The sequence below is a fragment of the Shewanella litorisediminis genome, assembly GCF_016834455.1.
In the GTDB taxonomy this organism is placed as follows: Bacteria; Pseudomonadota; Gammaproteobacteria; order Enterobacterales; family Shewanellaceae; genus Shewanella; species Shewanella litorisediminis.
The window spans coordinates 3,939,643-4,052,354 of sequence record NZ_CP069213.1; the positions used below are offsets into that span (position 1 = coordinate 3,939,643).

Here is a 112,712-nt window from a genome sequence, read left to right on the forward strand (position 1 = left end):
CGGTTTTGGGCGGGTACTGCCACGGCTTCTGGAGCTGGAGCGCCCCTCCAACCTGCCTTCCCGAATGGCGATTTTCACCCACGTCGAAGACAACATCAGCGACCCTGAATTCGACCGAAATAAGATATTAATCAGCGTCCACCCCGAGCATCAGGACATCTGGTACTGGCTCATTCCCTTCAGCAATGGCCGCTGCTCCCTGGGCGTGGTGGCTGAGCCCCATCTGCTTGCACGCCTCGACGGCTCACAGGAAGACAAACTGATGCAGGTGGTACGTGAAGAGCCGGGCCTTAAAGAGCTGCTTAAGGATGCCGTGGTAGTACAGGAATGCGCCGAGCTTAAGGGCTATTCGGCCAACGTAAGCCAGCTTGCCAGCGACAAGTTTGCTCTCTTGGGTAACGCCGGTGAGTTCCTCGACCCCGTGTTCTCCTCAGGCGTGACCATTGCCATGCAGTCAGCCTCCCTTGCCGCCCGCAACCTGCTCAAACAATTGGATGGCGAAACCGTGAATTGGCAACGCGATTACGCAGAGCCCTTGATGACAGGCGTGAATTGTTTCCGCACCTATGTTCAGGCCTGGTACGAAGGCACCTTCCAGGAGGTGATCTTCTTTGACAGGCCCAACCCGACCATCAAGCAAATGATCTGCTCCATCCTTGCCGGCTACGCATGGGATACGGAAAACCCCTTCGTGAAAGAATCGCAAAGACGCCTGAATATGGTGGTAGAATTGTGCCGCGAGGCCAAGGCCGAGGCTCAAGGGAAGGCTTAATGAGATTACGACTGCTGCTGACATTTTTCGTGCTTTTGGCCACCACCGGCTGCACCCAGCTGTTGCTGCGCCAAACCTGTCTCGGCCTGTCTACCAACGTCAACTACTGTCTGGCGCCGCTGCCTGTGCAGGCAAAGGAGCTACGGGAGAACCCTGGCGCCCCAAAGCCACAAAGGGCTCCCAAGGCACCCTCAGAAACGCCAACACCGAAGAACCAAAGCCAGACCCAGAAAGTCAGCATTGATATTAATGGCAAACGCCACGAACTCTTAAGCCAGCTCGAACTCGATGGCCATATCCTTTCTGTGGTGGGTTTGGCGCCGATGGGCCAACCCCTGTTTGATGTTCGCTTCGATGGCAACACCCTCAGCAGCGAACAAAGTGTGCTGCTTGGGGATAATTTCCACGCCGAATACCTCATTGCTTTGTTGCAGCTCATCTATTGGCCCGAAAATGATCTCAATGCCGCCCTGTCGGGAGGGAAGGTGAGCGAGCAAGCCTGTCAGCAAAGTCGATGCCGGGTGTTGAACTCACCAGAGGATGGCGACCTCATTTACATAAGTTACAGTCATCAGGAACCCTGGCGGGCCACGGTAATGCTGGACATGCCTTCAGCCGGGATGAAGCTGAAAATCACCCCCTTGGTTTAACCCGGGCCGGCGCATTTTCAGCAGTCAAGTTTAGGAAGATACAGAGTGACCCAGATAGCCATCACAGACACAGGTTTATGCACTCCCCTTGGGATGAGTGCCGCCGAGATCCTGCCTCGTCTTCTCGGGGGAGACACCCGTGGCATGGCGCCGCGAGCCGATCTGCTGGCTACCGGCCCCACTCTGGTGGGGGAAGTGACGCAAGCCTTGCCACAGCTGCCCGACACCCTGGCGCAGTTCAACTGCCGTAATAACCAATTGCTGCTGTCTGCTGCCATGCAGATTGCCCAAACCGTCGAGCACGCCAAGCGGACATTTGGCGCCGACAGAATTGGCGTGGTGCTGGGCACCTCCACCTCGGGGATTTCCAAGGGCGAAGAGGCGCTGGCTTACCGCGCCCTGCACGGCGCATTCCCCGCCGATTATCATTACTTCCAGCAGGAGCTTGGCAGCACCAGCGACTTTTTGCGTCAGCACTTTGAACTCGATGGCCCCTGCTACACCCTGTCCACCGCCTGTTCGTCCAGCGCCAAGGTGTTTGCCAGCGCCAAGCGATTACTCAATGCCAACCTGTGCGACATGGTGATAGTGGGCGGCGTCGACAGCCTCTGTCACCTCACAGTCAACGGCTTCGATGCACTGGAGTCAGTGTCCAAAGGCCACTGCAACCCTTTCAGCGCCAATCGCGACGGCATCAACATCGGTGAAGGCGCGGCGCTCTTTACCCTGGTTCGCGGTGACGGCCCTGTGCTGCTAAGCGGCTGCGGTGAGTCCGGCGATGCCCACCATATCTCGGCGCCCCATCCCGAAGGGCGCGGCGCCATCGATGCCATGCGCTCGGCGCTCAAAGACGCCGGCCTTAAGCCATCCGACATCGATTACGTTAACCTGCACGGCACCGCCACACCGAAAAACGATGCCATGGAGAGCCGCGCCGTCTGTGCCGTTTTTGAAGGCAATTTGCCCCCCTGCAGCTCCACCAAGCCGCTCACCGGCCATGCCCTCGGCGCCGCCGGTGCCATTGAAGCGGCCTTTTGCGTGCTGCTGCTGAGCGAGGGCAATCGCGGCCTGCCGCCTCAGGTATGGGACGGCATAGCCGATGCCAACGACCCACAGCTGCCGCTGGTGCCCATGCCTTCCAAAAAAGCCCTGGCTGACCAACGCCCCATCCGCCATGTGATGAGCAACTCCTTTGCCTTTGGCGGCAGCAATGCCAGTTTGATTTTCAGCCGGGGAGGTCAGCATGACTCATAAGCTTTGGGATGGCGCGCCGCTTTCTGGCATAGACGTGGAAACCTTTTTGCCCCATCGCCGCCCCATGGTGCTGATTGATAGAGTGCTGAAGCACGGCCATGACAGCCTGCTCACCGCCACCCATATCAGCGAAACCAGCCCCTATTTTGATGAGGCTCTTGGCGGCGTGCCCAACTATGTGGGCATAGAGTACATGGCGCAAAGTATTGCGGCGCTCGCCGGGGTCGAAGCCACCCTGCGGGGCGAGCCCATTCAGGTGGGTTTTTTGCTGGGGTCGCGCAAGCTCTCCATGCCGCACGCCTTCTTTGCGCTGGGCGAAACCTACACCACCCACGTAAAACGCCTTTATCAGGAAGACACTGGCCTTGCGGTATTTGACTGCCGCATTTTCCACGGCGACACCCAAGTCGCCGAGGCCAATGTCAATGTGTTCCAACCTCAGGACACAGACGCCTATATTCGTGAGAGCCAAGGCTCATCTACCAGTATCTAGCACAGGAGCATAACAATGACTAAAAGAGTCCTGGTGACAGGTTCCAGCCGCGGCATTGGCAAGGCCATTGCCCTGCGCCTTGCATCTCAAGGCTACGATATTGCCGTGCATTACCACTCAAACCTGGCCGCCGCCGAAGCAACATCCAGCGAAATTGCCGCCCTTGGCGTGAAAGTAAGCCTGCTTAAATTTGATGTGGCCGACCGCGCTGCCGTGCGCGCCGCCATCGAGGCCGATATCGAAGCCAATGGCGCCTACTACGGCGTGATACTCAATGCCGGCATCAACCGCGACACCGCCTTCCCGGCCATGACTGATGACGAGTGGGACAGCGTTATTCACACCAACCTCGACGGCTTTTACAACGTGGTGCAGCCCACTGTGATGCCGATGATCCAAAGCCGTAAAGGCGGGCGCATCATCACTTTGGCATCGGTATCGGGCATTGCCGGCAACCGTGGACAGGTGAACTACAGCGCCTCCAAGGCCGGACTTATCGGCGCCACCAAGGCGCTGTCGCTGGAGCTCGCCAAGCGCAAGATCACCGTTAACTGTATCGCCCCCGGCCTGATTGAAACCGACATGGTGAGCGAGTTCCCCGCCGACATGGTCGACCAGCTGGTGCCGATGCGCCGCATGGGCAAGCCGGAAGAAATCGCCGCACTGGCAGGCTTTTTGATGTCCGATGATGCAGCCTACATCACCCGTCAGGTGATTTCGGTAAACGGAGGCATGCTGTGAGCCGCCGGGTTGTGGTCACAGGCTTTGGCGGTATTACCAGCCTCGGCCATGACTGGCCGTCGATTGCAACAAGCCTTAAAGCGATGCAAAACAAGGTGGTACGCATGGACGAGTGGGACAGGTTCGATAACCTCAACACCCGCCTTGGGGCGCCCGTGACCGACTTTGAAGTGCCCTCCCACTATTCGCGCAAAAAAATCCGCTCCATGGGACGGGTATCCCTGATGGCGACCCGCGCCAGTGAACTGGCGCTGGAAGATGCCGGGCTCCTTGGCAGCGACTTTCTGACCTCGGGCGAAGTGGGCATTGCCTATGGCTCTTCCACCGGCAGCACAGATCCCCTGATTGGCTTTGGCCGCATGCTCGAATCCGGCGACATGTCCGGCATCGACGCCACCAGCTATATCCGTATGATGGCCCATACCACAGCGGTGAACGTGGGGGTGTATTTCGGTCTCAAGGGCCGTATTCACACCACCTCCAGCGCCTGCACCTCCGGCAGCCAGGGCATAGGTTACGCCTATGAGGCCATTAAGTACGGCATGCAAACCGCCATGCTGGCCGGTGGCGGCGAAGAGCTGTGCGCCAGCGAGGCCGTGGTGTTCGACACCCTGTTTGCCACCAGCACCCAAAACGCCACGCCCGAGCTGACGCCGCGGCCGTTTGATAAACACAGAGACGGCCTGGTGATAGGTGAAGGCGCCTGCACCCTGGTGCTGGAAGAGCTGGAGCACGCCAGGGCCCGCGGCGCCCACATTTATGCCGAGCTGATTGGTTTTGGCACCAACAGTGACGGCCTGCATGTGACCCAGCCCAACTCGCCCACCATGGAAGGGGCCATCCGTTTGGCGCTGAAAGATGCCGCGCTGGACGCCGATGCCATCGGCTATGTGAACGCCCACGGCACTGCCACTGACAGGGGGGATGTGGCCGAAACCCGTGCCACCGCCGCCGTGTTCGGCAGCCGTATGCCAATTTCATCTCTCAAAAGCTATACCGGACACACCCTCGGTGCCTGCGGCGCACTGGAGGCCTGGTGCAGTATCATGATGATGAACGAGGGCTGGTTTGCCCCAACCATTAATCTTGAAGAAATCGATCCCGACTGCGGCGAGCTCGACTATATCCGCGGCGAACTGCGCCAGCTCGAAACGGACTATGTGATGAGCAATAACTTCGCCTTCGGCGGCATCAACACCTCACTGATCTTTAAGCGCTGGCGGGCATAAGGCTGCCAACTCCCAACAGGACGACAGGAGAACACATGAAGAAAATTGCACTGATGTTATTACTCAGCATGGCGTGGTTACCGCAGGCCATGGCGGCCAGGGAGTACACCAGGGAGGAATACATCGAAATTTTCAAAGGGCATAACGAAGTCGCTCAGCACAGGGCCATCGAGACTCTGGTTCTCACAGGGCTCAGTGACCCCGAGATTTTTGACCAGGTAGAGCAGCGGCTGCTTGAAAGCCTGCCCTACGCCACTGACAGGGATGGTGTGGACGAAAGTGCCTGGCTGATGAAAGCCCTTGGTTATTCAGGCAACCCCAAATACCTGACAACACTTAAAAACATCGAGCAAGGCGACCATCACCGTAAGGTGCGTGGCTACGCCAAAAAGTCGATCGCGGAATTGCAGTTATTCCAACTCTGGAATCCGGTGATCACCAACACAGCCAGCTTCACCGAAGGGCAGAGCCAGCGCACCAATATGTTGGCGAATGGACTCAAGAGCGAGGATTTGGGACTGATGGTCAGATCGGTGCGTTACATGGCCAATCAACGCAACACAGAGCCATTTCTGATGGATATTATTGCCGCTGAGCTGGAAAACCCACGTTTGCTGACCCAGGACAATGAATCACAGGATGTCTATGCCTGGTATGCCAAGGTGCTGGCAAGCAGCGGTGACGAAAAATACAAACCCTTGCTGAACAAGCTGACCCAGAGCCCCTTTAAAAAGGTCGCCAAGCACACCAAAAAGGCACTGGCCCAATATTACTGAGCCGGTGCCAGATTAGGGTACCGGAGCTGGGGCGCGTCGTGCAGGCGCGCCATGATATCTTCAATTTCGAGCTGAGACGCTTTCAGCGCCGCCACGCAGCGCTCCTCCAGCTTACCCGCCGCCACCATTCGATCGAGCTCGGTGAAGCACGCCTCCAGCGGCCAGGCTTCTTTATAGGGGCGTTGGCAACTCAGGGCATCAAAAATATCGGCCACTGTGACGATTCTCGCTTCGATGGGAATCGCCTTACCCTTGAGCCCGCGGGGGTAACCGCTGCCATCAAGGTACTCGTGGTGGCAGGCCACTATGTTCAGCATGATCTGTGAGTCGGGCAAGTCGCCCAAACCGAAGTCACCCAAAATCTTGTGGACTATCATTTCCCCTTTTTCCACATGGGTTTGCATCAACGCTCGCTCATCACCATTCAGCACACCGGCTTTGAGCAGCACACGATCCGGGATCCCTATCTTGCCCACATCATGGAGCGGTGCAAACAGGGCTATGTGCTCAATTTGTTCATCGCTGAGCCCCTCCTCATCCGCAATGAATCTGGCAATCAGTCGGGAATAAGCCGCCATTCGGTCCAGATGTGAACCGGTTTCAAAGTCGCGTAGATCGGCAAAGTCACGTGCCACCAGGACCGAGGCCTGAATGATACGCACCGCGGTCAGCTCACTGCTTAAGGTCATATTCACCAGGTTGGCATACAGCAACATATCCCGCTGCTTGCTGGTATCAAACGCACCGGGCCGCGACGAATCAAAAAACAAAAAGCCGATAAAGCGGCCGCTGTCGTACAAAGGTATCGTAAAAGACGACTGGTATCCCTGCTGCAAAAGCCACACGGAATGAGGGTTGTCGGGCGTGACTGTGGCATGGATATCGTGGATCACCCGACACTCTGCAGCGCTGGCCAATTCACTCAGAGACCGGCTGTCTTTCAGGCGATATTGATAGCCATGAATGGCTTCGCCTCTGCGGGTGCTGTTGATGAAGGTTTTCAAAAAGTCGGTGTTGGGATCGTAAAGCGCACAGGCAATGCGGTCTACTTCCGGGTAGGTCTCCAGCAGGCGGTCGTGGATCCTGGCGAGGCGATCACTGGCGTTACTTCCCTGCTGCCACCAAATGGCATGAATAGCCACAGCAGAATTAAACATGCGCCCATCCCTGTAGAGTACGAGTTCACAGCATAACTATAGGACATGGGCTGTTAGCTGGGCCTTATCGATATCCAAAAAGCGCACTCTGTCACGATAATTGCACTTTGCTGTCCATAAGATTACTCTTTATGAAATTTTTCTAATTTAAAGAGGTTAACATGCTGCACTCAATGCTCGCCAGATTATCCGGCAGCGCACAACCTGCCGAATGCTGGCAACTGGTGAAACATGGCGCCACCCTGGTGGATGTCAGAAGCCCGGCAGAGTTTGCCCAGGGTCATTTGCCACAGGCTCTGAACATTCCGCTGGATACGCTGGAACAGTGGCAATCGGCTCAGGTCGACAAGGCGGCGCCTCTGGTGCTCTATTGCGGTGCAGGTATCCGCGCCCAAAAAGGATGCGATATTCTCAGAGCCAAAGGATTCAGCGCAGTCATCAATGGCGGCGCCATCAAGGATTTACTGGCGGGCGCTTAAGCCATGGCAACACAGACTCCCAAAGCCTCATCCCCCGGGTTTGCCTTCAGCACGGGTCGTAATGCCTCAAGAAAGGTACGCTACGTGGAGTACAGTGAGGCCGGGCAAGGTTGCCCCATGTGCCGCCCAATGCTGGCCGACAGCGATAAAAAAATGCCCCTCGAACAGGAGGGGCCAAAACAGGATGATGAGAAGGAAAGTCGGGATTAACCCACCAGCGCCAGCTGGTCGCGGGCATCCTTGATGCCACGCTCTGCCGCTTCCGGCCCCATATTCAGAGCTTCGGCGTAAACGGTATCCACTTCTGTGATACCGATAAATCCAAGAACGGTTTTCAGATAAGGCACCACGTGGTCGCTGCCGGACCCCTTGTGTACGCCACCACGGGTCGTGATCAGCATGGCCTGCTTACCCTGAATAAGCCCCTGGGGACCTTCGGCTGTGTAGGTAAAAGTCACGCCGGCGCGGGCAACCAGATCGATCCAGTTTTTCAACTGGGTGGGAATACTGAAGTTGTACATGGGGGCTGCGACCACCAGCTGATCGTGCGCTTTGAGCTCATCAATCAGCGTATTGGACAGGTCCAGCGCGTCTTGCTGACGTGCACTCAGGCTTTCGCCTCCACGCAAACCCATGGCAATTTCACCATCCAGAACCGGCAGCGGCTCGGCAGCCAAATCGCGTACAGTCACTGTATCGCCACTTTCACGGCGCGCGGCAACCCATTCATCAATCAAGCGGCCAGACTGGGAAAAATCACCAAGAATGCTGGACTTGAGCACCAATACCTTTGACATAAGACCTCCAAGAAACTGTGAATATCCCCACTGGGGTAACTCGATGGTCAAAGTGTATTAGCCCACAAAATTGAAAAAAAGCAGATTAAATCAGATATTCCTTTCTAAAAAATAGAAAAGCCAGTCAATGACTGGCTTTTCGTTGGCGTGTACTCATCAGCTGCCAAAGTAGAAGCTGTATTCTTCCACCAGGGTTTTCACTTCCTGGTTTTGCACCAGATCCGCCACAAACTTATCCGTGGTGGACAAAACCCAAGCCATGGAATCCTTGTCCAGACCACCTAACTGATTGGAATACATGTTTTGTGCCTGGGTAAAGTTCTCGCGGTATTCGATGCGACTGACCGATTTGCCGTGCACACGGAAATCATAGGTCAGTACCAGATCGTTATTGGTCACCACGGGCAATATCCCCAGCGAGCTGCCGGCCAGGATGGCCGATGTCAGGCCAGCGGCCGTGCCACCTGCTGTGGGCTGCAGCTTATAGCTCACCACCAGGCGCAGCGGAGTGCCCAGGTTTTCTTTGTCTATGTTGCCAAGCTGCTGACTGGATTTGAGCTTGTCAAACAGCTCAGTGCTGTCAAAGGTGCTGACAAAGAGCACAGGGGGCAACACCATTGCCTGCTCCTGTGCAGCCACAGAGGTCATCAGCCCGGTCAGTGCCAGGGCACCAAATATCATTCCTTTCATGTCACTGACTCCTTACTGATAACAGGCCAACTGAACCACAGACGACAGGGCGGCATCGTTGCTGATACGAATATCCCCTTTCAAATTGGGCTCTACCTGATGAAAAGCCACCTGATGCTTATCGAGGAATTTGGCCACATACCTGGCATCGAGGGCAAAATTCACATTCTGTGGCAAGGCGCCGGATTCAATAAGCTTGGCCGCGTTGAGTGTGGCCACTGTGACCCCCAGCAGTTCACCCCCATCGGAAACCACAGGACCGCCGCTGGAACCCGGTTGAATGGGCGCCGAAAACTGAAACTGGCCAACCGAACCTTTAAGGGCATTCAGGGAGCTGACATTACCCCGGGTCAGGTTTGGGGACGCCGCGAGCAGGCCCTGCAAGGGATAACCCACGTTGGTGACGGCTTCACCGAGGAAAATTTCACTGCCCTTACGCAAAGGCAAGAAGCGCTCAGCCGGCGCACCCGTGCTCACCACGGCCAAATCCAACAGGGTGGAGCTGGCATCGACATTGGCATCGTAAGACTGAGTTGACGTCTGCACCTTGGTGACCAGGCATTCCCGCAGCACATGGGCGGCCGTCAGCAGCTGTCCGGTTTCATTGATATAAAATCCGGTACCACTGCTCACTGGCTTTTCCATATTGGCCAGTTGCAGCGGATTGGTCGCTTTCATGGCCAGCTGCGCCGGATACTCGGCAGCTGAGGGCTTAAGACTGTTGAGCACGTCCACGATCACCAATTGGGTGGCCCGCATAGCCGCGTTGTACATGCCCGAGTTATCGCCCACATAGCCAATGTCGGCTTTAAAGGTTTTTTTACCTTCTTTCAGTGGTTTATCACCACCGTTAAATACCTTGTAGCTCAGGGTCATCACGGCCTTGCCGGAGACAAACTCCCACTCGGGATCCAGGTCTATCACCAGACCTACAGCCTCCTCGCTGCTGCGGTCCAGCATGACCGCGTGGCTGAAATAAGCACTGAAGGCATCGCGAACACCATCTGACAAGGCTGAGCCCGGCTCTACCCAGATATTCCACTTCTCAAGATAGAAACGGCTGTCCGTTTGAGTCTTCGGCAGGTAATACGCAACAGAGACATCCACCGGCAGGGCGATAGACTTGTTGACCGCCACCCCTTTGGGCAATTTATTGGCACTGAGCCGGGTGTTGGCACACCCGGAGAGGTTGGCACAAAGCGCAACAGCCAGTGCCAGACAAAGAAAACGCATACTGATGTCCTTAAGATGCTGTTTCGGCCACTCCATACCGTACGAGCAACCAAATATTTAACATTTTTTTAACCGGACGATTCTAGGGAATCCCGGGAGTAACATCAACAAGGTCCATCAGAAGTTGTAAATTATTTTACCGGCCCAGCGTGGAAGACTTAGTGTGGCAGACTGACGTAACGTCCCTCGAAGCTGGCACATAGCTCCCCTTCACACCAAAGCTCGACCAACAGGGTCACCTTGATTCTGCGACCCCTGGTGAGGGGCGTCATGTCGTCACCCGACCAGCTGACCTTGGCGAGAGGCGCCCCCGTAACAGGCGCCAGATAGCGCACTGACGCATCGGCCAGCACTATGCTGCCCTCCACACCCGCTTCGCGCTGCTTAAGCCACAGCATTCCCCAGCCCGTCAGGGTCATCAGGGTATAGATGCTGCCAGCGAACATGGTGTGGTGCAGATTGATGTTGGGCTCAAGTGGCGCACTGACTTCAAATTGAATGCCATCGTATCTGCGCGGACAGATTTGCATAAAGGCACTCAGGGGAATGGTGCTGTGCCAGGTGTCTGCCAGCTCCTGCAACAAGCGTTGTTCTGGTGTCATGCTACACCTGCAAATGAAAGGTCACTGGCCCATCGTTCAGCAGCTCTACCTTCATATCCGCAGCAAAACGGCCGGTTTGTGTGGGTACGCCCTGCGCCCGGCAATGGGCAACAAACTCTTCGTACAGGCGTTCGGCCTGCTCAGGGGTGCCCGCGCCCGAGAAACTGGGACGCAGCCCGCGACCTGTGTCGGCCGCCAGGGTGAACTGAGAGACCACCAGAAGGCTACCGCCGACCTGAGAAACATTGAGGTTCATCTTGCCATTTTCATCGGAAAAGACGCGGTAGTTCATGACCTTGTGAGCCAGTTTCTCCAGCTTGCTGCGGTCATCCTGCTGCTCAACCCCCAGCAGCACCAGCAGTCCGTGCCCGATGGCACCGGTAATTTCGCCATCCACGGTGACACTGGCGCGACTGACCCTTTGTATCAATGCAATCACAGATTATTCCTTGCCTGATGGAAAACCCGGCGATTGTGCCATAGCCGGGTGCACAATCCCATCCACGGGCATCAGAGTTGTCTGTGCCACACCGACAGCATCCAGTTTCCGGCAGCGCAAACGGCCTTATGCATACGACCATCGGCAAGGGAGTGATAGCCACCGACCACAGTGACCAACTCAAAATCCTCTTTAAGGCGGGCGGTTAGCGGCCCATAGTGCTGGGCTAGCTCAGCGGGGCATACCCAATCACATTCCCCTTGAAGGATGCGGGTATGGGCGCTGATGCAGGGAAAGGCCGCCACCAAGGCGGACTCAGCGTCGAAATAGCCACTTCTGGCATAGTGTAATTCGATGAGCGCCAGCACCCGGGAGCGCCAGTCTATGGGGCCAAGCAAGTGATTGCCCGGATAGGCCAGCGCCAGCTCCCAATCCAGCCAGCGCCGAAATGCACGCTCGGAAACCCCTTGGTTGGCATGCATAAAGCCCTTACTGAAGTACTCAAACAGCAGTGACAGCCAACCCTTTACCGGGATCCCGGCACTGAAGCTGTCGTACTCAGCAGGAAAAAGCCGGGCGGCGCCTGCCGGGCCATACAACCAGGCCATCCCCTCACTTGAAGGGATAAACAGCCCCCAATAACTCTGGGCAATGACACGTTCGGGGTGGCGGCCGCTGTAGATAAGTCCGAGGGTGGCGCCAAAGGAGCCGCCGGCAAGGCACCAGTGCTCGATACCCAGGGTTTCCCGCACCACTTCCATATCGGCCAGCAGCTGTGTGAGGCTGTTGTGCTCCAGCCCCCCTCGGGGACGGGATAAACCCGCTCCGCGCTGATCCAGCAGCAAAATACGCCAGTGGCGACCATCAAACAGCAAGGCATCGTCACTGCTGCAACCGGCACCCGGGCCACCATGGAGATACAAAAGTGGAATACCATCGGGATTGCCATACTCAGCCAAATGCAGGCTATGGCCATCACCAACGGCAATCCACCTGCTGCCAATGAGCGGCGACGGGGTCTGTTCAGCCGTGGTCATTGTGGGGTGTGGGTTTGGTGGCAGATGGAGAAGGGGGATTTTCCTTTGGCGATGACAAGGCTTCACCTGAAGGGGCGTCATGGCTGCCATGGGTGTCTTCGCCGACGTCATCGTCGCCATCGTCGTCATAGTCCAGGTATTCCGGCAAGGCGGCGGCAATCACCCCACCAAAGAGCACTATGGTCCAGGAGAGATACACCCAGACAAACAGGATAGGAATAGTCGCCAGAGTGCCGTAAATCGCCTCATAACTCGGAAAGCTGGTGACATAGAGCGCAAAACCACGTTTGCCCGCCTCAAACAACAAGGCAGCCACCAGGGCACCGAGCAGCGCATGGAGAAATTTCACCTTTTGATTGGGCACCGCCATATACAGCAGCAAAAACGCGGCAACGGAAAACATCAGCGGCAGCTTCTCTATCAGCATGGGCACCACCCCATACACATCGGCCTCGCTGAGCACTTTAAGGGACACCAGATAAGACGTCACGGCAATACTGGCGCCCATCAATACCGGGCCCAGGGTCAACACCATCCAATACATGGAAAAGGCCACCATAAAACGGCGCTTTTCTTTGGTGCGCCAAATGGCATTGAGTGACTTATCGATGGCCGAAATCAGCATGATGGCCACTACCACCAAGAAGCCAATCCCCACCGCCGTGCCCTTCGACGCATTTTTCACAAATTCATTGATATAGGCTTGTACCGTATCGCCGGCGGCGGGGATCATGTTTTCGTAGACAAAGGTTTCGATGGTGCCGCGAATGCCCTGAAACACAGGAAACGCCGACAACACCGACATGGTGACGGCCACCATGGGCACCAGCGACAAGAGGGTCACATAGGTGAGGTGACCCGCGCGCACATTAATTTGGTCTTCTTTCAGGCGAGAGACAAGATGGAGCACAAATCGCCAAACGCCCAGAAAAAAGCTCTGTATCAGGCTCACATCTATCTTATTTTTCACTGGTTTTCTCTTGCCGCTCATCACAGGTACGGTTTATGTTCGTACAATAAAACGTACAATACCTGCTTTACAAGTGTTAAAGGAGTGATTCAATGTCACAACAAGGATCGGCGGGCAACGTCCTCGCCGCAGGGGTTAACCTCTTTTTTCCCGGCCTGGGCCAACTGCTTCAGGGCCGTATCATGGCCGCCCTGCTGTTCTTTGTTATCACCGTCGGCGGCTATGCGCTCTGGTGGTTGATAGTGCCCGCCATCATTGGTGCCATCGCCCATCTTTGGTCCATCATAGATGCAGCCCGCTTTAAAGCCGGGTGATTACAGGAAGCCAAGCAATGAAACAACTTCTCTCACTGGCGCTGCTTGGCAGTGCCCTGTTACTCGGCGGTTGCCAGAGTGCTTACTATGGCGCCATGGAAAAGGTCGGCTATCACAAGCGCGACATCATGGTCGACCGGGTGAAAGACGCCAAAGAGTCTCAGGAAGAAGCCCAGCAGCAGTTCAGCTCTGCGCTGGAAGAAATGCAGGCCTTGCTGAACCATGATGGCGGCGACCTGGAAAAAGCCTACAACAAGGCCAAAGACGAGTACGAAGCCGCACAGAGTGCCGCAGACGATGTGTCAAACCGCATCGATAAGGTTGAGGATGTGGCCGAAGCCCTGTTTGATGAGTGGCAGGCGGAAATAGCCGAAATCAGCAAGGCCAGCCTGCGCTCAAAAAGCCAGACCAAGCTGAAAGAAACCCGGCGCAACTACGAGTCGCTGATGCGCAGCATGCGCCGCGCCGAAAGCAAGATGCCACCCATCCTGACCTCAATGAAAGACAACATGCTGTACCTCAAGCACAACCTCAATGCCCAAACCATTGGCGCCATTAAGGGGGAGTTTACCAGCTTGAAGACAGACATTACCGGTCTCATCAAGGAGATGAATCGCTCCATTGCCGAGTCCAACAAGTTTATCGCGGCCATGGAAGCTGCAGGCCAGTAAGGTCGTCACGGCCATGGAAGGCAAAAAGCCCCCGAATGGGGGCTTTTTCATACCTGTGGGGCTCAGGGTTCGGAATGAGCAATCACCTCATCCTGCAGCTTTAACACCTCGGCAGGGATCGCCGATTCGGGCAGCAGGGGATTATCGAGTGTCATCAGCTTGCGTCGATGCAGCTGTGCCTGCTTCAGCGCAGCCCTGTGGGGTGCAAAGCCGTAAAAAAGCCTGTCAAAGCTGCCATCTGCCATGGCGGCATTCAACCCGTATTCCAACCGCTGCGCCAATGGCTGGTCGTGTTTGGCAACGAAGAAGTACATCACCGCTGGGTAGCGTATCAGCAGGTGGTTTTCTCTCGCCAACTCTCGGAAATTTCGGCTTTCGGTCTCTGAATACAGCTCGGTTACCGCCCTTGGGAACAGATAGCCCCGGTGGCGGCGGGTGAACTCGTACATGTCGCCTTCAGATACGTCCGTCGAGACTTCCAGGCGGTTTAATCTCAGGATTTGTGTGTCTGGCCAATCCCGCCCCTGAATAAAGGTAAAGGGCGCCAAATCCCCCAAGTCCTTAACGGTGGCAAGCGTTGCCAGGTCCTGTTCGTTGGCGGCGAGCAGCCTGAGCCCGTAGACCCCCTTCATCAAGGGGACGCGTACCGGCATGGCATCCTGCTCTCGGCGGTAATTGGTCATGGTCCAGAACACATTAATGACGCCGTTATTCAGCTCCCGGAAATGTCGTCTCTGGGAGATATCGATGTCCAGTGGCGCCAGTTGATAAGGGCCGTATTTTTCTTTGGATTTCTCCAGCGCCAGTTGCAATAGCTGACCGAAATAGGCGTTGTTCGGATTGCGTTTCATGACACTGGCATCCACATAACGCACCGTCAGTGGCTCGGTGGCTGCACTGGGCCAACTCAGCGCCAACAGTAATGCAGCAAGGAATAGCCTTGGCAGCTTCATCATCTTTCCCCTTTGATGCGCTGCTTGTCTTCGTACATGGCCTTGTCGGCAACATGCAGCAATTCAGTAATATCCTGTCCATCCTCAGGATACCGGGCGGCGCCCATGCTGATACTGATACTGAGGGTGATGTCCGCCATGTGCAGCGGCTGCTCACAGGCTGCATGGCGCACCTTCATCAGCACCTGGCTGATATCGGCTGATGCGGTTAATCGAGGCAGAATCAGTAAAAACTCATCGCCCCCCAGGCGGGCGACCATGTCGCTGTTTCGCAGCACAGACTGCATCCGTTTGGCGACGGCCTTTAACATGGCATCGCCGGCGGCATGGCCAAAATTATCGTTCACCTGCTTGAAGTAATTGAGATCCACATTCACCACGGTAAAGCGGCCATTAGGTGTCTGGATAAGCTTATTGAGTAGCAACATGGCAAATCGTCTGTTCGGCAGCCCCGTGAGCGCATCCTGCAATGACACCAGATGGGCCATTCGGTAGGCGTTGGACATCATCAAGAAGCTCAGGAAGAGAAACAGAGCCACACCGTAGCCTATGAGTCGAACCGCATTGCTGGCGCCCCAGGATCTGAACTCTGAGCGTGCCGCGAGCGCCAACTCCCAGTTTGCCCCCAGCAAATGCACTCTCGCCACGGCTCGTGCGTTGTCGAAATCGCTGCTTTGCCCCATAAACACGGGCCCTGTCTTATTGGGGTAATGCAGCGTTCGAATACTCAGGCTCATGCCTTCATCGAGAGAGACCTCGCGAATGCTGCTAATCAGTCGGTCGAGATCTATCACTATGCTGCACACACCCCAATATCGTGTGTTTTGGGGGGATCGGCAAACACAGGTGCGCGCGCAATCAAGCCCATACCGCCCTGGATAAGCGACATAGGGCCATCGAGGGTAATTTGCCGCGACATACGGGCCTCCGCTACCGCCTGCAGCTGCGCAGGCGTTTCACGAAAGTCCAGCCCCATCACGGCCTCGTTGCCCGCAAGGGGATAAACCATGGCAACCACATCGTTGGGGGCAATGCTGATGCTGCGAATATACTCGCCCTTCTCGGCCAGTTGACCGGCGAGCAGATTCCATGTGCTGTAGCGAACATCGGGATTAAAACTCAAAATGGTCGCAAGACTGTCGGCCAACAAAATGTCAGCATTGACCTTGGCTTCGATGTTGGCCCGGATAAGGGACAACTTTTGCGAAAACCACTGTTGTTGTTCAGCCAGATAATCCCTTACGTAACTGCGGTGTAAGTATTCCACCGTTAACAATGACAGGAGCCAGTACACAATGGCGAACGCCACAATCCAGAGTTTGGTACGGGCTAAGTGGGTACTCTGCATAAACCACTTTTCAAGAGAAAGACTTAACCTAAAGCATATCTGTATATCAGCAGCTTGAGAAACCCCTATCTGTAAAAGCGCCAACCGGTTTTACCATCCCAGCCACAAAAAACTTACATTGTAAATTTTAATTGCGAATGTTTATCATTTAACTGCAATCTTTTAGGATCGGCTTCTTTTCTATCTTTCTCAGGGGTCACCATGTCAATTCTGTCTGCCGATACCCGCAAATTGGTGGGTCGCAGCCTGTTGGCGATGTTGGGAGGTTATGGTTTAGCTGCCATGTTTGCGGCCTGTCTGCCACTGTGGTTACCCCGGATTAGCACCATGTCCCGCGCTGATGCCACCCTGATAGGCATGATGCTGTCGTTTCTGATCTTTGCCCTGTGGATACTCTACTCTTATGCCGTCCGCTGCGGCATCAGGGCACTGGCGCTGCATATTTTGCTCAGTACCCCACTGCTGCTGGGGTTGTGGTTACTGGAGGCCCCGCAGCCGTGAAAGAGACCTTTTTCCGCACCATGACCTGGTTGCACACCTGGGCCGGTTTGCTGGTGTGCTGGGTGTTACTGCTGGTCTTTTTTGCCGGTACCCTGAGCTTTTTCCGCCACGAGTTAAGCCTCTATGCCAAACCCGAACTCCACAGCCGGGTGCTGGGCAGCGGTATGAACCTGAGCCTCGAGCAAAATCTGCGGCAGGGGCAGGCTTTTCTCTCAACCCGGGCGCCAGACGCCCCGGATTGGTACATCACCCTACCCCAGGAACGCATGCCTTACCTGGCATTCCAATGGTCTGAACGACGGGAAAACCAACGCCCGCAAATCCATTCACAGCCAATAACCCTCAGTGGCGAACTGGCAGATGAGCCCCGCCAAACCAAGGGCGGCGACTTTTTCTACCGGCTGCATTTCGATCTGCACTATATGTCGGCGCTCACCGCCCGTTATCTGGTGGGTATCTGCGCCATGTTTATGCTTATTGCCCTGATAACCGGGGTTGTTATACATAAGCGCATCTTCAAGGATTTCTTCAGCTTCCGCCCACGCAAAGGCAGTCGATCCTGGCTTGACGCCCACAACATCAGCGCCGTCATGGCGTTGCCGTTTCATCTCACCATCACTTACACAGGGCTGATTACCCTGATGCTGATGTATATGCCCTGGGCCACCCTGAGTGTTTGGAATGGCGACGCCAAAGCGATGCGTCAGGAACTGTCCCCCAGATTCGATCAGCAAAAAGCCAGTGGTCAGCCACAGGAGACGCTGGACCTTACCCTGCTGCTGCCACAGGTCAGCCAACTGTGGGGCGAGTCCGCCGCCGTTAAGAACGTCCGGGTGCAGCATCCCGGTGACGCCAATGCGCGCATCTTTTTCACCCGGGATACCGGACAGGCGATTACCGACGAGCGGGAGCAGCTGGTATTCGACGGGGTAACGGGCAAACTGCTCAATCCCGGCGAAAACCACGCCAGCGGCAGTCAGCAACTGCACGACACCCTGATGGCGCTGCACACCGCCCGATTTGCCGGTTGGCCACTGCGAATACTGGGCTTTGTGATGGGGTTGATGGGCTGCGCCATGATAGCCAGCGGCTGCCTGCTCTGGGCTACCAGGCTCAGGGAAAAGCGTAAATATACCTGGGGTCTCAAACTGGTGGAGGGTCTTAATCTGGGCGTGATCATGGGCTTACCACTGGGCACTGTGCTGTTTTTCTATGCCAACCGTTTGCTTCCGGCGCACGGGGTCGGCAGGGCCGAAGACGAGGTTCTGGCGTTTTTCCTTGGCCTGCTGCTGTGTGGCTTGATGGCGATATGGCGCCGGGATGCCGCCGTATGGCGTGCCCTTCTGGGGATAACGGCACTGCTGGCGCTGCTGATGCCGGTACTGAACACACTGACATCACCACAGGGTCTGGTGGGCAATCTTATCAGCGGCCAATGGGTATTGGTGTCGGCCGACCTCCTGTTCATCGCACTGGGCGTAACTTGCCTCTTTGCCCGACGTAAGTTCCCCGTGCCTTATCATTCAACAATGCCTGCGAGGGAGCGTACCGCGTGATGGCACTGGCGCTGTTTTTACTGTGTTTTGGCAGCTTTGGTCTGCTGGCTACCTCCCAGTTTGGCCATCACAGAGCAATTTTCGGCGTGCCGCCATCGGATGTCAGGGCCAGTTGGCTGCAAGGGGCAGGCCTTGGCGTGCTGGCGTTGGGAATAGCCTTGGCCATCGCCCTGGATGGCGGCTATGGGCTGCTTCTACTGATTGCCCTGATGGCGCCTGCGGCTATGGGACAGAGTGTACTGCTTAACCTCTATCCCCGGGCACTCAGGCTCTCCATCTGGCTCGCACCTCTGGCGCTCTTGCTGCTGGTGATTGCCGCTTACTGAGAGCTGAAAAGGATCTGTGTCTCAATATTTGAGCACACACTCAATTTTTAATGATAATTGTTTTTATTTAGTTTAGTATCCTTGCGAATTTACCACGCGAGGATACTCAAATCATGTCCAGCTCCAGCCTCTTCAGATTGACCGGGCTGTCTGTGGCACTGATGTCAGCCATGGTTGCCCATGGTCAGGACACTTCTGACATCAGTATCGAAAGGATGATCGTCACCACTAAAGCCACTGCACCTTCTACCACCAAGGGCGACTTCAGCTTGCTGAAGGCACCGCAGAACATTCAGATCCTGTCCAAAAATTTCCTTGATGATCAGGGTGTCGTGCATTTGGAAGACGCGTTGAAGAACGTGGCCGGGATCCAGCCGGGTGGTTACTATCAGGGTTACGATTACTTCCGTATCCGGGGCTTCGATGCCTCGCAAAACATCTATCTCGACGGCCTGCGCCTGAACGACAATGGTCTGGGTGCCAATGTGGAGCAGTCGAATCTCGAAACTCTCGAGGTGATGAAAGGGCCTTCCTCCACCCTTTATGGTGCAGGTGCCATCTCGGGTATGGTTAACCTGGTGACCAAGCGGCCAACCCAAACCGACATGGGCAGCATCAGCTTGCAGGGTGGCAATCTGGGCTACCGTGAGCTGGATGCCGATATTAACCGCGTACTGAGCGACGATGGTGACATCTTCGGCCGAGTTGGTCTGGCGTACCGCGAAGCGGCCAACAGCGTGGACCATATTGACGGACAAAATCGCTTCTTTATCGCGCCGTCGCTCACCTTTAATCTGGGTGAAGACGCCGCACTGACACTGCTCACCAGCTACACAAAAGACGATAACCAGTTGGGTATGCCACTGCCTGCCATGGGGACTGTGCTGCAGTCACCGCTGGGTGAGCTGGATAAGGACCTCTATTACGGTAATATCAAAGATCCCGGCGCCATCAAAGACGAAACCTATCGTTTGGGTTACGAGCTGCGCTGGGACCTGACCGATAGCTTGCAGCTGCGCCAGAATGTGCGTTTTCAGGATGCCTCCAGCGACTGGTATAATCTCTACTATCCCAGCAGTTACAATGCCGACACCGGCGATTTGAACCTGTACAAATTCAGCTATCGCACCCAGTGGAAAACCTGGGCCCTGGACACAGGACTCAATGGCCGCTTTATGCTGGGTGAGACAGAGCACCTGTTTACCGCAGGGGTGGACATCTTTATGTCGGACCTCTACACCAGCGGTGCCCTGGGCAGTGATTTCCCCACCATCAATCTCTACCAGCCCGATTACAGTGTCTTCCCCGATACCGAGGTCAATCAGTTCGGCGCCGAAAACAAGGTTGAGAATCGCATTCTGGGTCTGTACGCCCAGGATCAAATCAATCTGGGCGACCACTGGAGCTTTACACTGGGCGCCCGTTTCGATCGCTACAAGCAAGCTTATGTGGATGACTACGAAACCAAACTGAGCCCGAGAGCCGGTGTCAGCTACGCCTTCAACGACGATTGGGTGGCCTTTGCCAGCTATTCTGAAGCCTTCACCCCCCAATCTTATGTGGACAGCAACGGCAAGGTTCTCGACCCGGAAGAAGGCCAGCAGTGGGAACTGGGCCTCAAGAGCCGCGCCTTTAACGGTGACCTGAACGCCACTGTGTCCCTCTATGAGCTGACCAAAAAGAACATAGCCCTTGCTAATGTGGATGCCGGTGGCAACTTTACCTATTCAGCGTCCGGCGAGCTGCAAAGCCGCGGAATCGAGCTGGATTTGCAGTGGCTGCTGACACAGGATCTGCAGCTGATTGGCCACGGCGCATACACCCATGCCGTCGATACCGAGCACGACAAATGGGTCGCCAATGTGCCCCGTTATGCTGTGGGTGGCTGGCTCAAATACAACCTGGATGACATGCTCGATGGTCTGAGCGTGGCTGCCGGTGTCAATCACTACGGCAAGCAGCAAGGCAACGTACAGGCGGTGCTGACCGACAGCAGCGAAGGCGACTTTTACCTGCCGTCCTACACCCTGGTTGACCTGAACCTGACCTACAGCTGGGACCAGTACGATCTGCGTTTCATCGTCAACAACCTGACCGATGAAGACTACTTCTCTGGCTCAGACAGCCTGCTGCGGGTACTGCCGGGCAGCGGCCGTGAAGTGAAACTCAGCTTCACCGCAAACTGGTAATCCCATGCGTAGACTACTGTGGAAATGGCACGGATTGGCGGGGCTGATTGCCGCCCTGCCGCTCTTTGTTATCGCACTGACGGGCAGCTTGCTGGTGTTTAAGGCGGAGCTCGACGGTCTGCTGATGCCTGAGGTGGTTAACGCCAGCGCCGGGCCGCGTCTGCCGATGAATCAATTGGTGGCCAGTGCCAATCAGCAGCTGTCCGGCAGTGAGATCCTTGGCTGGCAATTTGGCCAGACTGGTGAAGCGGATACCCTGTTTGTGGCCGCCATGGGCACCTACGATTGGCAAAAGGTGTGGCTCGACCCCGCCAGCGGCTCGCTCCTGACACCACCGGTATCCCTCACCTGGGCCATCACCGACTGGCTGCTGGATCTGCACTACATGTTGTTGCTGGAGCATGCCGGTTTGTTGATTGCCGGCGTCATGGCCTTGCTGTTTTTGTTTCTCGGCATTTCCGGCATAGTGCTGCACCGGCAGTTCTGGCGAACCTTCTTCACCCTGCGCTGGCACAAGGGACTGCGCCTGTTGCTGAGCGACGCCCACAAGATGCTGGGCATTGTCGGGGCGCCGGTATTTCTGGTGCTCGGTTTTACCGGCGCCTGGTGGAATCTGGAACACTTCTACGAGGAAGAGCTTTCGGGTCACGACGACAGCCAGTACATCATCAGCCAAAGCTACTACAGTCCGGCGCTGGATTTTGATGCGCTGCTGGCCGACACCCGCCGCCAGTTGCCCACATTCGTGCCAACGTATCTGCGTTTGCCCGACGCCAGTTATCCTGGGGTGCATTTCTTTGGCTATCGGGAAGATGGTGGCGTGCTGCGAAGCCGCTTCGGATCAATTGTCAGCTACAACGATCAATCGGGGGCACACACAAGCACCCTGGATGTGGCCGGGGCACCGGCGCTGTATCAGTTCACCGACAGTTTCAGACCACTGCATTATGGTGATTTCGGTGGCCTCACAACCCGCATTCTCTGGTGCATTATCGGCTTCTTTCCCTGCCTGATGGCGCTCTCCGGATTCTGGATGTGGCGCCAGCGCAGCGGTCGAAAAGCGCCGAGGCGCACACCGGTAACCGCATAAAAACGCCTTCCCCAAAAAGACGCCTATCGGCGTCTTTCTCTTTTTTACTCAGCACGTTAACAGAACACCATTCTAACCACAGTTACTAGTGCTGTGGCGAAAAATCATCGCTTCGCCTTATGTGGCCCCGCCCGCTCCCCCGGCACACTTGTCAGGCGCACAGACCGCCTGTGGCACCAGCAATGGATTGTCGGTCACGCTCTCATATAACAACATCAAAAAAAGGAACTGACCCATGAAAAGGAAACAACGGCTGCTGAGTCTGGCACTCTTGATGTGCCCCCTCGGCGCCATGGCGGATGAGCTGTGGATTATGACCGACAAGGACGCCGGAAACAGTCTGCAAAGCCTGCTGCAAAGGCATAACCTCCAGCCTCCGCTGCGTGAAAGCCATGGCAAACTCATTACGCGCCTCAACGAAGATAAGCTGCTGGAATTAAGCGCCCTGATGCACAAAGAGCACAATCGCTGCGGCGGTTTCAGCGTGCATGCCACCGAGGCCGATGCCCTGGCGGCCAGTCTGGTACCGGTCAGCCAGGCCAGGTTCAGTTTCCCCGGCGAGCCCAATCAGGCCGCACGGGTTGCCGACATTCTGCCGCGGCTGATGGCGAGCAATATCAAGGATACTGTCACCAGCCTCGAGGCATTCACCAACCGCTACTACACAACCAGCCACGGTGAAAACGCCGCCCACTGGGTAAAAGACAGCTGGGCGGCCCTGGCAGCGAGCCAGAGCTGGGCCAATGCCGCCGTGTATGACCATGCCGACTGGCGTCAGGACTCGGTCGTCCTCACCCTCACCGGCAGCGAAGCCCCGGATGAGATTGTCGTTCTGGGCGGCCACCTCGACTCCATCAATGGCTACACCACAGAAACCACCCGTGCCCCCGGCGCCGACGACAATGCCTCGGGCATGGCCACCATCACCGAGGTGATACGCGCCTTTATGAGCCAAGGCCAACCCAGACGCACCATCAAGTTTATCGGCTATGCCGCCGAGGAAGTGGGTCTGCGTGGCAGCGCCGAAATTGCTGCCGAGGCCCGCAGCCAGGGGCAAAATGTGGTGGCGGTTATGCAGCTGGATATGACCGGCTTTAACGGCAGCAACGAAGACATAGTGCTGATGCAGGACTACACAGATTCGGTTCTGAATCAGTTTCTTATCAAGCTGATGGATACCTACCACACCGAGATCAGCTACGGCGTGGATGTGTGCGGCTATGGCTGCTCGGATCATGCCTCCTGGCACAATCAGGGCTACCCGGCTGCCATGCCATTTGAGTCGCGCTTCAACGACTACAACCCCCATATCCACACCGCTCAGGACACCCTGGACAAGCTCGACCCCACCATGGAACATGCACTCAACTTTGCCAAGCTGGCCTCAAGCTATCTGGTGGAGCTGGGCTTTAACACCGGTGGCACAGGCCCCGAAACCGGCGAGCTTGAGAATGGCGTGCCCCTCACCGGGCTCAGCGCCGCCAAGGATGCCCAGAGCTATTTCACCCTGGCGGTGCCGGCCAATGCCGAGAACCTGCGCTTTGTCACCAGCGCCAACAATGGCGACGCAGACATGTACGTGAAGTTCGGCGCGCCGCCATCAACCTCAGATTTTGACTGCCGCTCCTGGAATAACGGCAGCTATGAAAGCTGCGACCTGGCTCAGGCCACCGAAGGCACCTGGCATGTGATGCTCAAAGCCTACAGCGCTTATTCGGATTTAAGCCTCACCGGCAGCTTTGATGTGTCGACCCCAACCCCCAATCAGCCACCGGTCTCAAGCTTCAGCGCCAGTTTCAATGGTGCGACCGGCCAGTTTATGTCCAGCGCCAGCGACAGTGACGGCCAGTTGGTGAGCTGGCAGTGGCACTTTGGCGATGGCAGCACCGGCAACGGCGCGAACATCAGCCACAGCTACGCCCAGTCGGGCAACTACACAGTCACCCTGACTGTGACCGATGATGACGGCGCCGGCGCCAGCAGCAGCCAAAGCTTCGATGTGACTGTGCCAGAGCCGCCCCAGGGTGATATTGAACTCACGGTCACCAAGGCCACCAAGTCGCGTCTTGGCAGTGTTTATGTGGCTCTCAGTTGGGATACTGGCTCGGGCAACTACCGTGTGCTGCGTGATGGTGTGGAAATTGGCACAACCAGCCGCACCAGCTATACCGACAGATTCAAGGTCGGCAAAAATGAGGCTGTCTCGGTCAGCTATCAGGTATGCGACAACAGCAATGCCTGCTCCCAAATGGTGCAGGTCAATCTGTAAAAACAAAAACCCCCGGCAAGCCGGGGGTTTTCTTTGGTCCGTTATCGGGGATTAGCCCTGACGACTGGCACGCTTACGGTCGTTCTCAGTCAGGAACTTCTTACGTACGCGGATGCTCAGCGGAGTCACTTCTACCAGTTCGTCGTCATCGATGAACTCCAGTGCCTGTTCCAGAGTCAGCTGGATATGCGGAGTCAACACCTGAGCTTCATCGGTACCAGAGGCACGCATGTTGGTCAGCTGCTTGCCCTTGAGGCAGTTTACGGTCAGGTCGTTTGAACGGCTGTGGATACCGATTACCTGGCCTTCGTAAACTTCAGCGGCGTGGCCAATCATCAGACGACCACGGTCCTGCAGACCGAACAGAGCGAAGGTCAGAGCCTTACCGGTGGCGTTGGAGATCAGTACGCCGTTGTTGCGCTGACCGATATCGCCACCCTTGTATGGACCGTAATGGTCGAACGTGTGGTACAGAAGACCGGTACCAGAGGTCGCAGTCATGAACTCGGTCTGGAAGCCAATCAGGCCACGGCTTGGGATAACGAAGTCGATACGTACACGACCCTTGCCGTCCAGCTGCATGTCTTTCATGTCAGCCTTACGGGTACCCAGCTTTTCAATCACAGTGCCCTGATGATCTTCTTCCACGTCAACGGTCAGCTGCTCATATGGCTCGCACTTCTCACCGTCGATTTCCTTGATGATTACTTCCGGACGGGATACCGCCAGCTCGTAACCTTCACGGCGCATGTTTTCAATCAGGATAGACAGGTGCAGTTCACCACGGCCAGACACGCGGAAACGGTCAGGGCTGTCGGTTTCTTCTACACGCAGGGCCACGTTGTGTACCAGTTCCTGTTGCAGACGCTCAAGGATGTTACGTGAAGTCACGTACTTACCTTCTTTACCGGCAAACGGAGAGGTGTTTACCTGGAAGGTCATGGTCAGGGTTGGCTCGTCTACAGACAGCGGAGGCAGAGCCTCAACGTTGCCCACGGCGCAAATGGTGTCAGAAATCTTCAGCTCACCCAGACCTGTCACGGCAACGATGTCACCGGCGTTGGCGGTGGCCACTTCGTGACGCTCCAGACCCATGTAACCCAGCACCTGGCCAATTTTACCGTTACGGGTTTTGCCGTCAGCACCCACCACAGTCACCTGTTGGTTGGTCTTGACGCTGCCGCGCTTGATGCGGCCTACACCGATAACGCCCACGTAGCTGTTGTAGTCCAGCTGAGAGATCTGCATCTGGAAGGCGCCTTCGGCGTCGGCATCCGGAGGAGACACTTTCTCAACGATGGTCTGGAACAGTGGGGTCATGTCTTCGCTCGGCTCATCGGGATCCAGAGTGGCGAAGCCATTCAGGGCCGAAGCGTAAACGATAGGGAAATCCAGCTGTTCGTCGGTGGCACCCAGGTTGTCGAACAGGTCAAATACCTGATCGATTACCCAATCAGGACGGGCACCGGGACGGTCAATTTTGTTGATAACCACGATGGGCTTGAGGCCCTGGGCGAATGCCTTCTTGGTTACGAAACGGGTCTGTGGCATCGGGCCGTCAACGGCATCCACCAGCAACAGAACAGAGTCCACCATAGACAGTACACGCTCTACCTCACCGCCGAAGTCGGCGTGACCGGGTGTGTCTACGATATTGATACGGTAGTCATTCCACTTGATGGCAGTGTTCTTCGCCAGAATGGTGATGCCACGCTCTTTTTCCAGGTCATTGGAGTCCATCACGCGCTCAGTGGCTTCGCCACGGCTTTCCAGGGTGCCGGACTGGGAGAGCAGCTTGTCAACCAGGGTAGTTTTACCATGGTCAACGTGGGCAATAATGGCGATGTTACGCAAATTTTCTAACACGGTTAGCCTCTTACCATCTTGTTTCAGTGTGCGATGTTCCTATGTGGGCGCGCCCAGGAACGGCCGGCATTCTTGCCGGCGGGGGTGGGAATATGACGTTTTTCTGAACTATTCCCCAGCCCCTTGCGTTAAAAAGCGTGCCATTCTACTCTAGCAGCGTCCTCACGGACAGGATTATTTTTTGGCCGTTTGGGAGAGCCAGGCCTTGCCCGACTGCACCTTTATCATGCACAGCCACAGTGCGCGCACCAATGCGGTGCAGCTACTGCGCCATTTTGGTGCAACCCCTGTCCATTCTGGCCATCAGCCTAACATCACTTCCTTTTTAATCAGCAAGTTAGAATCTTGGCACGTTACTGGCTTTATCTATGCCAAGTTTCGGTGCAGCCCGCAAAGCCCACCGTCGACAAAGCAATGATAGTAAGGGAAGACCCTTTACCCTACCGGAGACTCAAGCATGTCAGTTGAAAATGTGTTGAAGCAGTTGAAAGACCTGGAAGTGAAGTTCGTGGATCTGCGCTTTACCGATACCAAGGGTAAAGAACAGCACGTGTCTATTCCAACGCATCAGGTAGATGCCGACTTCTTTGAAGACGGTAAAATGTTCGACGGCTCTTCCATCGCCGGTTGGAAAGGTATCAACGAGTCAGACATGGTGCTGATGCCAGATGCAACCACCTTCGTACTGGATCCTTTCACCGAAGAAACCACTGCCATCATCCGCTGTGACATCCTCGAGCCAGGCACCATGACCGGCTACGATCGTGACCCACGCTCCATTGCCAAGAAGGCCGAAGAGTACCTGCGCTCTACCGGCATCGCCGATACCGTACTGGTAGGCCCAGAGCCAGAATTCTTCCTGTTCGACGACGTGCGCTTCGGCACCGACATGAGCGGTACCTTCGTGAAGATCGACTCCAAAGAAGCTGCCTGGAACTCAGGTACCAGCTACGAAGAAGGCAACACTGGTCACCGTCCATTCGTGAAAGGCGGTTACTTCCCGGTTGCGCCTGTGGACTCTTCTCAGGACCTGCGCTCTGCCATGTGTCTGGTGCTTGAGGAAATGGGTCAGGTGGTTGAAGCTCACCACCACGAAGTGGCCACTGCCGGTCAGAACGAAATCGCTACCCGTTTCAACACCCTGACCAAGAAAGCCGACGAGATCCAGATCCTGAAGTACGTGGTACACAACATGGCCCACGCCTACGGCAAGACTGCGACCTTCATGCCCAAGCCAATCGTTGGCGACAACGGCTCTGGTATGCACGTGCACCAGTCTCTGGCCAAAGATGGCGTAAACCTGTTTGCCGGTGACAAGTACGGCGGTCTGTCTGAAACTGCCCTGTACTACATTGGCGGTATCATCAAGCACGCCCGTGCCCTGAACGCCTTCACCAACCCAAGCACCAACTCTTACAAGCGTCTGGTTCCACACTTCGAAGCACCTGTAATGCTGGCTTACTCTGCCCGCAACCGCTCTGCTTCTATCCGTATCCCTGTGGTACCAAGCCCGAAAGCCCGTCGTATCGAGACCCGCTTCCCAGACCCAACTGCCAACCCATACCTGGGCTTCGCGGCTCTGCTGATGGCCGGTCTGGACGGTATCCAGAACAAGATCCACCCTGGCGATGCCATGGATAAGGATCTGTACGATCTGCCAGCTGAAGAAGCGGCCGAGATCCCAACTGTAGCCGAGTCTCTGGACGTGGCTCTGGCGGCTCTGGATGCAGACCGTGAGTTCCTTACCAAGGGTGGCGTATTCAGCAACGACTTCATCGACTCTTACATCCGTCTGAAGACTGCTGAAGCCGAGCGCGTGAACCGCACTACTCACCCACTCGAGTTCGAAATGTATTACAGCCTGTAATACCCTGCAAAACCGTCGCCTTTATCTGCTGTCAGAAAGTCAGCAGATAAGGTAGGCGGAAAACAAAAAAGACGCCCCGGACTCAGGTCCGGGGCGTTTATTTTGGGCTTCTGGCGACGGTGACAACACCGAAGGCAACCAAGCGGCCTCCAGCTTGCTACTTCCCTTCCAGTACGCCCCGTACACATTCAATAAAGCGCTGTATATCCGCTTCATCGTTATAGAGATGCGGTGACACACGCATACCGTAGCGACGATTGTCGACACTGATACCGGCCTCATTGAGGGCAGCCATCACGGCTGCAGTGTTGTCACCGAATTGCAGAATGGCAGTGCCACTGCGGCTGTGTGCCTGTGAAGGGCCTGCACCATACTGGTGCATCTCATCATAAAGCATTGAAACCCAAGCCTGATTGTGCGCCCTCACCTTATCGGCACCCAAGGCAGCAAACCAGCCGATACTGTGGGCACCAATCACGTAAGGCGCCACAGAGGGGGTTCCACCCCAGAATCGCAGCGCCGATGGATGATAGCGAAAATCGTGGATATTGAACTCGAAGGGGTTTTCATGGGAAAACCATCCCACATCCACAGGCTCGCATTCTGCCAGCCGCTCGGGATGCACCCAGAGGTACGCCGCACCCGGCCCGGAGCAGAGCCATTTCACCGCCGAGCCAATCAGAAAGTCCGGCCCAAGCTCAGTGACTGACAAGGGCACCGCCCCCGCCGACTGCGCCACATCCACCAGGGTAAAAATCCCCAGTTCACGACAACGGGGCACCAGTGCTTCCACCGGTGACAAGGCACCGAGATTGGAATATGCATGGCTGATAAACACCAGATCCAGCCCAGGGGTTAAATATGCCTCCCAGGCATTGGCGTCTGTGATATCGATTCCCGCAGGAATAAACTCCAGACGGGCATGGGGTAAGGCTTGCTGCAGCGCAAACCCCATGGACGGGAAGTCTTCTTCGCACATCAGAATGCGCGCGCCGGTGGCCTTGAGTCTTGGGTGAGACAACACCAGCTTGGTGAGCGCCGACGACAGGTTCACCTGCGGGCAAAAATCCCTGGCATTGCCATCAAAAAGCTGCCCCAACGCGGTGCGAAACGCCTCGATGCCGGACAGCCAATCACCCCAGGGCTCACGCCCCGATTGACACCATGGCTGCCAATAGTCCTGCTCGAATCCCACCTTGGCAGCTTTGAGTGGCCGGCCAACCGAATGGCTAAGCAGGTAGGTGCCTTCGGGCAAAAAGAAGGCTGATTTATGGGCGCTCATGACAAGGTCGCCTTCAACCGTTCAACATCCTGCCAGGCGGTGCGTATGTCGCTGCGTTTTACCGCGGCGCGTCTGTCCCTGAGTTTTTCCAGCGCTCCAATGAGCACATGGAGCGGCGGACCGCTGGCTGTCACCTTGGCCATATGCTGTTGCTGCATATTCACCGACGGCTCGGCGATGTACTTTCGCACCAGCTGATCGTGATGCTGAATGGCGGTTTGACCGTGCAATTCGCACACCTCGAGGAACAGGCGCAAATTGTCCTGATACCAGCTTTGATCTTTGGCACCTGTGGCGGCCAGGAAATGCTCCATCAGGCTGGTACGGCGCATGCAGTCACGCAAAATGGCCTGATCTTCCGGCATCATGTAGAGAAATTTATCCACCAGCATCTGCGAGTAGGAAGGCTCGTTGGCGTAACAAAGCCCCAGCAGCAGGTCTATCACGTTGATGCCGGCGAAATCCCCTGCATTGGCGCCACGATACACCTGGCTACCTACCCGGTAAGGCTTGTAGTAAGGGCGCACACAATAGAAAAAGCGATCCGTATCCAGCTCACTGAACAGGGTGGAGTTTGAGTCCATCACATCCTGCAGTGCCTGCCGGGCGAGCTTGAGCAGGTCAGCAGTGATGGGGTGAGACACGCCCAGCGGCAGGATTTTCAGCAAGGCATCGGCGGCGCGCTTGTAGGCGAGAATGCCCTTGGTGTTGTAGTCCACAAACAGACGCTCGTCGGGCAAGTCGGTAAATCGCTTGTATTTGCCGTCCCGGGCCAGGTTATGGGTGGTCAGGTGTGCGGTGGCAAAACGGGGAGTCACACCGATGGACGCCCCTATGTGCATCGCCAGGGCCGAGGCTTCCACCAGCGGAGACTGGGTCTCCCGTGTCGGTTCGGTGATTTCGTGGCGACGGCAGGCGGCCATATACAGGCCCACATTGCCAAGTAAATCGAAGGCGGCATCGAAGCCTTCGTCGGTATTGCCTTCATCCAGCAGTGCGCAAATGTGCTTGCGGCCCTCGGTTTCCAGCTGCGTCTTAAGATCATCACCAACGCCAACCACATTGGCTTTGTCGGCTTGCAGCCAATAGAGGTGTTCCAGTTCGTTGTTCAGTTCTACAAAGCGGGTACGAAGCCAGTCATCAAAAGCTTCAACGTTCAGTGTCATGGGTTTCATTATTATCGTTCTCCATGCTTCAGCCATTCGGGCAGAGCGTGTATCAGCCTAGCACAGAGAAACGGGGCATTTTCACCAAAGCAGGGCGACAAAGCGTCGCCCATTAGTGATAATCAACAACAAATAAACGATTGATATCGAATTTCACTCACCATGAGTCAACTTGATAAGAAAGACCTCGCGATCCTCGCCGCACTGCAACGTAATGGCCGCCAGAGTATTACCGAACTTGCCGCCTCGGTGAACCTGTCTGACACCCCCTGTTTACGGCGCATTCGCCGCCTCGAACAGGAAGGCTTTATCACAGGTTACAGTGCCGCCATCAACCACAGAAAAGCGGGCTTCGAGGTCATAGTCTATGCCTCGGTGAGGCTCAGTGAAAACTCCGACAGGGCAGCCGAAAATTTCGAAACCGCAGTGGCGCTCCTGCCAGAGGTGATGGAGTGTTCCGTGATTACGGGCGCCCACGACTACCTGCTCAAAATCGTCGCCAAAGACCTTCTGGCCTACGAGCGTTTCGTTAAAAAATCCCTCGGAAGCCTGCCCGGGGTCTCAGGTATCGAGTCGACTCTGGTGCTCAAGCAAACCTTTTGCCGCACAGCACTGCCATTGGACTGACCAAGCACCGACAGTCTTGAGCAGCGGTTAAAAATCCCCTAGTCTGGGGAAGCTTTCCATTTTAATGACACCATGCCACGGAAAGCTCATACAAAGGATTGATGATGCACTGCAGCGCCTGTAAACATGGCAGCCTGGTCCCTACCCGGCTCGAAAACCTCTTTCCCGCCCACCGCTGTAACCATTGTGGCGGTCACTGGGTTCTGATTGACGACTTTGTCACCTGGAAACAGGCTAACCCGGATACCGAATTTGCGCCCATTACGGCCATCGAAGAAAGTGAAGACAGCCCCATGGCGCTGTTTTGCCCCATGAGCCAAACCCTGATGCGCAAACTGAAAATCAGCACAGACACAGACCACAGGCTCGACTACAGCGCCGCCGTAGGCGGTGTGTGGCTCGATAAAGGCGAGTGGCCACTGCTCAAGTCCATGGGGCTTGCCAGTTGCCTCAATCTGTTGGTCACCCAGGAGTGGCAAAATCGCTTAAAACAGAGCCAAACTCAGGCCAATTTTGGCGAGCACTATCGCCGCAAGTTTGGCGACAGCACCTACACTGAACTTAAGCGGATCCGCGACTGGTTACACAGCCAGCCAAATAAAGCCGAGCTCAAGAGTTACCTGCTGGCAGATGATCCCTACAGCACCAAACGATAAGGGAGTAAGGAGCAAAAGATGTCGCTGCTGTTACTGAGTGATACCCACGCTGACGAAATTCGGACCTGTCTGGGCAATTGGTTGGCCTCCATCGGTGACAACCCCAGCGTAGGCTATCTGGCCTCAAGCGCCGACCCGACACGGGAATACTTTCAGCCCATCGTCGAGCTCTACGACAGCCTTGGGGCACAGATAACCGCCTTCGCCGAACCTATCCACGGGCCGGACTGTGAGTTGTACGACCCGCTGTTTGCCTGCGACATCATTCATCTGTGCGGTGGCAACACGTTTGAGTACCTGCACCATCTTGGTGCAAGCGGTCTGGATGCACGCCTGAAGGCCTTCGTGGCCGCAGGCGGCCACCTGGTGGGCGTCAGCGCCGGTGCTGTTCTTATGACCCCGGATATCGCCTCGGCCACCTACTGTGGCGACGAGCCGGTAGTGCCGTTTCAGGTAACTGAGGGCCTGGGGCTGGTGACCTTTGGGGTGATCCCCCATGTTCAGGATAAAGCAGCGCTGGCGGCCAGGCTCCAAACCAACGAAGTGCCCCTGACCACAGCCCTGTATTTAATGGCAGACACAGATGCCATCGAATTCAGGGACGGTCAGCTGCATACCACAGGTACACCGACTCTTATTGCACCGGAATAACCTGGGCAGGGTGACGCCCCCAACTCGTGATGCTCGCCATTAGGCCACAGACGCCTGGGAATGCGCTGATTAATGACTGAGCGATGAAAGCCATTGCCGGCATGCAAGGTCTATCAGGCTGATCCGCACATCGATTCTGGCCGTAATGCCAAGCTGTCATTCTCAGCATTTATTTTGATTGGCACACATGCCAACAGCAAAATCCGCTCCGGGGAAAAACTTGCCATGGAACTTCTGACTGCACCACCCACACCCTTGCTCAGCGGCGAGGATATTCACAGTAAACGCGCTGAACTGAAAGCCTATTTCCAAAACAGCTGGACCCAGTATGAATCCCTGTTTTCCCTTATCGCCAATGACGATGCGTACTTTAAAAAGGCCGAGCCACTGCGCCATCCGCTGATATTCTACTTCGGCCACACCGCCACCTTTTTTATCAATAAACTCAAGCTGGGCAAATACATAGACGAGCGCATCAACGACCATTTCGAGTCTATGTTCGCCATTGGCGTCGATGAGATGTCCTGGGACGATTTAAACGACGCCCACTACGACTGGCCGCAGGTGGATGAGGTACGTGCCTACCGCAATACCGTGCGCAGCCTCGTCGAAGGGCTTATCGATACCCTGCCACTGGAGCTGCCCATCAGCCAGCAAAGTCTCGCCTGGGTCATTTTGATGGGCATAGAACATGAGCGCATTCACCTCGAAACCTCCTCGGTGATTATTCGCCAGTTACCCCTTAAAGATGTGAACGCCTCAGCCAACTGGCCCGAATGCACCGATCATGGTGAGACGCCGGATAACCCGCTTATTCTGGTCAAAGGCGGCGATATCAGCCTTGGCAAAGCCGATGACAACCAAACCTATGGCTGGGACAACGAATACGGCCATCGCCATCATCGCATCAGCGACTTTCGCGCCAGCGAAAAACTGGTGTCCAACGGCGAGTTTATGGCCTTTGTTAAGGCCGGTGGCTATCAGGAGCCCAGGTGGTGGAGCGACGAAGGCAATGCATGGCGTGAGTATTCCCAATCCGGGATGCCGCGTTTTTGGCGACTTCGCGACGGCCGTTGGTATCAGCGCAACCTCTGCAGCGAAATTCCCCTGCCGCTCAATTGGCCGGTGGAAGTGAACCAGCTCGAAGCCAAAGCCTTTTGCAACTGGAAGGCGGCGACTACGGAGCGCAGCATTCGTCTGCCCACCGAGGCCGAGTGGTATTGGCTCAGGCGCGAGCTGGAAGGCGATATGACCACCATAGGTGCCGCGCCTGCGTGGCGGGAAGTGCCGGGTAACCTTAATCTGGCCCACTATGCCTCGTCCTGCCCGGTGAACCGCTTCCGGCAGGGACGTTTTTTCGATGTGGTGGGCAATGTGTGGCAGTGGACCGAGACACCTATCGATGGCTTCCCCGGCTTTGCGGTGCACCCGCTGTATGACGATTTCTCCACGCCCACCTTTGATGGAAAGCACAACCTCATCAAGGGTGGCAGCTGGATTTCCACCGGTAACGAAGCCATCGCCTCATCGCGTTATGCCTTTCGCCGCCACTTTTATCAGCATGCCGGTTTCCGTTATGTGGAATCCAGCCAGTCACCGGACGAGGGCGTGAAGGTGAATTTGTACGAAACCGACGAACTGATTTCCCAGTATCTGGAATTCCATTACGGCCGCGAGTATTTCGGCGTGGCCAATTTCTGTGTCAAAGGGGTGCAGGAAGCGCTGGCCGAGATTAACCTTGAGCGCCACGCCAGGGCGCTGGACATCGGCTGCTCCGTGGGCCGGGCCAGTTTTGAGCTGGCACGCCATTTTGATGCCGTGGACGCCATCGATTTCTCCGCCCGCTTTATCCAGCAGGCCTATGCACTTAAGGAACAGGGCGAAAAGCGTTACACCATTCGCACCGAAGGCGATCTTGTTGAATACCGCACCGCGTCGCTCGCAAGCCTCGGCTACAACGAGGTGAAGCACAAAATCGACTTCCTGCAGGGTGACGCCCTTAACTTAAAGCCCCGTTTCAGTGGCTATGACTTGGTGTACGCCTCAAACCTCATCGACAGACTGAATGAGCCAAAGGCGTTCCTTGAGCAAATCCACAGCCGCATCAATGCGGGAGGCTATCTGGTGATAGCCTCGCCTTACACCTGGCTTGAGGACTATACCCCCAAGGCCAACTGGCTGGGCGGTATCAAGGTGAATGGTGAAAACTTCACGACACTCGATGGCCTCACCGAAACGCTTATCCCCCACTTCGAACTGGTAGCGGTGAAGGAAGTGCCCTTCGTCATTCGCGAGACAAAACGCAAGTTCCAGCACAGCCTGTCGGAAATGAGCATTTGGCGTAAACGCCAGTAAGTTTCTGCAGCTAAAAAAACGCCCGCAATTGCGGGCGTTTTTATTGGTAAGCTTGCGTTGCTTACAGGCCGTAGGTGTAGCTCGCCTGCAGACCCAGCGGTAAACCCAGGGCCCAGTACAGCAGCAGGAAGGCGGTCCAGCCCACCAGGAACACCACCGAGAACGGCAACATCATGGCAATCAGGGTACCTATACCGGTGTTTTTCACATACTTCTGGCAATACACCACCACCAGCGGGAAGTAAGGCATCAGTGGTGTGATGATGTTGGAGCCTGAGTCGCCCACCCGGTAGGCCGCCTGGGTCAGGTCGGGGGAGATATTCAGCTGCATCAGCATGGGCACAAAAATCGGCCCCAGCAGCGCCCACTTGGCCGAACTTGAGCCCACAAACAGGTTCACAAAGGCGGTGAGGAAGATGATGCCGACTATGGTCACGGCACTGGGCAGCGCCAGCGCCTTGAGCACCTCGGCACCTTCAATAGCCAGCAAGGCCCCAAGATTGGACTGGCTGAAGGCGGCGATAAAGAGCGCACAGAAGAAGGCCATGACGATGTAATAGGCCATGCTGCCCATGGACTTGGACATGGCATCTATCATGTCCTTGCTCTTTTTGAAGGTACCCACATAGAAGCCATACACGGCGCCAGGGATCCAAAACAGCAGAAAAATCAGCGGCACTATCGATTGCATCAGGGGCGCACTGAAGTCAGACAGATTGCCGCTCTTGGCCCTTAAGGGAGAATCCGCCGGGCTCGCCGCCAGATACAGGAGCACCAGTCCAGCCACCATAACAGCCACGGCCAGCAAGAAGCCCTGCTTCTCCCGCGGACCGGCCTCATCGAATCTGGGCAGGTTGGAGGTATCGCCATCGATAGGGGTGTTTGCCAGACGCGGTTCAATCACCTTGTCGGTGAGATACCAGCCCAGCAGCACAATCAACAAACTGGATGCCGAGGCAAAAAACCAGTTATTGAGCGGGTTGATGGCAATTTCCGGGTCGATGATTTGCGCCGCGCTCTGGGTAAAGCTTTGCAGCAAGGGATCCAGCCCCGAGGGCACAAAGTTGGCGCCAAAACCGCCGGACACCCCGGCAAAGGCGGCAGCAATGCCCGCCAACGGATGGCGACCCATGGCATAAAAAATTACCCCCGCAAGCGGAATCACCAGCACGTAGCCCGCGTCTGTTGCGGTGTGGCTGACGATGGCAATCAGGATGATGGAGGGAGTCAGCAGCTTGGCCGGCGTCACCTTGAGCATCATCTTAAGGCCGGTATTGATAAAGCCCGAGTGCTCGGCAACCCCAACCCCCAGCATGGCCACCAGCACCACCCCCAGTGGGGCGAAAGAGGTGAAGGTTTTCACCATGTTGGCCAAAAAGCCCGCCAGCGCATCACCGGTCAGCAGGTTATGCACCACTATCGCCTCGCCGGTGCGGGGATCGATGGCGCTGAATTCAAAGCGGGAAAATACAGCCGACAGCCCCCAAATCAGCACCATGGCCAATAAAAATATCACCGCCGGATCCGGCAGCTTATTTCCGGCCTTTTCGATGCCATTCAAAAATTTGCCAAGGAGGCCTCCCTCCCTGGTCGCCGTGCTTGTCTCCATGCTCTTGCTCCCTTTATTGATTTTGGTTTTGGTAAATTAACCCATCATCCTAAAACAGGGGAATGAAATACAACTTAAGGAAGCCGATTTTACCGGCCCAAGGCGGTCGCCCCCCTGGCCAAAACATAGTCCGAATACAGCATCAAATTATTCATTGGCCTGGAAATGCGTTGCCCTTTATATTCGAGTAATCGCAGCTAAAGGAGAGTAAAACTATGAAGGTTTTGGAAAACGTGAACGTCGCCCTCAAGGCCAATGTGTATTTTGACGGTAAGGTCACCAGCCGTGCCATTTACGTTGGCGGAGAAAAGCAGACTATCGGCGTGGTATTACCGGGCGAATATAAGTTTTCCACCACTCAGCCTGAGCAGATGCAGGTGATAAGCGGCACCTTTGAGGTGTTACTGCCGGGTGAGAGCCAGTGGCAAACCTTCGCCGAAGGCAGCACCTTCAATCTGGATGCCGATGTCAGCTTCTCGATTCGCGCATCCGAGGTAGCAGAGTATCTTTGCAGTTATCTCTAACGCCATATTTATCCGTCGGCGTGCAGAAAGCCCCTGATTTTGGCGACTTTCTGCGCGCAAAACGCTATCTTTAGTCAGATGTGAAACCACAGGATAGGCTTATGCGCACCTTTACCCTTTTTGGCCTGCTGGCCCTGAGTTTAAGCGTTCAGGCAAATGTCTATAAATGGGTCGACAAAGACGGCAAGGTTCATTACAGCGATAAACCCCAGCCCAATGCCGAAGTTGTCGAACTGAAAGAAACTTCAGCAAATCAGATTCGTTTGGATGTGCCTGCTGCCGTGCCCAAAGCAGACACCCAAGTCGAAGCCATCGAATACGAGATAACCATTTTGACCCCTGAAGCCGACGAAACCATTCGCAGCAACGAGGGCAAATTTGAGGTTACGGCCACGGTCACGCCGGAAAAACCGGCCAATGCCCTGTGGGTGCTGCGCATCGATGGCAAGGTGTGGGGTGACGCGATGGACGTGCCTTTATTCCGGGTCAGCGAACTGGACCGGGGTGAACACAGCATCGAAGTGCAGCTGATTGCCCGAAATGGCAAACCGATTGCATCCAGTGGCAGTAGAACCCTGTTTTTGCACCGTACCAGCGTGTTGCAGCAACCCAAGGCGGTTCCCGTTTCGGGCAATTGATAAAATAAAAATAATTATAACAATAAGTTAATCAAACCCAATTCACGCCAAAGGCCACTGCTGACACTTGCGGACTGCACCATATTGGTGCACCATATTGGTGCAGACCCAGTCAGGAAAGGCCCGATGGATACTCAAAACCTGCTCAATCACCTGGTGACCGCTGTACTGGTCATAGACTCAGGTCTAAAACCCTGTTTTGCCAACGCCGCCGCCGAGCAGTTACTTGGCACCGGCAGTCATCGCCTCAGCGAACAGGCCCTGACCGATATTTTTCAGTTGCAGGAAGTGGCTGCCACCATCCTGGCCGACGCGGTGCGTCAGGGACTGGGACTGACGGTTAACACCGCCAGCCTGGTGACCTTTGACGGCCAACACCACACAGTGGACCTCACCCTGATCCCACTGGAAAATGAACCCGGCCTGAGTTTGCTTGAGCTGCGTCAGGTGGATCAGCAGCGCCGCATCCACCAACAACTGACCCAGGATGCCCAGCAGCAGGCAGCGCAGTTTCTGGTGCGTAATCTCGCCCACGAGATCAAAAATCCCCTTGGCGGCCTGCGCGGGGCCGCGCAATTGCTTGCACGCGAGCTGGACGATGAATCGCTAAAGGAGTTCACCACCCTGATTATTGAACAGGCCGACCGCATGCGTGCCCTGGTCGATAAACTGCTGGGGCCGCAAAAACCCACGGCGCATTTACCCCACAACATCCATGAAGTCGCCGAAAAGGTGATAAAGCTGGTTGAGCTGTCCACACCCACCAACATCCGTGTTATCCGGGACTATGACCCATCCATTCCCGACATAGATTTGGATGCCGATCAGATGCAGCAGGCGCTGCTCAACATAGTGCAGAACGCGGTGCAGGCACTGGAAGACGGTGGGGGCACCATCACGGTGCGCACCCGCACCAGCCATCAGGTCACCATAGGCGCCCAGCGCCACAAGCTGGTGCTGATGCTGTCTGTGATTGATGACGGTCCGGGGATACCACCTGAGCTGATGGATACCCTCTTTTACCCCATGGTGACCGGCCGGGAGCAGGGCTCGGGGCTGGGCCTTTCCATTGCCCACAACATCGCCAGGCTTCATGGTGGCCGCATCGACTGCGACTCAAGCCCCGGTCACACCCAGTTTGTGCTCACCCTGCCCATCAAAACCGGAAAATAGGACCCAAAAGGAGACTGCATGAGTATCAGTGAACAGGTTTGGATCCTCGACGACGACAGCTCTATCCGTTGGGTGCTTGAAAAAGCCCTCAAGAGCGCGCGTATCACAAGCGCCAGCTTCGCGGCGGCCGAGTCGCTGTGGCAGGCATTGGAGTTATCGCAGCCTCAGGTGATAGTGTCGGACATTCGCATGCCCGGCACCGACGGTTTAACGCTGCTCGAGCGCATCGGCCTGCATTACCCCCATATTCCGGTCATCATAATGACGGCGCACTCGGACCTCGACAGCGCCGTGGCCGCCTATCAGTCCGGTGCCTTTGAGTATCTGCCAAAGCCCTTCGATATCGACGAAGCCATCGCCCTGGTGGAGCGGGCCCTGACCCACGCCAGTGAGCAGGCACCTCAGGCCCATGCCAGCGAACCAGTCAAGACGCCGGAAATCATAGGTGAAGCCCCGGCGATGCAGGAGGTGTTTCGCGCCATTGGCCGCCTGTCACGCTCGTCCATCAGCGTGCTCATCAATGGCCAGTCAGGCACGGGTAAAGAATTGGTGGCAGGGGCACTGCATAAACACAGTCCCCGCAAGGACAAGCCCTTTATTGCACTGAACATGGCTGCCATTCCCAAGGACCTGATTGAATCTGAGCTATTTGGCCACGAGAAGGGCGCCTTTACCGGTGCCGCCGGTGTGCGTCAGGGCCGCTTCGAACAGGCCAACGGCGGCACCCTGTTTTTGGATGAAATCGGCGACATGCCGCTGGATGTGCAAACCCGGCTGCTGAGGGTACTGGCCGATGGTCAGTTTTACCGTGTGGGTGGCCACTCGCCGGTACAGGTGGACGTACGCATTATTGCTGCCACTCACCAGGATCTGGAGCGACTGGTGCAACAGGGCCAGTTCCGGGAAGACCTGTTCCACCGACTGAACGTGATCAGGGTGCATCTGCCGCCGCTTCGAGAGCGCCGCGAAGATATCCCACAATTGACCCGCCACTTTTTGGCCGCTGCGGCCCGTGAAATCGGGGTTGAAGCCAAGGTGCTGGCCAAAGAAACAGCCACAAAGCTGCAGCAGCTGCCCTGGCCCGGTAACGTGCGCCAACTTGAAAACACCTGCCGCTGGCTCACTGTGATGGCCTCGGGGCAAGAAATACTGCCACAGGACCTGCCGCCGGAGCTCTTCAAGGACCCGGTTGTCAATCATGCTGGCGCCATGGTGGCCGGTGATTGGGAAAGCGCTCTCAGAGAAATCGTCGACAGGCGTCTCGGAGAAGGGGAATCGGATCTGCTGGCCGATATGCAGCCCACCTTCGAGCGCATCATGCTCGAAGTCGCGCTCAAGCACACCCAGGGCCATAAACAAGAGGCCGCCCGCCGCCTCGGCTGGGGCCGCAATACCCTCACCCGTAAACTCAAAGAGCTTGAGATGGATTAACAGGCTGTTGGACGCTATGAAAAAGGGACGCTGCAAGCGTCCCTTCTCGTTTAACGATGAGCAGGCTCAGAAGCGCCAGTGCAGGCCCACGCCATAGTGATCCATGCGCGTGTTGGCGAAGTAGTTGTTCAGCTCATCGTGCTCTGGCTCGATTTCGCTGAATTCATAAAACACCCGCATGGCCAGGTTGCTGGAAAAACTGATGTCTACCCCGGCACCAAGCAGGTAGCCCGTGCCCTGATAGTCATCGTCCAGGCTGTCATCACTGGCGATAACCTGATACACCACACCACCCTTGAGGTAGACAGTCACAGTTTCGCTGAACGCATGGCGTACCGTCGGCGCGAAGGTGAGCCCCACGACCTGTAAGTCGACGCCATCGATAAAGCTGTCGGTGCCAAACACGCTGGCCTCGACACCAAAACTCTGGTTGAAGTTGTAGCCACCATAGGCACCCAGGCCCCAGGCTGACTCATCGAAGGGGCCAATTTTGTCATCGAGGTTGGTATTGCTGACGTAGCCACCGGCGTAAAAACCGAGATCTTTGGCGGCAAAGGCGGGCGCGGCTGCACCAAGCAGCATGGTGGCAATAAGCAGAGGTTTGAGTTTCATCGTGTTCCCTTTTTGTATGGTCGCGGTGCTCTCAATGCCGGTTATCAAAGCCATGGGGTTGAAGCCGATAACCTGAACTCATTGAAAAGCCGCCAACATCCTTGATTGTTGGTCGCTATCTTAACGGCAAACTTTCGTTAACAGAAGTAAGATTAACGCCCTGCTGGCTTCCTTTCGAAAAAACCACAATAAAGGCCCGCAAGCGGGCCCTGTTTTAAGCGTAATAGCCGCCAGCGATGTGCTTAGCCAAGCAGCAGTGCACTGTGGCTCTTGGCAATAATCATCATCAACACAAAACACACAGATGCCGCGCCGGTGAGCACCAGGCGCTGATTTTTCGGCGCTTCAGGCCGGATAGCGCCAATGCCAAGGCCCACATAGAGTACAAACAGCACCAGCTTTTCGGTGAGCCATGCCTGAGCAACAGGATACATGCCCAGCAGCAGGCACAGCGCTATGGCACTGAGCAGCATCAGCAAGGTAATGATTTTATGGGCTTTAAGCGCCAGAGTCTGTTTCAGCATGGCAGGTTTTTTAATCCCCCAATAGGTTCTGAGCAGTAAGCTGGCAAAGGCAGTAAAAGCCAAAATAATATGAGCTTTCAATAAGATGGGGTACATGACTTTCCTTTGTTATGAATATTGAAAAACGCTCGTTTAAATTAGCTGATGCCGATGTGAACAAGCCATGATCTGCGTCAAATATTTAAAACACTTGTGAATAAAATCACATCAAAGAAAAGCCAACTTGGTGGCACAGAAAGCAAAAAAGGACGCCGAAGCGTCCTTATCACACCGTCCCTGAACGGGACTTTCACTGCGGCACAGGCATCAGAACTGGTAGTGCAGTCCCAAAGAAATCTGGGAAATCTTCACGTTGTCGATTTCGCCATTGTAGTATTCGTTGTCAAACCAAAAACCACTGTCGTCCAAATCACCACGGGTTTCATCGTAGCTCAATCGCAGGTTCAGTTTTTCGGTCAGCGCAGCGTTAACGCCTACCCCCCAGGCCACACCCCAACCTGTGTAATCAGCATCGAATGGACCATAGTCCACCACCACGGCCATGGAAGCCACACCCACCTTGGCAAAGGCGGAGAAGGTATCATTGAAGTGGTAAGTAAATTTTGGGGTAAAGGTCAGAGCGCCGGCCCCCATATCGACTCTCTCTTCGCCCAGATCGCCACTGGCAAACAGGTTGGCTTCCAAACCAAACCATTCGTTGAAGTTGTAGCCGCCGTAAGCACCAAAACCCACGCCATCGGCAGAACCATCACCATCGCCGGAGGCCTTTACCTGATTGATGGCACCACCCACATAAAAACCCGTTTTATCGGTTTCTGCCATGGCACCTGTGCTGGCGATGAGTGCGGCCAGGGCCGCCAGTTTCATTTTGTTCATTGGATTTCCTTTCACGACATTGCTGGAGTAATGCCGGAGAATATCGTCGAAGTCTGCTGAACAATTGCTGAATGTATCAATACGTTAAGAAAAACTTATTTCGCAACCGTAAACCGGGTTAACCCAAGGTTTCCAGGCTGGGGAGCAAAACACACCGAGACCACATCCACTAACACAGGCGTTACACAGGATCCTGGTGAATGATGATTTCCGCCTCGGGGAAAGCCGTACGAATACGCGCAGCGGTCTTATCCGATAAACGGTGCGCCTCGCGAAGCGGCAGATCACCGTCCAGTTCCAGGTGCAACTGAATAAAGATGGTCTGACCGGCCTGACGGGTTTTGAGGTCGTGCACCCCTCTTACCCGGGTATCCTCTTGAGCAAGGGTGACTATGGCGCTGCGTCTTTCCTCATCTAACTCTCTGTCCAGCAATGCCTGAATCGAGCGGTACCCCAGCCCAAAGGCTTGCTGGCCGATATAAAGCGCTATCAGCAAAGCGAACAGGCCATCGGCCCACCAGAGTCCATACTGCGCCAGCACCAGGGCGAGCAGCACGGCGCCGTTCAAAAACAAATCCGATTTATAGTGCAGTGAGTCGGCCTCCACCACAGTGCTGCCGGTGGCAGCCAGCGCCTTTTTCTGCAGGGTCACCAGGGCAAGCGTGAGCACAATGGCAATGGCGGATACCCAAATCCCTACAGCCGCATGCTCCAGCGGCGCCGGACTCAGGAGTCGTTCTCCACCGTGAAACAGCAGCAAAAAAGCCGAGCCCAAGATAAACGCCGATTGTGCCAGAGACGCCAGCGGCTCTGCCTTACCGTGGCCATGCCTGTGCTCATCGTCTGCAGGCGTCAACGCATAGCGGATAGCAATAAAATTCACGATGGAGGCAAGTGCATCGGCAAAAGAATCGGTCAGCGACGCCAGCATACTGGCCGAACCCGACCACAGCCAGGCGAATAGCTTAATCAGAATCAGGGTAAACGCCGTCGCCACCGCAGCGCGGCTGGCAAGCTTGACCCAGAAGGCATAACTTCTTTCAACAGACATAAAAAAGAACCACACAAGGCAGGTGGTTCTCTTATAACAAATTTTGTACGGCTATGCCCGTTCGGGGTCGGGAAACGCGAGCCGGAACATGGCTCCGGCCTGTCAGGCTAAGCTGTACCCTGGCTTAAAACGCTTCCTGGCGTTCTTTGCGACGCTCTTCCCGCTCGGCTTTGCGCTCGTCAAAGCGGGCCTGAAACCTGGCTTTTTGCTCAGGCGTCAGCAACTGATACATCTGATGCTGCAGCTTCATGGACTCCAGTGCACGGGCCTCGCCCATGGCCTGACGTTCGGCAATCAGCGCCTTGGCCGCCGCTTCATCGAAGGTGGCTGCACTCATCAAAGCTTTCATTTTTTCATGATGAGCCGTGCGGGCGGCATCATCTTTGTCGTCGCGCTGGGCTTTACGCTCGTCTTTGTGGGCCTTCATCAGCTCACGGAACTGGGTCTTTTGCTCATCTGTCAGATCCAGGCCACGGAACATATGGCGCATATTGTCCATCATGGGGCGACCTTCATGGCCTCCTTCATGGTGGGGATTGGCCATGGCCACACCACCGAGCAGGGCACTGCCGGCAACCAGCGCAATAAGACCACGCTTTATCATTAACTTGTTCATATATCACCTCATTGTGATTGTTAGGACTTGTGTGTTTCGACAGTTCCCAGTGTATTGTGGTCAATGTCAACGAGGGTGCCGGGCGGGTAAAAAAGTGTAAAGATGGTCGGCGCCGGCTTCTTTACACAGACTTACAAAGGTAAAACACCCATTGACGTACAGCTGGTTATACTGGGAATCCTGATCCCGGAGGTTAAATGAATCACTTGTTGCTTGTTGATGACGATCCAGGTTTGTCTGAGCTGTTAAAAGAATTACTGGAGCTGGAAGGCTTTGTCCTCACCCTCGCCCACGATGGTGCCGAAGGACTCAGCAAGGCCGTCAGCAGCCACTTTGACCTGATACTGCTGGATGTGATGCTGCCTAAATTGAATGGCTTTGAAGTACTTAAGCAGCTGCGCAACCACAAGCAAACGCCGGTACTCATGCTCACCGCCCGCGGCGATGATATTGACCGGGTCGTGGGGCTCGAAATAGGTGCAGATGACTACCTGCCCAAACCCTTTAACGACCGCGAGTTGGTGGCCCGTATTCGTGCCATTTTGAGACGGGCCCAGCCGGGTACGCCACAGAGTCAGGCCCAGGAAGAGATACAACTTGGTGACCTGAAGTTGGACCCGAGCCGCCAGGAAGCCTGGTGCGCCCAGACCCTCATCAACCTCACAGGTACCGAATTCGCCCTGCTGTTACAGCTGGCCTCCCAGGCTGGCGAGCTGGTCAGTAAAGAAACCCTGAGTGAAACCGTGCTCGGCAAACGCCTTATGCCCTTTGACCGCAGCCTGGATATGCACCTGTCGAACCTGCGCAAAAAGCTGCCCGAGCGCAGCGATGGCCGCCCGAGGGTTAAAACCATTCGCGGCAAGGGATACATCTGGCTCAAATGAACACCCAAACCCTGCCCAATCGACTCTTCATCAAGCTGCTGCTCGGCTTCTGGCTGTGCAGCTCTGTGGTGCTCGTTGCCGTGGGCAGTTTGCCACTGCTGCAACAGCGTCAGGAGTCCGCCCCTGTCCCCCACGAGCTGCAACAGAGGCTGGATAAGATTGCCAGCGCGATAGAGCGGGAACCAGAACTGATGGAGCCCGAACGGATGCGGCGCTGGGAGCGGTCGCGTCATGCCGATGGCATGCCTATGCGGCTTTTTATTGCCAATGAAGAAGGCCGCATCCTCGGTGAGCGCCAACCCCGCACCCTGCGCAAATTTATTCTGCTCGCCGAAGAAGCCGAGCGTCCCATCATGTATCAGTTTCGCGATGAAATGGTCTTTGGTCCCAGGGTTTTCAAGGTTGATGGCAAGGAGTATCGCCTCTATGGCCGGGTACCGGGGCAGCATCCCAGGCCGCTGTTTTTGTTTTTTATCGAGCACAAACTGCTGACTCTGGGACTGGCGGTACTGGTCTCGGGCCTCCTGTGCGGCCTGCTGGCCTGGCACCTTGGCAGGCCCCTTAAGGTCCTCAAACAGAGCGCCGATGCCCTGGCCCGTGGCGACCTTGGCAGCCGGGTCGATGCGGCCACCCTGAATCGCCGCGACGAACTGGGCCAGCTTGGCCACGCCTTCAATGCCATGGCCGAAGCCATTGAGCAACAGGTTAACAATCAGCAGCGATTGATGGGGGATATCAGCCACGAGCTTCGCACCCCGCTGACCCGGCTGCAGCTGGCGCTGGCACTGGCACGCAAGCGCGGTCAGGACAGCAATGAGCTTAGCCGTATTGCCCACGAGGCCGAGCAGCTCGATGCCCTGATAGCCGAACTGTTAACCCTCTCCCGGGTGACCATGGGCGCCACCGAGGCCAAGGTGGACTCAGAACTAGCCGAGACCCTCGGTCAGGTGCTTGATGATGCGGAATTTGAAGCCAATGAGTGCGGAAAGGATTTGCTCATCGAGATGGACGACAACCTGCGCTTAAGTCACAACCCCAAGTTGCTGGCCCGTGCGGTGGAAAATTTGCTCCGTAACGCCATCCGCTACGCCGGGCAGCAAGTCAGTCTCACAGTGACAGACTCTCAGGGCCAGGTGGAAATTCAAATCTGCGACGATGGCCCGGGGGTCGATGAAGCCGAGCTCGAGGCCATCTTCCGCCCCTTTTACCGCACCGATAAGTCCCGCGAGCGCGAAAGCGGGGGCTGGGGGCTGGGCCTTGCCATTACCGCGGCGGCCATCGAAGCCCAGGGCGGCAGTATCAGCGCCCAAAACCGACCCGCCGGCGGCCTGTGCGTGCACATTCGCATGCCCCGCTAGCGTTAACTGTCTGTACGCCTCAGGCTTCGGTAGATCAGGTTGCGGCTTACCCCAAGGCGGCGGGCCGCTTCACTGATATTGCCGCCGCACTCGGCGAGGGTTGTCTGAATGCGAGCATCAAGCTCGGCCTTAAGGCTTGATTCTGAGGCCGATTGGGTGCTTTCCGAATGCGCCCTGTCCAGACAACAGGGACGAGCTTGCATCAGCACCCGCCGGTGGGCATCACTGAGATGGGCCTGATTCAGCTCGCACTCCCCCTCTGCCATCAGGCAAGCCACCTGCATCAGGTTATCCAGCTCCCTGAGGTTACCCGGCCAGCTATAGGCCTCAAGCAACGTCAGTAACTGCGGACACAGCTGCTGCTCATCTCCCGGCGGGTTCACCCGGTACTGGCGGTGAAGCTTATGGATCAGCCGTGACTTATCGGCACGCTGCCTCAGTGGCGGCAAGCTGACCTGCAGGCCGTTGAGACGAAAGTACAAATCTTCGCGAAAACGGCCATGGCGCACCATATCGGCCAAATCCATGTGGGTGGCGGCCACCACCTGAATATCCACTCTGTGGGTTTTAAGCCCGCCTACCGGGGTCACTTCCCGCTCCTGCAATACCCGCAAAAGCCGCCCCTGAGCCGCCAGCGACAACTCGCCAATTTCATCCAGAAACAGAAAACCGCCGTCGGCCTGACGCACCTTGCCAAGGTGCCCCTGACGGGAGGCACCGGTAAAGGCGCCGCCCTGATAACCAAAGAGCTCGGCTTCAATCAGCTCGGCCGGCAGGGCGGCACAGTTTACCGCCACCAGCTCACCATCGAGTCGACTGTCCTGATACAGCTGACGGACGAAGTGTTCTTTACCGACCCCGGTTTCGCCCTGCACCAACAGCGGGATCTTGCGGCTAATTACCTTGCGTGCCTGCTGCCAGGCAGTTTCGAGCTGAGGGTCATGAAAGCGCAGCGGTTTAACACCATGCAAACCGTTGGTTTTATTAATTTTAATCGGCAAGGCGCCCTTGTTGATCGCCGAGGTAGCCAGATGCAGCTCACCCCGGGGGCACAGCGCCTGCTGAGACTGCCAGTTATCACCCAACAGCTCCCCCAGCGGCATCCCGGGCGACGCGCCGCCCAGATACTGGCGTGCCATGGGGTTAAGTCCAAGCAAGCGGCCATCATCATCGGCAATCAGGATGCCCTGCCAACCGGAACTCAAAAGCTGACGGCTGGCCGCCAAATCTACCCGAAAGCGGCCACCGGGCAGCGCGCACAGAAGCGCGGTTTCTATCTGCTGCGCCAGGCTGGAGATCAAAAGCAGTGTTTGTTGATTGTGCTTGAGCCTTTCAGAAGTGATATCGAGGGCGCCAATCAGCTCGCCGGACGGCGAAAAAATCGGGCTGGCGGTGCAGCTCATAAAACGGTGGGGGCGGCAAAAGTGCTGCTCACCCACCACGGAGAGGGCTTCTTTAGCCCTGAGCGCTGTGCCTATGGCATTGGTGCCCTTGTGCTCTTCGAGCCAATTCACGCCGCAGTCCAGCGCCACATTGGCCAGGCGGTCTGAGTAGCGCGACAGCCCCCAGTGGCGCAGCACAAAACCGTCGGCGTCTGACAAAATCAGTCGGCTGTCGGTGTGGGACATGAGACGGGTAAACAGCGGCAGGGCTTCGGATTCCACCTGCGTGATGAGCTGACGGTGACGCTCACAGCGCTCGTCCAGCTCGACCCGGGAGAGTTTGAGCTCACCGGGACGGGTTTCGCTGAGACCGGCACCTTCACTGCGGCGCCAGGAGTCGGCAAGCCAGGGCTGAATGGCAGATTTCATCTGTATGCTCCTGTGTTCCATTTCGGCACAGCCAATCAAACAACTGTACCAAGGCGCAACAATACGACTTCGGTCGCCAGGCCAATCCCTCGGCCGACCCGCAGCTGCGTATATTCGAAAATAAGCTTTTCATCATACTGTTAGGTCGAATTGGCGACAAGTTGAACAATTATGGCCCATCCTTTGCGATAGAGGTTGTTCACCGACTGGCTGATTGCACCGTCGGAACAATCACAACAACAAGACTCTCTCAACAGCAAAAAAGGACAAGCAGATGATTTACAGCGCTCCGGGCACAGCGGGTGCCATCGCTTCATTCAAGGCCAGATACGACAACTTTATCGGCGGCAAATGGGTGCCCCCCGTGGATGGCGAGTACTTCGATAATGTCTCGCCAGTAGATGGCAAGGTGTTTTGCCAGGTGGCTCGCTCAGACTATCGCGACATCGAACTGGCACTGGATGCCGCCCATGCCGCCAAAGACAGCTGGGGCAAGACTTCGGTCACCGAGCGCAGCAATCTGCTGCTCAAAATTGCCGACCGGGTCGAGCAGCACCTCGAGCGCCTGGCCGTGGTGGAAACCTGGGAGAACGGCAAGGCGGTGCGCGAAACCCTGAACGCCGACCTGCCTTTGTTTGTTGACCACTTCCGCTATTTCGCCGGCTGTATCCGCGCCCAGGAAGGCAGCGCCGCCGATCTGGATGCCAATACCGTAAGCTACCACTTCCCCGAGCCTTTGGGCGTGGTTGGGCAAATCATCCCCTGGAACTTCCCACTCTTGATGGCAGCCTGGAAAATCGCCCCGGCGCTGGCGGCGGGTAACTGCATCGTGCTCAAACCTGCCGAACAAACGCCTGCGTCCATTATGGTGCTGTTGGAGACCATTGAAGATCTGCTGCCACCGGGCGTACTCAATGTGGTTAACGGCTTTGGCACCGAGGCCGGAGCGGCCCTCGCCACCAGCAAGCGCATCGCCAAGCTGGCCTTTACCGGCTCCACGGAAGTAGGTAACCATATTCTCAAGTGCGCCGCCGAAAACCTCATTCCCTCAACGGTCGAGCTCGGCGGAAAGTCGCCGAATATCTACTTTGCCGATGTGATGAGCCACGAAGACAGCTATCTGGACAAGGCCATCGAAGGTATGTTGCTGGCCTTCTTCAACCAGGGCGAAGTGTGTACCTGCCCAAGCCGGGTACTGGTGCAGGAATCCATTTACGATGCCTTTATCGAAAAGGTGCTGGCCCGCGCCAAGACCATACGTCAGGGCAATCCACTGGATACCGACACCCAGGTGGGGGCTCAGGCGTCCCGCGAGCAGTACGACAAGATTTTAGGCTATCTGGACATTGGCCGCTCTGAAGGCGCCAAGGTGTTGATGGGCGGCCACATCAGCCTGCAGGACGGCCCCGAAAAAGGCGGCTATTACATTCAGCCCACCATCCTCAAGGGCCACAACAAGATGCGGGTATTCCAGGAGGAAATCTTCGGCCCCGTGGTGTCGGTCACCACCTTTAAAGACGAAGCCGAAGCACTCGCCATTGCCAACGATACCCAGTATGGCCTGGGGGCCGGTGTCTGGACCCGCGACATGAACCTTGCCCAGCGCATGGGCCGCGGCATTCAGGCCGGGCGGGTATGGATTAACTGTTACCACGCCTACCCCGCCCACGCCGCCTTTGGCGGCTATAAAAAGTCAGGCATCGGCCGCGAGACCCACAAGATGATGTTGTCCCACTACCAGAACACCAAAAACCTGCTGGTGAGCTTCGACACCAACCCATTGGGCTTCTTCTGATCCCGTTTGGTCAACTGCACCAACCCACTCTCGACACCCCGGCCTTGGTCGGGGTGTTGTCTATTGGGGGTTTGCACGAGAGAAACATTTGGCAAAACTTAAGCGCCTTCTAAATTCGGGTACCTTTTGCTAGGGTAAAACTTTATGCCAACAGGATGCAGGGACAGATGGCCAACCGTTTGGATTCACTCTTGGATGCCTGGCGCAGTGACCCGGATGCCGACTGGATGCTGGCGGTGATTGCTTCGGTGGAAGGCAGCGCCTACCGTAAATCCGGCGCCATGATGCTGTTTCACCCCTCGGGGCCGAGCCTTGGCATGTTGAGTGGCGGCTGCCTTGAGGCTGACCTTCGCCGTCAGGCGCAAAAAGCATTGGCCGGAAACTGCGCTGTGCTTGGCCGTTACGATGCCAGAGACGAAACCGACGCCAGTTACCGCCTAGGCTGCGGCGGCCTTGTGGATATACTGCTGCTGCCCCTGACCAGGGCCAATCATCGTCTGCAATTCGCCGCCATGGCAGAGGCGCTGGCCAGCGGCAACCGAGGCTTTTGGTGCCTTGAGCTGCCGCCAAACCGCGCTCCGGCCGATGATCTTTGCGCCCACTTTTATCTTGAGCCAGAAGCCCCCTTCCCGGCAGCCGACTTCTCCCGCCCCGGCCGACTCGTTTCAGGCAATCAAACCGGGCATACATACGAGCAACAAACTGAACAGCTGATAGTCCCTGTGCGCCCAAGGCCCCATCTGGCCATCTTTGGTGGCGGTATGGATGCCAGACCACTGGCACAAATGGCGCGTCAGCTTGAGTGGCGCATCAGCATAGTCGACCCCCGCACCAGCTATGCCCGCCCCTGCGACTTTGAAGGCTGTGAATTGCTCAAAGCCGAAGCCGATGCGCTCTCCCCAGAGTTTCTCGCCAGTATCGACATGGCGGTGGTGATGCATCACAGCCTGGAGCTCGACGCCGCTATTTTGCCCAAACTCAGCCCCTTGCCGCTTAAGTATCTCGCACTCCTTGGGCCGCGCCACCGGGGCGAGAAACTGTTAAACACGGCAGGCATGGGCTGGGAGGATTTTTACTGCCCACCGGCAAGCCCCGCCGGAATAGACTTGGGCGGTGAACTGCCCGCCGACATCGCCCTGTCGATACTCGCCGCCTGTCAGGCAAGCCTGCACGGCAAACTCACGACATGCGCCCGCAAGCCCAACAACGGAGGCCCTGGATGAAACTCTTGCCAGTCCTGTTGGCCGCAGGCGGCTCACGCCGCTTCGAAGGGGTCAAGCTCGCCATGCCCCTGCCGGGTGGCACTACCCTGCTTGGCCGCAGCTTTGATGCACTAAGCCATGTGCGCAGCAGCTGCGATACCCAGATTCTGCCGGTGCAGGTGTGCCTGGGTGGCCACGCCAACGCACTGAGACCTCTGCTGCCCTCAGACACAGTGATTATCCCCTCGCCCCATTGGCAATTGGGCCTTGGCCACAGCATCGCCGCTGCCGCCAGTGCGGCGCTAGGCACAGACGCAGACGCCTTACTGCTGGCGCTTGCCGATCACGCGCTGCTCTGCACGCAAGACTATGAGTCCCTTATTCAAAGCTGGCAGGAGTCGGGTAAAACCACCGCCTCCTGGTATCTGGATGCCCCCGGCGCACCGGCGATTTTCAATCGTGCCGACTTTGGTGAGCTGACACGTCTTTGTGGCGACAGAGGCGCCAAGGGGCTTTTGAAATCATTGCAAAAACAACAACAACTGGGATGGATGGCGCTGCCCGGCGCCAGCATCGATATAGACACCCGCGCCGATTTCGGGCGCTTTGTGAGCACAAGGAGCCAGTGAACCATGACTTCACTTAAGATCAACGGCCGTTTGTTTACCCTGGACGCCGATCCCAAAATGCCGCTCTTATGGGCGCTTCGGGATCTGATGGGCTTAACCGGTACCAAGTATGGCTGCGGCGCAGGGCTTTGCGGCGCCTGCACAGTGCATGTGGACGGCGAGCCGATGCGCGCCTGTCTCACCAGCATCCAAAGCCTGGAAGGCAAATCGGTGACCACCATCGAGGGCCTCGCTGACGACAAGCTCAAAGACAGCTGGCGCCGCCACAAGGTGCCCCAATGCGGTTTTTGCCAGGCAGGCCAACTGATGTCAGCGGCGGCTCTGGTGAGTAAGCATCCTCGCCCCAGTGACAGCCAAATAGACGAAGCCATGGCCGGTAACCTTTGCCGCTGCGGCACCTACACCCGGATCCGCGCCGCCATCAAGGACTATCAGGGCAAGCAGGAGGCCAAGTCATGAGCAAGTTTACTGCCATTGAAAACTTCAGTCGCCGGGATGTGCTCAAGCTGTTTGGCGCCTCGGGTGGCGCTCTGATGCTGGGAGCCTCGGGTCTCGGCTGGAGCCCCATGCTCGCAGCGCAAACCGCCGCCTTTGGCGAAGAGCAGCGCCTCAACCTCTTTATCGCCATCGGCGAAGACAATCGGGTGTACCTCACCTGTCACCGCTCTGAAATGGGCCAGGGCATACGCACGGGCATTCCTCAGATTCTGGCCGACGAACTGGAAGCCGACTGGGACAAAGTCGTGGTGGTACAGGGCCTCGCCGACAAACGCTACGGCAGCCAGAACACCGACGGCAGCCGCAGTATCCGCAAAGGCTTCGACAAGATGCGCGAGATGGGCGCCATGGCAAGACACATGCTGGAGCAAGCCGCCGCCGAGCGCTGGCAGGTACCCCTGAGCGAGGTCTATGCCAAGGCCCACGCGGTGCATCACAAAGGCAGCAATAAACGCTTAAGCTATGGCGAGCTCGCCATGGCCGCCGCCAGGTTGCCACTGCCAGATGCCAACACCCTCACCCTCAAAACCCCTGACCAATTCACTCAAATCGGCAAGGGCCACACCATAGTCGACATGGACGACATGCTGGGTGGCCGCGCCATCTATGGGGCCGATAACCGCCCCGAAGGCTTGGTGTATGCCGTGATTGCCCGCCCTCCGGTGTTTGGCAGTGCGCTTGAGTCCATGGATGACAGCGCGGCCCGCAAGGTGGCCGGTGTGCTGGATATAGTCCCCTTGCCCGTGCCCAAGGGCGCGCCGGCGTTTCAGCCGCTCGGCGGCGTGGCAGTGGTGGCCAGCAATACCTGGAGTGCGCTTGAAGGCAGAAAAGCCCTCAAGCTCAGCTGGAGCAAAAGCGCCAACGACAGCCATAACAGCAAGACGTATCTCGATACCCTCAAACAAAGGGTGCAGGAGCCCGGGAAAGTGGCCCGCGAGCTTGGCAGCCAGCCTGCAAGCTGGCCAGAAGCGAGGACTGTCAGCGCCACTTACACAGTGCCCTATCTTGCCCATGCGCCCATGGAGCCACCGGCGGTGATTGCCAGCGTCGATAAAAACGGCTGCGAGCTGTGGGCCAGCAGCCAAACCCCCCAAAGCACTCAGCAAAATGTGGCTGGCATGCTGGGTATTGATGAAGACAAGGTGAAGGTGAACGTCACCCTGCTCGGTGGCGGTTTTGGCCGCAAGTCCAAACCGGATTTCAGCGTTGAAGCGGCGTATATTTCCAGCAAAATCAACAAACCTGTGCTGGTGCAGTGGAGCCGAGAAGATGAGATAAGAAACGGTTACCTGCACGCCGTCAGCGCCCAGTACTACCAGGCCTGCATTGATGACAAGGGCAAGGTGCAGGCGATATTGTCGCGCACTGCCTTCCCCTCCATTGGCAGCACCTTCGATGCCGCCGTGGACACACCGCAGCCGTTCGAACTGGATTTGGGCTTTACCGATATCCCCTGGGACATTGGCGCCGTGCGCTGCGAAGCCGTGAAGGCCGAAACCCACACCCGCATCGGCTGGTTAAGGTCGGTGAGTAACATTCAGCACGGCTTTGGGGTGGGCAGCTTTGTGGACGAACTCGCCATTGCCAATGGTAAACCCTGCACCGCCCAGTGGAAGGAACTGCTTGGCAAAGCGCGGATTGAAAACTTTGCCAATCAAGGCTTTGAGTATGGCAACTATGGCGAGGAACTGAGCCGTCATCCGGTGGATGTGGGACGCTACCTTAAACTGATTGACCGCGCCGAAGCACTGATGGCACAAAAGCCGGCGGGCAAAAACGAAGGCTGGGGCTTTGCCATTCACCGAAGCTTTGTTGCCTATGCCGCCGTGGCCATTAAGGTGCATCTTGAGGGTGACAAGCTTACCCTGGTGGATGCCATCGCGCTGATGGACGCCGGCACCGTGGTCAATCCCGACCGGGTAGCCGCCCAGATGGAAGGCGCCGTGATGTTTGGCTTAAGCCTCGCGCTCTTTGGCGAAATCGATTTCGACAAGGGCGCCGTGACCCAGTCCAACTTCCACGACTATCCACTGCTGCGCCTGCCCCAGTGCCCGCCTATTTCGACCGAAATCATCGCCTCCAGTGCTGTGCCGGGCGGTGTGGGGGAACCCGGGGTACCCCCGGTGGCACCGGCACTGACCAATGCCATAGTGGCAGCCGGCGGTGAGCGTTACCGCGAGCTGCCATTGGCAAAGCACCTCAAACTCTAAGCTGCTGCCGTTTCATCCAGGCTCCCAGTCATGCTGGGGGCCTGTTTTTTTGGGCGCCACTGCCCGGCTTTGTTATACTCCCGCCCAACGTAATCCGGATGCCAGTTCCCATGTTCCACATCGCCCTCTATGAACCCGAAATCGCCCCCAACACGGGCAATATTATTCGCCTGTGCGCCAACAATGGCTGCGAGCTGCACCTGATTGAACCTTTGGGGTTTGATTTGGAAGAGAAAAAGCTGCGCCGAGCCGGGCTGGATTACAGTGACATGACCCGGGTCACCCGCCATAAAGACTTCCCAAGCTTCCTTGAGGCCATGGCAGGCCGGCGCATTCTGGCCTGCACCACCAAGGGCAGCCGACCTCACACCGAGTTGGCGTATCAGGCTGGGGATGTACTGCTTTTTGGCCCCGAGAGCCGGGGGCTGCCCATGGACATTATCAACTCGGTACCCACCGGGCAGCGCCTGCGTATTCCCATGGTGGAATCGAGCCGCAGCCTGAACCTGTCCAACGCTGTTGCCATCATCAGCTACGAAGCCTGGCGCCAACAGGGCTTTGGCGGCGCCGGCTGATCAAAGTCAGTTAACCGGATGGCTCTCACTCGTTGATAAGGCCGGTAACGGCTGCAAGGATAGCCCCCGATAGAGCATGTACTGCTCAATATCATCATCGAGAAATCGGGATTGTTGCAGCCACTGCCAACCCTGGTCTTTGGGCTCAAACAGCAGCTGGATAAGGGCGGGACGTTCATTCACCACGCCCTCGCCCAGCAGGGAATAGCCGCCACTGCGACGATAGAGGCTGAACTCCTGCCCCTTGTCTTCGGTAACGCCATTGAAGTAAGTCAGCAGTACTCTGTCTCCCTGACGGCGAAACCACCAGGTTTCACTGTTGGAGAAACGCGCCCCCGGGCTGACGCTGAAGATAAGCTGCTGGCGATCGGCACTGCACATGGCCTGGGTGGTTAACGACTTGGGCGACTCACCGGGGCGGGCACCCGTGCCCTGCCACTGTCCGGCAAGGCTGGTGCACCAATCGGCAAAGGGCATCTCAGCCGCCGCCAGCGGCAGCAACGCAGACAAGGCACAGAGGGCAGAGCTAAAAGAGTTCGATATCGTCTTTGCGGTAAAGATGTTCATCCCGATACAGCGCCAAGGCTTCATGAAGTGGCATACCCTGAAGCACAAGATCGAACATTTTACGTTCACATTCAAGGGAGTATGTGGATTTAATCTGTTTTTGCACCCGCTGCCATTCCTCACCCTGCAAGCGCTTTTTATCATCACAGAGCAAATCTTCCGTGAGGGCAAGCCCTGTCACCACATGCTGCAGCCGCTGGGACAGGCGGTCGTAGAATTGAAATGCCACCACACCCTTGTCGATTTCGGTTTCCAGCATAATGCCGTGCTTAATAATGTCTTTTGGCGTATCTGGCTGATTGGCAAGGTAAAGATTCACCTGCCGCAGGTGCGACGCCATGTCGGTAAATTGCTGCCCCAATCCGGTCACATTGTATTCACCATCCGTGAGGGTCAACTCTATCTGGGCGATGGAAAGCAGCAGTAACTTGACCGTTTCCTGCACATGCAGCCAGTCCGCTTCTCCCAGCAAGGCCGCTTCCAGACTCTCCATTGACAGCGAATCTTCATCTTGGGCATGTTCTTGATTTTTCATGACCTTCTTCCATTCCTTCTTGGTCCGGACTGAATCCCGGCCACATTCCGACTGCAGCCGCCACCTCGAAATTAAGTGTAGAACAGATAACGGTCTTCGCTTCACAGCGCTGAAAATGAAAAGGGCCTGCAACCGCAGACCCTTTTTTACCCGTATGGATTGGGTGTTAACCGCCGAAACCTACATCCTTGATGTTCACCTGGGTGACTTCACCGTACTTGGCGGCGATGGGTGCCACCTTGGCTGCATTGCCAATCAGTACAAACTGCAGCTTGTCTTTGGGGAAGTAGGTATTGATCAAACGCTGGGTTTCTTCCAGGGTCAGGCTATCAACTTTACGCTCGAAGTCATTGATATAGCTGTTATCAAAGCCATAGAGGTACATGTCAGACAAAAGCCCGGCGAGCTGGCCGCTGGTTTCAAACTTGGGCGGGAACTGCCCCTTCACATAGGCCTTGGCCGAATCCAGTGTTGCCTGATCTATCCCCTGCTCCCACAGGCGGGCATAGGTTTTCAGCGCCAGATCGATGGCGGCTTCGGTCGTGTCGGTTTTGGTGAAGGTGCTTATCTGGAACAGGCCACTATCGCGGTATGAAGCAAAACCGGAGCGGGCACCATAGGTCAGACCGGCATTCACACGCAGCTCATCATTGAGCCAGGAGGTAAAGCGACCACCGAGAATGGTGTTCACCACGGTTAAGCCCACGGCGTCCGGGTTGTCTTCAGAAATCCCCATACCACCAATCAGGAAAGTGGTTTCCATGGCGTCTGGCTTGTCCACCAAAAGCACCCGGCTCTTTTCCAGCACCGGCAGACCTTGTTTCAAGGATTGCTGCTGGGGAGCTGCATCTGAGCGCCATGCGCCGAAGGTGCGGCTCAGATGGGTTTTCATGTCGGCCACATCAAAGTCACCCACCACAGAAATGGAGGTGTTGTTGGGCTGATAAAAACCTTTGTAGAAAGCACGAACCTGCTGCTGGGTAAGGGCGGCGACCGACTCACTGTTTCCACCGCTGGCGTTGCCATAGGGATGCTCGCCGTATACCAACTTACCGAAGTAGTTGCCCACCACGGCTCTTGGGCTTTCCTTGGCCTGAATGAGTCCACCCACTTCGCGCTGCTTGAGCTTGTCAAATTCGGTGGCATCGAAGTCAGGGCGCAGCAGCACATCGGCGAACAGCGGCAGCATGGTATCCAGGTCCTTGGCCATGAATTTGGCACTGATATAGCTGCCTTCTTTACCGGCTTCGGCGCTTAAGCTGGCACCCAGAAAATCCACCTGGTTTTCGATATCACGCTTGGACTTGCCGGCACTGCCGAGCATCAGACCTTCGGCCGTCAGCGCTGAGATACCTGCACTGGTGTCGTTCACCGCACCGGCACGTACCACGGCGTTCACTGTAATGAGCGGCACTTCTTTTTGCTGCATCAAAAACACAGTCAGGCCGTTATCCAGAGTCACCTTTTCATAGGCGGGCAGCTGAAACGCGGCGGCTGCCGGTTCCTGCGTGCGCTTAACGTCCTGGGTAGCGGTGCAGCCGGCCAGAGCCAGTGCTGCCACAATCAACAGAGGTTTATATTGCATCATTTGTCCATTTCCTCCTCGGCAGACAACACGGCCACGCTGCGGTTGGCCCGTTTCAGATAGGTTTGCGCCACGCGCTGAATATCGGCGGTGCTGACCTTGTTGTAAGCCTCGGGGGCATTGAACAGCTTATCGAAGCTGCCGAAGAAGAGTTCGTAGGTACCCAGGGTATTGGCTTTACCGTTGATGGTTTCCATGGCGCGGTAAAAATCCATCAGCTTGATGTTTTTGATTTTTTCAAGCTCTTGCTCGGTGACACCCTCGGCGGCAATGCGATTGGTTTGGGCAATCAGCTCCTGCTCCAGCGCATCGGCCTTCACCCCGGGAGCACCCACGGCATAGAGGTAGAAGAGGTTGGGGTCGAACGACATGGGGAAATAGGTGTCGGCTTCCAGCGCCAACTGGCTGTCGACCATGGATTGATACAGGCGCGAGCTGTTACCGGCACTCAAAATACCCGCCAGCAATTCCAGCGCGTAGTAGTCTTCGTGGGACGTGGCAGGCACATGGTAGGCCATCATCACGTTGGGCGTGCTGGCAGAAGGCTTGTGAATAAAGGTTCTGCGCTCACCTTTTTGCAGCGGCTCCACGGTTTTCACTTCGCGGGGTGGCGCCTGAGCAGGAATCGGGGCGAAATACTTGTTTGCCAGAGACTTTACTTCGGCCAGTTTGACATCACCGGCAATCACCACCACGGCATTGTTGGGAGCGTAGTAGGTCTTGTGATACTGCACCAGATCGTTCAGGGTCCAGGCGGCAATATCCGATTCGTGGCCAATCACAGGCCAGCTGTAGGGGTGGGCGCGGAAGGCGACGCCTTTGAGTTCTTCCATCAGAACCCGGATATTGGAGTTTTCCAGGCCAGTGCTGCGCTCTGAGGTTACCACGCCGCGCTCGCTTTCAACCATATCGGCATTGATGTCCAGATTGGCGATACGATCGGCTTCCAGGTCGAAAATGGTTTCAAGGCCGGAGGCGGGGAACCAGTCGGTGTACACGGTCAGGTTTTCGGTGGTGTAGGCGTTGTTGGCGCCACCGGCTGCTTCCATGGTGCGGTCAAACATCTTGGGACCGTACTTTTTCGAGCCGTTAAACATCATATGCTCGAAAAAGTGGGAGATACCTGTAATGCCCGGAGCTTCGTTGCGCGAGCCCACTTTCCAGAACAGATACATGTTGGCGTTGGGGATGGAAGCATCTTCCAGCACCATGATTTTCATGCCGTTATCCAGGGTAAAACTCTTGATATCGGCGGCAGTGGTGGCCTGGCTCATCATGGGGGCCATTGCCAGCCCCATTGCCAGAGCCAGGGCTGATAGCGTTCGCTTCATCTCGCTTCCTGCTCCAAGTGGTTAAATGGTGTATTACTTTGGTTAATCCGCCATTTAAAAGCAATTTCCCCAACGCCAGCAAGGGTGGACAGAAAGATTGAGGTTTAAAAATTGTAAATGAAAGTGATACCGGCTGGATGACGCTATCCGGCCCATGCAGAACGCTGAGCCACCCACCGCTGTAGAACCAGAGTAACCAATCAGCTTGGGGTGCGTAAAAACACCACGTCTTTATCGACAATTTCCAGTGCCCAGCCGCGCTCGGCCGCTATCCAGGCGAAAGTCTCATCGGAGTAAAAATTGATATGGGTGGGGTCGTTTTTATAGTGCCAGCGGCTAAAGGCCTCGGCTGAGAGTACCCGCTTGGTCATGATGGCGAGCAGGGCACCCGGTGCAAGCAGGTTTGAGAGTTCATCCAGTAAGGCGCGGGCGTCGGCCACGTGCTCAATGACTTCGGTGAGCGTCACGCATTGATACCGGGCTGCCAGTACGGCGCGGTCAGGGAAGTAATAGAGATCGTATGCGGCAAACTCAAACCCTTGCTCGCGAGCCATTTTGGCGAGGAGGGCGCCGGCGCCGCAGCCATAATCCAGGCCTTTGTCGCCGGGGTTGAGACGTGGCAGCAAGGGGGTGAGGGTCCGGCTTAAAAAGCTGCGATAACCTGGGCTGTCTTCACCATTGTCGTGTTTGTCGTACTCGGCCTTTTCGTCCTCTGCGCTTAGATGGAAGGGCGCAGGCACCTGCACCAGGGCGCAGCAGCGGCAACGGTAATAGGGACGACGGCGGTCTTCGGCAAACAGATACAAGTCGTTGCCACCGCACAGGGAACAGGAAAAATTCATGGTTTGGGGATCTTGCGCTCTTTACTGGCCGCCTCTTTGGCTTCCCGCAGGTATTTTTGCTCGCGACTTTCACGTTCATCGAACTGGGCTGCGGCCTTGTCGCGCTGGGTATCTTCCCACTCGCCCAGCTGCTGGCGTTTAAGCACATCTGCCTCACGGCTTGAGGTTTCAGCTGCGGCGGCACGGGCCTTTTCAAGCTGCTCTGCTTCGGTTTTTTGCGCCTGTTCGCGGGCCTTATCGGCCTTCATCACCAACCGGGGCTTGGTATCGTCGGCGGCGTGAAGTGGTGTAGCCATAATAGTGGCTACGCAGAGGACAAGCAGCAGTTTTGGTATGGTCATACAGTTCCTTCCCTTGGAGAGTCGCGCAGGGTGAGCCAGCTTATTGTCCGGCCAGTGGACAGGGAGCGCAACCAAAAAGACGCTTTCACCGGGTAGTGACGCCTTAAGCGCTCATCAGTCAGTTTCGCGTTCAGGGTCAGTCAAATACCTTTGCCGCACCGCCTCCGGCATGGCCTCAAGGCGCCTGCTTATCATGGCATCAAAACACTGAAGCATAGGGCGGATGTCCAGCCCCGGCTCCAACTGTGCCAGCGCACAGGCCGCAGCCTCCAGAGTGGACAGGCTATCGCTGCGGCTGGCTTTACGGATTCGATATGCCGATGGCGAATCCGGGGTGAATGCCAGCTTGGGCAAGCTGTGAAGCCAGGGGTTGAGGTGATACATCTTCAGCGCCTTGCGCCAGGTACCATCCAAGAGCAGCAGCACCCTGGATTCCGGCTGGCCCCCAACAGACGGAAGGCTGAATACCTCACCATCATCCGCCGGATACACCAGCACAGGCGCTAAATTCTCGGCTTTAAGCTGTTGTCGCAGCGGAGTAAAATCCGCTTCAGACTCGCCGACAAAAATCCTCGCCGTGTCGAGGATGAGCGGCAACAATCGGGCACTGTTTTTCCCATGGTCGACTTCCGATGGATGCTGCAATACCCACACCCGGGTGTGGGCAGCGACGGGCGATATGGCATTACACAAACAAACTCTTATTGGAAAATGGCACTTTACACAAAAATCCCGGGACACCCTGAACACCCATTGCAACGCATTTTGCACATAATAAAAAAAAGCCCGTCACGGGGAAACCCGGACAGGCCAAAGGGTGATAACTGAGGATTAGTGTGTGGCTGGTTCCTGATGCCAATGGCCAAACCGTGGCATTAACATGATGACCAGGAGCACCAGTGCCAGGCCGCCCATGGTGTAACCAATGGCGTAAGGTGCGGTCAGCGGCGTCAGCTGTACCAGTGCGGTAATGACAGATGCACCACTCATTTGAATAAAACCGAGCAGCGCAGTGGCAGTGCCGGCACGCTCACCGAAGGGTGCCAGCGCCATACTGGTGGCTGGACCAAGCAGCAGCGCAAAGCCCACACACAGCAGCATCATAGGCAACATAAAAGCAAAAGATGCGGCCATGGGTGATGCCCACTCAGGCATTTGCAATACCAGCTCCAGTACCGATGCCAATATCATCAGTCCCAACGCCACCAATACGGTTGGACGGTTGCCAAGCTTACGGATCACCACAGGCGCCGCAAAACAGGCCACGACGTTCACCAGAGCATTGAGGCCAAAGAGCCCGGAAAACGCCAGTTCCGACACGCCCAGCTTGCCAATCAGCCAGATGGACGAATAAGAAACGTAGCAAAGAATCGCAGCCATGGCGGCCATACAGGTCACGGCATAAAACAGGAAATGGCTGTTTTTCAGAACAGGAGCATAACGTCCCCAGCGGTACAGTGGGCCTGTGGATTCAGTATGTACAGGACGGGTCTCCGGCAAACGGTAGCCCACCACCAACAGCATCACCAACCCATAGAAAGCCATAAAGGCAAAGGTCGAACGCCAACCAAACTGAATTGCCAACAGGCCACCGAGGGTGGGTGCCAGCGCCGGGATCACGCAGATGGCGCCATTGAGGTAACTGTAGATACGGGCACTGTCTGCCGGGCTGTAGCTGTCACGCACCGCGCTGAAGGCCACAATGGAAGTAGAGCAGGCGGCAAGCCCCTGAAGCAGGCGGGCCAGTTGCAGCAGTTCAAATTCCAGCGCCGCCATGGCAAGTAAGCTGCTGATCACATAGAGCACTGTGCCGAAGAGAGCCACAGGACGGCGACCGTATCGGTCGGCCAAAGGCCCAATCAACACCTGCCCCACACCCATGGCAAACAAAAACAGCACCAGGGTCGACTGCACCTGCCGCTCATCCACGCTGAAATCCAGCGCCATGGCAGGCATTGAGGGCAGATAGATGTCGATGGCCAGCGGGCTTAACAGCACCAGAGACATCAAAATGGGCAGCAGATTTCGTTGCATGGGAAAGTCGCAGGTTGGGAAAGAAAAATTATAGGCGAAGTTTACTCCTGCCATGGTATGAACAGAAATGGTATAAAATACTTTTAAAAATTCCCCTCTGGAATATCACATGCAACTGGACAAGCTGACACGCATCGATCTCAACCTCTTGGTGGTACTGCAGGTACTGCTGGAAGAACAAAGTGTCACCCGCGCCGCCGTGCGCCTGAATCTCAGCCAGTCTGCCCTGTCCAAGAGCCTGAGCCGACTGCGGGAAACCCTGGGCGATCCGCTGTTTTCCCGCACCGCCCACGGACTGAAACCCACGGCCCATGCCCTGGCACTGGCCGAGCGGCTGCCGGGAGTGTTGCAGGCGCTTAATCAGCTGGTGATGCCTCCCAGTTTCGACCCTGCCAGCAGTACCCGCACCTTCAGCTTTGCCATGGTGGAAAGTGCGTACGAGACACTGATCCCCGGCTTTATCGGCCCTCTGCTGTCGATGGCACCGGGTCTGCGACTCAATTCCTATGTGTGGAACGAAAAATCCATCAGCGACCTGCAGCTGGGGCAGATTGATTTTGGGATAGACGGTATCGATTTGCAGCCGGAAGCCAACTTCCGTATCGACAGCCTGCCGGAAGGTATTTGCCATCAAACTCTGTATCAGGACCAACAAATTTGTCTGGTGCGCCAGGGACACCCGGCCATATCGCGGCTCGCGGCGGGAAAATGGGATCTCGACAGTTATCTGAATCTGGCCCATGTGCAGGTGCGCTGCGAAGGTAACGACTGGTGGGCGCTGGATTACTATTTGGCGACCCAGGGCAAGCAGCGGCATCTATGCGCCACTGTGCCCGATTTTTATGGCGCCGCCAGCGTCTGTGCCAATACCGATCTGGTGTTTACCCTGCCAGAGAGCTTTGCACGCCATGCCTCCAAGCTATACGCGCTGGAGATGTTGCCCCTGCCCTTTGACTTTATGCCTCTGGCCTATGTGCTGCTGTGGCACCAGCGAAATGACGGCGATCCCGGCCACAGATGGATCCGTGAGCTTATCACCGAAAGCGCCCGTAAAAGCTTCGGTGAGAAGCTTAAATGGACGCAAGATTAACCATATTTCACGTGATTATGGTGCACTTTTTACGCAGACTGTCAGCACGACATTCGCCCAGGAGGCATTATGATCTACAGTCAATTCCACACTCCCCCCTTGCGTGAGCGCTTCAGCGGATTCCGCGGGCTGGCCATGTTTATCGCCGGATTTGTGGTGCTGGGTCTCAGCCTGGTGATGCTGCCCTTTGTCTTGTTGGCAGGCGCCGTGGCCTTTGCATTAGTCAGTGTGTTTGGCCGGGTTTGGCTGGGTAAACTGCAGCGCCGGGCACAGCAAGCCCAGGCTGCCCAGCAATCCCAGAACACCTTTTACGGGGAAGAGGCATTTATTCGCTTTCGTGACCGTGACGCATTCCGTCCACGCCCCCATCAGGGACGCACCTTCGAACACGATCCGACCGAGTAAATTCAGGTACTGATATCACTGCTCCGGGGCGTCCTCACCCTGCCCCGGCATCTCCAAAAGCAGTTCTTTGGCTCTCTCCAGGGCCTTTTTTTCGTCTGCATTAACAGCCAGCTGCAGCACATTTTCCACCTGGGTCGCCAGGGATTGCCACAGCGGCATAATAATGGCGTACTCTTCTTCATTGGCAAGCCGTGCTGCCTGAACCAGCAGGGCTGCGGCTTCCACCACATCGATTCGCCCCAGAATGCCATCGGCCAGCGCAATCGACAGCTCCAGCATGGCAGGCACATTGTGACTGAACCTGATGACTTTGCGCAGGTAGTCTTCGGCGAGGGTTAAATCACTGCCAAGGGTGGCCTCGTCATGGAGCATGTGTCGGGCACGCAGCAACATGGCGTCCAACTGCCCCTGCTCGGCAGCTTCTGCAAGCCAGCGCTCGGCACCTAGGGCGTCTGCCTGGCAGCCTTCGCCCCGACTCAGCATCAAGGACACATGATACTGCGCCTGGGGGAAACCGCCCCGCGCCGCGGATTCTATATGACCAAAGGCCTCAGTCAGGCGCCCCTGCTGATACCTGAGCACCCCAAGATTGGCTTCGGCTTCGGTATGGCCGCTTTGTGTCGCCTCTGTGAGCAAAGATTCGGCTCTGGACAGATCCATTGCCATGCCCAGCCCGGTCAGGGCAAAGTACCCCAGCAAGGCCTTGGCATCCTCTACTCCTTGCGTGGCGGCCTCGGCAATCAGGGCTATGCCTTTTGCCTCATCGGCCTGCCCCTGATAGGCGTGGATAAACGCCACCCCCAATTCATAGCGGGCTACTGGAAGACTGTGTGACGCCTGGGTAAACCAATATTGCGCCTTGGCCAGCGCCGCTGACGCTGTGGGCTCATCATCCGAACCTTGCTGCGCATCCCGTGCCAGTAAGCCCTGGGTTTTAAAGGCCATACCCAGCAAATACTGGGCCTCGGCATCATCCGCCATCACAGCACGGTAACAGAGTTCTCTGTTACTGAGCTCATCGAGGGGCTCAAATTCAAAGGGGGTTGCTTCAGCGCCCCGGCCCGACAGCTCGGCCACCAGCAGGCAAAAATTCAGCAGCGCTTTGTGTGCCAGGGCAAGCAGCGAGGCTTCATCGAGGTGATACTTTTCCGGATGGGCACCACGGTTCCCATCTGCCCTGAGCCTGTGCATGGCACGTACCTGACGCACCCCCAGCAAACGCGCCTGTGACAAGGCCTCGATGCGGTTGTAGAGATTGGGGCTGTCGAACGTCAGTTTGTTTTCAGCGAGAATGCCGGTGAGGTGATAGAGGGCGCTGCGCAGTGACAGCAGCGCCTGGGCGGGAACGTCTTTGGCAAAGCGTCTGGCACGGCAGTATTCCTCGGCAAGACCGGCATCGAAGGCCGCAATCATTGCGGTATCTGTCAGTCCCTTGCCAGCCATAGCTTTGCTCCTTATGCCTGGGCTCTGTTAACCATGTAGAGGCGGAACAGCGCCACGTTAACAAACAGAGCTACAAAGGAAAATCCTGCATCAACAATCAGTTGCAGTGGAACACCGACTCCGGCTACCAGTTGCGACAAGGTGCCGCCCACCAGAGACAGGGGCACATACAACAGCAGCAACGCCATGGTTTTGGTTACGATGGAAGACGAAAAGCGGAAGCTGGCCTTGATGGCTTCAAGAGGCGTCAGACGCTCCACCACCACCATAAAGTTCACATAGGCGAGGCGAGCGAAGAGATACAGGCTTATCCCCAGACCAATCAGCCAAAGGGGGCCAAAGGCGGCAGCGATAATCACGGGTGCCGCAATCGCCATGCCGGAAAACACCCCCGCCAGCAGCAGAGGTGGCACAAAGGGCAAACTGGCTTTGAGTACAGAGCCTGTAGACAGCTCATGGCCTTCGCTGCGCAGCTGCAGGTACAGCGTCAGGGCGGCAATCAAAATGGAAAAGATGATAAGCATCATCATCATGGCGAAAAAGTGTGGTGAACCGAACTGAGGATTATTCACATCGACTTTGGCAAATTCACTGCCCAGCCACAGTTGGATACCTGTCTGCGCCAACAGCAGCGGAATCGTCAGAGCAGCAAGTTGACCCAGGTGATTGCGAAAAAAGTTATAAGCTTCGCTCAATATAACAGACAGTGACATATGGCTTTCCAACCGATTAGCGTTAAATTCTATCCGGCCACCAGACTAGTCTGCCTGACCGGAAATGGACCCCTTATTTAGTGCGCCTAGAATACCCAAAAACCCCGGCCCATGCACAGGCCTTAAGCGGCTATCCACCATGATATGACGCAAATTCCGTGCATTTTTTACCTGGCTTTGTCTAGAATAGCCCCCTGACGTTGAGATGAATCACCTACAGGATGTCCCTGAATGAAACGAATCGCTGCCCTTTCTCTGTTATTTTCCGCTATGGCACTGTCTTCTTCCGCCAATGCAGTGGATCTGGGCTCTCTGGCCTCCGACACCCTCAAGCAAATGAGTGGTAGCGCCACCCAGCCAACAGCAACGAGTGCTCAGGTGCAAAGTGGCGACTTGCTGGGCAATCTGATGGCGCTGGGTTTAAATCAAAATCAGGCCGAAGGTGGCATGGGAGCACTGCTCAAAATGGCACAAGGCAGCCTGAGCGGCGGTGAGTTTTCAAGCCTCAGCAGCGCCATTCCCGGTGCCGAGCAGATGCTCGCGGCGGTACCTGCGCTGGACAGCAATAGCGGTATGTCTGGTCTATTGTCCAAAGCCGGTGGCCTTGGCAGCTCTCTGCAAGGCAGTGCCATGGTTTACGATGCTTTTGAAAAGCTTGGAATTTCACGTGAGCTGGCAGCCCCCATGGTGGATGTTGCCAAAAACTATCTTCAAACCACCGCCGGTGATGATACTGTTGGCTTACTGATGAAAGGCTTGGGAAGCCTGCTGTAACCCATAACGTCCCCGGGAGGCCATGATGATTAGCGCCCTGAAAAAATTGCTGAACCAGCGTCTGGGTGACACTGGCCCCCGTTTGACACAATCAGAAGCGGCGGCAGCACTCTTGATTGAAGTGGTGTTGGCCGACGAGGATCTTTCCGGCAGCGAGCAACAGCTGCTGCCTGAGTTAATTGCCAGGCTCACCGGGGTGAGCACAGATGAAGCCCATAACCTGATAACAAACGCCCTCGACCGCCATCAACAGGCGATTTCTTTTTTTGAATACACAGACTTGATTAACAAACAGTTTGATTTGGCCGAGAAACAGAGCCTGATCCTGGCCATGTGGCAATTGGGTTTTTCCGATGGTGAACTTTGCCAATACGAAGAGCAGATCATCCGTAAAACGGCCGATCTGCTCTATCTCAAACACAGTGAACTGATACAGCTGCGTAATCAGGCAAAGGCTGGCTAAGCCAGTTGTTTGCCCATTTCCATGCCCTGTCCATGCATCCTGGATAACTTTTCGGCCAGCCCACTTAAATCCACCTTGATGCCGGCCAGAATGTTAATCTGTGCCAGCCAACTGGTGCGTTCTTCATCGGGAACTTTGTCCCAGTCGGCAGCAATTTGCTTCGCCATGGCCAACATACCGGCGAGTTTGGAGTAGGGTTCAGCGGATTTGGGCTGATTCTGAAACTGAATGCCCTTCACCAGGCTAGGCGTAAACTTCCAATTCTGGGCCAGCAGAGCACCGATTTCGGCGTTGTCGTACCCCAAAATCTCTTTTTCCATCAGATGCCGGTCTGCACCTTCGGCAACTGCGGCGGCTATAGTGGCGGCCGCAGCAGGGTCGCCGTTCACAATTAAGAGCTCACCGATGGAGTGCAAAATACCGCAGGTAAATGCCTCTTCCGGTAAGGTTCCCAGACGTTTTGCCAGCTCCTGACAAATAATGGCCACTTCAAAGGTATTGCCCCAAAAGTCAGCCAGATCGAAGCCTTCCACTTTGGGAACCGCGCCGACGACGGCAGAGGCAATCACCAATGTCCTCAAGGTCTGCATGCCCAGGCGCACGACGGCATCATCAATGGTGCCCACTTCCCGTGAACACCCGAAACGGGCCGAGTTGGCAAGCCGCAGCACCCGAGCACTGAGTACCGGGTCATGGGACAGCTTTTCAGACACGGCTTTAACAGTGGAGTCTTCGTTATTCACTATGTCCAGAAGTTCGGCAATCGCTTTGGGAAGCCTTGGTAATTCATCAACTTTTTGAAGCAGTGCGGCTGAATGCATGGGACTTTCTCCTCTGGGTGACAAATAAACTATAGTCCAGAAGATTCAGCCGCCAGCGGGGTTCAGGGTTTAGTAAACTTAAGTACGAATCTGTCGCTGTGGCCCCGGATACTTTTATCAAACACCGAGATATCCAGCGGATCGGACTTGTTGGCCAGCGCATCCAACTCACCGTCATACCTGAAACCTGCCTCTGTCATTTTTTCTATTACCAGGACGGGATCCATGCGATGCAGCTGCTCTGCCACGTCGGCACCGCTGCCGGGTTTAGCCCTGTGATCGATAATCGCAACCTGGCCACCGGACTTAAGCGAGCTCAGCATCAGAGCCACCAGCTTATCCACGTCAATCGAGGGCCAGTCCTGGGTGCTGTAGAGCGCATCATGAAATCCCAGCACGAAAAATATCCGGTCAAAACTCTGGTCGACAAAGTGCAGATCATTTGCCTCAGCCAATAAGGTTTCCACATTGGGTAAGCGGGCAGCGTAGTCCCTTTGCTTGAGTTCATCGCCGGCAAAGGGCAGGTAAGCCTGGTTGTTGTGGGCCACCACCCGACCATCTTTGCCGACGGCACGGGCAAGCAGCTCGGTGTAATAGCCACCACCGGAAAAGAGGTCCAGCACCTTTTGTCCGGGCGCCACCTCAAAGTAACTCAGGATAAGGTCCGGCTTGCGCTGGATATCCCGTCCACGATCGGCTGCAGGCCGCGCTTTATCAGTCATTGCATTGCGAATATGCGGACCAATTTCACGGGCATCGACCACCGCAGGCACCAAAAGGCTCAGAGCCAACAAACTCCATACACTCACAGCTTTCATGTTTTTCCCCCAATAGTTATTTGCACCACCATCTTGGTAAATAAAAGGTTTTTTATCTGTTTATTATTTGTAAATATTTGCTTTTATTGAGGAAAAGTGTAAGGAAATGTTTGCCGGTTAAATTTCGAACTGCTAGCTATATCAGTGAAAGCCAATACAACACAGGAAGGTGGATATGGGTAAATCGCTGATGCAAAAAGGTACGCTGGGCATGTTGGGCGCCTTGGTCACCCTGGGGCTGTTCGTCTTTATGGCCTATCTGGTAAAACAGCCTCCGGTGGAATATCAGGAGCAGACTGCTACGCCAGAACCCCTGGTACACATGCCGGACAGAGAGGAACCAAGACCCATTCGAGATACCACGCCACCGCCGATGCCTGAACCGATAAAACCGGTGGAAATCGCCACAACCGCGGAAAGCTCAGGAAGTGAAGTAGCGGTAGACTCACCCACGATAGAACTTCCGCCGGTATCCCACGGCAGTTCAAACTTTGGCAACTCAGACTATGATGCCGTGCCGGTTGTGCAAATCCAGCCCAACTACCCCATCAGCGCCGCCCAAAACGGCAAGGAAGGCTTTGTGGTGTTGGGCTTTGATATCGCCGCCGATGGCAGCACCACCAATGTGCGGGTGTTGGACGCCAACCCCAAACGCACCTTCGATGCCGCCGCCCGCGACGCGGTAAAACGCTGGAAGTACAAACCCAAGATGGTCGATGGCAAACCCGTTGGTGTGAGTAACCAGCAAATTCGCCTCGACTTCAGCCTGGATCAGCGGATTTAACAGGCGCCACCGGCTTTACGCTGCAAATGCCCCTTCTGCCACCACAGCAGGGGCAACACCAGCATCAGCAGCATGATGGCGTAGGCCATACGCTCACCAAGGGACAGCCCCAGCGCAATACAGAATCCAAGCCCCAACAGGATCCAGTGGCGGGACGAGGTACCCAACAGGCGCCAGGCAGCCAGCATCGACATGGCATAGATAATCACAAACACCCCGTTGCTCCAGGCAATCAGCTGTTCCAGATCCTGCTCGAACACAAACACCAGCGTCAGCACCGCTGCCATGGCGCCCAAAATAGCCGTTTGAGCACGCACCGGCACCCCATGATCATTCAGGCGCTGGAAATAGCGCGGCATAATGCCCTCGCGGCTGAAGCTCCACAGCAACCGGGCAGCACTGCCGGCATAGACGTTTACAGTGGCCAGGCCCGCGGAAACGCCCAGCACACCAATCACCTGAGCACCGCCGCCCCCAAGCAGGGTATCGAATACTCCCATCATGGCCACGCCCGTGACGGATGGCACCAGCCACAGCAAGCTGGTGCAGCCCAGATAAATCAGCCCCACCAGCACTGTGCCCAGCATCATGGCCGGGATCATGTCTTTTTCCGGCTCGCGAAAATCGTGTGCCAGGTGGGTCATGGCCTCAACCCCGAGGAAGCTCCAGAAGGCGATGCCTGCAGCCAGCATCATGGGGCCGGTCTGCCAGGCTGATTCAAAATCCGGCAATTTGACGGCGTGATGTTGCACCCCCAGGCCCATAAAGAGCGCGAGCACCACGGCCACTATCCCCAGGGTCAGAGCGAACTGCGCCTTGGCTGACACCTGCAATCCCTTGAGATTCGCGAACCACAGCAAACCTATGACCAGCAGCTGCGCGACTAACAGTTCAGCACCCGCCAATGGCAGTATGGCGGTGACAAACTGAAAGGTCATCAAAATGGCGGCGGGCGCCCCCATGGGGATCACCAACAAAAAGATAAGCCCGATGCTGCGCCCCAGCGTACGGCCAAAGGCCTTTTCCACAAAGAAGGCTGGCCCGGCAGCATGGGGGAAACGACTCGCCAATCGGCCAAACACCAGAGTCACGGGAATAATGGCAAGGGTCAGTAACGCCCATGCCCAAAGTGCGCTGGTACCGGCTTTGGCCAGGGTCATCTGCGGCAAAATAAACACCCCAGTGCCCAGTAAAGTGGTGGCCATGAGTCCGGCGCCTTGCCAGCGGCCGATCGTTCCTTTGATATGTTCCATCTGTTAGATTATTGCTGCGGGAAATTAGGCAAAGTATAGCCCTGAGTCGGGTCACATTCTGCCGCCCTTCTCCAGCACTAGGTTGACTTTAGCCGTCATTTTAGCGGTTTTTAACCACAATTCCGGCATTTCGTCGGCAAATGTTAATCATCGAGGAGTCTTAAGGTTGGACAAGTTTGATCAGGCCATTATTCAGGCATTGCGCCAGGACGCCAGAAGAAGCATTTCAACCATTGCCGACGAAGTGAATCTGTCTCGCAGTGCGGTTTCAGAACGTATTAAAAAGCTTGAACAATCCGGGGTGATCCGCGGCTATCAGGTACTCCTGTCCGAATCGCAAAAAGAAGGCGTATCGGCCTACTTTGAAATTCAGCATAAGTGCCCCCGCTGTGCCGATGTGGTGCACGTGTTCCATGCCATTCCTGAAGTGCTTACCTGCCATGGGATCTCCGGTGATATGGACCTGCTGGTGTATGTCCATGCCCCCTCCATGCGTCGCCTGCACGAAATCCGTGAATATATCGACACCCACACTGAAATTGTAAAAATCAAAACCCACGTGGTGATGAGCGAGTGGATTAACAATCTCGCGCCCTGACCTCAAGCACATTCAGATCCTATGGGTGTGGAAATCAGCAAACGGCAGGACAATGAGTGCACGAATTATTAATCCAGCGGTCAGATTCCGCCTCACTCGCTACGGCTAATTGTGACCATGAAATAGTACAACTGTGATGCACAGGTGTTCTATCTACGCGGTTTTGAGCCAAACCGATGGACTGCGTGACAATTAGCGAGACCTAATGCTAAGTCTGACAAAATTAGCCTGTTAACTGCCAAGGTTAGGGGTACACTAAGGTCACTGTTATCCAATCCCTTTTCACCATGGATCACTTGCATTCGAGTACTGCCGAACTCAATTTGTTGTGGGGCTCTTTGATTCTGGAGGAGCTCACCCGTCACGGTGTAATGCACCTGTGCATGGCACCGGGCTCCCGCTCGACACCACTGACGCTGGCTGCCGCCGCCCAGGACAAACTGACCCGGCATCTGCATTTTGATGAACGGGGTCTGGGGTTCCTCGCACTCGGGCTGGCAAAAGCCAGCAAGGCACCGGTGGCCATCATCACCACCTCGGGTACCGCCGTGGCCAACCTGTATCCAGCCATTGTTGAAGCCTCCCTGACCCACGTGCCCCTGATTATTCTCTCCGGGGACAGACCCTGGGAACTGATTGGCTGCGGCGCCAATCAGGCTATTGATCAGCCAGGTATTTTTGGCAGCTATGCCCGCCAGCTCAACCTGCCGACACCGGATCTGCGAATTGGCCCGGAAGTGCTGCTCAGTGCCCTCGATGAAAAGTTGGCCAATCTCGACCGGCCGCTGCACATCAATTGCATGTATCCCGAGCCCCTGTACCCCTCTGACCACAGGTTCGAGCAATTCGACGGCTATTTAAGCCGTCTTGGCCAGTGGCAGGATACCCAGGCACCTTATCTCTCGGTGGCCAATGCCAACCTCAGCGCCTTCCCGCCCAGGGATGCCATGATGCGCTTTGTCCACGGTAAAGGGGTCATAGTCGCAGGCACGCTTACCGAAGCCGAAGCCCCGACAGAACTCATCACCTTGTCGCAAAAACTGGGTTGGCCGCTGCTGACCGATGCCCAAAGCCAACTGCGCCAGCATCCGGGCGCCATAGGGCATATCGATCAGCTGCTGTTGAACCCCAGGGCCCGTGCCCTGTTGGATCAGGCCGAACGGGTACTGGTCTTTGGCGGCAGGCTCCTGTCGAAGCGTCTTATCAGTTATCTGGCCGAAAAAGACTGGCACAGCTACTGGCAGGTATTGCCCCATCAGGAACGACTCGACCCCAGCCACAGCAACAAGCAACTTTGGCTTGGGCGGGCGGGGGATCTGTGCTCGCTGGATTGGCCCCGCTCATCTGAGGCCAACTGGGCTGCGCAGCTCATCACCTTAAATCAATCCGTTGAGCAGGACTTTATCCATCATATTGATGGCGGAGAATTCGGCGAGGCGCAGGTTATTCGCGCCATAGCGGCCAGTCATACCGCCGAGCAGCAACTCTTTATCGGTAACAGCCTGCCTGTACGCCTCTACGATATGTTTGCTCCCATAGGCTGCTGCGCCGCGTCCACCTATACCAACAGGGGCGCGTCCGGCATCGATGGTCTTATCGCCACCGCCTGCGGTGTGGCCCGTCATCAGGGGCGCCCCACCACCCTTATACTCGGCGATTTGTCGGCACTGCACGACTTGAACTCATTGGCACTCGCCCGGGATTGTCAGTCGCCCCTGGTGATAGTGGTACTCAACAATGATGGCGGCAACATATTCAACTTGCTGCCGGTGCCCACAGAAGAGCTTCGCAGCCATTTCTATCGACTCAGCCATGGGCTGGAGTTTGGCTATGGCGCCGCCATGTTTGGCCTGCCTTACGACCGGGCCGAAGATATGGAGGCCTTTATCGATGCCTATCAGGCGGCGCTGGAACACCCGGGTGCCTCTGTGATTGAAGTGACTGTGGCGCAGGATCAAGCCAGCAATCAGATAAGGAGAATGGCCGAGTGGATACGCAGCCGCTGAAGCCCTGCCTGCTGATGCTGCATGGTTTTTTAGGTTGTGGCAGCGACTGGGATACATTAACGCCCGAACTTGAGCCCCACTTTCGCTTGCTCACCCCCGACTTACCGGGGCACGGTATGACGCCTCTTGACGTGCAGTTCGACGATAGGGCCGAGAGTCAGCTTGGCGGCAATGGCAGCAGCCCGTTTGACAAGGTCTGCCTTGTCCTGCTCGACTGGCTTGATAAACACGACGTGACTGAGTTTCACCTACTGGGTTATTCACTCGGTGGCCGTTTAGCCTTACACCTCGCCCATATGGCGCCGAGCAGACTGCTTAGCCTCAACCTCGAGTCCTGCCACCCGGGGCTTGTGAGTGGCGGTGACAAGACCGAACGGCTCGCGGCCGATAGTCGCTGGGCCGAGCAACTTGCCTCCAAACCCCTGCCAGCGTTTCTCGATGTCTGGTATCGGCAGGGGGTATTTGCCCATCTCGATGACGATGCCCGTCAGGCACTGGTGGCTCGGCGCAGTGGGCAGCATAAAGAGGCAAACCGCCAGGCCTTGGTGCAGATGTATCTGGCCACCTCACTGGCAAATCAAGATGACCTCAGGGCCGTGCCCGCCGCCTTGCCCTGCCCGGTGAATCTCTATGTGGGTGAGTGGGACCACAAATTTACCGGCCTCGCCAACCAGTGGCAGCAGCATCAATCTGGTATCCACTTGTTTACAATCCAAGGCGCTGGCCACAATTGTCATGCCGAGCAGCCAGGCCGGTTCGCACACAGCCTGCTTCAGGGCATATTCCATCACTCCAGCATGGGTCAATCGCATGTCTGAACTTTCTTTTGCCCTCTACCCTTACCGCATCGCCCTCAGTCGTCCGCTGCCCGTGGGTAAGCAGCGCATCATGCATCGCACAGGTTTGGTGCTCGAAGCGAGTACCGGCGAGAAAAGGGTCTTTGCCGAGATTGCGCCCTTAAGCGGCCCGGATATGGATGGCGCGCCCATCCTTGGCTTCAGCGCCGAGTCCATTGACGACTGCATTGATACGTTAAAAAGCGGCTTGGCTGGCAGAACATCATCAGATGCAGCTGATTGGGTGGCCAAGCTTGAAGCCATGGCCGATTCGGTTTCGCAGGACGCTGTAGCCTGGGGGCTTGGTATACTTGCTGCCCAACTCAACGAACAACTTAGTGAGCAGTTGTCTGATGATATAGCCCACCCGATGCCGGACATCCCACTTATCTACCTTGGCGAGGACGAGCCGTTGGAGGCCGTGCGAAAGCGTGTCAAAGCGCTGCCAGCACAGACCCGCTTCGTTAAGGTAAAGGTGGGCCAAACCTCCATGGAAACAGAGCTGAAGCTTATCCATGGGATTCTTGCAGAGCGGCCACAACTGAAGCTGCGGCTCGATGCCAATCAGGGCTTTGAACTGGACGATGCCATTGATTTTTGTGCTTGCCTGCCCAGGGATGCCATCGACTATATCGAAGAGCCCTGTCGCAACCCGGCCGACAATCCAGCACTCTTCCGGGCCGTTGGTATCGGCTATGCGCTTGATGAGTCTCTTGCCCTGTCAGACTTTCACTTCCCTGAAGATCCCCAGTCTCAGGGGCTGAGGGCATTGGTGTTAAAGCCCATGCTGCTGGGCTCGCCCGCCCGGGTGCAGGCATTTATTGATGACGCCCACTCGCGGGGCATTCGCTGTGTTATCAGCTCAGCACTGGAGTCGTCATTGGGTATCTCAGCGCTGGCGGCCTTTGCCAAACAGGTCACCCCGGAAGAAGCACCTGGGCTCGACACCCTGTTTCCCTTTGAAGCCGACTGCATCGTCTCACACGGACAGAAGCGCTGTCTCACGCCAGAAGCCCCCGGGCCTGTGCTTGGCTGTGAACTCGGAGCCTCGCTGCTGTGAGCCCTCAGCGTTCAACCTACCCTCAGCTGTCCATCTCGCCACTGCAGCAAGCAGCGGCCACCTGGCCCGATGCCCATGCACTGATAACGCCGGAATACGTGCTGTCTTTCGAGTTGCTGGCCAGGCGGGTGCGAGAGGTCGCTCAGCAGCTTAAGGCGCAAAAGATAAAGCGTCTCGGGGTGATTGGCCCGAACAGTGTCGAGCAGATAATCCTCTACTGGGCCTGCGCCGAAGCGGGCGCACTTTTTTGCCCCCTGTCATGGCGATTCCCAGAATCTCAGCTTGAAGGCCTGATACGTCGCTTTGCCCTTGATGCCCTGCACGCCCCGGCACTGGACAGGCTCTGCCCTGCATTGCCCCGTATTCACCTTGAGGACACGACCAGGGGGATGGCCGCAAGCACCGAGGCACCTCCTGTCGCCGCAATCCTCGATTTGTTGCAGCCGGTCAATCTGGTGCTGAGTTCAGGCTCCACGGGCGAGCCCAAGGCGGCAGTGCATACTCTGGCCAATCACATTGCCAGTGCAGAGGGAGCCCGATGCCTTATCCCACTGTCGCCGGGCGATCGCTGGCTCCTGTCACTGCCGCTGTTTCATATCGGCGGTATAGCCATTCTCAATCGCTGTGCCCTCGCCGGGGCGGCGGTGGCCTTACCGGAGCAGCAAACGCCGACAAAGCAGCGGTCGGTCGCACAGGCCATGTCAGCACTGTCGCCCACCCATGTCTCTTTGGTGGCGGCACAGCTCACTGCCCTGCTTGAGGACTCTCCAGACTCACTTAACTCGGTCAAGGCGTTGCTGCTGGGGGGCGGCGCCATCGGCGGGGCCTTGCTTTCACGACTTGAGGCGCTGGGGATCTGTGCCTTTACCAGTTACGGCATGACGGAAATGAGCTCGCAAATCACCACCGGCCCCGCCAATAGCCAGGGTGCCAGCGGCGCCCTGTTGCCGGGACGGGAGCTCAGAATACGTGAGGGGGAAATTCAGGTGCGGGGCGAGACCCTGTTCCTGGGGTATCTTGAGGAGGATGGCCTCAGATTACCGCTCACCGATGACGGCTGGTTTGCCACCAAGGACTGTGGGTATCTGGACGAATCAGGCAGGCTTTTTGTGTCGGGACGGCTCGATAACATGTTTATCTGCGGCGGCGAAAACCTGCATCCGGAAGAAATTGAAGCGGCGCTGTGCCAGCATCCACAGGTGCTGGAGGCCATCGTTTATCCCAAAGCCGATAACACCTTTGGCCTCTTGCCCCATGCGCTGCTGCGCTGCCGCAATGCCATGCCCACCCAAGCGGAATTGGATGACTTTCTTGCAAGCCGTATCGCCCGCTTTAAACGGCCTCGCGCTTATCAAGCCTGGCCCGATGTGGCAACCCGTGGCCTGAAAACCAACCGTAAGGCGGTGGTGGCCGCAGCGCTGCGCGCCGGTGAACCACAGTGAGGCCAGGGCGCCAAAACCTGTGAATGCCTGACGGATACCCATAAACAAAAAACCGGCCAAAAGGCCGGTTTTCTTTTACGTAAGCTTAATCAGGCTTCCATACGCGCCTTGAGCTTGTTCATGGCGTTCTTTTCAAGCTGACGAATACGCTCGGCCGACACCTGATATTGCTCGGCCAACTCCTGCAGGGTGACCTTGTCGTCATCCAGCCAGCGGGCACGCAGAATATGCTGGCTGCGCTCATCGAGGGTCTTGATGGCGGAAATCAAACGGTTCTGGGCATTGGATTCCCAGTTGTCGTTTTCAATATTGGCAGCCAAATCGGAAGAGTGATCTTCCAGATAGTGCACCGGGGCGAAGCCTTCATCGTCGTCGTGATCGTTTACCAAATCGAAGGCTTGATCCTGAGCCGCCATACGCGACTCCATTTCGGTCACATCTTCTTTGGACACACCCAGGTTTTCTGCCACCATGGCCACTTCGTCGTCTGAGAACCAGCCCAAACGCTGCTTGGCTTTACGCAGATTGAAGAACAGCTTGCGCTGGGCCTTGGTGGTGGCCACTTTGACAATGCGCCAGTTTTTCAGCACATATTCGTGAATTTCTGCCTTGATCCAGTGCACGGCAAAAGACACCAAACGCACACCCACATCGGGATCGAAGCGTTTAACGGCCTTCATCAGGCCAATATTGCCTTCCTGGATCAGGTCTGCCTGTGGCAGGCCATAGCCTGAGTAGCTCTTGGCCACATGAACCACAAAGCGCAAGTGGGACATAATCAGCTGCTTTGCTGCCTGCAGGTCACCGGTTTCCTGCAAACGCTTGGCGAGCTGATACTCCTGCTCCGCCTCCAGCATGGGCATGCTGTTGACCGAGTGAATATAAGCTTCAAGGCTACTGGCTCCCTGGGGGACCATCAGTGCCATTGATTGCGTTTGTCCAGTCATTGGTACTCCTGATTACTTCTCACTAAAGCCCGTATTCGACGCCGGATGGCGGCCAAACCGAGCTGATGAACTATCGGCCATCTGACATGTCATGTCAAGCAAGCATCTGGCATCCAAAATGCCCGTGGTGAGCACTGAGCCGTATTTTCGCTCTGCAAATTGGACATCACAAGTGAACATTCGTTCATTTATCAGCCAGAATGCCCGCTGACTCAGGATGGCTCTATCGCCCTAAGGTGCTGACGCACAGACAAATAAGAACCAAGCCAACCGAGGAAAGACGCCAGAAACACCAGCTGCACCAACTCGGTAAAGCTTAAGGAAGCCATTTCAATATCGCTGCCGTAGAGCCCGAGCAGCTCGGCAATGGCGCCATCGAGATACCACACCAGCAGGTTAATGATGATCCAGGCCAGCATACCGCCTATCACGCCATACCAGATACCTGTGTACAAAAACGGCCGCTGAATAAAAGCCTCGGTGGCCCCCACCAGCTTCATCACCTCGATTTCATTGCGCCGGTTCATGATAGCAAGGCGGATGGTATTGCCTATGATAAGCACCACAGCCACCACCAGAAGCGCGGCTAAGGCAAGCACGGTGCGTTCGAGCAAACGCACCACGGCCTGCAATCGCTCCAGCCACTCTATATCCAGCCGGCCAAAGCTGACGCCCTGCTCACGCTCAAGCTTGGTCAAAAGCTCGCGGGCACCTATGGGGCTTGAGTATTTCTCGGTGGGCAGCACAGTCACCACCGCGGGCAGGGGGTTCGAGTCCAGATAGGACAGCGCTTCACCAAAGCCTGACAGGCGCTGGAATTCAGCCAGCGCCTCATCCCGGTTGATGTAGTGCACCTCGGCGACTTCCGGGTACACCTTGATGCGGGAAATAAGGCTTTGTATCGCCTGCTCGTTCTTACCCTCTTCGATAAACAGCGAGATTTCGGCGGCGTTATTCCAGGACTGGGTAATGGAATCGGCGTTTTTGACCAGTACCTGCAACGCGGCAGGCAGACTCAGGCTTACACCCAGCACCGCCATGGTCATCAGCGACGATACCGGATTGCGCCACAGCTCACCGATACTGGCCATCCCCTGCTGAATGTGGCGGATGAAAAACATCACAATTTGCCCACTGATGGGCAGCTTGCTGCGGGTCAGTTCGCCATGTTCGCGCATCTTGGCTCCTTATACACCCGGACGCAGGGGCTCGCCGATTTCACGCGCCCCCAGCATGCGGCCCTGACGCAATGTCAGGGTGCGGTATTTCATCCGGGCTATAAGCCCAAGATCGTGGGTGGCAATCAGCACGCTGGTGCCGGCATCATTGAAGGTTTCGAATAATCGGAGGATGTCCATGGACAACTTGGGGTCCAGGTTGCCCGTGGGCTCGTCGGCAAGCAGGAGGGCCGGCTTGTTGACGATGGCCCGGGCAATGCCGACCCGCTGCTGTTCACCGCCGGAGAGCATGATGGGGTTATGGCGCTCTTTGCCGTACAGGCCCACCATATCCAGCGCGGCGGCGACCCGCTTTTTGATTTCACCGTGGCTGAAGCCTTCAATCACCAGCGGCAGCGCAACATTGTCGAATACGCTGCGGTCCATCAACAGATGGTGATTCTGGAAAATCATGCCGATTTCGCGGCGCAGATAAGGCACATGACGGCGGCTGATATCGGCGATATCGTGGCCGTTGATAAACACCTTACCGGCACTGGCGCGTTCGATAACCGTGATGAGTTTGAGCAGGGTGCTCTTTCCCGCCCCCGAATGGCCGGTGAGAAACGCCATCTCGCCGCGGCGCAGATGGAAATTCACATCGGACAGCGCCTTCTGGCCGCCGGGGTAGACCTTGCTGACCTGCTCAAATCGAATCATGGGTTATCCGTTTTCTCCTGACTGAACAGGGCATCGATAAAGTCGCGGGCATTGAACACGCGCAGATCGTCAATCTGTTCGCCAACACCTATGTAACGGATAGGAATACCAAATTTATCGGCAATGGCAAAGATAACTCCGCCTTTTGCGGTACCATCAAGCTTGGTAATGGAGATACCTGTCACGCCCACGGCTTCCTGGAACAACTTGGCCTGGCTGATGGCATTCTGGCCCGTGCTGGCATCCAGGGTCAGCATGACTTCGTGGGGCGCGCTCTCATCGAGCTTCTTCATCACCCGCACCACTTTTTTCAGCTCTTCCATCAGGTGGTTCTTGTTCTGCAAACGGCCGGCTGTGTCGCAAATCAGCACGTCCACACCCTTGGCCTTGGCCGATTGCAAGGCGTCAAACAGCACTGAGGCACTGTCGGCGCCTGTATGCTGGGCCACCACGGGGATATTGTTGCGTTGGCCCCATACCTGCAGCTGCTCAACGGCGGCGGCGCGGAAGGTATCACCGGCGGCCAGCATCACACTCTTGCCCTGGCTCTGGTACTGCTTGGCAAGCTTGCCGATGGTGGTGGTTTTACCCACACCGTTTACACCCACCATCAGGATCACATAAGGGCCCTGTGCATTTTCAGGCACCAGGGGCACACTCACCGGCTCCAGGGTGCGCTGCATTTCTTCACGCAGCAGCTCGTAAAGTGCCTCGGCATCTTTCAGCTGCCTGCGGCTGGCATGCTCGGTCAGACTCTTGATAAGCCTTGATGTGGTTTCTACACCCACATCGGCAATCAGCAGCTGCTCTTCCAGTTCTTCAAACAGCTCATCATCAATTTTCTTTCCGCGAAACAGGCCAATAAAGCCACTGCCAATGTTCTCGCTGGTGCGCATCAGGCCGCGCTTCAGGCGAGCGAAGAAGCCTTCTTTCACCGGCTTTGCCTGAGGCTCCGGCTGAAGTTCTTCGGCCTGTTCAGCTTGAGCGGCGGCTTCGGCGGCGATTCGCTCTGCTTCGGCCCGCTCGGCGGCAATGCGTTCCTGTTCCGCCTGTTCGGCAGCGATACGCTCGGCTTCCAGCTGTTCAGCGGCAAGACGAGCGGCTTCCTGACGTTCTGCTTCCAAACGGGCAACTTCGGCTGCGGCCTGCTCGGCAGCAATGCGTTCCTGTTCGGCTTGTTCGGCGGCAATACGCTCGGCTTCAAGCTGCTCTGCTGCACGGAGGACCGCTTCCTGACGCTCTGCTTCCAAACGGGCAGCTTCGGCTGCGGCCTGCTCGGCAGCAATGCGTTCCTGCTCGGCTTGTTCGGCAGCGATACGCTCGGCTTCCAGCTGTTCAGCGGCAAGACGAGCGGTTTCCTGACGTTCTGCTTCCAAGCGGGCAGCTTCGGCTGCCGCTTCAGCGGCGACCTGCTCAGCGGCTTCACGCTCAGCTTGTTCGGCCGCAGCGCTTTCTGACTGAGCCGGTTCGGCGAGCGCGTGTTCTGCTTCGGCCTGCTTTGCGGCCGCATCATCCTTGTCCCGGCGGAACCAGGAGAAAAAACCTTTCTTTGACATCTGTGGTACCGGTCTGTGTTGGCACTGGGCCGTTTACGAAGCCACGGCTTCATCGGTCATTCCGTGCCGTCTGGGAAGGTATCCCTGAGGATACGCTTTACGTTAAAATGACGACCTTTTACGGGGTGGCCTAGTCTACCACTTTCTTTCTTCGGGCAAAATGACGGGAAATCAATGAGCAGAAATCGTTCATCTGCCGGGCGAGGGCCGGGCACCAAAGCAAGCGGCGCCATGGGGTCGGGACAGGTTCGGATCATTGGCGGCCAGTGGCGCTCGCGTAAGCTGCCCATTAAAGATTTGGAGGGACTGCGCCCTACCACCGACAGAGTACGTGAAACCCTGTTCAACTGGATAGCGGCCGACCTGCCACACGCCCGGGTACTGGATTGCTTTGGTGGCAGCGGCGCTCTGGCGCTGGAGGCACTTTCACGCTACGCAAGCTTCGCCAAGGTGTTTGAACTTCAACGGGAAGCGGCCAATCAGCTGAAAGCCAATCTGCAAACCTTAAAGTGCGACTGTGCCGAGGTGGTTAATGGCGATACCCTGGCGCTGCTGGCGGCTGGCGCCGCCGAAGGTTTCGATATCGTCTTTATCGACCCGCCATTTCGCAAAGGCCTGGCAGACGCCACCCTCATCGCCCTCAAGGACCATGGCTGGCTGAATGAGGATGCACTCGTGTATCTCGAGACCGAAAGCGAACTCGTGAGCATGCCGCTGCCACAAGGCTTTACCGAGCTTAAACACAAGACAGCCGGTCAGGTGTGCTACCGTTTGCTGCAATTCACCCCGGGAGAACAAGCATGATGAAATGGCTGATAGTATTTGGAAAAATCGCGACACTGGGCGCCTGGGCAATGATGGGTTACAACCTGATGGCCCCTTTCGATGGCAACATAGGCACCCTGCTGAAGCTTTTGCTGGGGGTCACACTGGTGATGCACAGCTTCCAGTTGGGGGTGTTTCACCTGCTGTTCAGGAAACTCTTACCACTCAAAGGCAGTGACTATCTGCAGATGTTTGCCTTTGGGGTATTTGCGCTGCTGGAATACCGCGCCAGGGCTCTGGCTAAGTTTGAAGCCGACGCCCGCCAGGGTTAACCCTGGTCACCAAACAAAAAAGCCCCGGGATCGGGGCTTTTTGCTATCGGGTGATCGCTATCGCAAGTGCCGCTATCAGCTCTTTGGATAAGGGTGGGCAACACCTTTGTGGCAATCGATACAGGTCTTGCGACTTTCTGGATCTTTCTTGAAGTTGTTGCTGTGCATACGCACGGCCATCTTGCTCATGTTTTCAGACTGATTTTCGTAAATACGATTGTGGCAGTTCTGACAGGTGGACGAATCGATGGAACGCAGGTAGTCACGGGCGAGTTCAGCTTGTTCCTTGCGGTTTGCTTCAAGCCATTCCTGGGTGTTGAAACCATCGATAGTCAGGAAACCAATAACGTCCTTGGACACAATGATTTTCTTCTTCAGGTAAGCAAAAGGCTCCTGGGCAATGTGACACTGCTGACACTCTACAACAATACCATTTTTATTGTTGCCATGGGCAGACGCCAGTACTTCGTCTTTCAGTGAATGGTTGCTGTGACAGCTCATACAGAACTCGTCTGTACTGGTCATATGCAAAGTAGTTTGAGTCGCAAAGTAGCCTACAACGCCAACCACAATACCTACCACCAACAGGGCAAATATTGAGTATTTCGCGCTGGGTTTGAATAGTGCACGCCAGTTCATCACTCTATCTCCTAAATTTTTAGGGTTATTTTTTTAGTAGCCCAATAGTAGGGTAATTTTGGTTTAAGAAATTTGATGCTAACCGGGATTTTTGAGCGAGCAGCCTAATTTTGTGTGGGATTGAGATCCAGCGCAAACTTTGCCCGTTCGATAACGTCTTCCCTGATATTTCAACATTAAAAGCTAAAGTAAAGCCTGAGGGCTTGCAAGCCGTATAGCACATGCATTGCCGAAAAACTCATTAATTATCAATTTAAAGTTTCAGTTCGTCGTTTGCGCGGGAACTTTTGTTCCCCATCCCCGGTCTGACTAATCGACACATACACGGAGCCAACCATGAGCCTGAGACTGCCGCACCTGGCATTAAAACTCTTGCTGATCACCATGCTGCTGGGGCAAATACTGACCCCGGTACAGGCTTTTGTGTCTATTGTGAAAGCGCCAATGAGCGTGTCCATGGGGCATACTGCATCAGATGCTCTAAGCCATGATGTGGCAACGCCCTCCGACCACAGCCAGATGAGTACCATGATGATGACCGGCAAACACAATGCGGATTGCCGGACATACTGTGCGAGCGGCTCCCAGGCCGACTGCGCCAGTCACTGTACCTCGTCAATGGGTCTCCCCGTGCTTGCGCTGCATATCAACCATCATCACTCCCGGGACGCCATAGCCACTGCCTCCTGGAGCCTGATCACCTTTACAGGTTCTTTGCAAACTCCGCCGCCTGATTTGGCTTGAGTGTTACCGCTCACAACCAAATTAATGTCGAATTTTTGGGCAATATTTTGTCTGCCCGAGGAGTATTTGCATGAAAACTTTTATCATATCTTTCGCTATCACTGCCGGTCTGCTGCTTTCGTCTTTCGCCGGCGCTGCCACCATTAGCCTGCCAGAACAACTTGGATTGAATGCCGTCAATGGCGAGCGTCCAGCGGACAAAGCGCTTATACTTTCAAACGGCAGCTACTTGCTTGAGCTGAGCTTTGAAGAACACTATGCCAGCAGTGCCGACGATTCAGGCCAATGGCTGCGTTCCGGCCCACTTTATTTGCCGCTGTCGGTTGGAGATGAGCAGGTACTGACCCTGAAGTTACCCAGGCTTTACAGCTATGACGAGGCCAAGCGCTTTCTCAATGCTCCCAAGGCGAATCTCGTTCGCGACGGCAAGCCGGCAGGGCATGTAGCCTTGCTCGACCATGCAGCTATGATGGCAAAAATGGCGGCAGCACAATAAAGGCTGTGGGTTTGTGAGAAAAATCAATATCCAATTAATGGCGCTGTGATAATATCGTCGCTGTTCATGGTCCGAGGTCTTTATGTCGCTGATGCTGCGTAAACCATTGCTGGTGATTATTACCCTGCTTGCCCTTGTGGGACAGGCAATGGCGGGTAATGGCCACGCCATGGTAATGCCATCTGACATGCCCATGACCATGGATAGCGCCGTCATGACTCATCACACTGAGATGGCCGATTCAACCCATGACTGTTGTGACAGCCTGGATATGCCCATGCTTCCCGACCACAGCATGTCCTCCTGTTGCGATGGCAATGGGTTTTGTACCGGTGACTGCAGTCATTGTCTGACCATCTCTGTTAGTCTGAGCCTGCCCATTGGCAATGTCTGGCCATTTTCCTTTGGTCCGGAAGAAGCCATGGCGCTTCCCTCGCCTCATTTCCACTCTATTGCGCCCACTGCCGCCTTCAAGCCCCCCAGGGCCTGAGTGCACGCCCTAAAAATACGCAATTAATTCAGCTTATTTGAATATTAGGTCTTTGCCGTGATACTTGTCTGCGGCTGACCCGAGTGGAGTATCTCTATGAAAACACTGATTGGCCTGTTTTTGGCCGCCCTTTTGTCTGTCACTCTGTCCGTTGGCGCCCAGGCAAACCCTGCCCATGAGCATCATGCCCATAATGCAGCGGCCGCCGAAGCGAGCCACGCCTGCCCCATGCATCCTGAGGTTACCGGTAAAACCGGTGACAGCTGCCCGAAATGCGGCATGGATCTTGAGGCTAAGCATACTCACGCCTGTCCTATGCATCCCAAGGTAACCGGCGCTGCCGGTGATTCCTGCCCAGACTGTGGCATGGATCTCGAGCCGGTTGCAGCCAAGGGTGAGCATTGCGCCAACTGTCCGAAAAAAGCCATGAACCATCAGCATCACTGATAGGCCAAGGGTGGAAATGAGGTTTACTATGAACACGAAAAAGCAAAAAAGCGCTCTGCTGCTGATAGGTGCAAGCCTGGCCTTTGGACCTGGTATGCCTGCCATGGTATTGGCCGAAAGCCCACAGCAGTCTCCGGCTTCTGAGGCCACTGAGGCTGCCATTTATCACTGCCCCATGCACCCCGAAGTAGAAAGCCATGAGCCCGGCCGCTGCCCCAAGTGCAAGATGTTTCTGGTGCCCGGTGCAGGTGCCTCGGCGCAGTCCGGCGAACCCTTGGTTGCCGCACACAAGACCTACATCTGCCCCATGCATCCCGAAGTGGAAAGCCATGAGCCCAGCCGCTGCCCCAAGTGCAAGATGTTCCTGGTTGAAAAAGAAGAGGAAGAAGAATCTGAGCCACAGGCTGAACAGAAGGGCGCCGCAGATAACAGTGCCCATCAGTCTGCGCCAAAAGACATTTTCGCCAAGCCCGCTGCCAACCCAATCGATGGCGGCACGGTAAAGTATGTCTGCCCCATGCACGCCCATATCATCAGCGATGAACCCGGCTCTTGTCCTATCTGTGGCATGGACCTCGAAAAGGTTGAACTCGGAGGTGGCCAGGAAGTTCAGGTCGACGTTTCGGGCAGCATGCAGCAGGCGCTGGCTCTCAGGGTTGCCAAGGCCGAGCGCCAAACCCTGTGGAAATTTGTCGATACCGTCGGCCAAATCGAATACGACGAACGCCAGATTCACCACGTTCACGCCCGATTGAATGGTTGGATCGAAACCCTCAAGGTCAACGCCGTTGGCGACAAGGTCAGTAAAGGGCAGTTGCTCTATGAAATCTATTCGCCGGATCTGGTGAACGCTCAGGATGATTATCTGCTTGCGATAGACACAGTTAAAAAAGCAGGTGAATCAGGTCGCTATAAAGAGTTGCTGCGTAAAGCCAATCTGCGACTTGAGTTGCTCGGTATGACTCAGGCGCAGATTAAAGAGCTCGCCAGAACCCAAACCACCCAATACCGTGTTCCCTTTTATGCCCGCCAGGATGGGGTGATCACCACCCTCAATACCCGCGAAGGTATGTACATTCAACCCATGAGTGAAATATTGGCCCTGACGGATATCAGCAAGGTATGGGTGATTGCCGACGTATTTGAAAACGAACAAAGCTGGCTCAAGGTGGGGCAATCCGCCGAAGTGGCAGTGCCTGCCATGGGGCTCAGCGGTATCGAGGGCACCATAGATTACATTTACCCCGAGCTGGATCCTGTCACCCGCAGCCTGCGGGTGAGAGTGGTACTGGATAACCCCGACCAACAGCTGCGCCCCAACACCCTTGCCAAGGTAAAACTCTATGGCGGGCCCAAGCGGGATATATTGACCATCCCCCAGGAGGCCTTAATTCAAACCGGTAAGGAAAATCGGGTCATAGTTCGCACCGCTGATAACAGCTTTGCCGCGCGCCAGGTTACCGTGGGCATGTATTCACAGGGCAAGGTAGAGGTACTGTCCGGTCTGAGTGACGGCGAAGAGGTCGTGACTTCCGGGCAGTTTTTGCTTGACTCCGAAGCCAGCCTCAAGGGCAGTCTGATGCGCCTTGGCAGCGGCCATCAGCACTAAGGAGTGCCTTATGTTGGATTACATTATCAAGTCCTCTATCCGCCAGCGATTTATGGTGCTGGTCGTCGCCATTATGGTGACCTTGTGGGGTATTACAGAGCTTAAGCGTACACCGCTGGATGCACTGCCTGACCTGTCCGACGTGCAGGTGATCATCAAAACCAGCTATCCCGGCCAGGCGCCCAAGCTGGTAGAGGAGCAGGTCACCTATCCCCTGTCCACGGCGATGCTGGCCGTGCCGGGCGCAAAAACAGTGCGGGGGTTCTCCATGTTTGGAGACTCCTACGTGTATGTGATTTTTGAAGATGGTACCGACATCTATTGGGCCCGCTCGCGGGTGCTGGAATACCTGAGCCAGGTACGAACACGCCTGCCCAGCGGTGTTGAGCCCTCCCTCGGCCCGGACGCCTCCGGGGTGGGCTGGGTCTATGAGTATGCGCTGGTAGACCGAAGCGGCAACCTGGATTTATCGCAGCTCAAGAGCCTGCAGGACTGGTACCTGAAGCTTGAACTGCAAAGTGTTGAGGGTGTGTCAGAAGTGGCCACCGTTGGCGGTATGGAGCAGACCTACCAGATAGTGCTGGAGCCGGACAAGCTGGCCATCTATAAGCTCGACATCGCCTCCATCAAGGCCGCTATTACCCGCGCCAACGGCGAAGCGGGTGGCAGCGTAGTGGAAATGGCCGAAGCCGAGTACATGGTTCGCGCCAAAGGCTATCGTCAGACACTGGAAGACTTCAAGGAAATCCCACTTGGGATAACCACAGGGGCCGGCACCCCATTATTGCTTAAAGACGTGGCCACCATCCGCAAAGGTCCTGCATCCCGACGTGGTATCGCTGAGCTGGACGGTGAAGGCGAAGTGGTGGGTGGCATTATCGTGATGCGATATGGCGAAAATGCCTTGGCAACCATTGAAGCTGTTAAAGCCAAGCTGAACGAACTCAAGGCCGGTTTACCTGATGGCGTCGAGATTGTGCCCACCTATGACCGCTCGCAGTTGATCCAAAACTCCGTGGACAACCTGCTGACCAAGGTGGTGGAAGAAATGCTGGTGGTGGGCCTGGTGTGTCTGCTGTTTCTGCTGCACGCCCGTTCTACTCTGGTGGCTGTGTTTACCCTGCCGCTGTCGATTCTCATCGCCTTTATCGTGATGAATCACATGGGTATTAACGCCAACATCATGAGCCTTGGGGGTATCGCCATCGCCATCGGTGCCGTGGTTGACGGTGCTATCGTGATGATTGAAAACCTGCACAAACACCTGGAACATTTCAGGATGAAACATGAGCGAGAGCCTAGCACCCGCGAGCACTGGGAAGTGGTGACCCAGGCGTCGCTGGAAGTAGGGCCAGCGTTGTTTTTCTCGCTGCTGATTATTACCCTGAGCTTTATTCCTGTATTTGCATTGGAAGCACAGGAAGGCCGTTTGTTTGCCCCCCTTGCCTACACCAAAACTTTTGCCATGGCGGCAGCCTCTGTGCTCGCCATTACCCTGGTGCCGGTACTCATGGGCTATTTTATCCGCGGCAAAATCCCGTCGGAGGAAGCCAACCCCATCAGTCGCTTTTTGATTGCACTGTACAAACCCGCGCTGAACAAGGTGCTGGCATACCCTAAGATGACCCTCTTGGTGGCTCTTATGGCACTGGCCAGTGTGGTGTATCCGGCAAGCCGTATGGGCAGCGAATTTATGCCCGAGCTGGAAGAAGGGGATCTGCTGTATATGCCCACGGCACTGCCGGGGATAAGCGCCGGCAAAGCCGCCGAAATACTGCAGCAAACCGACAGACTGATTAAAACCGTGCCCGAGGTTGCCAGAGTGTTCGGCAAAATTGGCCGCGCCGAAACCGCCACGGATCCAGCACCGCTGACCATGCTGGAAACCACCATCATGCTCAAACCCAGGCAGGAGTGGCGTGAAGGCATCAGCCTGAATGACATAGTGGATGAACTGCAGCGTACCGTAAGGGTACCAGGGCTCACCAACGCCTGGGTACAGCCCATCAAGACCCGTATCGACATGCTTTCTACCGGTATCAAGACACCGGTGGGCATTAAGATCACCGGCGCCGATGTGGACGAATTGCAAAAAATTGGCGCCAACGTCGAGGCCATTCTGGCCGCCCTGCCCAACACCCGCTCTGCTTACGCCGAGCGCGCCGGGGGAGGACGTTATATCGACATAGCACCCAAGCTGGATGTGGCTTCCCGCTATGGCATGACGCTCAACGACATCCAGGATGTGGTGCGTTACGCCATCGGTGGCATGAACATAGGTGAGTCGGTTCAGGGCGCTGAGCGCTATCCCATCAACCTGCGTTACCCACGGGAACTGAGAGACAGTCTGGAAAAACTCAGAGCACTTCCGGTCATCACCAAGTCAGGGCATTATCTGCCTTTGGGAAATCTCGCCGATATTCAAATCAGCGATGGTCCGCCAATGCTCAAGAGTGAAAACGGCCGTCTTATTTCCTGGGTGTTTGTGGACATTCAGGGCACCTCTATCGGCCAGTACATAGAAACCGCCAAATCGGCACTGGAAGCAGAACTCAGTCTGCCCCCCAGATACAGCTACAGCTTTGCCGGCCAGTATGAGTATATGCAGCGGGTCGATGCCAAGTTGAAGCAGGTGGTCCCGTTGGCCATCGGCATCATCTTTATCTTGTTGATGCTCACATTTGGCTCGGGTAAGCAAGCGACCATGATCATGCTCAGCCTGCCCTTTGCGCTGGTGGGCAGTACCTGGTTGCTGTATTTGCTGGACTACAACCTGTCAGTTGCCGTGGCCGTGGGCATGATAGCCCTGGCGGGCGTGGCTGCCGAGTTTGGGGTGGTGATGCTGGTTTACCTGAATAATGCGATCAAAGACCGCGATGCATTGGGCCACTACCACAGCGAGAGCGATCTCAAAGCCGCGCTGGTGGAAGGTGCAGTCATGCGCATACGCCCCAAAGCCATGACGGTAGCGACCATTTTCTTTGGTCTGCTGCCCATCATGTGGGGCGCAGGTTCGGGCAATGAGGTCATGCAGAAGATTGCAGCGCCCATGGTCGGCGGCATGGTGACAGCACCGCTGTTGTCCTTGTTTGTATTGCCTGCGCTCTATTTGCTTGTGTACCGCAAACGCTTTGCCGCCAAGGGTGATGAGCAATAGGAACTTCGCCTACTTATTGATCTGTAAGGCTTCCCCATACGGGGAAGCCTGATACACTGAGCTAAATTTTCTATCAGGTAATGCCCCAAGTGACGTTTTTTCTGCGCCTGCTGCCACTGTTTATCGGTGTTTACTCCCTGCCAGTTTTTGCCGATACCTTTGTGGCCAAGCAGAGCTGCCCCCTGTATCAATCCAAGAATAAACTGACCAATCCCAATGAGGTGATGACTGTCCCCGGACAGGCGTATCCGGTGCTGGAACTGCTGGGGAATCCCAAACGACCAGACTGGGTGCGGGTCACCACTGCCGCACTGGTTTCTCCAGAGCGTTGGGTGGCCGCGAAGTGCGGCGACCTGGAGCGTCATTTAGTCGAAGAAGTCCCCAGTCGCTGCGACATTGCCGGGGAGCAGGACAGTCATGTCCTGGCGCTGAGTTGGCAAGGCGCCTTCTGTGAACTCTTTGGCAAAGGAAAGCCCGAGTGCACAGCTCTGGACAAAACACCCGCATCAACGCGATGGCTATCGTTGACACTCCACGGCCTCTGGCCAAACAAAAGCGCCTGCGGCACCGACTATGGGTTCTGCGGCGAGGTTAAGCGTAAGGCCAAAGGTTTTTGCAGTTACCCTGACATAGCGCTCAGCAAGAACGCACAGAGCAAGCTGGCTGAGGTGATGCCATCGGCCGATTTTGGCTCCTGCCTTGAAAAGCATCAGTGGTGGAAGCACGGCAGCTGTCAGCAAATGAACGCCGATAAGTATTTTATTGAAGCAGCCCGGCTTACCAGCTTGATCAATGAGAGCCGCATGGTGAAGCTACTGGCAGACAGCAGCGGAAAAATGCAGTCAACGGCAACGCTTCGTCAGGCATTTACCGATGAATTTGGTCATCAGAGCGCAAAGCGGATCAGCTTCCATTGCAGCAGGGGCCTGCTGACAGAGATTCGCCTCAGCCTGCCAGCAACCCTGGACGCGTCCTTGGGTCTGAACCATCTGTTGGCACGCCAGGCACCTGAATTGAGAGACAACTGTCCGGCAAGTTTTCTGGTTGATACGCCCGGTTAAAGCTTGGGGTGGCACACCCTATGAGCTGTGGATGGCTATCACGGAGAACACGCCGCCATCCGGGTCGTTGAGCACAGCGAAGCGACCAACCCCGGGAATATTGGTGGGGGGCACACACAGGGTGCCACCCAATTCCTGGGCCCGCTGAGCAAACACATCGCAGTCCACCACCTGAAAATACAGCATCCAGTGGGCGGGCATTTCGCCCCACTCTGCGGTCATTTCCAACATGCCGCCGAGCGCCTCGTCAGCGACCAGCCATTCCCGGTAAGACATGTCCGGGTTTGCCGATTCACGGCAGTCCCAGCCAAAGACCTGACGGTAAAATCCCTGCGCCCGTGACGGACTTCGACAGGCCAGCTCAACCCAACACAGAGCGCCGGGTTCGCCGCGACGCTTGGCACCTATGTGCCTTTTACTCTGCCACACGGCAAAACGCGCGCCTTCGGGGTCAGCCAACTGTGCCATCCAACCGGCATGGCCCACTTCGTGGGGCCCCATGATAAGCTCTCCCCCTGCCGCTTTAACCCGCTCTATTGCCGCATTCACGTCTTCTGTCGCAAAGTAAATTCCCCATTGGGTCTTTACACTGCCGGCCATGGCAGAAGGCACCTGATAGATCGCCCCGAGGTCATCACCATCCAAAGTAAACATGGAAAAAGCACTGCCGGGCATGGCCATGTCTGCCATCTCCCAACCAAACAACTTATGGTAAAAGTCCTTGGCCCCCTGCCAGTCATGGGTGGCCAGCTCACTCCAGCAAGGCTGGCCCGGTGCATATTCGATTACCCGCATGCCCCTGACTCCCTCAGATAAGTGTATGGAATTCAAGTTAAGTAGTCTTGACTAACTTTGTCTATGCTTAGGAGAAACAATTTCAGGGATGGAATCTCTATGTCACTGACCAACGACCAAATATCACTCATCCACCAGTCTTTTGGGCTGGTTCGTCCCATCGCCGATGACGCTGCGGCGCTGTTCTACCGTAACCTGTTCGAAATAGACCCTTCACTGCGGCCATTATTCAAATCCGATCTCAAGGCCCAGGGGCGTAAGCTGATGGCAATGCTGGATGCCGCGGTCAAGGGGCTGGATAAACCCGATAAGCTGGTGCCTGTACTGCAGGACCTGGCGCACAGACATGTGCAGTATGGCGTGAAAACCCATCACTTCTCCCCTGTTGGGAACGCCCTGCTGTATACCCTGGCAGAAGGCCTGGGTGACAAGTTTACCAAAGAGGTGAAAGACGCCTGGATAGCGGTATTACATCTGGTGGCAGATGTGATGAAGGCGGAGATGAAAAAGCAGGGCTGCGCATAATGAAATGGAGCGGGTGAAGGGAATCGAACCCTCGTATGCAGCTTGGGAAGCTGCCGTTCTACCATTGAACTACACCCGCGTTTACGCGATATAAATTACTGAAATCCATGCCTTTGTCAAGCAAAGGCATGGCAGCATATTTTAACGGTAAACCGGCAACAGCTCAGCCATAGCCAGCAGATGGCAGGCCGCGGTCAAAATACCGAAACCTATCACCAGATAAATAACCCCTGAGCCACCCGGCACCCGGAACCCCGTGTATTGCGGTTGATCTTTTCTGAGCTTCAGCGCCATCACTCCCGGCACCAACAGGGTCCAAACAGTTGCAGCCAGCGCCGCAAAGCCTATGGCCACCAAAAAGCCGTCCGGAAACAGCAGCCCCAACAGGGTCGGAGGTAAAAAGGTGACGGCAGCGGTCTTCAGCCGCCCCTTGGCATCATCGGCAAAGCCAAACAGATCAGCAAGATAGTCAAACAAGCCAAGGGTAACGCCGAGAAAGGACGACGCCACAGCGAGATTGGCAAACAAGGTCAGCATTTTACCCAGCCAGTCGCTGGCCATGACCTCAGACAAGGCTGACACCAGCACCCCCATGTTGCCGCCCTGGGCGATGATATTACTGAACTGACTGCGCGGCAGATTGCCCATGGCAGCCAGCAGCCAACATACGTAAATCACCAGTGCGATAAAGGTCCCGATGCAGATGGCTTTGATGATGACGGAAGGATTTTTACCATAGTATTTGACCAGCGACGGCACGTTGCCGTGGTAGCCAAAACTCGCCAGTCCAAAGGGAATGGCTGCCCACAAGAAGGGGGCAAAGCGGGCTTCACCGTCCGGTGAGAACAAATTGCCTGGCTCCACCTCAATCAGCAGGTTCCCCACCGCCAGAAAGAAGGTGATTAGCATGCCGCCCAGCATAATGGTGGTTATTCTGTCCACCGCTCTGGTGCTTATCATAACGATAGCCGCCAATACCGCAGCGAACACCAACCCAGCCACGCTCTGGGGCAGACTTACGCCCATCCCCGACAGGCTGTGATTCACGATGGAGCCACCACCACTGATATAGGCGTAAGTCAGGATATAGAGCACAAAGGCAATGGAGAGGCCATTAACGATACGGCCAAAGCGGCCCAGCGTATCGCGGGTGAGGGTATCGAAACTGGCGCCCGGCTCAAACCTGAGGTTGGTTTCCAGCAGCAATAGTCCCGACAGCAACATGCACAGCCAAATCGCTACCATCAGCAGCAAGGAATAACCAAACCACATACCGGCGCCCACCACGGGCAGGGAAAACATCCCGGCACCGACTGTAGTGCCGGCAATGATCATGGCGCCACCCAGCAGTGATGGGGTCTTGACCGGATGCCTTGCGGCATTCATATGGTTGGCCATCAGTCGTCCTGCTCCTGATTCAGTGTCTCTATGATGGTCTGACGCACCGAGCTTCTGAGCAGTCCATTGGCATGGTCACGAATTTTACGCACCTTGTCGCCATCGGCCTTGTCAGACAGATAGCCCAAATCTTTTAACTTGCTAGACAGCAAGGCGTAGAGCTTTTTATCGTAAAACTCAGGCGCCATGACGCCGTGAATGGCTCCCAGACGGCTGGCCAAACGATGGCTGTGATGCTCAAGGTCGGCGCGCTCCATTCTGGGTTGCTCACCCAGCAGGTTGAAAATGATGGCGTAGCGTTTCAGAGTTTCACCCACAACACCGGCCAGCAACAACAGCTGATTGATTCGCTCGTCCACCAGCTTGAGATGTGTATCGCCTGTGATTAGCCCTTCTGACTTAAAGCACTCTACCAGTGCATCCACATAGGCAGGCACATCGGCAACCCCCATAAAGAGTTCGGCCTTGAGCAGCGGGTAAAACTCGGCAACCAGCTCCTGCAGTTCGTCGCGGGACACCTCTTCATGGCGCACCATCACGGTGGCAATCAATGAGGGGATAACGAATAAGTGGATGATGTTGTTACGGTAATAGGTCATGGAAATCGCGAGGCTATCATCGATGGAAATGATGGTGCCCAGGTCATCCTTGGTTTCCGTCAGCTTATTAAGTTCAATGCCGCGATCGACCAGCTCCTTGCCGCTGCCCTCGGTCACAGATGCATAAGCGGTGTAAGGCACGGACTTCAGCAGACTCAGGTACAAATCAATCTGGCGCTCAAGCTGAGTGCGCTCCAGTGCATTTTGCTCCGAAGCCAGCAGTACCATGCTGGAGAGGGTCACAGAGCTGGCAGCGGCGGCATCGTTGATGCGGGTCATCACCCGGTTAGCCAATGCATTCACCACAGGCGTCAGCCAGGAAGGCTTCTGCTCTGGGTCTTCACCCACATCTTCGCGCCAGTTGGGGACTTTTTCGGTCAAAAAGTTTTGCAGGGTAATGGGCTGGCCAAAGTTTACGTAACCACGGCCAAAGTTGCCCAGCTTACGGATGGCACCAAACACCTGCCATACAGATTCCTTTTCTTTTTTCTTACCCGACAGCTCCTTGTGATAAGTAGCCACCTCCATCACATGGTCGTAACCCAAATACACGGGCACCAGGGTGACAGGCCGCTCGATACCCCGGATAACCGAGGACAGGGTCATGGCCAGCATACCGGTTTTGGGTGCCAACAGACGGCCTGTACGTGAACGGCCACCTTCGGTGAAGTATTCCACCGAATACCCCTTGGCAAACAACTGATCCAGATACTCGCGGAATACTGCGGTGTAAAGCTTATTGCCGTTAAAGCTGCGGCGGATAAAGAAGGCGCCACCACGACGGAACATGGGGCCGGCGGGCCAGAAATTCAGGTTAATCCCCGCGGCGATATGGGGCGGCACCATGCCTTCGTAATAGAGGATGTATGACAGCAGTAAATAGTCCATGTGCGAGCGATGGCAAGGCACATACACAATTTCATGGCCATCGTGGTGCAATTGTCGAATCTGCTCGGCGCCCTTGATGCTGATGCCCTTGTAGAGCTTGTTCCACAGCCAGGTAAGGAAACGTTCGGCGATTCTGACCAGGCTGTCAGAGTAGTCCGCGGCAATTTCATCCAGATATTGGATGGCGGTTTCACGGGCCTTTTCTTCAGAGATTTTTTTACTGGCGGCCTCTTCGGCGATGGCCTTTTTCAGGTTGTCTGATTTCAGCAGCGCATGGAACATGGCCTGACGATTCGGTAACACAGGCCCAGTCATCACTTTACGCTGCCGGCGGAAATGGACGCGTGCGACGCGGGCTAACTTGTGGGCAATACGCTTATCGGTGCCGTGCTCATCGGCCATGTGACGAAGTGAAACGGCGCGGGAAAACTGCACAAAGTTGTGACGCCCCAGGAATAAAATCATCAAACACTTACGCAGCCAGGTCGGATCTTCCCGTTCAAGCACTGCCGCACGCATAGTGTCGTCTTCTTTCCCCGGGGTACGTCCCCAATACAGACTCACGGGTACCAGCTGTATGTCGAGTTCTTGCTGCTGACGGTGCAGGGCCAGCAATTGCTGAAAGGTCTGCAAAAAAGGCTCGTTGCTGTCTCGCTTGCCAAACAGCGGCTTTCTGCCTTCAAGGCAAACAACCCGAGGGGTCTTGATCCCATCGACCTCGAGCATCTGATAGGGGCTGGGTAACCCTAACTTGCCGGTCACCTCGTGAAGCGCAGCGATATCGCTCACAGACTCAGTTTTCATCACGTAAACCAAGGGGCGGGAGGGATCGAGATTCAAATCGGCGAAGGGATCCTGAGGTACCACTATGGTGTGTACCAACTGCTTTTGGATCCAACGCAAAGACTTAAACCAAAAAGACTCGTGTGCTGACATGCTGATATTGGGAACCTGGCTTCAATCAATAGCGCAATAGAATATCAGACAGCCACAGCCATTAGCCAATAATCTGAAAAATGGTTAATACTTGCGCTGATTAAAATACTGTATATACTGACAGTAACTGTATAGAAAAACAGGAATGACCATGAGACCGCTGACGCCTCGCCAGGCCGAGATCCTGGACCTAATCAAACGCAACATCGCCGAAACCGGCATGCCCCCTACCCGGGCAGAAATTGCATCCAGACTCGGTTTTAAAAGTGCCAATGCCGCCGAGGAGCACCTTAAAGCTTTGGCCAAAAAGGGCTGCATCGAGATTATGCCAGGCACCTCGCGGGGTATCAGGCTGGCGGGTGATGAGCTGGAAGATCAGCCAGACCCAGGTTTACCCCTGATTGGTCAGGTGGCGGCCGGTGAACCTATTCTGGCCCAGGAACATGTTGAGCAATATTATCAGGTCGATCCTGCCATGTTCCGACCCCATGCCGATTTTCTGCTGCGGGTTCGCGGTGACAGTATGAAAGACATTGGTATTCTCGACGGCGATTTGCTGGCAGTACACAAGATGAACCAGGCCCGTAACGGCCAGGTCGTGGTTGCCCGCGTGGAAGACGATGTCACGGTAAAACGCTTCGAGAAGCAGGGTAATGTGGTGTTCCTCCACGCAGAGAACGAGGCATTTGCCCCTATCAGAGTGGATCTTGCCAGCCAAAGTCTCACCATTGAAGGCTTGGCCGTAGGTGTTATCCGCAACGGAGATTGGCTATGAACAAGCTGATTGGTAACGCACCCCGTCATCCTGGTCTGTGGACAGACGCACCAGCCAAGGACGTTTGCAGTACATCTCAGGTAATCACCCAATCAACCCAGTCACAGGGGCGTCAAGAGATACTGCAGCTTGCCCCCGAGTTGGCACGCTTAAGCCTGGAAGGCCGTTGGATAGTGCTTATCAGCCCACCCAACATCGGGCTTAAAGCCACTCTGGCACAGGCCGGTGTGCGCATGGACCGTGTGCTGCTTGTCCATGCCAAAGACGAAGTTGAAACCCTTTGGGCGATGGAAAAAGCGCTGACCAACGGCACCTCCAGCGCTGTGCTTTGCTGGACAAACGAGCTTGACCCCAGAGATAAACGCAGACTGGCATTGGTAGCAAAAAATGCCGTGGCACTCGGCGTAATTTTTGAAAATGTAAATGCTCACTTACAATCCAGACCCTTTGCTGTTAGACCCGAATTAAGTCATCCCCTTCGCTGTGCATCTTCCCTGCACTGATCAGCTTTACATCCCTTTAAGCCCCTTACTGGGGCTTTTTTTCAATAATTTTTTCAGACAATTAGAAAATAAAGTGATCTTGATCAATATTTAAACTGCAAGTAATGTAGTTCAGGTTAACAACGATTTGTTTGTTATATCCGGGCGATTATGTCGTCGCTGTATCTGAGGCTTGCGCCATGGATATTGCGTTTTTGACCGATATATTCAGCTGTAGGTGCAAGTGTGGTGAACAAGGCTGTAATTCATTAAATAAGATACCAACCGCCAACGCACTTTGAAGTCATCGTTGCTTTTTGTGGGAACCGAAGAGTTTGCATAGAGCAGAGACTTACTGTGTGGCTCTTCTTTGTAGTTGCTTGATGCAATTGACAGAGGAGATGTCTTGTGAAGCAATGGTTGTATTGTTTCGCGGTGGCTTTAATGGCCCCGCCCATCCTTGCGGCTGACATGCCGCTCAACATGACACAGGGTGTTACTGAGATAAGTGGCAGGGTCTATGGCCTGCACATGACTATCCTGTACATCTGCTGTGCCATAGGTGTTGTGGTTTTTGGCGCCATGATTTACGCCATGATAAACCACCGCAAATCCAAAGGGGCCGTCGCAGCCCAATTTCACGAAAGTACCAAGGTCGAAATCGCCTGGACTCTGGTGCCCTTCCTGATCCTGATTGCCATGGCTATTCCGGCAACCAAAACCCTCATCGCTATGGAAGACCCGTCCAATGCCGACTTGACCATCAAGGTAACCGGCTCCCAATGGAAGTGGCACTACGATTACTTCGACCACGATTTCGGTTTTTACAGCATCCTGGCTACGCCCAGAAGCCAAATCGAAGGGGCTGAAGCCAAGGGTGAGCATTACTTATTGGAAGTGGACAAACACCTTGTGCTGCCGACCAACCGCAAGGTGCGTTTCCTGATGACTTCCGACGATGTCATTCACTCCTGGTGGGTGCCTGCGTTCGCTGTTAAAAAAGATGCCAATCCGGGCTTTATCAACGAAGCATGGACACGGGTAGATAAACCCGGGATTTACCGCGGCCAATGTGCCGAACTGTGCGGTAAAGACCACGGTTTTATGCCCATCGTGGTTGAGGTATTGCCCGAAGCAGAGTTTGACGCCTGGGTTGAAAACCAAAAGCAGCTGGCAAGCAACGCCGCAGCCGAGGCGGCCGCCGCTTTGAATCAAACCCTTTCCATGGAAGAACTGATGGCACTGGGTGAAAAGGTGTACATGGCAAGCTGCGCCGCATGCCACCAGCCCAATGGTATGGGTCTGCCCGGCGTATTCCCCGGCCTTAAAGACAGCGCCATCGCCATCGGGCCCGTGGATAAACATCTCGACATCGTTATCAACGGTAAGCCGGGTACAGCCATGCAGGCCTTTAACAAGCAGTTGTCGGCCACCGAGATTGCCGCTGTCGTCACCTACGAGCGTAACGCCTGGGGTAACAATACCGGTGATGCCGTGCAGGCTTCTGACGTTAACAGTCATGGGGGTGAGAGCACAGCAGCTCCAGCCGCCCAAGTGGAACCGCCGGCTAATGACCAACCTGCTCAGGCAAGTACTGCTGAATCACCATCTGAAGCCGAACCCGTATCTGACGAGCTCTCATCCGATGAACCCATGTCGATGGACGCGTTAATGGCCCGTGGTGAGCAAGTGTACATGGCATCCTGCGCTGCCTGTCACCAAGCCAATGGTGCAGGTCTGCTCGGTGCGTTTCCCGCCATTAAGGGAAGTCCTATCGCCACTGGCCCGATTGCCGATCACCTCGACATAGTGATAAACGGCAAAGCGGGTACCGCAATGCAGGCATTTAGTCCGATGTTGTCTGCCAGGGACATTGCCGCGGTGGTGACCTATGAACGTAACGCCTGGGATAACAACACAGGCGATAGCGTTCAGGCCTCCGACGTCAACAATCATGGAAAGTAGGGGAACGATAATGACAACCACGACCCACGATACCCATCAGGGCATCCATGACGAACACCATCATGGCCCGGCCAAGGGCATAATGCGTTGGATATTAACAACCAATCACAAGGACATAGGCACCCTCTACCTCTGGTTCAGTTTCATTATGTTCCTGACCGGCGGCGCCATGGCCATGGTAATCCGTGCCGAATTGTTCCAGCCGGGTTTACAGCTGGTCGAGCCAAACTTCTTTAACCAGATGACCACGGTACACGGCCTTATCATGGTGTTCGGCGCCGTAATGCCGGCCTTTACCGGATTGGCTAACTGGCTGATTCCCATGATGATTGGGGCGCCAGATATGGCATTACCCAGAATGAACAACTGGAGTTTCTGGATCCTGCCCTTTGCCTTCCTCATCTTGCTCAGCTCGCTGTTTATGGAAGGCGGCGCACCCAACTTCGGCTGGACTTTTTACGCCCCACTGTCCACCACCTATAGCCCCGACAGTACAGCGCTGTTTGTGTTTTCGGTTCACATCATGGGGATAAGCTCCATCATGGGCGCCATCAACGTGATAGTGACCATAGTCAACCTGCGTGCACCCGGCATGACCTGGATGAAGCTGCCGCTGTTTGTCTGGACCTGGCTCATCACCGCATTCCTGCTGATTGCCGTGATGCCTGTACTGGCAGGGGTCGTCACCATGGTCCTCACCGACAAGTACTTCGGAACCAGTTTCTTTGATGCGGCCGGTGGCGGTGACCCCGTGATGTTCCAGCATATTTTCTGGTTCTTCGGTCACCCCGAGGTGTACATCATGATCCTGCCTTCATTTGGGATCATCTCGGCGATAGTACCGGCATTCAGCCGTAAAAAGCTCTTCGGTTATGCCTCCATGGTCTACGCCACTGCCAGCATCGCCATCCTGTCGTTTCTGGTGTGGGCACACCATATGTTCACCACGGGGATGCCGGTCTTTGCCGAACTCTTCTTCATGTATTGCACCATGTTGATTGCCGTGCCCACAGGGGTAAAGGTGTTCAACTGGGTCGCGACCATGTGGCGGGGTTCCATGACCTTTGAAACCCCAATGCTGTTTGCCATTGCCTTTATCATCCTCTTTACCATTGGCGGTTTCTCGGGACTGATGCTCGCCATCACGCCGGTGGACTTCCAATACCACGACACCTACTTTGTGGTGGCGCACTTCCACTATGTGCTGGTATCCGGTGCCATTTTCTCGATTATGGCGGCAGCCTATTACTGGTTACCCAAGTGGACCGGGCACATGTATGACGAGAAACTCGGCAAGCTGCACTTCTGGTGTTCGGTGATTTCGGTAAACGTGCTGTTTTTCCCCATGCACTTTCTTGGGCTGGCCGGTATGCCACGGCGAATTCCGGACTATGCCATTCAATTTGCCGACGTTAACCAGATAGTCTCCATCGGCGGCTTTGCCTTTGGTCTGTCGCAGCTCATCTTCCTGGCGGTGGTTATCAAGTGTATCCGCGGGGGCGAGCCTGCACCTGCCAAGCCCTGGGAAGGCTCAGAAGGTTTGGAGTGGACGCTGCCAAGTCCAGCCCCCTACCACTCATTCAGCACCCCACCCGAGGTGAAATAAGATGACGGCGCCCGGAGTCTCCCATCGTAAGCTCATTGTCGGACTCTGCCTTGGCTGTGTTGGCATGTTCGGTTTTGGTTTTGCCCTTGTCCCACTTTACGACGTACTGTGCGAACAACTGGGGATTAACGGCAAAACCCGTTCCGAAGCCGCTCAATACAGCCAGGTACAGGTGGACGAAGCCAGAACTGTGACCGTGGAGTTTATGGCACAGGTGCAGCCGGGGATGCCATGGGAATTTGGCCCCGCGGTAAAGCGTATGGAAGTACATCCGGGGCAGTTGGTACGAACCGACTTTCTGGCACACAACCTGTCCGAAAATGCACTGGTTGGCCAGGCCATTCCCTCGGTATCCCCCGGGCAGGGCGCCGCTTATTTCAACAAGACTGAGTGTTTTTGCTTTAACCAACAGGTGTTGGCTGGAAAGGACAGTGCCAATTTGCCACTGATTTTCTTTGTGGATCCGGAATTGCCTGAGTCTATCCATACCCTGACCCTCTCTTACACCCTGTATGACATCACAGACAAGGATCTGGCCGGTGCCCTGCAGGCGGGAGCCATGAAATGACAAGCAAACATCAAAACTACTATGTTCCCAGCCAGAGTGGCTGGCCCATTATCGGCGCAATTGGCCTGTTTTTGATTGCCTATGGCGCGGGTAATTTTGTACATCAGCTCAAATCGGGTGGCAGCGGCGCCGGATACATTCTGCTCGCTGGTATTGCCGTGATTCTGTTCATGATGGTTGGCTGGTTCAAAAACGTGATTGATGAGTCCATGTCAGGACTCTATTCAGACCAGATGGACAGGTCCTTCCGTCAGGGGATGAGCTGGTTCATCTTCTCTGAGGTCATGTTCTTTGCCGCCTTTTTCGGAGCACTTCTTTACGCCCGCACCATAGCCGTGCCCTGGCTTGGCGGTGCATCCAACAACGCCATGACCCACGAAGTCCTGTGGCCAGCCTTTGAGGCCGTGTGGCCGCTGGAAACCACCCCCGACGGCACCAAAACCCAGGCCATGGGCTGGACAGGTCTGCCGCTTATCAACACCATCCTGCTGCTCACCTCTTCCTTTACCCTGCACTTTGCCCACATGGGGCTTGAAAAGGGCAAACGCACTGCGCTGACGCTCTGGCTTGGGTTCACCATCTTATTGGGATTGGGCTTCCTGTCGCTTCAGGTTGAAGAATATATCCATGCCTACACCGAAATGGGGCTTACCCTGGCGTCCGGTGTTTATGGCAATACCTTCTTTTTGCTCACAGGATTCCACGGCCTGCACGTTACCCTCGGCACCATCTTCCTGCTGGTGTTGTTTTTCCGGGTGCTCAAGGGCCATTTCAGCGCCGACAACCAGTTTGCATTTCAGGCCGGCAGTTGGTACTGGCACTTTGTGGATGTGGTTTGGCTCTGCCTGTTTGTGTTTGTTTACGTACTTTGAGTTCAGTAAGGCCTGGGGTGAGGTGTGACCCACCCCATCGCCAATGCCAGCAGCAGTAACAGTATGACCAGGGCGGACAGGGCAACACGGCGGCCCAAATAGCGGCTCATGGGGACACTGCCATCCCCCTTGACCATGATGTACAAGGCTCGGCCGAGATTAAAGATGATAAAAAGCAGCAGCAATACCAGCACAGATTTAAAAACAAAGGCGGTCATGGATTCTCCGGATACCAAGCCGGGGTATGCCGGCAAGTTGCTGATGTTATTCACTCTGGTGTTGTTTGCCGCGCTCGTCAAGTTGGGATTTTGGCAACTCGAACGGGCTGAGGAAAAACGGGAGCTGCTGGCCTCGCTCGAAGAGCACCATCAGGCTTCGCCCTTGTCGATGGACAGTTTGCTGGCCAGGCAAGCTGACGATCTTGAGGGTTATCGTCTCGAAGTGACTGGGGAGTTTATCCCCGGAATAACTGTGCTGCTGGATAATCAGGTACTGGATGGACAGGTGGGATACAAGGCGTTTCGCCTGCTGAAGGTGGATGGCTATCAAAGTTTGATATTGGTGGAACTGGGATTTGTGCCAGCGAGACACGACAGAGCCACTAAGCCCCGGATTGACGATATCGACGGCCACCTCACCTTAAAGGGGCGGCTTTACCGGCAGAAGTTGAATCCACTGAGTAACACGCTGGCAGCCGAAGCGGGTAACCCAATGCGAATTCAGGCGCTCAACATACCTTCGCTGGCGACGCAGTTGCAGGTCGACATTGTTCAACTGGTGCTGCAGCCAGACAGCCTGCCTGGCACGTCTCTGCCCAGGCGCTGGACGCCGGTTAATATGCCACCGGAAAAACATCTGGGCTATGCGGCACAGTGGTTTTCCCTCGCAGCGGCGCTGGCCCTGCTGGTAATTTTTTATGTTGTGAAATCAAGGAAGAAACAGAGCGAGTTAAGGGATTAATCATTCATAAATGTAAGAGGAGAGAGATATGAACTCCCAAAAATTCAGTGCGCGTCCCCTGCTGCTATTGCTACTGGCGTTTGTGCTGCCTGTGGTGCTGGCAAAGCTGGTGCTCAGTCAACACTGGTATAACGAAGGGGCCACCAATCAGGGGCAACTCTTCACCGAGGAAACCAGTTACCAAAGCCTGGGCGCCACCAACCCGGCTCCCCAGCGCTGGCAAATTCTCTATCTGATGCCTCAAACCTGCGACCAGATTTGCAAAGACAGGCTCTATGTCATGCATCAAAGCCATACGGCACTGGGCGCGGAGCGAATTCGGGTCACGCCCCTGGTTCTGGTGTCAGCAACCAGTGATATCAAGTCACTGGACGACTCAGCGTTACCCACGGCCTCATTGCCAACAGCACTCGATCCCTTGCTGGCATCACAGGAATTTATCCTGGTCGACCCCTTGGGAACCCTGGTTATGCGCTATCCCGCCGTCAGCGGACAAGAAGCCAATATCTCCCAAGGCAAAGCCATGCTGGCGGACCTGCGTAAACTGCTTAAATTATCGAGGGTTGGCTGATGACACTGAGAAACCTGCTCAAAGTCACCCTCGCCTGCACCCTGATGGTGATTTTACTCGGTGCTTACACCCGTCTGTCGGATGCCGGCCTAGGTTGTCCCGATTGGCCCGGCTGTTATGGCCAATTTAAGGTCCCCTCTGCGGCACACGAACTGGCCAAAGCCGAATCCCTGTTTCCAGACCATACGATTGATCCGGCAAAAGCCTGGCCGGAAATGATCCACAGATACATTGCCAGCAGCCTGGGCTTACTGGTGATTTTGGTGTTGGTAGCATGCTACAGGTTAAAGGAAGCGCCGCGCAAACTGCCGTTATTTATCCTGGTGCTGATTTTGTTTCAGGGGGCTCTTGGCGCCTGGACTGTCACCATGAAGCTGATGCCCGTGGTGGTGATGTCTCATTTGCTTGGTGGTTTTACCCTGCTGTCGCTGCTGACCTTGCTGTATTTGCGCACCACTGGTTTTCGTATACCCAGCGGTGACCCGGGCATGCGTCAGTATCAGCGGCTGGCCCTGGCCTGTGTCGGGGTGCTGGTAGCGCAAATTCTCCTGGGTGGCTGGACCTCATCCAACTACGCCGCCCTCGCCTGTACTGAGCTCCCGTTTTGCGAGGGCGATTGGACGACCAACCTCAAGATTGCCGACGCCTTCTCCCCCTTTCAGGGCACTCATCCAAGTTTTGAGTTTGGCGTGCTGGACTATCACGCCCGCATGACCATCCACGTTGCTCACAGATTCGGCGCCATCATTACCGCCTGCCTGCTGGGGCTGTTGGCGTTTCGCATGATACGCCGGGCCCACAGTAAGGTGCTTCGCAATGCCGGTTGGGTACTGGCACTGTTTTTGGTGCTGCAAATTGGTCTGGGCATTTCCAACGTGGTGCTGCATCTTCCATTGGCCATTGCCGTTGCCCACAACCTCGGAGCCGCCTTTTTACTGGTGACACTGGTCTTTATCAATTACGCACTTTGGCGCAAAGCCTGAACAAACAAGGAGTTGTTATGGCCAAATCTCTCTCGATTACAACAGTTTCAGGCCAGTCCCGGTTACCATGGCGAGCCTATTTGGAAATGACCAAACCCAAGGTGGTTGCCTTGATGCTGCTTACTGTACTGGTGGGCATGTGCCTGGCATTGCCGGGGCCTGTGCCGTTGCAGCCGCTGATAGCCGGAATGCTGGGTATCGCCATGATGGCGGGAGCCGCAGCCGCCATGAATCACCTCATTGACCGACGTATCGATGGCCTGATGGCGCGCACCTATAATCGCCCGCTGCCCAAGGGCAAGGTTCCTGTGAGTCATGCAGCCACCTTTGCCGCGCTGTTAGCGGTGATGGGTTTTGCCTGCCTTTACTGGCTGGTCAATCCGCTTACGGCCTGGCTGACGCTGGCGAGCCTGCTTGGCTATGCCGTGGTGTATACCGCTTACCTCAAACGTGCCACGCCGCAAAACATTGTGATTGGTGGCCTCGCCGGCGCCATGCCCCCCCTGCTGGGCTGGACCGCGGTGACCAACGATTTCCATGGCCATGGCTTACTGCTGGTGATTATCATCTTTGCCTGGACCCCCCCCCACTTTTGGGCATTGGCGATACATCGTAAAGCAGATTACGCCAAGGTCGATATTCCCATGTTACCCGTGACCCACGGGGTGGAATTTACCAAAACCTGTATCTTCCTTTACACCGTCTTGCTGGCCCTGGCCTGCCTGTTACCCGTGTTGGTTGGTATGAGCGGAGCCTTGTATTTGCTGGGCTCAACCTTCCTGAGTATCGGTTTTATCTACAAGGCGTGGCAGCTTAAGTATCATGAGACCCCAGGCATGGCGATGGACGTATTCCGCTTTTCTATTTATCACCTGATGCTGCTGTTTATCCTGCTGCTGGTTGACCATTACATTTAAGGGGAGCCCATGAAAAAATCCTGGATGGTGGCCGTATTACTCCTTGTGGGGATGGGTGGCCTGGTATTGCTGACATACTTGGGCGACACCGGTGATAATCACTCATCAGCACTGGACACGGGTTATGTGTTTCCTGCACCCAAAGCCTTGCCTCCATTTAAGCTGACTGACCAGCAAGGGCAAGCCTTTGACAATGAGCGACTCATGGGCAAGTGGAGTCTGATTTTTCTGGGCTACACCTCTTGCCCTGACATCTGCCCAACGACCATGTCCAAGCTGGCGGCGGCTTACCCAGAGCTGAATCAGGAAAATTCGGTGCAGGTTATATTCCTTTCCGTCGATCCGGCGCGGGACACGCCGACAAGGCTTGCCCAATATGCCGACTTTTTTCATCCGGACTTTCTCGCGGTCACCGGCGAGCATAGCGAATTGTATTCGCTCACCCGGGCCCTGGGCATGGTGTACACCATGGTGGGAGACGGCCCCGACTATCAGGTTGACCACAGCGCTTCCATCGTGGTGATTTCCCCCAAAGGCGAAAGATACGCTGTTTTCAAGCCCAAGAGCGATGGCCAATCCATTCCGCAAATCCGCAATCAGGCTCTGATTTCTGATATGCACCTTATCCGTCATCAGTACTGACGGCCCGATGAACCCAGGGGCAAATCAAGCCTTGCCCCTTGAATTTGCCCCTTCCGCATCAAACACCAAACCAAACGAAAAAAATCCTTGTAAATGAGGCGACAGTCCAAAATGGCGTCTATCTTTTGTGTGTAAAGGAACTCAGGTCCAGCACTCAAGGGATGCCTCTATGCCAGAAAACACGGTAGAGCTCGGAAGCGAGCTGACCATCCGCAATATCCAGCCTATCTACAGTCAGTTAGCAGAACTGCTCCATCAGGGCAGACCTGTGACCCTGAACGCCTCCCGGCTAATCAAGGCTGACACCGCTGGTCTGCAACTGCTGCTGTGCCTGCAGTCCCATTGTACAAACTGCAGTATCCCACTGAACTGGAAAGGAATAACTACAGAACTAGTCGCTCAGTTCAAGCAGATGGGTATGCAGCTTCCGGGAATAACCGATCAAGCGTAAAAGGACAACAACCTATGAAGAAGATTCTTGCCGTTGATGATTCGGCCTCTATGAGACAAATGGTGGGTTTCACCCTGAAAACCGCCGGATTTGATGTCACCGAGGCCTGCAATGGCGATGAAGCCCTGAAAGCAGCGCAGGCCGGCCAGTACGACCTGGTCATCTCGGATGTGAACATGCCCGTAATGGACGGCATAACCCTTATCCGTAACCTGCGTACTCTGCCGGCATACAAGTTTACTCCACTGCTGATGCTGACCACCGAATCCGGTGGCGATAAAAAGCAGGAGGGACGGGCCGCAGGCGCTACAGGCTGGATAGTAAAACCTTTCAATCCGGAACAATTGCTGGCTACGGTGCGCAAAGTGTTGGGATAAACCGCAGAGAGACTACGGAATGGACATAGATCTTAGCCAATTCAGCCAGGTGTTCTTCGAAGAAAGTATCGAGGGACTGGCGATTATGGAGTCAGAGCTGCTGAAGCTGGACGTGGCCACGCCGGACCCGGAAACCATTAATACCATCTTCAGGGCAGCACACTCCATCAAGGGGGGCAGCGCTACCTTTGGATTTACCCAGGTAGCCAACTACACCCATTTGCTGGAAACCCTCCTGGATGAGATCCGCGATGGCCGCAGGCAGATGCAACCAGAGCACGTTGACATACTGCTGTTGTCGGTTGACCTGCTCAGGGGCATGTTCGAAGCCCTGATGAGCCAAGCCGAATTCAACGACCCCAAATTACCCGAGTTGGAGCTGCGGCTGAATCACACCCTGGCCAATCAGCCGACCCAAGCGCAATCCGCATCAACCCCTTCTGCATCAACGGCAACCCAGTCAACAGCATCGTGCTGGCAAATTGATTTCAAGGCGGGTGCCGACATCATGCGCTGCGGCAACGATCCCATGCTGATGTTTGCGGAACTGGCGTCCAAAGGCCCTCTGACAGCCGAGCTCCTGCCGGTTTCCTTCCCCGTATGGGACGATTTTGATCCCGAAGCCTGCTACCTGCACTGGCGCTTAGCCTTGATAACAGACGAACCACTGGCAAAACTCAAAGAAGTTTTCGAGTGGGTCGAAGATGAATGTGAAATCAGTTACAACCAAGCTGAAGCAGCGCCTGCTGCCGAGTTGGCCATCCCAGAGCAGGCTCAACCCCCTCAACCCGAGGTAGACATGGCGGTCTCAGCGCCCGAGGTTATCGCCCTGGTGCCTGAGGTGCCGGCAAGCCCCTCTGACAAAGCGGTAGCCAGCCAAAAGCAAAGCGCTGCCGCCAAGAGTGGCGAGAGCAGCTCCATCCGGGTCAGCACCGAAAAAATCGATATGCTTATCAATATGGTGGGTGAACTGGTTATCACCCAGGCCATGCTGGGACAAATCGGCCAGCAGGATGAAATCAATCAGGAGTCACTGTTACTGCTGCAACAGGGGCTTGAGCAGCTGGCCTCCCATACCCGGGATTTGCAGGAAAGCGTGATGCAAATTCGCATGCTGCCCATCAGCTTTGCGTTTAACCGCTTCCCCCGTTTGGTCAGAGACATAGGCCAACAGCTCGGTAAGAAAGTAGAGCTCATCCTCAAGGGTGAAGACACAGAGCTGGATAAAACCGTGCTGGAAAAGATTGTCGACCCCATGGTCCATCTGGTGCGCAATTCACTCGACCATGGACTGGAATCTCCGGAAGTCAGGCTGGCACAGGGCAAGCCTGAAACCGGCACCATCATGCTCAATGCCTACCATCAGGGCGGCTGCATCATCATAGAAATAGCGGATGATGGCGCCGGGCTGAACACTGGCAAGATCCTCCAAAAAGCCCGCCAGAAAGGTCTGGTTGGTCCCGACGAGGAACTGTCGGAAGACGCCATACATCAGCTGATATTCAAACCCGGATTTTCCACCGCCGATGCCGTATCGGATCTCTCTGGCCGCGGTGTGGGCATGGATGTGGTCAAACGGAATATTCATGAACTTAACGGATCCATCGAACTTAAGTCCGACGCAGGCAAAGGCAGCCGCTTTACTATTCGGCTCCCTCTGACACTGGCCATCCTCGACGGCCAGCTCGTCCGAATTGGCAAACACATTTACGTGGTGCCCCTCGTGTCTATTTACGAATCGCTGCAGGTGCCCACCAACCGCATTAATCGGCTGTCCGATGGGCATGAGCTTATTCGTCTGCGGGATGAATACTTGCCGGTGATCAAGATGTACCGCGAATTCAACCACGATGCCGACGCCCGCGAAATCAAAGACGGCCTGGTGATGGTGGTGGATCACAACAATGAAAAAACCGGCTTGCTGGTGGACGAACTGCTGGCGCAGCAACAGGTGGTGATTAAGAGCCTGGAGGAAAACTACACCCGTATTCCGGGGATTTCCGGCGCCACCATACTGGGCGACGGCACAGTCGCCCTCATCATAGACGTCGCCGGACTGGTCAAATTGGCCGGCATTGGCAGCAGCAATGAACACGCCGCGTAAAAGGAAGATTCGATATGGCTGACATTTCCATCGAACAGGTCAAGCAGGGTAATCAACAGTATCTGAGCTTCATTATGGCCAACGAAGAATACGGGGTGGATATCCTCTCGGTACAGGAAATTCGAGGCTGGGAGCCCACCACAGTGCTGCCCAATGCCCCCGACTATGTGAAGGGCGTTATTAACCTGCGTGGCACCATAGTCCCCATCATAGATTTGCGCCAAAAATTTGGTATCAAGACCCTTGAATATGGCGCAACTACAGTGGTGATCGTGGTCAAGGTGACCATGGATGAAACACAAAAGGTGATTGGCATAGTGGTAGATGCCGTATCAGACGTTTTCAGCATCGAAGAAGAAGAAATCCGCAGGGCGCCGGACTTTGGTCACGGAACAGATCTGCGATTCATCAAGGGGCTGGCAAATGTACAGGACAAGATGGTCATTCTGCTTGAGATCAACCGGTTGCTTGGCTCTGCCATCTTGCCGGATCCCGAGACTCTGAACAGGATCATCGGCAATCTCGAACAACAATCTCAGGTAATGACTGCCTGAAATGGACACTAAAGCAAGAGGAATCAACATGGACGCAGGCAATAAAAAGCTGATGGGGCCAGCCCCATTTACCTTGGGCGGCATGGTGATAGTTGCCGTTTCTTTGGTACTCAGCCTGATGGGGCAATCCGGCAACATGGTCAGTGCAGCTCTAGTATTGGCGCTGGTAGTACTGGGGATTGGTTTAAGCCAGGGCGGCCCTCGGGTTGCAGAGGCACTGGCGGAAATACGTACGGCATTGCGAAGCAATACCAGGCCAAAGCTTGGGAGTTACGATATTCCGGGATGGCAGGATTTTTCTGAAGAATTTGCCACCTTCTGGGACGAGCAGCAAAAAGGACGGGCTACCCTCAAGGCGCTGGATATGTGTCAGGCCAATGTGATGCTGGCCGATCCCGAAGGTGAAATCCTCTACTTTAACGACTCCCTCAGAAGCACCCTCAGCGATGCCGAGGCAGATATCCGCAAGGAATTACCCAACTTTGATGTGAGCCGTCTGCTGGGCGCCAATATGGATAGCTTCCACCGCGAGCCTTCCCATCAACGTCGTCTGATTGCCGGATTAAAGTCCACCTACTCTGCCAAAATCAAAGTCGGTACCCGCACCTTCAGCCTGATAGCATCACCAGTGTTCGATGAACAGCATCAACGAATCGCCACCGTGGTGGAATGGCAGGATTTAACCGAGTCACTGGCACGTCAACAAGCCGAAGAAAAACTCATCCGTGAAACCAACCGCATCAAGCAGGCATTGGATGTGTGTCAGGCCAACGTGATGATGGCCGATGAAAATAACAACATCATTTACTTCAATCATTCCCTCAAAGCCATGTTGACCGGTAACGAGGAAAAACTGCGCGAATCCATCAGCCGTTTCGATGTGTCGACCCTGATGGGCACCAACATAGATATCTTCCACAAGCATCCCGAGCATCAACGCCAGCTGCTGGCCAAGCTTACCAGCTCTTATCAAGCCCGTATCAAGGTGGCTGGGCTGACATTTGACCTGATTGCCACCCCCGTATTCGACAACGGCAAACGTACCGCCACAGTAGTCGAGTGGCGTGACATTACCGCGCAACTGGCCAAGGAAGAAAAAGAGCGTGCGCTTGCCGCCGAAAACGCACGCATCCGTCAGGCACTGGACAGTGTATCCTCCAACACCATGGTGGCGGATGCTGACTGCAACATCATCTATCTCAATGATGCTGTTAAAAAAATGTTCAGCATTGCCCAGGCCGACATCGTCAGGGATCTGCCCAATTTCAACAGCAATAAGCTGATGGGCGCCAACATAGATGTGTTCCATAAAAATCCGGCCCACCAACGTAATCTGCTTGCCAACCTCACCAGCACTTATACCAGTCAGCTCAAGGTGGGCGGCCGCACCTTCAGGATTATCGCCAACCCCATTAATGACACCGACGGTACCCGCATAGGGACAGTGGTTGAATGGGCAGACCGTACCGCCGAAACAGCCATCGAACACGAGATTGACGGCATCATTGCGGCGGCCAACGCAGGGGATTTATCGCAGCGTATTGCCACCCATGATAAAGAAGGTTTCTTCCTCAATCTCTCCAACGGCCTGAACAGCCTTGTCGGCATTGCCGATAACGTTATTTCCGATGTTGTTGATATGTTTGACGGCTTGGCTAAGGGTGACTTAACCCGCAAGATCAACGGCGAATATCAGGGCCAGTTCGGCAAGCTCAAAGCCGACGCCAATGCCACCGTCAGCCGCCTGACCGAAGTCCTGGGTGGCATCAGCGAATCGGCCAATACCGTGACCTCGGGCGCCGAAGAAATTGCCCAGGGTAACGCCGATTTGAGCCAGCGCACCGAAGAGCAAGCGGCCTCACTGGAAGAAACGGCCTCCAGCATGGAACAGATGACGGCGACGGTAAAACAAAGCGCGGAAAACGCGACTCTCGCCAACACTCTCGCCAAAGAAGCCTCCACCAAGGCCGACCATGGCGGCAAAGTGGTCAAGCAGGCGGTAACCGCCATGGAGGCCATCAACGAATCCAGTAAGCGAATCGCTGACATCATAGGCGTTATCGACGAAATCGCCTTCCAAACCAACCTGTTGGCGCTGAACGCAGCGGTAGAAGCCGCCCGCGCCGGTGAACAGGGCCGCGGCTTTGCCGTGGTAGCGGGTGAAGTCCGTAATCTTGCCCAGCGCTCAGCGGGGGCAGCCAAAGAGATTAAAGAGCTTATCCGCGACAGTGTGAACAAGGTGAATGATGGCACCTCTTTGGTGAACCAGTCCGGTAATACCCTGCAGGAAATCGTACATGCGGTATCCAAAGTGGCTGAAATGATTAATGAAATCAGTGTTGCAGCGGAACAGCAGGCATCGGGCATTCAGGAAGTGAATAAAGCTGTGTCTCAAATGGATGAGATGACCCAGCAAAACGCGGCGCTGGTGGAAGAAGTCTCTGCCGCCGGGGATGCCATGGCCGAGCAGGCCCGCAATATGCGACGCCAACTCGGGTTCTTCAGAACCGATGTGCAGGCATCGTCAGCCGCGCCACTGGCACTGGTGTCTGGCGGCGAAAAGCGACAGACCAAGTTTAAGGCCAGTAAAGAAGAATGGCACGAGTTCTGACCTGATTTCCCTACAGGGGCTCGTCAGAGCCCCTTCTTGTCAGCGATGCTTCTGGCAGCCCAAGGAGGCGCTTTGGAATTCACATCCGAACGGGAGTTTCCGATGACTCAAAAGGACTTTGAGTTCATCCGGGAACTGGCCTACAACCAAACCGGCATTGTATTACCCGAGCGGAAACGCCATATGGTGTACTCCCGTCTTTGCCGTCGGCTGCGAGCGCTGCGGATGTGCTCTTTCTCTGAATATTGTG

114 protein-coding genes and 1 tRNA gene (2 of these 115 only partly in view) are annotated in these 112,712 nt (G+C 55.7%); 71 read left to right on the forward strand and 44 right to left on the reverse strand.

Annotated elements, in window-relative coordinates:
- The 7 genes in view from JQC75_RS17425 to JQC75_RS17455 are tightly spaced (at most 45 nt apart) and all read left to right on the forward strand, a layout consistent with a single transcriptional unit that may run on beyond the window.
- Positions 1–772 carry the 3' portion of an NAD(P)/FAD-dependent oxidoreductase gene (locus tag JQC75_RS17425; RefSeq protein WP_203325273.1) on the forward strand. It extends 503 nt beyond the left edge of the window, so only the last 772 of its 1,275 coding nucleotides appear in the window; its start codon lies beyond the left edge, outside the window; its stop codon occupies positions 770–772.
- On the forward strand, positions 772–1,422 hold the full coding sequence (locus JQC75_RS17430; protein WP_239002040.1) for a DUF3261 domain-containing protein: 651 nt from the start codon (positions 772–774) through the stop codon (positions 1,420–1,422). The genes JQC75_RS17425 and JQC75_RS17430 overlap by 1 nt, the downstream gene beginning before the upstream one ends.
- Before the next feature lie 45 nt (positions 1,423–1,467).
- Positions 1,468–2,676 (forward strand): beta-ketoacyl-[acyl-carrier-protein] synthase family protein, encoded by a 1,209-nt coding sequence (locus JQC75_RS17435; RefSeq protein ID WP_203325275.1) that lies wholly within the window; start codon positions 1,468–1,470, stop codon positions 2,674–2,676.
- Positions 2,666–3,169 (forward strand): hotdog family protein, encoded by a 504-nt coding sequence (locus JQC75_RS17440; protein ID WP_203325276.1) that lies wholly within the window; start codon positions 2,666–2,668, stop codon positions 3,167–3,169. The genes JQC75_RS17435 and JQC75_RS17440 overlap by 11 nt, the downstream gene beginning before the upstream one ends.
- A gap of 15 nt (positions 3,170–3,184) precedes the next feature.
- A complete protein-coding gene (locus tag JQC75_RS17445) occupies positions 3,185–3,910 on the forward strand; it encodes a 3-ketoacyl-ACP reductase FabG2 (RefSeq protein ID WP_203325277.1) in 726 nt (241 codons plus the stop codon).
- Positions 3,907–5,139 (forward strand): beta-ketoacyl-ACP synthase, encoded by a 1,233-nt coding sequence (locus JQC75_RS17450; RefSeq protein ID WP_203325278.1) that lies wholly within the window; start codon positions 3,907–3,909, stop codon positions 5,137–5,139. Before JQC75_RS17445 ends, JQC75_RS17450 begins: the two co-directional genes overlap by 4 nt.
- Positions 5,140–5,174: 35 nt before the next feature.
- A complete protein-coding gene (locus tag JQC75_RS17455) occupies positions 5,175–5,915 on the forward strand; it encodes a hypothetical protein (RefSeq protein ID WP_203325279.1) in 741 nt (246 codons plus the stop codon).
- Here the strand turns inward: JQC75_RS17455 and JQC75_RS17460 are convergent.
- Positions 5,909–7,072, reverse strand: a complete 1,164-nt coding sequence (locus JQC75_RS17460; RefSeq protein WP_203325280.1) for an HD domain-containing phosphohydrolase — start codon at positions 7,070–7,072, stop codon at positions 5,909–5,911. The two genes, JQC75_RS17455 and JQC75_RS17460, sit on opposite strands and share 7 nt — an antisense overlap.
- Positions 7,073–7,233: 161 nt before the next feature.
- On the opposite strand from JQC75_RS17460, the gene JQC75_RS17465 reads away from it, so the two are divergent.
- Together JQC75_RS17465 and JQC75_RS17470 are read left to right on the forward strand one after the other, a co-directional pair.
- Positions 7,234–7,551 carry a rhodanese-like domain-containing protein gene (locus tag JQC75_RS17465; protein ID WP_203325281.1) on the forward strand — a complete coding sequence of 106 codons (318 nt, stop codon included), beginning with the start codon at positions 7,234–7,236 and terminating at the stop codon, positions 7,549–7,551.
- Between the two features lie 3 nt (positions 7,552–7,554).
- A complete protein-coding gene (locus JQC75_RS17470; RefSeq protein WP_203325282.1) occupies positions 7,555–7,761 on the forward strand; it encodes a hypothetical protein in 207 nt (68 codons plus the stop codon).
- Here JQC75_RS17470 and JQC75_RS17475 read toward each other — a convergent pair.
- From JQC75_RS17475 to JQC75_RS17505, 7 genes are all read right to left on the reverse strand, one after another.
- Entirely contained in the window at positions 7,758–8,348 is a 591-nt protein-coding gene (locus JQC75_RS17475; protein ID WP_203325283.1) for an FMN-dependent NADH-azoreductase, read from the reverse strand. The two genes, JQC75_RS17470 and JQC75_RS17475, sit on opposite strands and share 4 nt — an antisense overlap.
- Before the next feature lie 156 nt (positions 8,349–8,504).
- Positions 8,505–9,038, reverse strand: coding sequence for a hypothetical protein (locus JQC75_RS17480; protein WP_203325284.1), 534 nt, complete (start codon positions 9,036–9,038; stop codon positions 8,505–8,507).
- 12 nt (positions 9,039–9,050) lie between these two features.
- On the reverse strand, positions 9,051–10,271 hold the full coding sequence (locus JQC75_RS17485; RefSeq protein WP_203325285.1) for a S1 family peptidase: 1,221 nt from the start codon (positions 10,269–10,271) through the stop codon (positions 9,051–9,053).
- A 158-nt stretch (positions 10,272–10,429) separates the two neighbouring features.
- Positions 10,430–10,873: a thioesterase domain-containing protein gene (locus JQC75_RS17490; protein WP_203325286.1), complete on the reverse strand. Its 444-nt coding sequence runs from the start codon at positions 10,871–10,873 to the stop codon at positions 10,430–10,432.
- Between the two features lies 1 nt (position 10,874).
- Positions 10,875–11,312, reverse strand: coding sequence for a D-aminoacyl-tRNA deacylase (dtd, locus tag JQC75_RS17495; RefSeq protein WP_203325287.1), 438 nt, complete (start codon positions 11,310–11,312; stop codon positions 10,875–10,877).
- 71 nt (positions 11,313–11,383) lie between these two features.
- Entirely contained in the window at positions 11,384–12,349 is a 966-nt protein-coding gene (locus JQC75_RS17500; protein WP_203325288.1) for an alpha/beta fold hydrolase, read from the reverse strand.
- A complete protein-coding gene (locus JQC75_RS17505; protein ID WP_203325289.1) occupies positions 12,336–13,319 on the reverse strand; it encodes a virulence factor BrkB family protein in 984 nt (327 codons plus the stop codon). The genes JQC75_RS17500 and JQC75_RS17505 overlap by 14 nt, the downstream gene beginning before the upstream one ends.
- Positions 13,320–13,411: 92 nt before the next feature.
- On the opposite strand from JQC75_RS17505, the gene JQC75_RS17510 reads away from it, so the two are divergent.
- Both JQC75_RS17510 and JQC75_RS17515 read left to right on the forward strand, forming a co-directional pair.
- Positions 13,412–13,633 (forward strand): hypothetical protein, encoded by a 222-nt coding sequence (locus JQC75_RS17510; RefSeq protein WP_203325290.1) that lies wholly within the window; start codon positions 13,412–13,414, stop codon positions 13,631–13,633.
- Between the two features lie 17 nt (positions 13,634–13,650).
- Positions 13,651–14,304, forward strand: a complete 654-nt coding sequence (locus tag JQC75_RS17515; RefSeq protein WP_203325291.1) for a DUF2959 domain-containing protein — start codon at positions 13,651–13,653, stop codon at positions 14,302–14,304.
- 62 nt (positions 14,305–14,366) lie between these two features.
- Here the strand turns inward: JQC75_RS17515 and JQC75_RS17520 are convergent, their stop codons facing one another.
- From JQC75_RS17520 to JQC75_RS17530, 3 genes are read right to left on the reverse strand one after another with little or no spacing between them, the layout of a single operon-like run.
- Positions 14,367–15,260 carry a hypothetical protein gene (locus JQC75_RS17520; protein ID WP_203325292.1) on the reverse strand — a complete coding sequence of 298 codons (894 nt, stop codon included), beginning with the start codon at positions 15,258–15,260 and terminating at the stop codon, positions 14,367–14,369.
- A complete protein-coding gene (locus tag JQC75_RS17525; RefSeq protein ID WP_203325293.1) occupies positions 15,257–16,051 on the reverse strand; it encodes a GGDEF domain-containing protein in 795 nt (264 codons plus the stop codon). The genes JQC75_RS17520 and JQC75_RS17525 overlap by 4 nt, the downstream gene beginning before the upstream one ends.
- Positions 16,051–16,605, reverse strand: coding sequence for a CHASE domain-containing protein (locus JQC75_RS17530; RefSeq protein WP_203325294.1), 555 nt, complete (start codon positions 16,603–16,605; stop codon positions 16,051–16,053). Before JQC75_RS17530 ends, JQC75_RS17525 begins: the two co-directional genes overlap by 1 nt.
- A 201-nt stretch (positions 16,606–16,806) precedes the next feature.
- Between JQC75_RS17530 and JQC75_RS17535 the strand changes: the two genes are divergently transcribed.
- The 6 genes from JQC75_RS17535 (at position 16,807) to JQC75_RS17560 (ending at position 24,536) form a co-directional block, all read left to right on the forward strand.
- On the forward strand, positions 16,807–17,106 hold the full coding sequence (locus tag JQC75_RS17535; protein WP_203325295.1) for a hypothetical protein: 300 nt from the start codon (positions 16,807–16,809) through the stop codon (positions 17,104–17,106).
- Positions 17,103–18,662: a PepSY-associated TM helix domain-containing protein gene (locus JQC75_RS17540; protein ID WP_203325296.1), complete on the forward strand. Its 1,560-nt coding sequence runs from the start codon at positions 17,103–17,105 to the stop codon at positions 18,660–18,662. The genes JQC75_RS17535 and JQC75_RS17540 overlap by 4 nt, the downstream gene beginning before the upstream one ends.
- Positions 18,662–18,988 (forward strand): DUF3325 family protein, encoded by a 327-nt coding sequence (locus tag JQC75_RS17545; RefSeq protein WP_239002168.1) that lies wholly within the window; start codon positions 18,662–18,664, stop codon positions 18,986–18,988. The genes JQC75_RS17540 and JQC75_RS17545 overlap by 1 nt, the downstream gene beginning before the upstream one ends.
- 113 nt (positions 18,989–19,101) lie before the next feature.
- Entirely contained in the window at positions 19,102–21,177 is a 2,076-nt protein-coding gene (locus JQC75_RS17550) for a TonB-dependent siderophore receptor (protein WP_203325298.1), read from the forward strand.
- 4 nt (positions 21,178–21,181) lie between these two features.
- The gene (locus JQC75_RS17555) at positions 21,182–22,267 is read left to right on the forward strand and encodes a PepSY-associated TM helix domain-containing protein (RefSeq protein WP_203325299.1); all 1,086 of its coding nucleotides are present in this window, start codon (positions 21,182–21,184) and stop codon (positions 22,265–22,267) included.
- 235 nt (positions 22,268–22,502) lie between these two features.
- The gene (locus JQC75_RS17560; protein ID WP_203325300.1) at positions 22,503–24,536 is read left to right on the forward strand and encodes a M20/M25/M40 family metallo-hydrolase; all 2,034 of its coding nucleotides are present in this window, start codon (positions 22,503–22,505) and stop codon (positions 24,534–24,536) included.
- 51 nt (positions 24,537–24,587) lie between these two features.
- Here the strand turns inward: JQC75_RS17560 and typA are convergent, their stop codons facing one another.
- Positions 24,588–26,402: a translational GTPase TypA gene (typA, locus tag JQC75_RS17565; protein WP_203325301.1), complete on the reverse strand. Its 1,815-nt coding sequence runs from the start codon at positions 26,400–26,402 to the stop codon at positions 24,588–24,590.
- Positions 26,403–26,859: 457 nt separating this feature from the next.
- Here typA and glnA point away from each other — a divergent pair, with 457 nt between their 5' ends.
- Complete coding sequence (gene glnA / locus JQC75_RS17570) at positions 26,860–28,269, forward strand: glutamate--ammonia ligase (RefSeq protein ID WP_203325302.1); 1,410 nt, start codon at positions 26,860–26,862, stop codon at positions 28,267–28,269.
- Positions 28,270–28,426: 157 nt separating this feature from the next.
- Here glnA and JQC75_RS17575 read toward each other — a convergent pair whose 3' ends face one another.
- On the reverse strand, positions 28,427–29,551 hold the full coding sequence (locus tag JQC75_RS17575; protein ID WP_203325303.1) for an aminotransferase class V-fold PLP-dependent enzyme: 1,125 nt from the start codon (positions 29,549–29,551) through the stop codon (positions 28,427–28,429).
- The gene (locus tag JQC75_RS17580) at positions 29,548–30,726 is read right to left on the reverse strand and encodes a PrnB family protein (protein WP_203325304.1); all 1,179 of its coding nucleotides are present in this window, start codon (positions 30,724–30,726) and stop codon (positions 29,548–29,550) included. Before JQC75_RS17580 ends, JQC75_RS17575 begins: the two co-directional genes overlap by 4 nt.
- Positions 30,727–30,879: 153 nt before the next feature.
- Between JQC75_RS17580 and JQC75_RS17585 the strand changes: the two genes are divergently transcribed.
- The 4 genes from JQC75_RS17585 (at position 30,880) to ovoA (ending at position 35,006) form a co-directional block, all read left to right on the forward strand.
- A complete protein-coding gene (locus JQC75_RS17585; protein ID WP_203325305.1) occupies positions 30,880–31,344 on the forward strand; it encodes an Lrp/AsnC family transcriptional regulator in 465 nt (154 codons plus the stop codon).
- A 101-nt stretch (positions 31,345–31,445) separates the two neighbouring features.
- The gene (locus JQC75_RS17590; RefSeq protein ID WP_239002041.1) at positions 31,446–32,000 is read left to right on the forward strand and encodes a TFIIB-type zinc ribbon-containing protein; all 555 of its coding nucleotides are present in this window, start codon (positions 31,446–31,448) and stop codon (positions 31,998–32,000) included.
- Between the two features lie 18 nt (positions 32,001–32,018).
- Entirely contained in the window at positions 32,019–32,651 is a 633-nt protein-coding gene (locus tag JQC75_RS17595; protein ID WP_203325307.1) for a Type 1 glutamine amidotransferase-like domain-containing protein, read from the forward strand.
- Between the two features lie 225 nt (positions 32,652–32,876).
- Positions 32,877–35,006 carry a 5-histidylcysteine sulfoxide synthase gene (ovoA, locus tag JQC75_RS17600; protein WP_203325308.1) on the forward strand — a complete coding sequence of 710 codons (2,130 nt, stop codon included), beginning with the start codon at positions 32,877–32,879 and terminating at the stop codon, positions 35,004–35,006.
- A 61-nt stretch (positions 35,007–35,067) separates the two neighbouring features.
- Here ovoA and JQC75_RS17605 read toward each other — a convergent pair whose 3' ends face one another.
- Entirely contained in the window at positions 35,068–36,615 is a 1,548-nt protein-coding gene (locus tag JQC75_RS17605) for an AbgT family transporter (RefSeq protein ID WP_203325309.1), read from the reverse strand.
- A gap of 215 nt (positions 36,616–36,830) precedes the next feature.
- On the opposite strand from JQC75_RS17605, the gene ppnP reads away from it, so the two are divergent.
- From ppnP to glnG, 4 genes are all read left to right on the forward strand, one after another.
- The gene (gene ppnP / locus JQC75_RS17610) at positions 36,831–37,139 is read left to right on the forward strand and encodes a pyrimidine/purine nucleoside phosphorylase (protein WP_203325310.1); all 309 of its coding nucleotides are present in this window, start codon (positions 36,831–36,833) and stop codon (positions 37,137–37,139) included.
- A 101-nt stretch (positions 37,140–37,240) separates the two neighbouring features.
- On the forward strand, positions 37,241–37,777 hold the full coding sequence (locus JQC75_RS17615) for a DUF4124 domain-containing protein (RefSeq protein ID WP_203325311.1): 537 nt from the start codon (positions 37,241–37,243) through the stop codon (positions 37,775–37,777).
- Between the two features lie 126 nt (positions 37,778–37,903).
- Entirely contained in the window at positions 37,904–38,950 is a 1,047-nt protein-coding gene (glnL, locus tag JQC75_RS17620; protein WP_203325312.1) for a nitrogen regulation protein NR(II), read from the forward strand.
- An 18-nt stretch (positions 38,951–38,968) separates the two neighbouring features.
- Positions 38,969–40,381, forward strand: coding sequence for a nitrogen regulation protein NR(I) (gene glnG, locus JQC75_RS17625; RefSeq protein ID WP_203325313.1), 1,413 nt, complete (start codon positions 38,969–38,971; stop codon positions 40,379–40,381).
- 66 nt (positions 40,382–40,447) lie between these two features.
- On the opposite strand, the gene JQC75_RS17630 is transcribed toward glnG, so the two are convergent.
- From JQC75_RS17630 to JQC75_RS17650, 5 genes are all read right to left on the reverse strand, one after another.
- On the reverse strand, positions 40,448–40,993 hold the full coding sequence (locus tag JQC75_RS17630; RefSeq protein WP_203325314.1) for an outer membrane protein: 546 nt from the start codon (positions 40,991–40,993) through the stop codon (positions 40,448–40,450).
- Positions 40,994–41,235: 242 nt separating this feature from the next.
- The gene (locus JQC75_RS17635; RefSeq protein WP_203325315.1) at positions 41,236–41,613 is read right to left on the reverse strand and encodes a SirB2 family protein; all 378 of its coding nucleotides are present in this window, start codon (positions 41,611–41,613) and stop codon (positions 41,236–41,238) included.
- Positions 41,614–41,823: 210 nt separating this feature from the next.
- Entirely contained in the window at positions 41,824–42,393 is a 570-nt protein-coding gene (locus tag JQC75_RS17640; RefSeq protein ID WP_203325316.1) for a porin family protein, read from the reverse strand.
- A gap of 181 nt (positions 42,394–42,574) precedes the next feature.
- Positions 42,575–43,444: a cation efflux pump FieF gene (gene fieF, locus JQC75_RS17645; RefSeq protein ID WP_203325317.1), complete on the reverse strand. Its 870-nt coding sequence runs from the start codon at positions 43,442–43,444 to the stop codon at positions 42,575–42,577.
- A gap of 124 nt (positions 43,445–43,568) precedes the next feature.
- Complete coding sequence (locus JQC75_RS17650; protein WP_203325318.1) at positions 43,569–44,060, reverse strand: Spy/CpxP family protein refolding chaperone; 492 nt, start codon at positions 44,058–44,060, stop codon at positions 43,569–43,571.
- A gap of 197 nt (positions 44,061–44,257) precedes the next feature.
- Between JQC75_RS17650 and JQC75_RS17655 the strand changes: the two genes are divergently transcribed.
- Together JQC75_RS17655 and JQC75_RS17660 are read left to right on the forward strand one after the other, a co-directional pair.
- Entirely contained in the window at positions 44,258–44,944 is a 687-nt protein-coding gene (locus JQC75_RS17655) for a response regulator (protein ID WP_203325319.1), read from the forward strand.
- Positions 44,941–46,302 carry an ATP-binding protein gene (locus tag JQC75_RS17660; protein WP_203325320.1) on the forward strand — a complete coding sequence of 454 codons (1,362 nt, stop codon included), beginning with the start codon at positions 44,941–44,943 and terminating at the stop codon, positions 46,300–46,302. Before JQC75_RS17655 ends, JQC75_RS17660 begins: the two co-directional genes overlap by 4 nt.
- A 2-nt stretch (positions 46,303–46,304) precedes the next feature.
- Here JQC75_RS17660 and JQC75_RS17665 read toward each other — a convergent pair whose 3' ends face one another.
- A complete protein-coding gene (locus JQC75_RS17665; RefSeq protein ID WP_203325321.1) occupies positions 46,305–48,113 on the reverse strand; it encodes a sigma-54-dependent Fis family transcriptional regulator in 1,809 nt (602 codons plus the stop codon).
- Positions 48,114–48,387: 274 nt separating this feature from the next.
- On the opposite strand from JQC75_RS17665, the gene exaC reads away from it, so the two are divergent.
- The 6 genes from exaC to trmL all read left to right on the forward strand — a co-directional run bounded on the left by exaC (position 48,388) and on the right by trmL (position 55,022).
- Entirely contained in the window at positions 48,388–49,908 is a 1,521-nt protein-coding gene (gene exaC, locus JQC75_RS17670; protein WP_203325322.1) for an acetaldehyde dehydrogenase ExaC, read from the forward strand.
- Between the two features lie 167 nt (positions 49,909–50,075).
- A complete protein-coding gene (locus JQC75_RS17675; RefSeq protein ID WP_203325323.1) occupies positions 50,076–51,131 on the forward strand; it encodes an XdhC family protein in 1,056 nt (351 codons plus the stop codon).
- Positions 51,128–51,739 carry a nucleotidyltransferase family protein gene (locus JQC75_RS17680; protein ID WP_203325324.1) on the forward strand — a complete coding sequence of 204 codons (612 nt, stop codon included), beginning with the start codon at positions 51,128–51,130 and terminating at the stop codon, positions 51,737–51,739. Before JQC75_RS17675 ends, JQC75_RS17680 begins: the two co-directional genes overlap by 4 nt.
- Before the next feature lie 3 nt (positions 51,740–51,742).
- Complete coding sequence (locus tag JQC75_RS17685; RefSeq protein ID WP_203325325.1) at positions 51,743–52,198, forward strand: (2Fe-2S)-binding protein; 456 nt, start codon at positions 51,743–51,745, stop codon at positions 52,196–52,198.
- The gene (locus JQC75_RS17690) at positions 52,195–54,447 is read left to right on the forward strand and encodes a xanthine dehydrogenase family protein molybdopterin-binding subunit (protein WP_203325326.1); all 2,253 of its coding nucleotides are present in this window, start codon (positions 52,195–52,197) and stop codon (positions 54,445–54,447) included. The genes JQC75_RS17685 and JQC75_RS17690 overlap by 4 nt, the downstream gene beginning before the upstream one ends.
- Positions 54,448–54,557: 110 nt before the next feature.
- On the forward strand, positions 54,558–55,022 hold the full coding sequence (gene trmL, locus JQC75_RS17695; RefSeq protein ID WP_203325327.1) for a tRNA (uridine(34)/cytosine(34)/5-carboxymethylaminomethyluridine(34)-2'-O)-methyltransferase TrmL: 465 nt from the start codon (positions 54,558–54,560) through the stop codon (positions 55,020–55,022).
- A 6-nt stretch (positions 55,023–55,028) separates the two neighbouring features.
- On the opposite strand, the gene JQC75_RS17700 is transcribed toward trmL, so the two are convergent.
- The 8 genes from JQC75_RS17700 to JQC75_RS17735 form a co-directional block, all read right to left on the reverse strand.
- On the reverse strand, positions 55,029–55,613 hold the full coding sequence (locus JQC75_RS17700) for a hypothetical protein (RefSeq protein ID WP_239002042.1): 585 nt from the start codon (positions 55,611–55,613) through the stop codon (positions 55,029–55,031).
- Positions 55,549–56,124: a hypothetical protein gene (locus JQC75_RS17705; protein ID WP_203325328.1), complete on the reverse strand. Its 576-nt coding sequence runs from the start codon at positions 56,122–56,124 to the stop codon at positions 55,549–55,551. Before JQC75_RS17705 ends, JQC75_RS17700 begins: the two co-directional genes overlap by 65 nt.
- Before the next feature lie 166 nt (positions 56,125–56,290).
- Entirely contained in the window at positions 56,291–57,712 is a 1,422-nt protein-coding gene (locus JQC75_RS17710) for a M16 family metallopeptidase (RefSeq protein WP_203325329.1), read from the reverse strand.
- Complete coding sequence (locus tag JQC75_RS17715) at positions 57,709–59,040, reverse strand: M16 family metallopeptidase (protein ID WP_203325330.1); 1,332 nt, start codon at positions 59,038–59,040, stop codon at positions 57,709–57,711. The genes JQC75_RS17710 and JQC75_RS17715 overlap by 4 nt, the downstream gene beginning before the upstream one ends.
- 200 nt (positions 59,041–59,240) lie before the next feature.
- Positions 59,241–59,882 carry a class I SAM-dependent methyltransferase gene (locus tag JQC75_RS17720; RefSeq protein ID WP_203325331.1) on the reverse strand — a complete coding sequence of 214 codons (642 nt, stop codon included), beginning with the start codon at positions 59,880–59,882 and terminating at the stop codon, positions 59,241–59,243.
- Positions 59,879–60,223 carry a hypothetical protein gene (locus JQC75_RS17725; RefSeq protein WP_203325332.1) on the reverse strand — a complete coding sequence of 115 codons (345 nt, stop codon included), beginning with the start codon at positions 60,221–60,223 and terminating at the stop codon, positions 59,879–59,881. The genes JQC75_RS17720 and JQC75_RS17725 overlap by 4 nt, the downstream gene beginning before the upstream one ends.
- Before the next feature lie 114 nt (positions 60,224–60,337).
- Positions 60,338–60,916, reverse strand: coding sequence for a tRNA-uridine aminocarboxypropyltransferase (locus JQC75_RS17730; protein ID WP_239002043.1), 579 nt, complete (start codon positions 60,914–60,916; stop codon positions 60,338–60,340).
- A gap of 138 nt (positions 60,917–61,054) precedes the next feature.
- Positions 61,055–62,257, reverse strand: coding sequence for a multidrug effflux MFS transporter (locus tag JQC75_RS17735; RefSeq protein WP_203325334.1), 1,203 nt, complete (start codon positions 62,255–62,257; stop codon positions 61,055–61,057).
- Between the two features lie 109 nt (positions 62,258–62,366).
- On the opposite strand from JQC75_RS17735, the gene JQC75_RS17740 reads away from it, so the two are divergent.
- A complete protein-coding gene (locus tag JQC75_RS17740) occupies positions 62,367–63,347 on the forward strand; it encodes a LysR family transcriptional regulator (protein WP_203325335.1) in 981 nt (326 codons plus the stop codon).
- A gap of 69 nt (positions 63,348–63,416) precedes the next feature.
- Positions 63,417–63,752 carry a hypothetical protein gene (locus JQC75_RS17745; protein WP_203325336.1) on the forward strand — a complete coding sequence of 112 codons (336 nt, stop codon included), beginning with the start codon at positions 63,417–63,419 and terminating at the stop codon, positions 63,750–63,752.
- Between the two features lie 15 nt (positions 63,753–63,767).
- Here the strand turns inward: JQC75_RS17745 and JQC75_RS17750 are convergent, their stop codons facing one another.
- Positions 63,768–65,195 carry a DUF4145 domain-containing protein gene (locus tag JQC75_RS17750; RefSeq protein WP_203325337.1) on the reverse strand — a complete coding sequence of 476 codons (1,428 nt, stop codon included), beginning with the start codon at positions 65,193–65,195 and terminating at the stop codon, positions 63,768–63,770.
- Between the two features lie 11 nt (positions 65,196–65,206).
- Positions 65,207–65,908 (reverse strand): hypothetical protein, encoded by a 702-nt coding sequence (locus JQC75_RS17755; protein WP_203325338.1) that lies wholly within the window; start codon positions 65,906–65,908, stop codon positions 65,207–65,209.
- 231 nt (positions 65,909–66,139) lie between these two features.
- On the opposite strand from JQC75_RS17755, the gene JQC75_RS17760 reads away from it, so the two are divergent.
- Positions 66,140–66,682, forward strand: coding sequence for a DUF2780 domain-containing protein (locus tag JQC75_RS17760; protein ID WP_203325339.1), 543 nt, complete (start codon positions 66,140–66,142; stop codon positions 66,680–66,682).
- Between the two features lie 22 nt (positions 66,683–66,704).
- Positions 66,705–67,145 carry a tellurite resistance TerB family protein gene (locus tag JQC75_RS17765; protein ID WP_239002044.1) on the forward strand — a complete coding sequence of 147 codons (441 nt, stop codon included), beginning with the start codon at positions 66,705–66,707 and terminating at the stop codon, positions 67,143–67,145.
- Here JQC75_RS17765 and JQC75_RS17770 read toward each other — a convergent pair.
- Positions 67,142–67,966: an HDOD domain-containing protein gene (locus JQC75_RS17770; protein ID WP_203325340.1), complete on the reverse strand. Its 825-nt coding sequence runs from the start codon at positions 67,964–67,966 to the stop codon at positions 67,142–67,144. The two genes, JQC75_RS17765 and JQC75_RS17770, sit on opposite strands and share 4 nt — an antisense overlap.
- Positions 67,967–68,028: 62 nt before the next feature.
- Positions 68,029–68,784 carry a class I SAM-dependent methyltransferase gene (locus JQC75_RS17775; RefSeq protein ID WP_203325341.1) on the reverse strand — a complete coding sequence of 252 codons (756 nt, stop codon included), beginning with the start codon at positions 68,782–68,784 and terminating at the stop codon, positions 68,029–68,031.
- 175 nt (positions 68,785–68,959) lie between these two features.
- On the opposite strand from JQC75_RS17775, the gene JQC75_RS17780 reads away from it, so the two are divergent.
- Positions 68,960–69,568 (forward strand): energy transducer TonB, encoded by a 609-nt coding sequence (locus JQC75_RS17780; RefSeq protein ID WP_203325342.1) that lies wholly within the window; start codon positions 68,960–68,962, stop codon positions 69,566–69,568.
- Here JQC75_RS17780 and yjeH read toward each other — a convergent pair.
- Positions 69,565–70,821, reverse strand: a complete 1,257-nt coding sequence (gene yjeH / locus JQC75_RS17785; RefSeq protein ID WP_203325343.1) for an L-methionine/branched-chain amino acid transporter — start codon at positions 70,819–70,821, stop codon at positions 69,565–69,567. The two genes, JQC75_RS17780 and yjeH, sit on opposite strands and share 4 nt — an antisense overlap.
- Positions 70,822–70,987: 166 nt before the next feature.
- Here yjeH and JQC75_RS17790 point away from each other — a divergent pair, with 166 nt between their 5' ends.
- From JQC75_RS17790 to menE, 5 genes are all read left to right on the forward strand, one after another.
- Positions 70,988–71,419: an Lrp/AsnC family transcriptional regulator gene (locus JQC75_RS17790; RefSeq protein ID WP_203325344.1), complete on the forward strand. Its 432-nt coding sequence runs from the start codon at positions 70,988–70,990 to the stop codon at positions 71,417–71,419.
- 287 nt (positions 71,420–71,706) lie between these two features.
- Positions 71,707–73,425, forward strand: coding sequence for a 2-succinyl-5-enolpyruvyl-6-hydroxy-3-cyclohexene-1-carboxylic-acid synthase (gene menD / locus JQC75_RS17795; protein WP_203325345.1), 1,719 nt, complete (start codon positions 71,707–71,709; stop codon positions 73,423–73,425).
- Positions 73,407–74,243, forward strand: a complete 837-nt coding sequence (gene menH, locus JQC75_RS17800; RefSeq protein WP_203325346.1) for a 2-succinyl-6-hydroxy-2,4-cyclohexadiene-1-carboxylate synthase — start codon at positions 73,407–73,409, stop codon at positions 74,241–74,243. Before menD ends, menH begins: the two co-directional genes overlap by 19 nt.
- Entirely contained in the window at positions 74,236–75,321 is a 1,086-nt protein-coding gene (gene menC, locus JQC75_RS17805; RefSeq protein ID WP_203325347.1) for an o-succinylbenzoate synthase, read from the forward strand. Before menH ends, menC begins: the two co-directional genes overlap by 8 nt.
- A complete protein-coding gene (gene menE / locus JQC75_RS17810; RefSeq protein ID WP_203325348.1) occupies positions 75,318–76,763 on the forward strand; it encodes an o-succinylbenzoate--CoA ligase in 1,446 nt (481 codons plus the stop codon). The genes menC and menE overlap by 4 nt, the downstream gene beginning before the upstream one ends.
- An 89-nt stretch (positions 76,764–76,852) precedes the next feature.
- On the opposite strand, the gene rpoH is transcribed toward menE, so the two are convergent.
- The 4 genes from rpoH to ftsY all read right to left on the reverse strand — a co-directional run bounded on the left by rpoH (position 76,853) and on the right by ftsY (position 81,143).
- A complete protein-coding gene (gene rpoH / locus JQC75_RS17815; protein WP_203325349.1) occupies positions 76,853–77,710 on the reverse strand; it encodes an RNA polymerase sigma factor RpoH in 858 nt (285 codons plus the stop codon).
- A gap of 212 nt (positions 77,711–77,922) precedes the next feature.
- Entirely contained in the window at positions 77,923–78,888 is a 966-nt protein-coding gene (gene ftsX, locus JQC75_RS17820; protein ID WP_203325350.1) for a permease-like cell division protein FtsX, read from the reverse strand.
- A 9-nt stretch (positions 78,889–78,897) separates the two neighbouring features.
- Positions 78,898–79,587 (reverse strand): cell division ATP-binding protein FtsE, encoded by a 690-nt coding sequence (gene ftsE, locus JQC75_RS17825; RefSeq protein WP_203325351.1) that lies wholly within the window; start codon positions 79,585–79,587, stop codon positions 78,898–78,900.
- Entirely contained in the window at positions 79,584–81,143 is a 1,560-nt protein-coding gene (gene ftsY / locus JQC75_RS17830) for a signal recognition particle-docking protein FtsY (RefSeq protein WP_203325352.1), read from the reverse strand. The genes ftsE and ftsY overlap by 4 nt, the downstream gene beginning before the upstream one ends.
- Before the next feature lie 174 nt (positions 81,144–81,317).
- On the opposite strand from ftsY, the gene rsmD reads away from it, so the two are divergent.
- Together rsmD and JQC75_RS17840 are read left to right on the forward strand one after the other, a co-directional pair.
- Positions 81,318–81,947, forward strand: a complete 630-nt coding sequence (rsmD, locus tag JQC75_RS17835) for a 16S rRNA (guanine(966)-N(2))-methyltransferase RsmD (protein ID WP_203325353.1) — start codon at positions 81,318–81,320, stop codon at positions 81,945–81,947.
- Positions 81,944–82,240, forward strand: coding sequence for a DUF1145 domain-containing protein (locus JQC75_RS17840; RefSeq protein WP_380796887.1), 297 nt, complete (start codon positions 81,944–81,946; stop codon positions 82,238–82,240). The genes rsmD and JQC75_RS17840 overlap by 4 nt, the downstream gene beginning before the upstream one ends.
- A gap of 75 nt (positions 82,241–82,315) precedes the next feature.
- Here JQC75_RS17840 and JQC75_RS17845 read toward each other — a convergent pair whose 3' ends face one another.
- Positions 82,316–82,879: a NapC/NirT family cytochrome c gene (locus tag JQC75_RS17845; protein WP_203325354.1), complete on the reverse strand. Its 564-nt coding sequence runs from the start codon at positions 82,877–82,879 to the stop codon at positions 82,316–82,318.
- A 336-nt stretch (positions 82,880–83,215) separates the two neighbouring features.
- Between JQC75_RS17845 and JQC75_RS17850 the strand changes: the two genes are divergently transcribed.
- The 7 genes from JQC75_RS17850 (at position 83,216) to JQC75_RS17880 (ending at position 90,883) form a co-directional block, all read left to right on the forward strand.
- The gene (locus JQC75_RS17850) at positions 83,216–83,623 is read left to right on the forward strand and encodes a hypothetical protein (RefSeq protein WP_203325355.1); all 408 of its coding nucleotides are present in this window, start codon (positions 83,216–83,218) and stop codon (positions 83,621–83,623) included.
- A 70-nt stretch (positions 83,624–83,693) separates the two neighbouring features.
- Positions 83,694–84,119, forward strand: coding sequence for a DUF2057 family protein (locus JQC75_RS17855; protein ID WP_203325356.1), 426 nt, complete (start codon positions 83,694–83,696; stop codon positions 84,117–84,119).
- 82 nt (positions 84,120–84,201) lie between these two features.
- Entirely contained in the window at positions 84,202–84,609 is a 408-nt protein-coding gene (locus JQC75_RS17860) for a hypothetical protein (protein ID WP_203325357.1), read from the forward strand.
- Between the two features lie 96 nt (positions 84,610–84,705).
- Positions 84,706–85,056 (forward strand): heavy metal-binding domain-containing protein, encoded by a 351-nt coding sequence (locus tag JQC75_RS17865; protein ID WP_203325358.1) that lies wholly within the window; start codon positions 84,706–84,708, stop codon positions 85,054–85,056.
- Positions 85,057–85,084: 28 nt separating this feature from the next.
- Complete coding sequence (locus JQC75_RS17870; protein ID WP_203325359.1) at positions 85,085–86,665, forward strand: efflux RND transporter periplasmic adaptor subunit; 1,581 nt, start codon at positions 85,085–85,087, stop codon at positions 86,663–86,665.
- Positions 86,666–86,675: 10 nt separating this feature from the next.
- Positions 86,676–89,822, forward strand: coding sequence for an efflux RND transporter permease subunit (locus JQC75_RS17875; RefSeq protein ID WP_203325360.1), 3,147 nt, complete (start codon positions 86,676–86,678; stop codon positions 89,820–89,822).
- A gap of 89 nt (positions 89,823–89,911) precedes the next feature.
- Positions 89,912–90,883, forward strand: coding sequence for a ribonuclease T2 family protein (locus JQC75_RS17880; RefSeq protein WP_203325361.1), 972 nt, complete (start codon positions 89,912–89,914; stop codon positions 90,881–90,883).
- 18 nt (positions 90,884–90,901) lie between these two features.
- On the opposite strand, the gene JQC75_RS17885 is transcribed toward JQC75_RS17880, so the two are convergent.
- Complete coding sequence (locus JQC75_RS17885) at positions 90,902–91,678, reverse strand: VOC family protein (protein ID WP_203325362.1); 777 nt, start codon at positions 91,676–91,678, stop codon at positions 90,902–90,904.
- Between the two features lie 99 nt (positions 91,679–91,777).
- On the opposite strand from JQC75_RS17885, the gene JQC75_RS17890 reads away from it, so the two are divergent.
- Positions 91,778–92,203 carry a globin family protein gene (locus JQC75_RS17890; RefSeq protein ID WP_203325363.1) on the forward strand — a complete coding sequence of 142 codons (426 nt, stop codon included), beginning with the start codon at positions 91,778–91,780 and terminating at the stop codon, positions 92,201–92,203.
- Between the two features lie 5 nt (positions 92,204–92,208).
- On the opposite strand, the gene JQC75_RS17895 is transcribed toward JQC75_RS17890, so the two are convergent.
- The 3 genes from JQC75_RS17895 to plsB form a co-directional block, all read right to left on the reverse strand.
- Positions 92,209–92,282, reverse strand: a tRNA-Gly gene (locus tag JQC75_RS17895).
- Positions 92,283–92,344: 62 nt separating this feature from the next.
- On the reverse strand, positions 92,345–93,601 hold the full coding sequence (mtr, locus tag JQC75_RS17900) for a tryptophan permease (RefSeq protein WP_203325364.1): 1,257 nt from the start codon (positions 93,599–93,601) through the stop codon (positions 92,345–92,347).
- Positions 93,601–96,024 (reverse strand): glycerol-3-phosphate 1-O-acyltransferase PlsB, encoded by a 2,424-nt coding sequence (plsB, locus tag JQC75_RS17905; protein ID WP_203325365.1) that lies wholly within the window; start codon positions 96,022–96,024, stop codon positions 93,601–93,603. The genes mtr and plsB overlap by 1 nt, the downstream gene beginning before the upstream one ends.
- Positions 96,025–96,175: 151 nt before the next feature.
- Between plsB and lexA the strand changes: the two genes are divergently transcribed.
- The 6 genes from lexA (at position 96,176) to JQC75_RS17935 (ending at position 102,292) form a co-directional block, all read left to right on the forward strand.
- On the forward strand, positions 96,176–96,799 hold the full coding sequence (gene lexA / locus JQC75_RS17910; RefSeq protein WP_203325366.1) for a transcriptional repressor LexA: 624 nt from the start codon (positions 96,176–96,178) through the stop codon (positions 96,797–96,799).
- On the forward strand, positions 96,796–97,302 hold the full coding sequence (locus tag JQC75_RS17915) for a cell division inhibitor SulA (protein WP_203325367.1): 507 nt from the start codon (positions 96,796–96,798) through the stop codon (positions 97,300–97,302). The genes lexA and JQC75_RS17915 overlap by 4 nt, the downstream gene beginning before the upstream one ends.
- 387 nt (positions 97,303–97,689) lie before the next feature.
- Entirely contained in the window at positions 97,690–99,246 is a 1,557-nt protein-coding gene (coxB, locus tag JQC75_RS17920; RefSeq protein WP_203325368.1) for a cytochrome c oxidase subunit II, read from the forward strand.
- 10 nt (positions 99,247–99,256) lie between these two features.
- The gene (gene ctaD, locus JQC75_RS17925; protein ID WP_203325369.1) at positions 99,257–100,852 is read left to right on the forward strand and encodes a cytochrome c oxidase subunit I; all 1,596 of its coding nucleotides are present in this window, start codon (positions 99,257–99,259) and stop codon (positions 100,850–100,852) included.
- A 1-nt stretch (position 100,853) separates the two neighbouring features.
- A complete protein-coding gene (locus JQC75_RS17930; RefSeq protein ID WP_203325370.1) occupies positions 100,854–101,420 on the forward strand; it encodes a cytochrome c oxidase assembly protein in 567 nt (188 codons plus the stop codon).
- Complete coding sequence (locus JQC75_RS17935; RefSeq protein ID WP_203325371.1) at positions 101,417–102,292, forward strand: cytochrome c oxidase subunit 3; 876 nt, start codon at positions 101,417–101,419, stop codon at positions 102,290–102,292. Before JQC75_RS17930 ends, JQC75_RS17935 begins: the two co-directional genes overlap by 4 nt.
- A gap of 2 nt (positions 102,293–102,294) precedes the next feature.
- Here JQC75_RS17935 and JQC75_RS17940 read toward each other — a convergent pair whose 3' ends face one another.
- Complete coding sequence (locus JQC75_RS17940) at positions 102,295–102,510, reverse strand: DUF2909 family protein (protein ID WP_203325372.1); 216 nt, start codon at positions 102,508–102,510, stop codon at positions 102,295–102,297.
- On the opposite strand from JQC75_RS17940, the gene JQC75_RS17945 reads away from it, so the two are divergent.
- The 11 genes from JQC75_RS17945 to JQC75_RS17995 form a co-directional block, all read left to right on the forward strand.
- A complete protein-coding gene (locus JQC75_RS17945) occupies positions 102,509–103,252 on the forward strand; it encodes an SURF1 family protein (RefSeq protein WP_203325373.1) in 744 nt (247 codons plus the stop codon). The genes JQC75_RS17940 and JQC75_RS17945 overlap by 2 nt on opposite strands.
- A gap of 28 nt (positions 103,253–103,280) precedes the next feature.
- Positions 103,281–103,823: a hypothetical protein gene (locus JQC75_RS17950; protein ID WP_203325374.1), complete on the forward strand. Its 543-nt coding sequence runs from the start codon at positions 103,281–103,283 to the stop codon at positions 103,821–103,823.
- On the forward strand, positions 103,823–104,806 hold the full coding sequence (locus tag JQC75_RS17955) for a COX15/CtaA family protein (RefSeq protein WP_203325375.1): 984 nt from the start codon (positions 103,823–103,825) through the stop codon (positions 104,804–104,806). The genes JQC75_RS17950 and JQC75_RS17955 overlap by 1 nt, the downstream gene beginning before the upstream one ends.
- A gap of 17 nt (positions 104,807–104,823) precedes the next feature.
- Positions 104,824–105,723 carry a heme o synthase gene (cyoE, locus tag JQC75_RS17960; protein ID WP_203325376.1) on the forward strand — a complete coding sequence of 300 codons (900 nt, stop codon included), beginning with the start codon at positions 104,824–104,826 and terminating at the stop codon, positions 105,721–105,723.
- A gap of 9 nt (positions 105,724–105,732) precedes the next feature.
- Positions 105,733–106,365, forward strand: coding sequence for an SCO family protein (locus JQC75_RS17965; RefSeq protein WP_203325377.1), 633 nt, complete (start codon positions 105,733–105,735; stop codon positions 106,363–106,365).
- Between the two features lie 169 nt (positions 106,366–106,534).
- Positions 106,535–106,816, forward strand: coding sequence for an STAS domain-containing protein (locus JQC75_RS17970; protein ID WP_203325378.1), 282 nt, complete (start codon positions 106,535–106,537; stop codon positions 106,814–106,816).
- A 14-nt stretch (positions 106,817–106,830) separates the two neighbouring features.
- The gene (locus JQC75_RS17975) at positions 106,831–107,193 is read left to right on the forward strand and encodes a response regulator (protein ID WP_011761600.1); all 363 of its coding nucleotides are present in this window, start codon (positions 106,831–106,833) and stop codon (positions 107,191–107,193) included.
- A 19-nt stretch (positions 107,194–107,212) separates the two neighbouring features.
- Positions 107,213–109,297 carry a chemotaxis protein CheA gene (locus JQC75_RS17980; protein WP_203325379.1) on the forward strand — a complete coding sequence of 695 codons (2,085 nt, stop codon included), beginning with the start codon at positions 107,213–107,215 and terminating at the stop codon, positions 109,295–109,297.
- A gap of 14 nt (positions 109,298–109,311) precedes the next feature.
- Positions 109,312–109,851 (forward strand): chemotaxis protein CheW, encoded by a 540-nt coding sequence (locus JQC75_RS17985; RefSeq protein WP_203325380.1) that lies wholly within the window; start codon positions 109,312–109,314, stop codon positions 109,849–109,851.
- A 28-nt stretch (positions 109,852–109,879) separates the two neighbouring features.
- Positions 109,880–112,462, forward strand: coding sequence for a methyl-accepting chemotaxis protein (locus JQC75_RS17990; protein ID WP_203325381.1), 2,583 nt, complete (start codon positions 109,880–109,882; stop codon positions 112,460–112,462).
- A gap of 102 nt (positions 112,463–112,564) precedes the next feature.
- On the forward strand, positions 112,565–112,712 hold the start of the coding sequence (locus JQC75_RS17995; RefSeq protein WP_203325382.1) for a CheR family methyltransferase. 659 nt of this gene lie beyond the right edge of the window; only the first 148 of its 807 coding nucleotides appear in the window; the start codon lies at positions 112,565–112,567; the stop codon falls past the right edge of the window.

What these genes read in the sequence shown, in the direction of transcription:
- JQC75_RS17635 (WP_203325315.1), bottom strand. Translation starts at nt 41,613, where the DNA reads ATGTACCCCATCTTATTGAAAGCTCATATTATTTTGGCTTTTACTGCC.
- ppnP (WP_203325310.1), top strand. Translation starts at nt 36,831, where the DNA reads ATGAAGGTTTTGGAAAACGTGAACGTCGCCCTCAAGGCCAATGTGTAT.
- JQC75_RS17750 (WP_203325337.1), bottom strand. Translation starts at nt 65,195, where the DNA reads ATGGCTGGCAAGGGACTGACAGATACCGCAATGATTGCGGCCTTCGAT.
- glnL (WP_203325312.1), top strand. Translation starts at nt 37,904, where the DNA reads ATGGATACTCAAAACCTGCTCAATCACCTGGTGACCGCTGTACTGGTC.
- JQC75_RS17560 (WP_203325300.1), top strand. Translation starts at nt 22,503, where the DNA reads ATGAAAAGGAAACAACGGCTGCTGAGTCTGGCACTCTTGATGTGCCCC.
- JQC75_RS17545 (WP_239002168.1), top strand. Translation starts at nt 18,662, where the DNA reads ATGGCACTGGCGCTGTTTTTACTGTGTTTTGGCAGCTTTGGTCTGCTG.
- JQC75_RS17845 (WP_203325354.1), bottom strand. Translation starts at nt 82,879, where the DNA reads ATGAACTGGCGTGCACTATTCAAACCCAGCGCGAAATACTCAATATTT.
- JQC75_RS17970 (WP_203325378.1), top strand. Translation starts at nt 106,535, where the DNA reads ATGCCAGAAAACACGGTAGAGCTCGGAAGCGAGCTGACCATCCGCAAT.
- JQC75_RS17660 (WP_203325320.1), top strand. Translation starts at nt 44,941, where the DNA reads ATGAACACCCAAACCCTGCCCAATCGACTCTTCATCAAGCTGCTGCTC.
- JQC75_RS17935 (WP_203325371.1), top strand. Translation starts at nt 101,417, where the DNA reads ATGACAAGCAAACATCAAAACTACTATGTTCCCAGCCAGAGTGGCTGG.
- JQC75_RS17640 (WP_203325316.1), bottom strand. Translation starts at nt 42,393, where the DNA reads ATGAACAAAATGAAACTGGCGGCCCTGGCCGCACTCATCGCCAGCACA.
- JQC75_RS17885 (WP_203325362.1), bottom strand. Translation starts at nt 91,678, where the DNA reads ATGCGGGTAATCGAATATGCACCGGGCCAGCCTTGCTGGAGTGAGCTG.
- JQC75_RS17580 (WP_203325304.1), bottom strand. Translation starts at nt 30,726, where the DNA reads ATGAAACCCATGACACTGAACGTTGAAGCTTTTGATGACTGGCTTCGT.
- JQC75_RS17595 (WP_203325307.1), top strand. Translation starts at nt 32,019, where the DNA reads ATGTCGCTGCTGTTACTGAGTGATACCCACGCTGACGAAATTCGGACC.
- JQC75_RS17585 (WP_203325305.1), top strand. Translation starts at nt 30,880, where the DNA reads ATGAGTCAACTTGATAAGAAAGACCTCGCGATCCTCGCCGCACTGCAA.
- JQC75_RS17870 (WP_203325359.1), top strand. Translation starts at nt 85,085, where the DNA reads ATGAACACGAAAAAGCAAAAAAGCGCTCTGCTGCTGATAGGTGCAAGC.
- JQC75_RS17555 (WP_203325299.1), top strand. Translation starts at nt 21,182, where the DNA reads ATGCGTAGACTACTGTGGAAATGGCACGGATTGGCGGGGCTGATTGCC.
- JQC75_RS17940 (WP_203325372.1), bottom strand. Translation starts at nt 102,510, where the DNA reads ATGACCGCCTTTGTTTTTAAATCTGTGCTGGTATTGCTGCTGCTTTTT.
- JQC75_RS17460 (WP_203325280.1), bottom strand. Translation starts at nt 7,072, where the DNA reads ATGTTTAATTCTGCTGTGGCTATTCATGCCATTTGGTGGCAGCAGGGA.
- JQC75_RS17740 (WP_203325335.1), top strand. Translation starts at nt 62,367, where the DNA reads ATGCAACTGGACAAGCTGACACGCATCGATCTCAACCTCTTGGTGGTA.
- JQC75_RS17475 (WP_203325283.1), bottom strand. Translation starts at nt 8,348, where the DNA reads ATGTCAAAGGTATTGGTGCTCAAGTCCAGCATTCTTGGTGATTTTTCC.
- JQC75_RS17550 (WP_203325298.1), top strand. Translation starts at nt 19,102, where the DNA reads ATGTCCAGCTCCAGCCTCTTCAGATTGACCGGGCTGTCTGTGGCACTG.
- JQC75_RS17650 (WP_203325318.1), bottom strand. Translation starts at nt 44,060, where the DNA reads ATGAACAAGTTAATGATAAAGCGTGGTCTTATTGCGCTGGTTGCCGGC.
- JQC75_RS17590 (WP_239002041.1), top strand. Translation starts at nt 31,446, where the DNA reads ATGATGCACTGCAGCGCCTGTAAACATGGCAGCCTGGTCCCTACCCGG.
- JQC75_RS17445 (WP_203325277.1), top strand. Translation starts at nt 3,185, where the DNA reads ATGACTAAAAGAGTCCTGGTGACAGGTTCCAGCCGCGGCATTGGCAAG.
- menC (WP_203325347.1), top strand. Translation starts at nt 74,236, where the DNA reads ATGTCTGAACTTTCTTTTGCCCTCTACCCTTACCGCATCGCCCTCAGT.
- JQC75_RS17480 (WP_203325284.1), bottom strand. Translation starts at nt 9,038, where the DNA reads ATGAAAGGAATGATATTTGGTGCCCTGGCACTGACCGGGCTGATGACC.
- JQC75_RS17850 (WP_203325355.1), top strand. Translation starts at nt 83,216, where the DNA reads ATGAGCCTGAGACTGCCGCACCTGGCATTAAAACTCTTGCTGATCACC.
- JQC75_RS17755 (WP_203325338.1), bottom strand. Translation starts at nt 65,908, where the DNA reads ATGTCACTGTCTGTTATATTGAGCGAAGCTTATAACTTTTTTCGCAAT.
- JQC75_RS17655 (WP_203325319.1), top strand. Translation starts at nt 44,258, where the DNA reads ATGAATCACTTGTTGCTTGTTGATGACGATCCAGGTTTGTCTGAGCTG.
- JQC75_RS17985 (WP_203325380.1), top strand. Translation starts at nt 109,312, where the DNA reads ATGGCTGACATTTCCATCGAACAGGTCAAGCAGGGTAATCAACAGTAT.
- JQC75_RS17500 (WP_203325288.1), bottom strand. Translation starts at nt 12,349, where the DNA reads ATGACCACGGCTGAACAGACCCCGTCGCCGCTCATTGGCAGCAGGTGG.
- JQC75_RS17490 (WP_203325286.1), bottom strand. Translation starts at nt 10,873, where the DNA reads ATGACACCAGAACAACGCTTGTTGCAGGAGCTGGCAGACACCTGGCAC.
- glnA (WP_203325302.1), top strand. Translation starts at nt 26,860, where the DNA reads ATGTCAGTTGAAAATGTGTTGAAGCAGTTGAAAGACCTGGAAGTGAAG.
- JQC75_RS17605 (WP_203325309.1), bottom strand. Translation starts at nt 36,615, where the DNA reads ATGGAGACAAGCACGGCGACCAGGGAGGGAGGCCTCCTTGGCAAATTT.
- JQC75_RS17575 (WP_203325303.1), bottom strand. Translation starts at nt 29,551, where the DNA reads ATGAGCGCCCATAAATCAGCCTTCTTTTTGCCCGAAGGCACCTACCTG.
- JQC75_RS17865 (WP_203325358.1), top strand. Translation starts at nt 84,706, where the DNA reads ATGAAAACACTGATTGGCCTGTTTTTGGCCGCCCTTTTGTCTGTCACT.
- JQC75_RS17765 (WP_239002044.1), top strand. Translation starts at nt 66,705, where the DNA reads ATGATGATTAGCGCCCTGAAAAAATTGCTGAACCAGCGTCTGGGTGAC.
- JQC75_RS17615 (WP_203325311.1), top strand. Translation starts at nt 37,241, where the DNA reads ATGCGCACCTTTACCCTTTTTGGCCTGCTGGCCCTGAGTTTAAGCGTT.
- JQC75_RS17990 (WP_203325381.1), top strand. Translation starts at nt 109,880, where the DNA reads ATGGACGCAGGCAATAAAAAGCTGATGGGGCCAGCCCCATTTACCTTG.
- JQC75_RS17440 (WP_203325276.1), top strand. Translation starts at nt 2,666, where the DNA reads ATGACTCATAAGCTTTGGGATGGCGCGCCGCTTTCTGGCATAGACGTG.
- lexA (WP_203325366.1), top strand. Translation starts at nt 96,176, where the DNA reads ATGAGACCGCTGACGCCTCGCCAGGCCGAGATCCTGGACCTAATCAAA.
- exaC (WP_203325322.1), top strand. Translation starts at nt 48,388, where the DNA reads ATGATTTACAGCGCTCCGGGCACAGCGGGTGCCATCGCTTCATTCAAG.
- JQC75_RS17725 (WP_203325332.1), bottom strand. Translation starts at nt 60,223, where the DNA reads ATGACCATACCAAAACTGCTGCTTGTCCTCTGCGTAGCCACTATTATG.
- ctaD (WP_203325369.1), top strand. Translation starts at nt 99,257, where the DNA reads ATGACAACCACGACCCACGATACCCATCAGGGCATCCATGACGAACAC.
- JQC75_RS17720 (WP_203325331.1), bottom strand. Translation starts at nt 59,882, where the DNA reads ATGAATTTTTCCTGTTCCCTGTGCGGTGGCAACGACTTGTATCTGTTT.
- JQC75_RS17735 (WP_203325334.1), bottom strand. Translation starts at nt 62,257, where the DNA reads ATGCAACGAAATCTGCTGCCCATTTTGATGTCTCTGGTGCTGTTAAGC.
- JQC75_RS17770 (WP_203325340.1), bottom strand. Translation starts at nt 67,966, where the DNA reads ATGCATTCAGCCGCACTGCTTCAAAAAGTTGATGAATTACCAAGGCTT.
- JQC75_RS17705 (WP_203325328.1), bottom strand. Translation starts at nt 56,124, where the DNA reads ATGAAAAATCAAGAACATGCCCAAGATGAAGATTCGCTGTCAATGGAG.
- JQC75_RS17950 (WP_203325374.1), top strand. Translation starts at nt 103,281, where the DNA reads ATGAACTCCCAAAAATTCAGTGCGCGTCCCCTGCTGCTATTGCTACTG.
- JQC75_RS17860 (WP_203325357.1), top strand. Translation starts at nt 84,202, where the DNA reads ATGTCGCTGATGCTGCGTAAACCATTGCTGGTGATTATTACCCTGCTT.
- JQC75_RS17690 (WP_203325326.1), top strand. Translation starts at nt 52,195, where the DNA reads ATGAGCAAGTTTACTGCCATTGAAAACTTCAGTCGCCGGGATGTGCTC.
- JQC75_RS17530 (WP_203325294.1), bottom strand. Translation starts at nt 16,605, where the DNA reads ATGCAGAGTACCCACTTAGCCCGTACCAAACTCTGGATTGTGGCGTTC.
- JQC75_RS17700 (WP_239002042.1), bottom strand. Translation starts at nt 55,613, where the DNA reads ATGAAGCCTTGGCGCTGTATCGGGATGAACATCTTTACCGCAAAGACG.
- mtr (WP_203325364.1), bottom strand. Translation starts at nt 93,601, where the DNA reads ATGGCCAACCATATGAATGCCGCAAGGCATCCGGTCAAGACCCCATCA.
- ftsY (WP_203325352.1), bottom strand. Translation starts at nt 81,143, where the DNA reads ATGTCAAAGAAAGGTTTTTTCTCCTGGTTCCGCCGGGACAAGGATGAT.
- JQC75_RS17945 (WP_203325373.1), top strand. Translation starts at nt 102,509, where the DNA reads ATGGATTCTCCGGATACCAAGCCGGGGTATGCCGGCAAGTTGCTGATG.
- trmL (WP_203325327.1), top strand. Translation starts at nt 54,558, where the DNA reads ATGTTCCACATCGCCCTCTATGAACCCGAAATCGCCCCCAACACGGGC.
- JQC75_RS17685 (WP_203325325.1), top strand. Translation starts at nt 51,743, where the DNA reads ATGACTTCACTTAAGATCAACGGCCGTTTGTTTACCCTGGACGCCGAT.
- JQC75_RS17455 (WP_203325279.1), top strand. Translation starts at nt 5,175, where the DNA reads ATGAAGAAAATTGCACTGATGTTATTACTCAGCATGGCGTGGTTACCG.
- JQC75_RS17680 (WP_203325324.1), top strand. Translation starts at nt 51,128, where the DNA reads ATGAAACTCTTGCCAGTCCTGTTGGCCGCAGGCGGCTCACGCCGCTTC.
- JQC75_RS17515 (WP_203325291.1), top strand. Translation starts at nt 13,651, where the DNA reads ATGAAACAACTTCTCTCACTGGCGCTGCTTGGCAGTGCCCTGTTACTC.
- JQC75_RS17535 (WP_203325295.1), top strand. Translation starts at nt 16,807, where the DNA reads ATGTCAATTCTGTCTGCCGATACCCGCAAATTGGTGGGTCGCAGCCTG.
- JQC75_RS17915 (WP_203325367.1), top strand. Translation starts at nt 96,796, where the DNA reads ATGAACAAGCTGATTGGTAACGCACCCCGTCATCCTGGTCTGTGGACA.
- JQC75_RS17470 (WP_203325282.1), top strand. Translation starts at nt 7,555, where the DNA reads ATGGCAACACAGACTCCCAAAGCCTCATCCCCCGGGTTTGCCTTCAGC.
- rsmD (WP_203325353.1), top strand. Translation starts at nt 81,318, where the DNA reads ATGAGCAGAAATCGTTCATCTGCCGGGCGAGGGCCGGGCACCAAAGCA.
- JQC75_RS17510 (WP_203325290.1), top strand. Translation starts at nt 13,412, where the DNA reads ATGTCACAACAAGGATCGGCGGGCAACGTCCTCGCCGCAGGGGTTAAC.
- JQC75_RS17630 (WP_203325314.1), bottom strand. Translation starts at nt 40,993, where the DNA reads ATGAAACTCAAACCTCTGCTTATTGCCACCATGCTGCTTGGTGCAGCC.
- yjeH (WP_203325343.1), bottom strand. Translation starts at nt 70,821, where the DNA reads ATGGAACATATCAAAGGAACGATCGGCCGCTGGCAAGGCGCCGGACTC.
- JQC75_RS17840 (WP_380796887.1), top strand. Translation starts at nt 81,944, where the DNA reads ATGATGAAATGGCTGATAGTATTTGGAAAAATCGCGACACTGGGCGCC.
- JQC75_RS17715 (WP_203325330.1), bottom strand. Translation starts at nt 59,040, where the DNA reads ATGAAGCGAACGCTATCAGCCCTGGCTCTGGCAATGGGGCTGGCAATG.
- menD (WP_203325345.1), top strand. Translation starts at nt 71,707, where the DNA reads ATGGATCACTTGCATTCGAGTACTGCCGAACTCAATTTGTTGTGGGGC.
- JQC75_RS17855 (WP_203325356.1), top strand. Translation starts at nt 83,694, where the DNA reads ATGAAAACTTTTATCATATCTTTCGCTATCACTGCCGGTCTGCTGCTT.
- JQC75_RS17930 (WP_203325370.1), top strand. Translation starts at nt 100,854, where the DNA reads ATGACGGCGCCCGGAGTCTCCCATCGTAAGCTCATTGTCGGACTCTGC.
- JQC75_RS17965 (WP_203325377.1), top strand. Translation starts at nt 105,733, where the DNA reads ATGAAAAAATCCTGGATGGTGGCCGTATTACTCCTTGTGGGGATGGGT.
- JQC75_RS17675 (WP_203325323.1), top strand. Translation starts at nt 50,076, where the DNA reads ATGGCCAACCGTTTGGATTCACTCTTGGATGCCTGGCGCAGTGACCCG.
- cyoE (WP_203325376.1), top strand. Translation starts at nt 104,824, where the DNA reads ATGGCCAAATCTCTCTCGATTACAACAGTTTCAGGCCAGTCCCGGTTA.
- ovoA (WP_203325308.1), top strand. Translation starts at nt 32,877, where the DNA reads ATGGAACTTCTGACTGCACCACCCACACCCTTGCTCAGCGGCGAGGAT.
- JQC75_RS17760 (WP_203325339.1), top strand. Translation starts at nt 66,140, where the DNA reads ATGAAACGAATCGCTGCCCTTTCTCTGTTATTTTCCGCTATGGCACTG.
- glnG (WP_203325313.1), top strand. Translation starts at nt 38,969, where the DNA reads ATGAGTATCAGTGAACAGGTTTGGATCCTCGACGACGACAGCTCTATC.
- JQC75_RS17430 (WP_239002040.1), top strand. Translation starts at nt 772, where the DNA reads ATGAGATTACGACTGCTGCTGACATTTTTCGTGCTTTTGGCCACCACC.
- JQC75_RS17775 (WP_203325341.1), bottom strand. Translation starts at nt 68,784, where the DNA reads ATGAAAGCTGTGAGTGTATGGAGTTTGTTGGCTCTGAGCCTTTTGGTG.
- JQC75_RS17710 (WP_203325329.1), bottom strand. Translation starts at nt 57,712, where the DNA reads ATGATGCAATATAAACCTCTGTTGATTGTGGCAGCACTGGCTCTGGCC.
- JQC75_RS17465 (WP_203325281.1), top strand. Translation starts at nt 7,234, where the DNA reads ATGCTGCACTCAATGCTCGCCAGATTATCCGGCAGCGCACAACCTGCC.
- JQC75_RS17780 (WP_203325342.1), top strand. Translation starts at nt 68,960, where the DNA reads ATGGGTAAATCGCTGATGCAAAAAGGTACGCTGGGCATGTTGGGCGCC.
- ftsX (WP_203325350.1), bottom strand. Translation starts at nt 78,888, where the DNA reads ATGCGCGAACATGGCGAACTGACCCGCAGCAAGCTGCCCATCAGTGGG.
- JQC75_RS17980 (WP_203325379.1), top strand. Translation starts at nt 107,213, where the DNA reads ATGGACATAGATCTTAGCCAATTCAGCCAGGTGTTCTTCGAAGAAAGT.
- ftsE (WP_203325351.1), bottom strand. Translation starts at nt 79,587, where the DNA reads ATGATTCGATTTGAGCAGGTCAGCAAGGTCTACCCCGGCGGCCAGAAG.
- JQC75_RS17485 (WP_203325285.1), bottom strand. Translation starts at nt 10,271, where the DNA reads ATGCGTTTTCTTTGTCTGGCACTGGCTGTTGCGCTTTGTGCCAACCTC.
- JQC75_RS17520 (WP_203325292.1), bottom strand. Translation starts at nt 15,260, where the DNA reads ATGATGAAGCTGCCAAGGCTATTCCTTGCTGCATTACTGTTGGCGCTG.
- JQC75_RS17955 (WP_203325375.1), top strand. Translation starts at nt 103,823, where the DNA reads ATGACACTGAGAAACCTGCTCAAAGTCACCCTCGCCTGCACCCTGATG.
- rpoH (WP_203325349.1), bottom strand. Translation starts at nt 77,710, where the DNA reads ATGACTGGACAAACGCAATCAATGGCACTGATGGTCCCCCAGGGAGCC.
- JQC75_RS17890 (WP_203325363.1), top strand. Translation starts at nt 91,778, where the DNA reads ATGTCACTGACCAACGACCAAATATCACTCATCCACCAGTCTTTTGGG.
- JQC75_RS17665 (WP_203325321.1), bottom strand. Translation starts at nt 48,113, where the DNA reads ATGAAATCTGCCATTCAGCCCTGGCTTGCCGACTCCTGGCGCCGCAGT.
- JQC75_RS17975 (WP_011761600.1), top strand. Translation starts at nt 106,831, where the DNA reads ATGAAGAAGATTCTTGCCGTTGATGATTCGGCCTCTATGAGACAAATG.
- JQC75_RS17875 (WP_203325360.1), top strand. Translation starts at nt 86,676, where the DNA reads ATGTTGGATTACATTATCAAGTCCTCTATCCGCCAGCGATTTATGGTG.
- fieF (WP_203325317.1), bottom strand. Translation starts at nt 43,444, where the DNA reads ATGTCTGTTGAAAGAAGTTATGCCTTCTGGGTCAAGCTTGCCAGCCGC.
- plsB (WP_203325365.1), bottom strand. Translation starts at nt 96,024, where the DNA reads ATGTCAGCACACGAGTCTTTTTGGTTTAAGTCTTTGCGTTGGATCCAA.
- JQC75_RS17745 (WP_203325336.1), top strand. Translation starts at nt 63,417, where the DNA reads ATGATCTACAGTCAATTCCACACTCCCCCCTTGCGTGAGCGCTTCAGC.